This is a genomic window from Pseudomonas sp. S35 (assembly GCF_009866765.1).
Classification (GTDB): Bacteria; Pseudomonadota; Gammaproteobacteria; order Pseudomonadales; family Pseudomonadaceae; genus Aquipseudomonas.
The window spans coordinates 5600001-5715343 of the sequence record NZ_CP019431.1 but is presented as its reverse complement, the minus strand read 5'-3'; the positions used below and the strand labels follow the sequence as shown (position 1 = coordinate 5715343).

General features: G+C 57.9%; 96 protein-coding genes, 2 tRNA genes, 1 other RNA gene and 2 pseudogenes. 58 read left to right on the top strand and 43 right to left on the bottom strand.

What is annotated here, in order from left to right:
* Positions 1-42: 42 nt before the first annotated feature.
* Complete coding sequence (locus tag PspS35_RS25730; RefSeq protein ID WP_159937318.1) at positions 43-3894, bottom strand: bifunctional diguanylate cyclase/phosphodiesterase; 3852 nt, start codon at positions 3892-3894, stop codon at positions 43-45.
* 285 nt (positions 3895-4179) lie between these two features.
* Here PspS35_RS25730 and ettA point away from each other — a divergent pair, with 285 nt between their 5' ends.
* Both ettA and gdhA read left to right on the top strand, forming a co-directional pair.
* Positions 4180-5844, top strand: a complete 1665-nt coding sequence (gene ettA, locus PspS35_RS25725) for an energy-dependent translational throttle protein EttA (RefSeq protein WP_159937317.1) — start codon at positions 4180-4182, stop codon at positions 5842-5844.
* A 300-nt stretch (positions 5845-6144) separates the two neighbouring features.
* Positions 6145-7482 (top strand): NADP-specific glutamate dehydrogenase, encoded by a 1338-nt coding sequence (gdhA, locus tag PspS35_RS25720; RefSeq protein ID WP_159937316.1) that lies wholly within the window; start codon positions 6145-6147, stop codon positions 7480-7482.
* Here the strand turns inward: gdhA and PspS35_RS25715 are convergent.
* From PspS35_RS25715 to PspS35_RS25690, 6 genes are all read right to left on the bottom strand, one after another.
* Positions 7479-7967 carry a GreA/GreB family elongation factor gene (locus tag PspS35_RS25715; protein ID WP_159937315.1) on the bottom strand — a complete coding sequence of 163 codons (489 nt, stop codon included), beginning with the start codon at positions 7965-7967 and terminating at the stop codon, positions 7479-7481. The two genes, gdhA and PspS35_RS25715, sit on opposite strands and share 4 nt — an antisense overlap.
* Positions 7968-8037: 70 nt before the next feature.
* On the bottom strand, positions 8038-8394 hold the full coding sequence (locus PspS35_RS25710) for a hypothetical protein (RefSeq protein WP_159937314.1): 357 nt from the start codon (positions 8392-8394) through the stop codon (positions 8038-8040).
* 154 nt (positions 8395-8548) lie between these two features.
* The gene (locus PspS35_RS25705; protein ID WP_159937313.1) at positions 8549-8842 is read right to left on the bottom strand and encodes a chorismate mutase; all 294 of its coding nucleotides are present in this window, start codon (positions 8840-8842) and stop codon (positions 8549-8551) included.
* Positions 8843-9016: 174 nt separating this feature from the next.
* On the bottom strand, positions 9017-10102 hold the full coding sequence (locus PspS35_RS25700) for a type I restriction endonuclease (protein ID WP_159937312.1): 1086 nt from the start codon (positions 10100-10102) through the stop codon (positions 9017-9019).
* A gap of 388 nt (positions 10103-10490) precedes the next feature.
* On the bottom strand, positions 10491-12344 hold the full coding sequence (locus PspS35_RS25695) for a DUF4105 domain-containing protein (RefSeq protein WP_159937311.1): 1854 nt from the start codon (positions 12342-12344) through the stop codon (positions 10491-10493).
* 92 nt (positions 12345-12436) lie between these two features.
* On the bottom strand, positions 12437-12925 hold the full coding sequence (locus PspS35_RS25690) for a DUF3015 domain-containing protein (protein ID WP_027605327.1): 489 nt from the start codon (positions 12923-12925) through the stop codon (positions 12437-12439).
* 266 nt (positions 12926-13191) lie between these two features.
* Between PspS35_RS25690 and PspS35_RS25685 the strand changes: the two genes are divergently transcribed.
* Together PspS35_RS25685 and PspS35_RS25680 are read left to right on the top strand one after the other, a co-directional pair.
* Positions 13192-15633 (top strand): ATP-binding protein, encoded by a 2442-nt coding sequence (locus tag PspS35_RS25685; protein WP_159937310.1) that lies wholly within the window; start codon positions 13192-13194, stop codon positions 15631-15633.
* Positions 15634-16040: 407 nt separating this feature from the next.
* Entirely contained in the window at positions 16041-16358 is a 318-nt protein-coding gene (locus PspS35_RS25680) for a hypothetical protein (RefSeq protein ID WP_159937309.1), read from the top strand.
* Positions 16359-16364: 6 nt separating this feature from the next.
* On the opposite strand, the gene PspS35_RS25675 is transcribed toward PspS35_RS25680, so the two are convergent.
* Complete coding sequence (locus PspS35_RS25675; protein WP_159937308.1) at positions 16365-18188, bottom strand: hypothetical protein; 1824 nt, start codon at positions 18186-18188, stop codon at positions 16365-16367.
* Positions 18189-18350: 162 nt separating this feature from the next.
* Between PspS35_RS25675 and PspS35_RS25670 the strand changes: the two genes are divergently transcribed.
* Positions 18351-18839: a TIGR00645 family protein gene (locus PspS35_RS25670; protein ID WP_057012796.1), complete on the top strand. Its 489-nt coding sequence runs from the start codon at positions 18351-18353 to the stop codon at positions 18837-18839.
* 19 nt (positions 18840-18858) lie between these two features.
* Here PspS35_RS25670 and PspS35_RS25665 read toward each other — a convergent pair whose 3' ends face one another.
* Positions 18859-20292 carry a glycosyltransferase family 39 protein gene (locus PspS35_RS25665; RefSeq protein ID WP_159937307.1) on the bottom strand — a complete coding sequence of 478 codons (1434 nt, stop codon included), beginning with the start codon at positions 20290-20292 and terminating at the stop codon, positions 18859-18861.
* Between the two features lie 228 nt (positions 20293-20520).
* Between PspS35_RS25665 and PspS35_RS25660 the strand changes: the two genes are divergently transcribed.
* From PspS35_RS25660 to PspS35_RS25650, 3 genes are all read left to right on the top strand, one after another.
* Positions 20521-21030: a sigma-70 family RNA polymerase sigma factor gene (locus PspS35_RS25660; protein WP_159937306.1), complete on the top strand. Its 510-nt coding sequence runs from the start codon at positions 20521-20523 to the stop codon at positions 21028-21030.
* Positions 21027-21995, top strand: coding sequence for a DUF4880 domain-containing protein (locus PspS35_RS25655; RefSeq protein ID WP_159937305.1), 969 nt, complete (start codon positions 21027-21029; stop codon positions 21993-21995). Before PspS35_RS25660 ends, PspS35_RS25655 begins: the two co-directional genes overlap by 4 nt.
* A 109-nt stretch (positions 21996-22104) precedes the next feature.
* The gene (locus PspS35_RS25650) at positions 22105-24525 is read left to right on the top strand and encodes a TonB-dependent siderophore receptor (RefSeq protein ID WP_159937304.1); all 2421 of its coding nucleotides are present in this window, start codon (positions 22105-22107) and stop codon (positions 24523-24525) included.
* A gap of 79 nt (positions 24526-24604) precedes the next feature.
* Here the strand turns inward: PspS35_RS25650 and PspS35_RS25645 are convergent, their stop codons facing one another.
* On the bottom strand, positions 24605-25228 hold the full coding sequence (locus tag PspS35_RS25645; RefSeq protein WP_159937303.1) for a LysE family translocator: 624 nt from the start codon (positions 25226-25228) through the stop codon (positions 24605-24607).
* A gap of 254 nt (positions 25229-25482) precedes the next feature.
* On the opposite strand from PspS35_RS25645, the gene PspS35_RS25640 reads away from it, so the two are divergent.
* The 3 genes and pseudogenes from PspS35_RS25640 to PspS35_RS25630 all read left to right on the top strand — a co-directional run bounded on the left by PspS35_RS25640 (position 25483) and on the right by PspS35_RS25630 (position 27563).
* Complete coding sequence (locus tag PspS35_RS25640) at positions 25483-26079, top strand: hypothetical protein (RefSeq protein ID WP_159937302.1); 597 nt, start codon at positions 25483-25485, stop codon at positions 26077-26079.
* A gap of 882 nt (positions 26080-26961) precedes the next feature.
* Positions 26962-27289, top strand: a pseudogene (locus PspS35_RS30620) (transcriptional regulator).
* The gene (locus PspS35_RS25630; RefSeq protein WP_174244840.1) at positions 27279-27563 is read left to right on the top strand and encodes a helix-turn-helix domain-containing protein; all 285 of its coding nucleotides are present in this window, start codon (positions 27279-27281) and stop codon (positions 27561-27563) included. Before PspS35_RS30620 ends, PspS35_RS25630 begins: the two are co-directional and overlap by 11 nt.
* 128 nt (positions 27564-27691) lie before the next feature.
* On the opposite strand, the pseudogene PspS35_RS30470 reads toward PspS35_RS25630, so the two are convergent.
* Both PspS35_RS30470 and PspS35_RS25620 read right to left on the bottom strand, forming a co-directional pair.
* A pseudogene (locus tag PspS35_RS30470) lies at positions 27692-27823 on the bottom strand (integrase); the annotation flags it as partial.
* Between the two features lie 444 nt (positions 27824-28267).
* Positions 28268-29584 carry a site-specific DNA-methyltransferase gene (locus PspS35_RS25620; protein WP_065947677.1) on the bottom strand — a complete coding sequence of 439 codons (1317 nt, stop codon included), beginning with the start codon at positions 29582-29584 and terminating at the stop codon, positions 28268-28270.
* A 104-nt stretch (positions 29585-29688) separates the two neighbouring features.
* On the opposite strand from PspS35_RS25620, the gene PspS35_RS25615 reads away from it, so the two are divergent.
* Positions 29689-30594 (top strand): DNA adenine methylase, encoded by a 906-nt coding sequence (locus PspS35_RS25615; protein ID WP_065947678.1) that lies wholly within the window; start codon positions 29689-29691, stop codon positions 30592-30594.
* Complete coding sequence (locus tag PspS35_RS25610; protein ID WP_159937301.1) at positions 30595-31962, top strand: HNH endonuclease; 1368 nt, start codon at positions 30595-30597, stop codon at positions 31960-31962.
* Between the two features lie 113 nt (positions 31963-32075).
* Here PspS35_RS25610 and PspS35_RS25605 read toward each other — a convergent pair whose 3' ends face one another.
* Positions 32076-32768: a hypothetical protein gene (locus tag PspS35_RS25605; protein WP_238785935.1), complete on the bottom strand. Its 693-nt coding sequence runs from the start codon at positions 32766-32768 to the stop codon at positions 32076-32078.
* 174 nt (positions 32769-32942) lie between these two features.
* A complete protein-coding gene (locus tag PspS35_RS25600) occupies positions 32943-33302 on the bottom strand; it encodes a hypothetical protein (RefSeq protein WP_065942786.1) in 360 nt (119 codons plus the stop codon).
* 127 nt (positions 33303-33429) lie between these two features.
* Between PspS35_RS25600 and PspS35_RS25595 the strand changes: the two genes are divergently transcribed.
* Positions 33430-33675, top strand: a complete 246-nt coding sequence (locus tag PspS35_RS25595; protein WP_159937299.1) for a helix-turn-helix transcriptional regulator — start codon at positions 33430-33432, stop codon at positions 33673-33675.
* 164 nt (positions 33676-33839) lie between these two features.
* Here the strand turns inward: PspS35_RS25595 and PspS35_RS25590 are convergent, their stop codons facing one another.
* The gene (locus tag PspS35_RS25590) at positions 33840-34808 is read right to left on the bottom strand and encodes a DUF932 domain-containing protein (RefSeq protein WP_159937298.1); all 969 of its coding nucleotides are present in this window, start codon (positions 34806-34808) and stop codon (positions 33840-33842) included.
* Positions 34809-35615: 807 nt separating this feature from the next.
* Here PspS35_RS25590 and PspS35_RS25585 point away from each other — a divergent pair.
* Positions 35616-35867 (top strand): AlpA family phage regulatory protein, encoded by a 252-nt coding sequence (locus PspS35_RS25585; RefSeq protein WP_159937297.1) that lies wholly within the window; start codon positions 35616-35618, stop codon positions 35865-35867.
* Between the two features lie 301 nt (positions 35868-36168).
* The gene (locus PspS35_RS25580) at positions 36169-37254 is read left to right on the top strand and encodes an inovirus-type Gp2 protein (protein ID WP_159937296.1); all 1086 of its coding nucleotides are present in this window, start codon (positions 36169-36171) and stop codon (positions 37252-37254) included.
* 1 nt (position 37255) lies between these two features.
* Here PspS35_RS25580 and PspS35_RS25575 read toward each other — a convergent pair whose 3' ends face one another.
* The 6 genes from PspS35_RS25575 to PspS35_RS25550 form a co-directional block, all read right to left on the bottom strand.
* Entirely contained in the window at positions 37256-37915 is a 660-nt protein-coding gene (locus PspS35_RS25575) for a hypothetical protein (protein ID WP_159937295.1), read from the bottom strand.
* A gap of 294 nt (positions 37916-38209) precedes the next feature.
* A complete protein-coding gene (locus tag PspS35_RS25570; RefSeq protein ID WP_238785933.1) occupies positions 38210-39454 on the bottom strand; it encodes an integrase domain-containing protein in 1245 nt (414 codons plus the stop codon).
* Positions 39455-39636: 182 nt separating this feature from the next.
* Positions 39637-40030, bottom strand: a transfer-messenger RNA (tmRNA) gene (ssrA, locus tag PspS35_RS25565).
* A 93-nt stretch (positions 40031-40123) separates the two neighbouring features.
* The gene (locus tag PspS35_RS25560; protein ID WP_159937294.1) at positions 40124-40402 is read right to left on the bottom strand and encodes a hypothetical protein; all 279 of its coding nucleotides are present in this window, start codon (positions 40400-40402) and stop codon (positions 40124-40126) included.
* Between the two features lie 136 nt (positions 40403-40538).
* Positions 40539-43352 carry an FAD-binding and (Fe-S)-binding domain-containing protein gene (locus tag PspS35_RS25555; protein ID WP_159937293.1) on the bottom strand — a complete coding sequence of 938 codons (2814 nt, stop codon included), beginning with the start codon at positions 43350-43352 and terminating at the stop codon, positions 40539-40541.
* A 70-nt stretch (positions 43353-43422) separates the two neighbouring features.
* Complete coding sequence (locus tag PspS35_RS25550) at positions 43423-45117, bottom strand: lactate permease LctP family transporter (RefSeq protein WP_159937292.1); 1695 nt, start codon at positions 45115-45117, stop codon at positions 43423-43425.
* A gap of 251 nt (positions 45118-45368) precedes the next feature.
* Here PspS35_RS25550 and PspS35_RS25545 point away from each other — a divergent pair, with 251 nt between their 5' ends.
* Complete coding sequence (locus PspS35_RS25545) at positions 45369-46136, top strand: GntR family transcriptional regulator (RefSeq protein ID WP_159937291.1); 768 nt, start codon at positions 45369-45371, stop codon at positions 46134-46136.
* A gap of 36 nt (positions 46137-46172) precedes the next feature.
* Here PspS35_RS25545 and smpB read toward each other — a convergent pair whose 3' ends face one another.
* Complete coding sequence (smpB, locus tag PspS35_RS25540) at positions 46173-46655, bottom strand: SsrA-binding protein SmpB (RefSeq protein ID WP_003176160.1); 483 nt, start codon at positions 46653-46655, stop codon at positions 46173-46175.
* A 168-nt stretch (positions 46656-46823) separates the two neighbouring features.
* On the opposite strand from smpB, the gene PspS35_RS25535 reads away from it, so the two are divergent.
* Complete coding sequence (locus PspS35_RS25535) at positions 46824-47258, top strand: type II toxin-antitoxin system RatA family toxin (RefSeq protein ID WP_005791512.1); 435 nt, start codon at positions 46824-46826, stop codon at positions 47256-47258.
* The gene (locus PspS35_RS25530; RefSeq protein ID WP_159937290.1) at positions 47251-47553 is read left to right on the top strand and encodes an RnfH family protein; all 303 of its coding nucleotides are present in this window, start codon (positions 47251-47253) and stop codon (positions 47551-47553) included. Before PspS35_RS25535 ends, PspS35_RS25530 begins: the two co-directional genes overlap by 8 nt.
* 64 nt (positions 47554-47617) lie before the next feature.
* Here PspS35_RS25530 and PspS35_RS25525 read toward each other — a convergent pair whose 3' ends face one another.
* Positions 47618-48145: an outer membrane protein assembly factor BamE gene (locus PspS35_RS25525; protein WP_159937289.1), complete on the bottom strand. Its 528-nt coding sequence runs from the start codon at positions 48143-48145 to the stop codon at positions 47618-47620.
* Between the two features lie 98 nt (positions 48146-48243).
* Between PspS35_RS25525 and fur the strand changes: the two genes are divergently transcribed.
* Entirely contained in the window at positions 48244-48648 is a 405-nt protein-coding gene (fur, locus tag PspS35_RS25520; RefSeq protein WP_010562662.1) for a ferric iron uptake transcriptional regulator, read from the top strand.
* Between the two features lie 85 nt (positions 48649-48733).
* Here the strand turns inward: fur and recN are convergent, their stop codons facing one another.
* Complete coding sequence (gene recN / locus PspS35_RS25515) at positions 48734-50407, bottom strand: DNA repair protein RecN (protein WP_159937288.1); 1674 nt, start codon at positions 50405-50407, stop codon at positions 48734-48736.
* 253 nt (positions 50408-50660) lie between these two features.
* Between recN and grpE the strand changes: the two genes are divergently transcribed.
* From grpE to PspS35_RS25475, 8 genes are all read left to right on the top strand, one after another.
* On the top strand, positions 50661-51221 hold the full coding sequence (gene grpE / locus PspS35_RS25510) for a nucleotide exchange factor GrpE (RefSeq protein WP_159937287.1): 561 nt from the start codon (positions 50661-50663) through the stop codon (positions 51219-51221).
* Between the two features lie 102 nt (positions 51222-51323).
* A complete protein-coding gene (gene dnaK / locus PspS35_RS25505) occupies positions 51324-53237 on the top strand; it encodes a molecular chaperone DnaK (protein ID WP_159937286.1) in 1914 nt (637 codons plus the stop codon).
* Positions 53238-53555: 318 nt separating this feature from the next.
* Positions 53556-54680, top strand: a complete 1125-nt coding sequence (dnaJ, locus tag PspS35_RS25500) for a molecular chaperone DnaJ (protein ID WP_159937285.1) — start codon at positions 53556-53558, stop codon at positions 54678-54680.
* Between the two features lie 9 nt (positions 54681-54689).
* Complete coding sequence (gene dapB, locus PspS35_RS25495) at positions 54690-55496, top strand: 4-hydroxy-tetrahydrodipicolinate reductase (RefSeq protein WP_159937284.1); 807 nt, start codon at positions 54690-54692, stop codon at positions 55494-55496.
* Between the two features lie 259 nt (positions 55497-55755).
* Positions 55756-56892 carry a glutamine-hydrolyzing carbamoyl-phosphate synthase small subunit gene (carA, locus tag PspS35_RS25490; RefSeq protein ID WP_159937283.1) on the top strand — a complete coding sequence of 379 codons (1137 nt, stop codon included), beginning with the start codon at positions 55756-55758 and terminating at the stop codon, positions 56890-56892.
* 105 nt (positions 56893-56997) lie between these two features.
* Positions 56998-60219 (top strand): carbamoyl-phosphate synthase large subunit, encoded by a 3222-nt coding sequence (carB, locus tag PspS35_RS25485; protein ID WP_159937282.1) that lies wholly within the window; start codon positions 56998-57000, stop codon positions 60217-60219.
* On the top strand, positions 60216-60692 hold the full coding sequence (gene greA / locus PspS35_RS25480; RefSeq protein ID WP_159937281.1) for a transcription elongation factor GreA: 477 nt from the start codon (positions 60216-60218) through the stop codon (positions 60690-60692). The genes carB and greA overlap by 4 nt, the downstream gene beginning before the upstream one ends.
* Before the next feature lie 28 nt (positions 60693-60720).
* Positions 60721-61125, top strand: a complete 405-nt coding sequence (locus tag PspS35_RS25475; RefSeq protein WP_159937280.1) for an MFS transporter — start codon at positions 60721-60723, stop codon at positions 61123-61125.
* An 8-nt stretch (positions 61126-61133) separates the two neighbouring features.
* Here the strand turns inward: PspS35_RS25475 and PspS35_RS25470 are convergent, their stop codons facing one another.
* On the bottom strand, positions 61134-61442 hold the full coding sequence (locus PspS35_RS25470) for a YhbY family RNA-binding protein (RefSeq protein WP_029298992.1): 309 nt from the start codon (positions 61440-61442) through the stop codon (positions 61134-61136).
* A 105-nt stretch (positions 61443-61547) separates the two neighbouring features.
* Here PspS35_RS25470 and rlmE point away from each other — a divergent pair, with 105 nt between their 5' ends.
* The 16 genes from rlmE (at position 61548) to PspS35_RS25390 (ending at position 77772) form a co-directional block, all read left to right on the top strand.
* On the top strand, positions 61548-62198 hold the full coding sequence (gene rlmE, locus PspS35_RS25465; protein ID WP_003235041.1) for a 23S rRNA (uridine(2552)-2'-O)-methyltransferase RlmE: 651 nt from the start codon (positions 61548-61550) through the stop codon (positions 62196-62198).
* A 200-nt stretch (positions 62199-62398) separates the two neighbouring features.
* Entirely contained in the window at positions 62399-64309 is a 1911-nt protein-coding gene (gene ftsH / locus PspS35_RS25460; protein WP_159937279.1) for an ATP-dependent zinc metalloprotease FtsH, read from the top strand.
* 8 nt (positions 64310-64317) lie between these two features.
* The gene (gene folP, locus PspS35_RS25455; protein ID WP_159937278.1) at positions 64318-65169 is read left to right on the top strand and encodes a dihydropteroate synthase; all 852 of its coding nucleotides are present in this window, start codon (positions 64318-64320) and stop codon (positions 65167-65169) included.
* 16 nt (positions 65170-65185) lie between these two features.
* On the top strand, positions 65186-66523 hold the full coding sequence (gene glmM / locus PspS35_RS25450; RefSeq protein ID WP_159937277.1) for a phosphoglucosamine mutase: 1338 nt from the start codon (positions 65186-65188) through the stop codon (positions 66521-66523).
* Between the two features lie 66 nt (positions 66524-66589).
* Positions 66590-67345, top strand: a complete 756-nt coding sequence (gene tpiA, locus PspS35_RS25445) for a triose-phosphate isomerase (protein ID WP_159937276.1) — start codon at positions 66590-66592, stop codon at positions 67343-67345.
* A 4-nt stretch (positions 67346-67349) separates the two neighbouring features.
* On the top strand, positions 67350-67733 hold the full coding sequence (gene secG / locus PspS35_RS25440) for a preprotein translocase subunit SecG (protein ID WP_010206600.1): 384 nt from the start codon (positions 67350-67352) through the stop codon (positions 67731-67733).
* Positions 67734-67755: 22 nt separating this feature from the next.
* Positions 67756-67841: transfer RNA gene (locus PspS35_RS25435), tRNA-Leu, on the top strand.
* 96 nt (positions 67842-67937) lie between these two features.
* Positions 67938-68014 (top strand) — tRNA-Met (locus PspS35_RS25430).
* Between the two features lie 140 nt (positions 68015-68154).
* Positions 68155-68613, top strand: a complete 459-nt coding sequence (rimP, locus tag PspS35_RS25425) for a ribosome maturation factor RimP (RefSeq protein ID WP_038843818.1) — start codon at positions 68155-68157, stop codon at positions 68611-68613.
* Positions 68614-68660: 47 nt separating this feature from the next.
* Positions 68661-70142, top strand: a complete 1482-nt coding sequence (nusA, locus tag PspS35_RS25420; protein WP_003212187.1) for a transcription termination factor NusA — start codon at positions 68661-68663, stop codon at positions 70140-70142.
* Positions 70143-70169: 27 nt separating this feature from the next.
* The gene (gene infB / locus PspS35_RS25415; protein WP_159937275.1) at positions 70170-72695 is read left to right on the top strand and encodes a translation initiation factor IF-2; all 2526 of its coding nucleotides are present in this window, start codon (positions 70170-70172) and stop codon (positions 72693-72695) included.
* A gap of 159 nt (positions 72696-72854) precedes the next feature.
* A complete protein-coding gene (gene rbfA, locus PspS35_RS25410; protein ID WP_159937274.1) occupies positions 72855-73250 on the top strand; it encodes a 30S ribosome-binding factor RbfA in 396 nt (131 codons plus the stop codon).
* Positions 73251-73253: 3 nt separating this feature from the next.
* Positions 73254-74171, top strand: a complete 918-nt coding sequence (truB, locus tag PspS35_RS25405) for a tRNA pseudouridine(55) synthase TruB (protein ID WP_003176136.1) — start codon at positions 73254-73256, stop codon at positions 74169-74171.
* 115 nt (positions 74172-74286) lie between these two features.
* On the top strand, positions 74287-74556 hold the full coding sequence (gene rpsO / locus PspS35_RS25400) for a 30S ribosomal protein S15 (protein ID WP_003177875.1): 270 nt from the start codon (positions 74287-74289) through the stop codon (positions 74554-74556).
* A 195-nt stretch (positions 74557-74751) separates the two neighbouring features.
* The gene (gene pnp / locus PspS35_RS25395; RefSeq protein ID WP_159937273.1) at positions 74752-76857 is read left to right on the top strand and encodes a polyribonucleotide nucleotidyltransferase; all 2106 of its coding nucleotides are present in this window, start codon (positions 74752-74754) and stop codon (positions 76855-76857) included.
* Positions 76858-77151: 294 nt separating this feature from the next.
* Positions 77152-77772, top strand: coding sequence for a BON domain-containing protein (locus PspS35_RS25390; protein ID WP_032884723.1), 621 nt, complete (start codon positions 77152-77154; stop codon positions 77770-77772).
* Between the two features lie 148 nt (positions 77773-77920).
* On the opposite strand, the gene PspS35_RS25385 is transcribed toward PspS35_RS25390, so the two are convergent.
* The 14 genes from PspS35_RS25385 to dksA all read right to left on the bottom strand — a co-directional run bounded on the left by PspS35_RS25385 (position 77921) and on the right by dksA (position 97344).
* The gene (locus tag PspS35_RS25385; protein ID WP_159937272.1) at positions 77921-80854 is read right to left on the bottom strand and encodes a DUF748 domain-containing protein; all 2934 of its coding nucleotides are present in this window, start codon (positions 80852-80854) and stop codon (positions 77921-77923) included.
* Positions 80855-80941: 87 nt separating this feature from the next.
* Positions 80942-81958, bottom strand: a complete 1017-nt coding sequence (locus PspS35_RS25380) for a class I SAM-dependent methyltransferase (protein ID WP_159937271.1) — start codon at positions 81956-81958, stop codon at positions 80942-80944.
* Positions 81959-82013: 55 nt separating this feature from the next.
* A complete protein-coding gene (locus PspS35_RS25375; protein ID WP_159937270.1) occupies positions 82014-82883 on the bottom strand; it encodes an oxygenase MpaB family protein in 870 nt (289 codons plus the stop codon).
* A 16-nt stretch (positions 82884-82899) separates the two neighbouring features.
* A complete protein-coding gene (gene acs / locus PspS35_RS25370) occupies positions 82900-84837 on the bottom strand; it encodes an acetate--CoA ligase (RefSeq protein ID WP_159937269.1) in 1938 nt (645 codons plus the stop codon).
* Positions 84838-84943: 106 nt separating this feature from the next.
* A complete protein-coding gene (gene pgi / locus PspS35_RS25365) occupies positions 84944-86608 on the bottom strand; it encodes a glucose-6-phosphate isomerase (RefSeq protein WP_032884731.1) in 1665 nt (554 codons plus the stop codon).
* A 214-nt stretch (positions 86609-86822) separates the two neighbouring features.
* A complete protein-coding gene (gene panC / locus PspS35_RS25360; RefSeq protein ID WP_159937268.1) occupies positions 86823-87671 on the bottom strand; it encodes a pantoate--beta-alanine ligase in 849 nt (282 codons plus the stop codon).
* Positions 87668-88468 (bottom strand): 3-methyl-2-oxobutanoate hydroxymethyltransferase, encoded by an 801-nt coding sequence (gene panB / locus PspS35_RS25355; protein ID WP_159937267.1) that lies wholly within the window; start codon positions 88466-88468, stop codon positions 87668-87670. The genes panC and panB overlap by 4 nt, the downstream gene beginning before the upstream one ends.
* A gap of 214 nt (positions 88469-88682) precedes the next feature.
* Complete coding sequence (folK, locus tag PspS35_RS25350; RefSeq protein ID WP_159937266.1) at positions 88683-89192, bottom strand: 2-amino-4-hydroxy-6-hydroxymethyldihydropteridine diphosphokinase; 510 nt, start codon at positions 89190-89192, stop codon at positions 88683-88685.
* Positions 89193-89194: 2 nt separating this feature from the next.
* Positions 89195-90604: a polynucleotide adenylyltransferase PcnB gene (locus tag PspS35_RS25345; protein WP_159937265.1), complete on the bottom strand. Its 1410-nt coding sequence runs from the start codon at positions 90602-90604 to the stop codon at positions 89195-89197.
* A 697-nt stretch (positions 90605-91301) separates the two neighbouring features.
* Positions 91302-92729, bottom strand: a complete 1428-nt coding sequence (locus PspS35_RS25340) for a sigma-54 dependent transcriptional regulator (protein WP_159937264.1) — start codon at positions 92727-92729, stop codon at positions 91302-91304.
* 22 nt (positions 92730-92751) lie between these two features.
* Positions 92752-95706, bottom strand: a complete 2955-nt coding sequence (locus PspS35_RS25335; protein ID WP_174244839.1) for a sensor histidine kinase — start codon at positions 95704-95706, stop codon at positions 92752-92754.
* Complete coding sequence (locus tag PspS35_RS25330) at positions 95690-95866, bottom strand: hypothetical protein (protein ID WP_003176118.1); 177 nt, start codon at positions 95864-95866, stop codon at positions 95690-95692. Before PspS35_RS25330 ends, PspS35_RS25335 begins: the two co-directional genes overlap by 17 nt.
* A 62-nt stretch (positions 95867-95928) precedes the next feature.
* The gene (gene gluQRS, locus PspS35_RS25325) at positions 95929-96816 is read right to left on the bottom strand and encodes a tRNA glutamyl-Q(34) synthetase GluQRS (RefSeq protein ID WP_159937262.1); all 888 of its coding nucleotides are present in this window, start codon (positions 96814-96816) and stop codon (positions 95929-95931) included.
* 84 nt (positions 96817-96900) lie between these two features.
* The gene (dksA, locus tag PspS35_RS25320; RefSeq protein WP_159937261.1) at positions 96901-97344 is read right to left on the bottom strand and encodes an RNA polymerase-binding protein DksA; all 444 of its coding nucleotides are present in this window, start codon (positions 97342-97344) and stop codon (positions 96901-96903) included.
* A gap of 319 nt (positions 97345-97663) precedes the next feature.
* Between dksA and PspS35_RS25315 the strand changes: the two genes are divergently transcribed.
* Together PspS35_RS25315 and sfsA are read left to right on the top strand one after the other, a co-directional pair.
* On the top strand, positions 97664-98836 hold the full coding sequence (locus PspS35_RS25315; RefSeq protein WP_159937260.1) for a pyridoxal phosphate-dependent aminotransferase: 1173 nt from the start codon (positions 97664-97666) through the stop codon (positions 98834-98836).
* Positions 98836-99546, top strand: a complete 711-nt coding sequence (gene sfsA / locus PspS35_RS25310; RefSeq protein ID WP_159937259.1) for a DNA/RNA nuclease SfsA — start codon at positions 98836-98838, stop codon at positions 99544-99546. The genes PspS35_RS25315 and sfsA overlap by 1 nt, the downstream gene beginning before the upstream one ends.
* Here the strand turns inward: sfsA and PspS35_RS25305 are convergent.
* Positions 99543-99860, bottom strand: a complete 318-nt coding sequence (locus tag PspS35_RS25305) for a Rieske (2Fe-2S) protein (RefSeq protein WP_159937258.1) — start codon at positions 99858-99860, stop codon at positions 99543-99545. The genes sfsA and PspS35_RS25305 overlap by 4 nt on opposite strands.
* Positions 99861-100016: 156 nt before the next feature.
* Between PspS35_RS25305 and PspS35_RS25300 the strand changes: the two genes are divergently transcribed.
* The 3 genes from PspS35_RS25300 to PspS35_RS25290 are packed head-to-tail and all read left to right on the top strand — an operon-like array spanning position 100017 to position 102696.
* A complete protein-coding gene (locus PspS35_RS25300; RefSeq protein ID WP_159937257.1) occupies positions 100017-100895 on the top strand; it encodes an ABC transporter substrate-binding protein in 879 nt (292 codons plus the stop codon).
* Positions 100892-101929: an iron ABC transporter permease gene (locus PspS35_RS25295; RefSeq protein WP_159937256.1), complete on the top strand. Its 1038-nt coding sequence runs from the start codon at positions 100892-100894 to the stop codon at positions 101927-101929. The genes PspS35_RS25300 and PspS35_RS25295 overlap by 4 nt, the downstream gene beginning before the upstream one ends.
* The gene (locus PspS35_RS25290; protein ID WP_159937255.1) at positions 101929-102696 is read left to right on the top strand and encodes a heme ABC transporter ATP-binding protein; all 768 of its coding nucleotides are present in this window, start codon (positions 101929-101931) and stop codon (positions 102694-102696) included. The genes PspS35_RS25295 and PspS35_RS25290 overlap by 1 nt, the downstream gene beginning before the upstream one ends.
* A gap of 238 nt (positions 102697-102934) precedes the next feature.
* On the opposite strand, the gene PspS35_RS25285 is transcribed toward PspS35_RS25290, so the two are convergent.
* From PspS35_RS25285 to PspS35_RS25275, 3 genes are all read right to left on the bottom strand, one after another.
* The gene (locus tag PspS35_RS25285; protein ID WP_159937254.1) at positions 102935-103207 is read right to left on the bottom strand and encodes a TfoX/Sxy family protein; all 273 of its coding nucleotides are present in this window, start codon (positions 103205-103207) and stop codon (positions 102935-102937) included.
* Between the two features lie 203 nt (positions 103208-103410).
* Positions 103411-103755 carry a pentapeptide repeat-containing protein gene (locus PspS35_RS25280; RefSeq protein ID WP_159937253.1) on the bottom strand — a complete coding sequence of 115 codons (345 nt, stop codon included), beginning with the start codon at positions 103753-103755 and terminating at the stop codon, positions 103411-103413.
* Between the two features lie 93 nt (positions 103756-103848).
* The gene (locus PspS35_RS25275) at positions 103849-105405 is read right to left on the bottom strand and encodes a bifunctional aminoglycoside phosphotransferase/ATP-binding protein (protein WP_159937252.1); all 1557 of its coding nucleotides are present in this window, start codon (positions 105403-105405) and stop codon (positions 103849-103851) included.
* A gap of 118 nt (positions 105406-105523) precedes the next feature.
* Here PspS35_RS25275 and mrcB point away from each other — a divergent pair, with 118 nt between their 5' ends.
* From mrcB to msrQ, 9 genes are all read left to right on the top strand, one after another.
* A complete protein-coding gene (gene mrcB / locus PspS35_RS25270; RefSeq protein WP_159937251.1) occupies positions 105524-107848 on the top strand; it encodes a penicillin-binding protein 1B in 2325 nt (774 codons plus the stop codon).
* Positions 107849-107864: 16 nt separating this feature from the next.
* Complete coding sequence (locus PspS35_RS25265; protein WP_159937250.1) at positions 107865-108599, top strand: hypothetical protein; 735 nt, start codon at positions 107865-107867, stop codon at positions 108597-108599.
* Positions 108599-108928: a YqcC family protein gene (locus PspS35_RS25260; RefSeq protein WP_159937249.1), complete on the top strand. Its 330-nt coding sequence runs from the start codon at positions 108599-108601 to the stop codon at positions 108926-108928. Before PspS35_RS25265 ends, PspS35_RS25260 begins: the two co-directional genes overlap by 1 nt.
* A 431-nt stretch (positions 108929-109359) precedes the next feature.
* Positions 109360-111084 carry an acetolactate synthase 3 large subunit gene (locus PspS35_RS25255; protein ID WP_159937248.1) on the top strand — a complete coding sequence of 575 codons (1725 nt, stop codon included), beginning with the start codon at positions 109360-109362 and terminating at the stop codon, positions 111082-111084.
* Between the two features lie 2 nt (positions 111085-111086).
* Positions 111087-111578 (top strand): acetolactate synthase small subunit, encoded by a 492-nt coding sequence (gene ilvN / locus PspS35_RS25250; RefSeq protein WP_003176102.1) that lies wholly within the window; start codon positions 111087-111089, stop codon positions 111576-111578.
* 47 nt (positions 111579-111625) lie between these two features.
* On the top strand, positions 111626-112642 hold the full coding sequence (gene ilvC / locus PspS35_RS25245; protein ID WP_159937247.1) for a ketol-acid reductoisomerase: 1017 nt from the start codon (positions 111626-111628) through the stop codon (positions 112640-112642).
* 145 nt (positions 112643-112787) lie between these two features.
* Positions 112788-113645: a CDP-diacylglycerol--serine O-phosphatidyltransferase gene (pssA, locus tag PspS35_RS25240; protein ID WP_159937246.1), complete on the top strand. Its 858-nt coding sequence runs from the start codon at positions 112788-112790 to the stop codon at positions 113643-113645.
* A 63-nt stretch (positions 113646-113708) separates the two neighbouring features.
* Positions 113709-114722 carry a protein-methionine-sulfoxide reductase catalytic subunit MsrP gene (gene msrP, locus PspS35_RS25235; RefSeq protein ID WP_159937245.1) on the top strand — a complete coding sequence of 338 codons (1014 nt, stop codon included), beginning with the start codon at positions 113709-113711 and terminating at the stop codon, positions 114720-114722.
* Positions 114722-115342 (top strand): protein-methionine-sulfoxide reductase heme-binding subunit MsrQ, encoded by a 621-nt coding sequence (gene msrQ, locus PspS35_RS25230; RefSeq protein WP_159937244.1) that lies wholly within the window; start codon positions 114722-114724, stop codon positions 115340-115342. The genes msrP and msrQ overlap by 1 nt, the downstream gene beginning before the upstream one ends.
* Position 115343 lies beyond the last annotated feature (1 nt).

Here is a 115343-nt window from a genome sequence, read left to right as displayed (position 1 = left end):
TTTGAAGGCCCCATCGGGGGCCAGTAGCCTCACCCCACAATCTCAGTCGAACATGAAGAGGGCATCATTGCTGAACTGCACCTCAAACCGATTCGCCGGCATCGGTCGCCCGAACAGATAACCCTGCACCTCGTCGCAACCATGTTCACGCAGGAAGTCCAATTGCTCATGGGTTTCCACGCCTTCGGCGATCACCGCCAGGTTCAGGCTGTGGGCCATGGCGATAATGGCACGGGCGATCTGCGCGTCCTGCTCGCCGGACGGCAGGCCATCGACGAAGGTGCGGTCGATCTTCAGCACATCAATGGGGAACTGCTTGAGGTAGTTGAGCGACGAATAACCCGTGCCGAAGTCGTCCACCGCAATGCTCAGGCCCAGGTTTTTCAGACTGTCGAGGATGTGCAGCGCTTCGTTGACTTCGCGCATCAGGATGCTCTCGGTCAGTTCCAGCTCCAGGCACGCCGGCGGCAGGCCGGTGTCCTTGAGGATGGTCGCGATGCGCGTGCCCAGTTGGCCGTCGGAAAACTGCCTTGCCGAGATGTTCACCGAGACTTTCGGCACGCGCACCTTGTTCTGGTGCCAGGTCTTGAGCTGGCGGCAGGCTTCGCTGATCACCCAGTCGCCCACGTCCACCACCAGGCCCAACTCTTCCAGCACCGGAATGAAGTCCCCCGGTGGCACCAACCCGCGACGCGGATGGCGCCAGCGCAGCAGGGCTTCGGCGCCGGTCAGGCGTTTACCGTCGCCGCTGAACTGCGGTTGGTAATAAAGCACGAATTCGTTCTGCTCCAGGGCGTGGCGCAGGTCGCTTTCCAGTTCCAGGCGTTCCAGGGCGCTGGCGTTCATGTCGGCCTGGTAGAACTGGAAGTTGTTCTTGCCGCGTTCCTTGGCGTGATACATCGCCGTATCGGCGTTTTTCATCAGTTGGCTCAGCTCGTTGCCATCCTGCGGGCTGAGGGCAATGCCGATACTGGCGGTCACAAAGAACTCACGACCTTCCAGCACGAAGGGTTTCACCAGGCTGGCGAGGATCTGCTCGGCCACGTGAATCGCACGGTTCAGCGCCATTTCACGGCTGAGCCGTGGTTGCAGCAGCAAGGTGAACTCATCACCGCCCATGCGCGCCACGGTGTCGTCTTCGGCCACGCAGCCGAGCAGGCGGGTGGCCATTTCCTTGAGCATGCGATCGCCGGCGGCGTGGCCCAAGGAATCGTTGATCGGCTTGAAGCGGTCAAGGTCGAGGAACATCAGCACCACCCATGACTTCTGCCGCTCGGCCGACTGCAACGCGGTGTGCAGGCGGTCCTGGAACAGCGTGCGGTTGGGCAGGTGGGTCAGGGCGTCGTAATAGGCCAGGCGGTGGATGCGCTGCTCGCTGGCCTTGCGCTCGCTGATATCACTGAAGAAACACACGTAGCTGGCCAGGTCGCCTTCGTCGTCGAACACCGCCGTAATGCCGACCCAGGCGGGGTAGTGCTCGCCGTTGCGGCGCTTGAGCCACACTTCGCCTTCCCAGGTGCTGTGCTGGTGCAGTTGCTTGAGCACGTAGCGCAGGTGTGCTTCTTGCTGTTCGTCGACGGTGAGCATGTTCGGCAATTGGTCGAGCACATCGGCCACCGCGTAGCCGCTGACCCGGCTGAACGCCTCGTTGGCCTGCACGATATAACCCGCCGGGTCGGTGATCAGGATCGCCGAGGTGGAATGCTCGAAGACCGTGGCCGCCATGCGCAGGTCTTTTTCGGCGCGGCGCTGCTGGCTGATATCGCGGCCCACACCGAGGATGCCTTCGAAGGCGCCGTGTTCGTCCCACACCAGCACCAGGCGCAGTTCGATCGGCACTTTACGACCATCGGCGCGCAGGCAGTCGAACAGGAACAACTGGGTCTGCACATCATCGCGCAGCTTGCACAGCGCCTCGGCGTCGCCCAGCGCACGGCTGACCTGTTCCACCAGGCTGTAGATACCGGCCAGTTGCGCGGGGTTGGCGATGATCGACTGCCAGCCGTTCTTGAACACCCAGTCGACGTCATACCCCAGCACCGCGTTGACCGACGGGCTGATGTAGTTGAGGGCCAGTTGGCTGTCGGTGGAGCAGATCACGTCGCTGATGCTTTCGGCCAGCATGCGGTAGCGCTGCTCGCTGTCGCGCAGGGATTCGCTCGCTTCGATCTGGTCGGTGATGTCCTTGGCCACGCCGATGATGCGCGTGACTTGGGTGGTCTTGTCCCTAGCCAGGGCCTGCTCGCGAATTTCGAAACGCCGCCATTGGTTGTTGCGATGGCGAAAGCGCAGTTGGCATTGCAACTGTGTGGTGTAGCCGGCATCGCGCTGCGCCTGGCGCAAGGAGTGGTAATGCTCGGCGTCTTCGGGGTGCAGCAGGATTTCCCAGAAGTACTCGCCCATTTGCTGCAGTTCGGCCTTGGTATAGCCGAGGGTATGGCCCAAGTGGTGGTTGCTGAAAATCATGCGCTGGCTGATCACGTCCTGCACATACAGGTGATCAGGCACCGTGCGCACCACGTCGGACCAGAAACTCTCGCGCTCCACCAGCGACAGTTCGATCAGCTTGCGGCTGGTGATATCGCTGATGCTGAGGATCACCGCCTTGAAATCGTCCTGCTGCTCCGGCAGGCGCATGACCAACCACAGGTATTGCTCGTTGCCGGCCATATCCTTGAGTTGGATTTCCAGCTCAAGCTGGTTCTGCTGAGTCAGGACGGCTTCGAGTACCTGATGGCCGATGGACGTGCAATTGCGTGGGCAATCATCGATCAGTCGCTCCCAGGCTTCATCGCATGACCCTGCGTTCAGCAGGCGCACCGCCACCTGGTTGATCTCGGTGATGCGCAGTTCCTTGAGCAACTGCCTGCTTTCTTCGGGGTTGCCCTGCAGCCAGGCGTGCAATTGCTCGCGAGTTTGCAGGTGCGCCTTGTGAAACACTGGTTTAAGGCCCGAGAGGTCAAGCACGCACAGGGCGACGCCAGTGCCTTCGAAAATATCCTGGTAGCGTCGGCGGCCTTCATGCACCTGGCGCTGGCGGCGGCGCATATTCAACAGCACGATCACCGGGATCAACGAGAAGGCCAGGCCCAACAGGCATTTGCCGATAAACGCCGGCAGCAGTTGTTCCAGCACGGCTGCGCGATCGAACATGCCGCGCAATTGCCAGTCGCTTTTGCTCAACGGGGTGACCAGTACGCTTTTGTTCAAGTCATCCGGGGTCAGGGCGCTGGACCATTGCGCCGGCATGCCGCTGTCACGGCTGACCACGCGGTGGTTCACGCGGTTCTCGATGGCCCACATCGGCCGCGGGCCCTGGCTGTCCTGGCGGGTAAGGCCGGTCAGGTAACTGGGTGCCAGGCGCAGCGCCCAGTACATCCTTGAGCCGCCGCTGGGCTGGTGCAGCAGCAGGTAGATGATGGTGCCGTCGTTGTTGTTGCTCAGGTAATAGGACTGGCCGTGGCTGCGCTGCACCAACTCTTCCAGCCAGGCGCTGTCCTGGCTGTCAGTGGCGCTGTCGCTGATCATCGCGCCGCTGGGGGCGAGCAGGGCGATACTGCGCAACTCTGGCAGGGAGCGCTGCAAGGTGCGCATCAAGGCTTGTTGTTGCTCGCTGTCGCGCGGCGGCTCGACCATCGGCAGCAGGTTGAGGGCAATTTTTGCGCTCAAGGCCATGTTCAGGCTGATCTGTTCAGCCAGGTCGGCACTGTAGTCGATGGTGTACTGCTGTTGGTTTTTCTGGTTTTGCTGCAGTTGATCCAGCAGTTGCCAGAACAATAACGCGAGCAACATGAGGACAAGCGTCGCCAATGCGCCTTTAAGGGTGCCGTGCAGGGGCGCTCCCGGCGCTATATGAGCGGCGCGCAGGGGAGTTGGCGGCGTGACTTTGGACAAGCTGTGATCCTGCGGTTTGGCTGGACTGGCGCGCGACGTGCACTATAAGCCGGACGCCCGGAGGGCGGCTAGCATGCCTTGAGTTGTGGCAAAGTGCCAGCCCCGCTTGGCTGGACTGACCAAGCGCATTCAGGTAGCTTTGCCGGTTACGCGGGGGCGTTCCAGCCCCAGACACTCAGGCTTTTTCCGCTCGCTGGCATTGATGATAGTCAACGGCCCGCGCGGCGCATGGCCTGGCACGGGCTTCGCCCGCTTAATTCATCAGTCACTGACGCTAGGTTCACCATGGCTCAATACGTCTTCACCATGCATCGGCTGGGAAAAGTTGTTCCGCCGAAGCGGGAAATCCTGAAAAACATTTCGCTGTCCTTCTTCCCTGGCGCCAAGATCGGCGTGCTCGGCCTCAACGGTTCGGGTAAGTCCACGCTGCTGAAAATCATGGCCGGCGTCGACACCGAGTTCGAAGGCGAAGCCCGCCCGATGCCGGAACTGAACATCGGTTACCTGCCGCAGGAGCCGATCCTGGACCCGACCAAGACCGTACGTGAGGTGGTCGAGGAAGCGGTCAGCGTGATCAAGAACGCCCAGGCGCGTCTGGACGAGGTCTACGCAGCTTACGCTGAAGAAGACGCCGACTTCGACAAGCTGGCTGCCGAGCAGGCCAAGCTCGAAGCCATCCTGCAGGCCAGCGACGGTCACAACCTGGAGCGCCAGCTGGAAGTCGCCGCCGACGCGCTGCGCCTGCCGGCGTGGGACGCCAAGGTCGAATTCCTGTCCGGCGGTGAGAAGCGTCGTGTGGCGCTGTGCCGCCTGCTGCTGTCGGCCCCTGACATGCTGCTGCTCGACGAACCGACCAACCACTTGGACGCCGATTCCGTCGCTTGGCTTGAACACTTCCTGCACGATTTCCCGGGCACCGTGGTTGCGATCACGCACGACCGGTACTTCCTGGACAACGTAGCCGGCTGGATCCTTGAGCTCGACCGTGGCGCGGGTATCCCTTACGAGGGCAACTACTCCGGTTGGCTGGAAGCCAAGTCTGACCGTCTGGCGGCCGAATCCAAGCAGCAATCGGCCCACGAAAAAGCCATGAAGGAAGAACTGGAGTGGGTGCGCAAAGGCGCCAAGGCCCGCCAGTCCAAATCCAAGGCACGTCTGCAACGCTTCGAAGAAATGCAGTCGCAGGAATTCCAGAAGCGCAGCGAAACCAACGAGATCTACATTCCGGCCGGTCCGCGCCTGGGTGACAAGGTCATCGAGTTCAAGAACGTTTCCAAAGGCTATGGCGACCGCGTGTTGATCGACAACCTGTCTTTCTCCATGCCAAAAGGCGCGATCGTCGGCGTTATCGGTGGTAACGGTGCGGGTAAATCCACATTGTTCCGCATGCTGATGGGCAAGGAAACTCCGGATTCGGGCACCATCGAAGTCGGCGAAACCGTGCAACTGGCCTGTGTGGACCAGAGCCGCGACGACCTCGACGGCAGCAAGACGGTGTTCCAGCAGATTTCCGACGGTTCCGACCAGATCCGCATCGGCAACTATGAAATCCCGTCGCGTACCTACGTCGGCCGTTTCAACTTCAAGGGCGGCGACCAGCAGAAGTTCGTCAAGGACCTGTCCGGTGGTGAGCGCGGTCGCTTGCACCTGGCCCTGACCTTGAAAGAAGGCGGCAACGTGCTGCTGCTCGACGAACCGTCCAACGACCTCGACGTTGAAACCCTGCGTTCCCTGGAAGAAGCCCTGCTGGACTTCCCGGGCGCCGCCATTGTGATCTCTCACGATCGGTGGTTCCTTGACCGCGTCGCGACCCACATCCTGGCGTACGAAGACGACTCGCAAGCGGTGTTCTTCGAAGGCAACTACACCGAGTACGAAGCCGATCGTAAAAAGCGCCTGGGCGACGCTGCTGCCCAGCCGCACCGTGTACGCCACAAAAAACTGGCCTGATATAGGCCGGTTTGAACATGAGCGGAGCCTTCGGGCTCCGCTTTTTTTTACGCGTTTTTTGGGGCAAACACCGATCAAATGTGGGAGTGGGCTTGCCCCGATAGCAATCTATCTGTTGGTGCATCTGCCTGATCTGAAATCCCCTTTTAAGTGCATAAACCCCGCTAAAACTGGATACATTTATATCTAATGCACCATTTAAATTCACAAAGGCGACATTTTGCCCTGTCGCAGTGCGACATGAATTGATAAAGTCCGGCTCAATCTCATTTAAAAACAATCAATTTTCCGAGACTTTTCATGATCGAATCCGTCGAATCCTTCCTTGCCCGCCTCAAGAAACGCGACCCAGACCAGCCAGAGTTCCACCAGGCTGTAGAAGAAGTCCTACGCAGTCTGTGGCCGTTTCTTGAAGCCAACCCCCACTACCTGACCTCGGGTATTTTGGAGCGCATCTGCGAGCCGGAACGTGCGATTACGTTTCGGGTGTCGTGGGTGGATGATCACGGCAAGGTCCAGGTCAATCGCGGTTTCCGGATCCAGATGAACAGCGCCATCGGCCCCTATAAAGGCGGCCTGCGCTTCCACCCGTCGGTGAACCTCGGCGTGCTGAAATTCCTCGCCTTTGAACAGACCTTCAAGAATTCCCTGACCTCGTTGCCCATGGGCGGCGGCAAAGGTGGCTCGGACTTTGATCCAAAAGGTAAGAGCGACGCCGAAGTCATGCGCTTCTGCCAGGCGTTCATGAGCGAGTTGTACCGCCATATCGGCGCGGACGTGGACGTGCCGGCCGGCGATATCGGCGTGGGCGCCCGTGAGATCGGCTTCCTGTTTGGCCAGTACAAGCGCCTGAGCAATCAGTTCACCTCGGTATTGACCGGTAAAGGCATGACCTACGGCGGCAGCCTGATCCGCCCGGAAGCCACCGGTTTCGGCTGCGTGTACTTCGCCGAAGAAATGCTCAAGCGCAACGGCCAGCGCGTTGAGGGCAAGCGTGTCGCGGTGTCCGGCTCTGGCAACGTGGCGCAATACGCCGCGCGCAAGGTCATGGACCTGGGTGGCAAGGTGATTTCCTTGTCCGATTCCGAAGGGACGCTGTACGCCGAAAGCGGTTTGACCGAGGAGCAATGGTCGGCCCTGCTGGAATTGAAGAACGTACAACGCGGTCGCATCAGCGAACTGGCCGAGCGTTTTGGCCTGGAATTCCGTAAAGGCCAGACGCCGTGGGAGCTGGCCTGCGACATCGCACTGCCATGCGCCACCCAGAACGAACTCGACGCCGAAGCCGCCCGCACCTTGCTGCGCAACGGCTGCCTCTGCGTGGCCGAAGGCGCGAACATGCCGACGACGCTTGAGGCGGTGGATATCTTTATCGAGGCAGGCATTCTGTTCGCGCCAGGCAAGGCTTCCAACGCCGGTGGCGTAGCCGTGAGTGGCCTGGAAATGTCGCAGAACGCCATGCGCCTGCTGTGGACCGCCGGTGAAGTCGACAGCAAGCTGCACAACATCATGCAGTCGATCCACCACGCCTGCGTGCATTACGGCGAAGAAAACGGCCGGGTCAACTACGTGAAGGGCGCGAATATCGCGGGCTTCGTCAAAGTCGCCGACGCGATGCTGGCCCAAGGCATCGTTTAAACCTGGGGTTCGATGCTTAGCACTTCGATCAACTGATCGCCGACGGGGCGTTGCCACAGCACCTCGTCGCCGACCTGGGCGCCCAGTAGTGCGCGGCCCAGCGGTGAGCCCCAGTTGATCAGGCCTGCGCTGGCATCGGCCTGGTCTTCACCGACCAGTTGGATGCGCTGCTGCTCGTCCTGCTCGTTGGCGAAAGTGACCCAACTGCCGATCTGCACCTTATCGGTGGACGTGGCCGGCGCCACGACCTGCGCGCTTTGTACTCGCTGGTTGAAGTAACGCAAGTCCCGCTCGAGGTCAGCCTGGCGCTGTTTGTCGCCCTTGGCGGACTCGATGCTGTACTCATGCTGCAACTGCGCAACCTTGGCCTGCAACTGCGCCAAGCCTTGCGCGGTGAGGCGATTGGGTTGCCCGCTGACCTGGCGTTCTACCGGCTGATCGGCCTGGGCGGCAGCGTTGTCTTCATTTACAAAAGCACGGCTCATAGCATTCTCCCTCATTGGAGTTTGGGCCATGGTCGCCGTGCATTAGTTTCGATGGATGTCTGAAAACGACCTATTGCGAGCGATACGCCCGCGCCGCATCGCGATCTTTCTCCTGCTGCCAGGCGCGTTCGCGGTCGTCCCAGTGGTTGTCCTTGTAGTCGCGCAGCTCTTCGTTCTCACGCATGGCCTTGCACTGGCGGAAGCCGTCTTCCCAGCCTTCGGCGTAGGTGCGGTCTTTCAAATAACGCGGCACGCTCTTGCGAAACGTTCCCGTAATCACCCCGGCCGCCTGGCGACCGCTGCTGCAACCATCATCAAAGCCATCAGCAAAGGCCGGCGGATAACCCTTGGCCAATAACTCCTGGTGAGTCGATTGACACCCCACCAGCCACACCATCGCACACAGCATTACCGCAGACCGCCACATGGCGTACTCCCTCGCCGTTTCACGGCTGATGTGGGAAGTCTAGAAGGGGATTCGTCGGGGAGATGTGAAAGGCGTGTGAGAAATCTGTAGATCGCTTTGGACTGCGCTGGCGAGCTTGCGTGGCGAGGGGGCAAGCCCGCTCGCCACTGGGGGACTATGTTGTTAGCGCCGCATGCTCACCCAATTCCTGCTGAATAAATGCCGAAATCATCGCGCGATACACCTGCTCGGTAACGTCCGGGTTGGCACCTAGTGTGTGCGATAAATCCCGCACCTTGGCGATCACCTGTTCAACCCGTTGTGGTGCCTTGACAGCATCAGCATTCTTTTTAAAGCGCGCGGCTTGGGATACGTAGCCGCCACGTTCAGCCAGTAGGCTGACAATTTGCTGGTCGAGGCGGTCGATGTTGTCACGGACTTCTTCGAGAGTGTTGCAGTTAACTGCCATGTTGATTGAACTCCCTGAGATGGAAACTGAATAAATACGGACAAATGTGGGAGGGCAAGCCCCCTCCGACATTTTTAAACTCCGCCCGGCTTTAAGGCCGGTTACGCAGTGATATCACTTCGATGTTGCTGCGAGATGCGCAAGCCTGCTCGCCACAGGGTTATCGTTGTGTCGTCAGTCGTAATAACCCACTGTCTTTTTCAGTTGATCTGCGTACTCGTAAATCTCATCAATGGACGAAATTGCGTGCCGGGTTTCGTTTTTCTCTTCGTCGAATATGCCGAGGTATTTCTGGCTGCGATTGAAATGAAGGCGGCAGATCGGTTTGCGGTTGTTGTCATCCAGGAGTATGCCGAAATAGCTCTGGGTATCCCGTTGAACGATACGTTTGGCATCGACGACCGAACGAACGACAGCACGAACGATGTGATAACCCTCCATCTCTTCAAGAGTGGTCAATATCTTGTCTTCTGATTCGTCGCGGTCCTGTGTCTCTGCATTAGCGCTGTTTGCGACCGGCATAGACGCTATCGTCGGTTGAATAACGCCGCTCATGGCTGACTTGAGTCGGTCATTGATTTGATCATTCAAAAACTGAGCTAACGCTTTTCGCGTCAGTTCAAAAAACTGCTCACGCACCTTCTGGGTGATGACACCATCATAAACGCGGGATGCGAAGAATTTCACGAACTCGTCTTCTGGTTTGTTGACCTGAGCGCCTATGATTTTCTTGAGTTGGCTGACGTACTTCAGCTCTCCTGCGGCATTGATGATTGAGTCCACGTCGAAAGCTGACTTGGTGAGCTTGATCAATTCCGGCACGGAATATTCGTCAATGTCCAGCAGGTCCAGTTCCAGAAATGGTTTTTCGTCCATTTTATTGGGGGCGTCCAAGTCGGTAAAAAACCTATAGACCTGGCCGTTAGTGAGGATGGAGATTCTTGCGCTCGTCACATGGAAGTATCGAAAAAGCTGGGAGGCGTGATTAATGCTCAGTGATTCGCCGATTTTTTTGCATTCGATGAGAATTTGAACCTCACCGTTTTTCATGATGGCGTAGTCTATTTTTTCGCCTTTTTTTGTCCCCACATCGCATACGAACTCAGGTGTCACTTCCTGAGGATCAAACACGTCGTAGCCCAGCACCGTGTTGATAAAAGGCATTACGAAAGCATTTTTTGTCGCTTCTTCTGTTTGAATGGCGGGGCCTTGTAACCGGACTTTTGCTGCCAGACTGGTGAGCTTTTCAAAAAAATCCATAGTAAGTCTCTACCTATTCAGATCCGTGGATAGATGTGGTGGCAATTTGATTGCTACTCGCGAGACTAGTCAAAAATCTTCATAAAGCGAGCAGGGGATTCACAAGTTTATTGCAGCGCAAAAAAGCTAAAAATGCGCTTCAAAACTTTGGCTTATTAGTCAGTGACTTGAAGACATCCTAAGAATTTCTGAGTGAGGGAATAAATTTGAGAGTTTTTTGCTGATTTGAGTTGTTGTGGGCGAGGCGCAGCTGAATCAATGCAGATCCAAATGTGGGAGGGGGCTTGCCCCCGATGGCGGTGCATCAGCCAAATATTCAGTGACTGACACACCACTATCGGGGCAAGCCCCCTCCCACATTGGTATTGAGTTTGGCTTTAGAGTCGCGCTAGTAGTGATACCACTTCACTTCAAGCATCACTTCATTCACCGGCGTCGACAAGTGGCTGTACTCGCGCTGTGCACTCAGGCGCAGGCCCAGGTTGCGCGACAATTCCCACTGCTGGTTCAGGCTGATGCTGCGCCGCACTTCGCCATTGGTGAAGAAATCGCCCTTGGCTTCCAGGCTCAGGTTGCCCAGCGGGTTTTTCCACAGGACGCCGGTGTTGAAGCCGGCGGCGGGGGAGATGGCTTCGCTGAAGTCGTTGTTGTGTTCCACGCGCACGGTGCCGAGGGCGAAGCCGAGCATGTCGTCGCCGAGTTGCCAGGTGCCACCGGCGCCGCCGTTGACGTGGGCGACCAGGGTTTCGTCGTCGTGTTTGCCAGGTACGCGTTCCAGGCCGCCGGTGACTTGCCAGGACCACGGTTGCAGCAGGGCGTTGCGCGGGGTCAGGGAGCGGATGGTGGCCAGGTCTAGTTGCTGCAGTTGCCAGTGGTTGCCTTCGTACTGGCGCAGTTTCATTTGCAGGATTTCGATCTGGGCGCCGAGGGGGAAGCCTTCGGCGTTGTCGTTGAGGTCGTGGTAGGCCATGCGCAGGCCGTACTCACCGAAGGCTTTGTCGCCACGGGTACCGATGCCGGCTTGCCAGGTTCGTGACTCATGGCCGTTTTCCGGCAGGCCGGGAGGCGTGATCTTAAGGTCCGGCGCGGGGTTCTGGTTGATCGCGCGCAGCAGTTCGAAACTGCGTTGGGAGCGTGCGGTGTCGCGCTCCAGGCCATTGGCGCGGTAGCGGCCCAGGCGGTAAGCGGCGTCGATGATCAGGGCCTGGCGGTCGCGGGGCAATGCTTTGAAGGCGGGCGCCTGCAATTGTTGCTGGTCATCGCTGACCTTGAGCACCCATTGCTGCTCGTCGCTGTCCAGCGGCTTGGCGCGTTCCAGCAGCTCGCGCTCGCGGGACGGCCGGTAGTCGATCTTCTCGACCAGGCCCGCGTCCTTCACGGCCTTGACCGTGTCGGTAGGAATGGCGGTCAGCGGGAACTGTTCAGTCAGGCGCAGGCCCGGACGGGCCACTTGCAGCAGTTCCAGCAGGCGATAGGAGCAGTTTTCGTCGAAGAAGAAGTAGTCGAACTGGATCTGCTTGAGCTCCCACACGTGCTCGACCATGCGCTCGGTCTCGACCTGGGTGAGGTTGAGGCGGTATTCCCACAGGTCGCGGTTTTCGAGGCTACGGTATTCGGAGAGTTTTTCCTGGTAGGGCACCAGCGCGAACAGGCCGGGGTAGCCGCCCATCAGGCCTTTCCAGGCGTAGAGGATGCTGTTGTCCGAGCCTTCGATGTACGCGCCGAAGTTGATCGCATAGCTCAGTAGCGCGGTTTTGTTGCTCTGCACGTCGGCCTGGTCGATACGCAGCAGGGTGTGGCCGAACATCGACGACGGGCTGTTGAGGTAGGCCGCCGGGAAGATCATCACCGCGCTGTGAGGGGCGACGTCCTTGAACCATTGCTTGAATTCTTTGCAGTCCACGGCGGGCAGGTCGGTCAGGTGCAACTGATCCTTGAGCCAGCGGGTACGCGCGGGGTAGACGCATTGGGCATGTTTTTCACCCAGGCTGGCCGGAGCGTAGAGCGCTTCAACGGTGGCCTTGAGTTCCGCATCCGGATGGTGAGCGCCATCGGGTGCGAGGAAAAATTTCTGTTCGCTGACATAACTGCGCCAGCCTTTGAGCTTGCCGGCTTCGTAGTGGCCCAGCGACAGCCAGAATGGATCGTTGGCCAGTTGCTGCAAACGTTGATCATCAAGATGCGGTGCCGCGTACAGCGGGGCGCAGGCGAAGAGTGCCATCCAGGCAAAGCGTTTGAGCATAGGGGCAACTTAAGTCGGAAATTAGAGAGACCCAAAGAGGAGGCGGGTCCAAAAATAAAACCCGCGCCTGGGGAGGCGCGGGCAGGTCGAGCTTAAGCCTGGGTAGCGTATTTCGCCAGACGGGCATCGCCTTTCAGTACAGCCAGGGTGTTGTTGTGCACGTCTTCAGCGGTTACGTCCGCCTTGCTGAAGATTTGCTGGAAGTGTTCGTGAGCCACGGCCGCGAAGTGCTCGCGATCTTCTGGCGCAACACCCAGTACCACGGCGTAGGTGGTCAGTGCTTCGCCATTACCCTTGGCCATGTCTTCGGACAGCTCGTTCATCATGCCATTCATGGCAATCCAGGACTTGCCGCCGTAGGTCAGCGCGCTGTTGGTGCTGCAACCGTTGGTGCCCGAGGTCATGCCGAAGGTGGCGTTACCGGAGGTGCCGTTGGTAGTGGAAGCCAGGAAGTGAGCCGGAGTACCGCGCTGGCCTTCGAACAACATGTTGCCCCAACCGCAGTTCGGGCCACCTGGTGCTTCTGCCATTGCATTGAGGGAGACGACGGTGAAGAGAGTACCGAGAAGGATCCGTTTCATAGCTTTGTTCTCTTTGTGTGCAAACCAATGGACAAGGGTTCAGGCGCTTCGTAGCGCCCTAGGGGCCAGTTATTAGTCCAACCCGCGCAGTTTGGAGTTTAGGCACGTTCCAAGGGTTCCGTGTGTTTTTATAAAACAATCAGTGATGTCGCGATTTTTTGTCGCAGCGGTTCGAAGTCTATGCTTTCCCAACGGCTCGCCTTGCCAGAGCGCGCAAGGGGGAGCCAGAATGCCGTCATCTGCCCCGCCTGATGTAAGGAAGCCCGATGCCTGATCCTGTTGCTGCCAGCTTGCGTCTAGCGCCCGAAGCGCTGACTCGCCCTTTCTCCGCTGAACAGTTCAGCTTCTCGACCACCAATGATTTGGAGCCCTTTCGCGGTGTGCTTGGCCAGGAACGCGCGGTTGAAGCGTTGCAGTTCGGTGTGGCCATGCCACGCCCCGGTTACAACGTGTTTGTCATGGGCGAGCCGGGTACCGGCCGCTTTTCGTTCGTCAAACGCTACCTGAAGGCCGAAGGCAAGCGCCTGCAGACCCCGGCGGATTGGGTCTACGTCAATAATTTTGATGAGCCGCGCGAACCCCGTGCCCTGGAATTGCCCGGCGGTTCGGCGGTGGCGTTCATTGCCGATATCAATGGCTTGGTCGACAACCTGGTGGCCACTTTCCCGGCGGTCTTTGAGCACCCGACTTATCAGCAGCGCAAGAGCGCCATCGACCGCGCCTTCAACCAGCGTTACGACAAGGCTCTGGATGTCATCGAGCGTCTGGCCCTGGAAAAAGACGTGGCGCTGTACCGTGACAGTTCCAACATCGCGTTCACACCGATGCTCGACGGCAAGGCGCTGGACGAGGCTGAGTTCTCGCAGCTGCCGGAAGTGGATCGGGAGCGCTTCCACACCGACATTTCCGAGCTCGAAGAGCGCCTCAACGAGGAACTGGCCAGCCTGCCGCAGTGGAAGCGCGAGTCCAACAACCAGCTGCGCCAGTTCAACGAAGAGACCATCACCCTGGCCCTTCAACCGTTGCTGGCGCCTTTGTCGGAAAAGTACGCGGAAAACGCCGCGGTTTGCGGCTACCTGCAAGCCATGCAGGTGTACTTGCTTAAAACCGTGGTTGAGCAACTGGTGGACGACGCCAAGACCGACGCCCAAGCGCGCAAGCTGCTTGAGGAGCAATACTGCCCAAGCCTGGTGGTGGGCCATTCGATCAATGGCGGCGCACCGGTGGTGTTTGAACCGCACCCGACCTACGACAACCTGTTCGGCCGTATCGAATACAGCACCGACCAGGGCGCGCTCTACACCACTTATCGCCAGTTGCGCCCGGGCGCCTTGCACCGTGCCAATGGCGGGTTCCTGATTCTCGAAGCCGAAAAAATGCTCAGCGAGCCGTTCGTGTGGGACGCACTCAAGCGTTCCTTGCAGTCGCGCAAGCTGAAGATGGAGTCGCCTTTGGGCGAGCTGGGTCGCCTGGCCACCGTGACCCTCAACCCGCAAATGATCCCGTTGCAGGTCAAGGTCATCATCATTGGCTCGCGCCAGTTGTATTACGCGCTGCAGGACGCCGATCCGGACTTCCAGGAGATGTTCCGGGTGCTGGTGGATTTCGACGAAGACATCCCGATGGTAGACGAGAGCCTGGAGCAATTTGCCCAGTTGCTCAAAACCCGCACCTCGGAAGAAGGCATGGCGCCGCTGACGTCCGACGCAGTGGCGCGGTTGGCGACCTACAGCGCGCGGCTGGCCGAGCACCAGGGGCGGCTGTCGGCGCGTATTGGTGATCTGTTCCAACTGGTGAGTGAGGCTGACTTTATCCGTCACCTGGCGGGCGATGAAATGACCGATGCCGGCCATATCGAGCGTGCGCTCAAAGCCAAGGCAACGCGGACCGGGCGGGTGTCGGCACGAATTCTCGACGACATGCTTGCTGGCGTGATCCTGATCGACACCGCCGGCGCCGCCGTGGGCAAGTGCAATGGCTTGACGGTACTCGAGGTTGGCGATTCGGCGTTCGGTGTGCCTGCGCGGATTTCCGCGACGGTGTATCCGGGCGGCAGTGGCATTGTCGACATTGAGCGCGAGGTCAACCTCGGTCAGCCGATTCACTCCAAAGGCGTGATGATCCTCACGGGTTACCTGGGCAGCCGGTACGCCCAGGAATTCCCGCTGGCGATTTCGGCGAGTATCGCGCTGGAGCAGTCCTACGGTTATGTGGACGGCGACAGTGCGTCCCTGGGTGAGGCGTGCACCTTGATCTCGGCCCTGTCGAAAACCCCGCTCAAGCAGTGTTTTGCGATTACCGGCTCGATCAACCAGTTTGGTGAAGTGCAGGCGGTGGGCGGGGTCAACGAGAAGATCGAAGGTTTCTTCCGTCTGTGCGAAGCGCGCGGGTTGACCGGCGAGCAAGGCGCGATCATTCCCCAGGCCAACGTCGCCACGTTGATGCTTGATGAGAAGGTGTTGCAGGCCGTACGCGCCGGGCAGTTCCACATCTATGCAGTGCGCCAGGCGGATGAAGCGTTGAGCCTGTTGGTGGGCGAAGACGCGGGTGAGCCGGATGCCGAAGGGCAATTTCCGGAAGGGACCGTCAATGCGCGGGTGGTCGAGCGTTTGCGCGCGATTGCCGAGATGATCAGCGAGGAAGACTTGAAGGAGGCAGAGAAGGAGTTGGCGCAGCAGGCGTTGGCTGAAGCCAAACCTGTGAGCTGACGGGTCTGTGTGAAGGGCCACCCTTCTGATGAGCGGGCTCTTGTGGTGAGCGGGCTTGCCCCGCGCTGGGCTGCGCAGCAGCCCCAATAAGGTCACCGCAGAGTGCCAGAATCAATCGCGGTGAAGGTTTTGGGGGCCGCTTCGCGGCCCGGCGCGGGGCAATCCCGCTCACCACAGCGATCGCCTATCACAGGGGATTGCCTATCACAGCGATTGCGCGCCACCGATTTGGTGACGTTGCCAATAAACTGACTCAACCATAGGCACCCACCACCGTTGGTCTCTACAACCTTGGTTTGTCGGGTTTTTCTTCTATTCTCTGCTCTAGGGATATCCACAGGAGTCGCTGGATAGAAACAGCCTCGCCCCAGGCCGGGCTGAACACCGATCTACCGAGGGTCGCCGCCATGCCGCGCAACCTTTGCCTTACCCGCCAGTGCTTTGGCCTGGTCACCCGTATCGAATGCTCCATTCGCCCTCTCGCGGGGGATAACGGGATGTGGACCTTGCTGTTTGCCGCCGGAATGTCCGGTGAACAGCCTTCCACCATCAAGTCCCAGGGACCGTTTCATGGCCCCTTTGCGGCGCAAACCATTCTGGAATCCATCGTGGACAGCCTGACCCTGCACGGTTATGAGGTGGCGGGCGATCCGCAGATCTGGTGCCTGCACATGCAGGCCCATCTGCGACAGCTCAATGGCAACCCTGAGCCGCTTGCCCTGTAGCAGCGGTCATTTGCTTTCGGGTTTGTCCAGTTTGACCTCGAAGCCGTATTGCACGGTGCTCAGGTCGGTGCGCTGGTAGCTTTCCAGGACCGTTGGCTGCCCATAGAAATAATGCACGTCAAACATCGCGGTGCCGTATTCCTCGGCGCGGTGGCTGACCCCCAGGATTTCCTTGAGGTACTGGCCGCTGGCGTCCTTGGCGTAGAAACGCCAGCTGTCGGCGGGGAATTCTTTTTGATCGACGATCAGTGCGTTGCTCTTGAGCGACAAGCCCTTGGGCAGCTTGGCCACTTCAATCTCGCCCTTCTCGATAGTCGCCAGGAACAGCGGGATTGAGCCCACCACAAAGGCCGGGTTTTCCGGGAATAGGTTGAGGTCGTAGGTGAGGGTGCCGCGTGCGGGGTTCAGCTCGTAGGCTTCGGTTGGCAACTCGATCGGCTCACCGCGTTCGCCCTTGTCGTCGGCGGTAAAGAACGTCACGGGTGATTCGCTGCTGTTGCGCTCGGCGCCCACCAGGTCGTCATTGAAGGTAAACGGGTGATCGAATGCGATATGCGCGGCACTGGCGTCGTCGACAGACTGGCTGATGGTGACGCTGTTTTTCAGTTGCTCCTCGGTCAGTGTGGCGTCCTTGAGCCAGCTGGCGGCACCGTCGTCATACACGGTGACCGGCATGGGCAGGGCCTGGACGGTTTGTTCCAGGCTGTTCTTGTCGAAGCGCAGGACCGGCAGGTCGATGTCTTTGCGAGTGACCGTAGCCTTGGAAAAGTCCAGCACGTTGACCTGCAGGTTATCGATCAGGCCATTGAAGTAGACCTTGGCGTAATGACTGTTCTGTTTATGTTCGAAAGCTTTTTGCTCATCGGTCAGTTGTTTTTCAAATGCATCCGACCAGGCCTTCTGCTTTTGCATCTCGGCCAGTTGCTTCTCGTAGAACGCCACCTGCGCGGCGCTTTCGTTGATTGAGCCTGAGCGTGTGAGAAATTGCCCGCTGCTGTCGCGCGCCTGCACCAGCAGCGGGTTGGGGGACTCGTCGCCGACCTCCGGGGCCAGCGGCGCGCTGTTGGTCAGTTCGATCTCTGCGTAGTTTTTTTCCAGAAGCAGCAGGTTGACGGTGATCGCGCCCTCGGTGCGCTTGTGGCCCACGTCTTTTTTCGACAGGTCGAACGTCAGCACTTGTCCAGGCGCCACCACTTCGACGGTGCCCTTGAGGCTGACGGGCTGCGGCTGGCTCTTGTTCTCTGTCTCGATGCCGTCGATGAAGGGGTAGGTTACCGTCAGGTCATCTGGGTTGGTCAGGTTAGAACTGCTGGGACTCAATTGGATGCCAGGGTCGGTTTCCGACCATTCCGGTTGGAAGGGGATGACTTTGTTATTGCTCAAGGTGACTGACTGCCATTCCAGGCCATGGGGGAAGGGGAATGAGTCGGGCAGGTTGAAACTGAACGCAAAGACCGGCTGCAAATCCGTTAGGTAGTCCGAATGTGAGGTCTTGCGCAGTACGAACAAGCCATTGATATAGGTGTCTACCAGCGCCTGGGGCGTGGGGTAGTGTTTGAGCAGGGCCAGGTTGTCTTCGCCATACTCGGCTTCGATAGGCTTGCTGGCGAGTTTGCCCCGTGCGCGTTCCAGCAACAGCAGCGAACCGCCAAGGTCGGCGATGGCGTCGCGCAGTTTGGGGTCTTGGATGCTGTCGAGGGAATGTTCGAACTGGTCGGTTTTCTCTTCGAGGGTGGTCTGCTTCTGCTCATCGCTGGGGGAGCAGCCGCCGGCCAGCAGCAATGCTGCGCACAGGCCGATGCTGGCCAAAGGAGATCGCACATCCATCATCTGAGTTTTCCTGTCCGACGTCATCGAGCCGAGTTGATGGGCTCGACACTAGCAGAAAAATTCTCTTACAGATGCCGCCTGGGTCAGTTTTCTCGCGCTTACAGGTGTCTTGTAGCGGCTGGTATACTCGCCGCCATTTCTGGCCAAGCTGTGTGAGATCCAATGGAACGCTTTATCGAAAACACGATGTACGCTTCACGCTGGCTGCTGGCGCCGATCTACCTGGGGCTGTCCCTGGGCTTGCTGATCCTGGCGCTGAAGTTCTTCCAGGAAATCATTCACGTGATTCCCAACATTTTCTCCATGCTGGAAGCGGAAGTGATCCTGCTGCTGCTGTCGTTGATCGACATGGCGCTGGTCGGTGGCTTGCTGGTGATGGTGATGATTTCCGGCTACGAGAACTTCGTGTCGCAGCTGGATATCGATGAAAACAAGGAAAAGCTCAACTGGCTGGGCACGATGGACTCTTCGTCGCTGAAGATGAAAGTGGCGGCGTCCATCGTGGCGATTTCCTCGATCCACTTGCTGCGCATCTTCATGGACGCCAAGAACGTCGATCCCCAGCACCTGATGTGGTACGTGATCATCCACATGACCTTCGTGGTCTCGGCCTTTGCGATGGGCTACCTGGACAAGCTCACCAAACACTGATGCCCTGCGTGCGCTGGCCTTACTGCTCGATGAAGTAGTAGGGCTGGCGGCCGATCTTCATCTCCTTGACCACGGTGAACGTCCCGCTCAGTGCGCGGGTGTTGTCCAGCAACGCAACGTTGCCGGGTTTGGCCGTGAGAAAACCGTGTAACTGAGCTTCGGTTTGCAGGATCGGCAAGTAGGCCTGCAGATAGAACACGCTCGCCCCGGCGATGCGTTCATTGGGCTGGAACATCACCACCTCCTTGCCTTCGGTTTGAAACCCCCTGGCCTGACTGATCACCGGCACGAAGGACTCGCGCTTGTCTGCCTTGGGTGCGAACCAGAGCGCGGCCGTCAGGTAACTGGCCATTGCCAGGCTGAACGCGCCGATGATCACGCCCCGGTGGTAGCGGTACAGCCCCGGTTTGCGCGCCTTGAGCCACGCCAACAGCACCCCCGCATACTCTGCAGCGAGCACGGCGGCGGCGGGTGTGAGTGCCATCAAGTAAACGGTGCGCTTGCTGGACGCCAGGGTCAGCAGGGTGAACTGCGCCAGCAGCCATACACTGAAAAACAGGAGGTAGCGGTTGCGCACCAGGCTTTTTCGAAAGTGCCACAGGCCCAGGTACACCAGGATATTCCAGGGCAGGAACGCCTCCGGCAGCTTCGCGATGTAATAGTAGAACGGCTCGTAATGCCCGGCCTCGACGAACGAGCCGCTGAACCGTCCAACGCTGTTGGTCCACAACACTTCGCCCACCGCTTGCATGCCGCCGCGCTGGAACAGGAAAACCAGCCAGATCATCAGCGGCACCAATGCCAGCAAGGTGAACAACGCCGGTTTGAGCCAGTCGCCGATCCGCAGGCGCTTGTCCATCAGGCTGGTGCTGGCCAGGTACGCAAAAATCACGATGCCGGGCAATGCCAGCCCCAATACGCCTTTGCTCAGGGTGGCGATCACCATGCCGACGCTGAACAGCGCCCATGCCCACGCGCTGGAACCCTCACGCTCGGGTCGCACGGCTTGGTAAAACGCCAGCAGTGCGGTGGTCACGCCCAGGCTCAGCAGTGAATCCTCACCCACGCCGCGCACATTGCTCCAGTAACTGGCCATTGTCGCCAGGATCAGCGCTGCGCAGAACGCCAGTGTTTTCGGGCGCCCGAACGTGCACAACATCCCGTAGAACAGCATCACGCTCAAAAGCCCAGCAACCGCCGAGGCCAGGCGCACGGCCCAGGTCGTAGCGCCAAACAAACGAATGGCGCCGGCATCCAGCCACAGGCTCAAGGGCGGTTTTTCCAGGAAAGGCTCGCGAAACAACTGCGGCACCACCCAGTTATTGTCCAGGTGCATGGCCATGGCGATCCCGGCGACGCGGGCTTCGGTAGAGCCTTGCAGTTCGTGGTTACCCAGGGCGAAGAAGAACAACAAACCAGCGAGCAGGAGCAGCACAGAAGCGGGACGTGTCATGAGGTCTTGCTACCAAGGCAGGAGGCCGCTCTGAAGAACGACTCGGACGATTGGCGAGTATAGGTAGGCGATTCTTAATATTTCGTGAACGGATGAGGGAATGTTAAGAGACCTCGATCCGCCATAAAAAGGGCAGGGCAGGGCGAAGAAAAGAAACGTCTAACCTGTCTCTAATGAGAAGTATTACCATGTGCGACCTAATTCAGTCTCCCGTCGGATATCGCACCCATGGCTTCATCCTCGACAACTCATCAGATGGTGGGTGAACTCTATGCCCAGCATCACAGTTGGGTGGTGCAGTTGCTGCGGCGCAAGCTAGGTGGGCAGGAGCAGGCGGTTGATCTGGCACAGGACACGTTCCTGCGCATCCTGAGCAGCGGCACCGTACCCGTCTTCCGCGAGCCTCGCGCGTACCTCACCACTGTCGCCAGCCGTTTATGCGGGCAGTATTTCCGGCGCCAGGCGTTGGAGCGGGCGTATGAGCAGTCGCTGGCGATCCTGGAACCCGAGCACATGCCGTCGCCGGAATCCCGCTTGCTGGTGCTTGAAGCACTGGACGCGGTCGGCCAGGTGCTGGACGGGCTGGGCAGCAAGGTGCGGGAGATTTTCCTGTTGTCGCAACTCGATGGCCTGACTTATCCACAGATCGCAGAACGCATGCACGTGAGCGTTAACGTGGTGCAGAAGGCCATGCTCAAAGCCTATCGTCATTGCTACTTGGCGGTGTACGCCGCATGAGTCGCTTCAAGGTCGGCAACGATCAGCCACTGGACGCGTGTGTGTTGGACCAGGCGTTGAACTGGATGGTCACCTTGCAATCGGGCACCAGCGGCGCCGCTGAGCAGCAGGCCTGCCAGCAGTGGCGCAACGAAAACCCCCAGCATGAACTGGCCTGGCAGCGCTTGGCCGGGCTCAGTCGTGAAATGGGCCTGAACACCCACGCGCTGTCGGCGCCCAACGCGCGGCAATTGTTGCGCGCCCGCAGTGCGCCGTCGCGACGCACCTTGCTCAAGGGCTTCGCCGGCCTGAGTGTGGCCACCGCGCTGGGCTTGAGCGTGCGTGAACGGGTGTTGTTGCCGGAGTTATTCAGCGATTACCACACCGCCACGGGGGAGCGGCGCCATGTGCGCCTGGCCAATGCCGCAGAGGTGCAACTGGATACCCGCACCGCTGTGGATGTTCACGGTGCTCGGCTGGCGCTGAACCTGGGCCGGCTGTTACTGGCCACCGGCACTGACAGCAGCCTGTCGATCAAGACCGCCAATGGCTGGGTGCGGCCGGCGGCGCAGTCGCGCTTGATCATCAGCCACGACCTGCCCCGGCAACTCGGCACCGGTGTGCAACTGCTCTCGGGCAGCGCGTCGATCGAACCGCTGCATGGCACGGGCCTGCGGCTCGGTACCGGCCAGCAATTGACCTTCAACAGCCTGCAGAGCGCGCAGCCCGCAGCGCTGCCGTCAACCGCCGACGCCTGGACCCAAGGCCTGCTGATCGCCGAGCGCATGCCGCTGGGTGAAGTGCTCGAGCAGCTCGACCGCTACCGGCGTGGCGTGCTGCGCTGTGACCCTGCCGTCGCCGGCTTGCAGGTGTCGGGTTCGTTCTCGCTTGATCAGCCCGAAGCCAGTCTCGATCTGTTGGCCAAAGTACTGCCCGTGCGCGTGCAACGGGTCTTCGGCTACCTGGCCACGGTCGTGCCGGCCTGATACCGAAAAATATTCGTCACCGAGTGGCAGGTTTTTTCGTTTGGAGCATCAAGACAGGTAAGACGCTGAAAAAAGCGCCCACCCAACCCTTCTCGACAGGACCGTCTTTATGTTCACCCGCATAACGAAGCCCGCCAGCGCTTTGTGCACCGTTCTCTTCGGTTTATCGGTGGCAACCGCCAGCCACAGCGCTATAGCCGCCGCTCTGGCGCCCGCCAGCGAACACGCCCAGCGTCAGGCGTATGACATTTCGCCCGGCAGCCTGGACCGGGTGTTGGGCGCCTTCGGTCAGCAAGCGGGCGTGATGATCGGTATCGATTCCGCGCTGGCTGCCGGTATCCAGAGCACCGGCTTGAAAGGCCGCTTCTCCGTGGACGAAGGCCTTGAGCGCCTGCTGAGCCCAGCGGGCTTGCAGGCGGAGCCTGAGCAGGGCGGTTATCGCGTCATCGCCAAGCCGGTATCCCAGGAGGGCAAAGTCGAGTTGCAGGCGACGCAGGTCAGCGCCAACCAACTGGGCACCGTCACGGAAGGCACTGGTTCGTACACGCCAGGCACCATCGCCACGGCCACGCGGCTGGTGTTGAAACCACGGGAAACACCGCAATCGATCTCGGTGGTCACGCGCCAGGTGATGGATGACTTCGGTCTCAAATCCATTGACGACGTGATGCGCCACACGCCGGGCATCACCGTATCGACCTACGACACCGAGCGTACCAACTACTATTCTCGCGGTTTCTCGATCGAGAACTTCCAGTACGACGGTATTCCCACCCTGCGCGATGCCCAGTATTCGGCAGGCCAGACCATGACCGACATGGCGATCTACGACCGTGTCGAAGTGCTCAAGGGCGCCACCGGCCTGCTCACCGGCGTCGGGGGGCCGGGCGGTACAGTCAACTTGATCCGCAAGAAGCCAACCTCCGAGTTCAAGAGCAGCATCGAATTGGGCGCGGGCTCTTGGGACAACTACCGCTCCCAAGTGGATGTGAGCGGCCCCTTGACCGAAACCGGCAACGTGCGTGGCCGCGCGGTGGCGGCGTATCAGGACAAGAAGTCGTTCCTCGACCATTACTCGCGCAAAACCAGCGTGCTCTACGGCATCCTCGAGGTCGACCTGACCCCGGACACCCTGCTGACCCTGGGTGCTGACTACCAGGACAGTGATCCCAAAGGCTCCAGCTGGACCGGCACGCGCACGATCTTCGATGCCACCGGCAACAAACTGGACTTGCCGCGCTCATTCAACAACGGCCCTAAATGGGGCTCGTGGCAGCAATACAGCCACACCGTATTCGCCACCCTGGAACACAGCTTCGACAACGGCTGGGTCACCAAGGGCCAGTACAACCATCAGGTCAACGGTTACGATGCACCACTGGGCTACATCTCCCAGGATTCCGCCACGGCCAGTTCGATCTATGCGGCCAAATACACCGGCGACACCACCAGCGACAGCCTGGACGTGTATGCGTCGGGGCCATTTGAACTGTTCGGGCGTGAGCACGAATTGGTGATTGGCCAGTCCGTGTCCACGTCCCGCTGGAAGGGCAAGGACTACCGCAACCCGGTCTACTTCGCCAATTCCTATGACTTTTACAATTGGCACGGCGAGGCCATCGAGCCGAGCTGGGGCAAGGCTTCCCGGTTCAGCGATGAAATCACCCGCCAGACCGGCACCTATGTCACTGGGCGTTTGAGCCTGACTGACGAGCTGCATCTGTTGCTTGGCACCCGCATTGCCAACTATCAGGTCACCGGCAGCAGCGACACCGAGGAGAGCGGCAAGGTCGTGCCGTACGCCGGCGTCACCTATGACCTCAATGACAACTTCACCGCTTATGCCAGCTACACCGAAATCTTCAAGCCACAGACGCAATACCGCGATAGAACCAACACCATGCTGGAGCCGGACGAAGGCAAGAACTACGAGTTCGGCCTCAAGGGTGAATTCTACGAGGGCCGCCTGAACGCCAGCCTCGCTTACTTTGAGGTGCACGAGACCAACCGCCCGATCGCCGACACCGTCTGGAACTCCCAGCCGGCCGTGGATTACTCCTACATGGGCACCGAGAGCAAGACCAAAGGCTACGAAGCAGAAATCTCCGGTGAACTCACCCCCGGCTGGCAACTGCAGGCTGGCTACACCCACAAAATCGCGCGCAATGCCGAACGCGATAAGATCGCGACCTGGGAGCCGGAAGATCAGCTCAGCTTCTACACCAGCTACAAATTCCAGGGCAGCCTGGACAAACTCACCGTGGGCGGCGGTGCCCGCTGGCAGAGCGCGGGCTGGCAAACGGTACGTAACTGGGGCTATCCCGGTGGTGGCCGCTCGGAAAAATTCACCCAGGACCCTTACTGGTTGGTGGACGTGATGGCTCGCTATCAACTCACCCAGAACCTGTCGGCCACGCTGAACGTCAACAACCTGTTCGATAAGAAATACTTCACCAATATCGGCTTCTATGACTCGGCCTATTACGGCGACCCGCGGAACATGATGGTGACGACGCGGTGGGATTTCTGAGGGCGCCAGTACAGGCCTGAACACGAGCGCTCATGAAAAGCCACCACCTGCGGTGGGGCTGACACGGCACGCCCGGGCCTCATCGACTGGCAACCAACACGGGAATCGCGTTATTGAGGGAGAACGCCACCAGAAACACAGCCAAGCCCACATCGATCTGGCGGGTGTATTTGAGAAACAGCGCCTTGATGGGGCCTTGGCCAAACAGCAGCGAGACAAGGGAATACCAGATGACTTCCAGGGTGGAGCACACCACCACCACCAGTACCTTATCGAGGTCGGTACGTGGCGAAGCAAGAAAACCGGCGTAGATGCTGATCATGAAAGCGATGGTCTTCATGTTGCTGATGTTGGTGATGACCCCGACGCGATACGCCTTGGCAAAGCTGGTGACGCCAGGTAGGGCGCTTTCGGCCGTACCAGTGTTTTTTGCCAGCACGCTTTTGATGATGCCGTAGGCGATGTACAGCAGGTACGCCGAACCGCACAGGGTGGCAACCCTGGAAAAGGCCGGGTACTGATGCAACAGCGCCGCCAGGCCCAGCAAGGAAATGCTCGAAAAAAACACGCCTACGGTGCAGATCCCCAAGGTTGCACCCAGGCCAGTAGTGACCGAGCCTAATGAAGAAAAACGGCTGACAATGATGAAGTTCGGCCCGGGACTTATCACCGCCAGTATGTAAATCAATGCTGCTGTGAACATGTGACTTCCTTGTATGAAACTAGCAGCAAATTATGAATGAATGACCAACTATAAATTCATATGCTTATGACCTGTTTGTGGACGCCCGGCGCGGACAGGCATGCCTGTGACCTTAGGGAAGCGCGATGCATAAGGTGGCGACTGATTGAGGTGACGGCGGCCGGTATCACCTGACTGACTAGGCGCTCAGCACTGTGTCTCGCGCCTTCCTCGCGATATGATCAGAGCTATCAATTTAACGAGGTGGCAGTGGTATGTCTCGCAAAGCTATTGGCAAAACTGTTGCTCGGACCAGTCGATCTGATGCTAAAGGTGGTGGGCTGCTCACTCAAAAAAAATTCCGGTTTCTTGAGTCAGTGCGATTTACAAATCTCACGACGATCATGCTACCTGGCGCAGACAAGTCCACCGACTTTGTAGAGTTCACATTCGCCGACTTTAAAAAATTGCTCAAGCAGCACGAAAAAACCAGCGTGGTCAGCAGCGAGCTTTTAGAAGAGCAAAAGGCCTCGTCAAAATATGAGCTGAGTAGTGCATTGGAGAAACTGGGTAAGCGCAATCGCGCCCTAAAGAAACATAAGCTGCTAGCTGAGCAGCAGGTCGAAAGGGTCGAAGCTCTAGAGCTTGCCCTTGGAGTGAGCGAAAACCGGATCGCGGAACTAGAAGCGCAGGTAGCGAAGGAGATCGAAAACTTTTCTATCCTCCAGCGCAATTACGACACCGTTCTCAGAAACATTGACGAGGAGGACGACGGTTCTAGAAGCATGACGCCATCGGCAACTAGCGAATGGGACACAATAACAAGCCGCAGGGCACTGCCAGGTAGCTACGGTACGGGCAAGCGTCGTTGACCTGTGGTGCCTTTAAGCGAATTTTTGTAAGAGGGCGGCATACTGCCATTCATGAGGCTACCTCCGGTACCGTTTTGGTACGTAAGCGGCTCGGGCCGGTATTCCAGCAGCTGCTGTGGCAGGTCGAACACTTCGCACATTTGAATCGTCATTCTCCTGGTGCTTCGAATTTCTCCCTCACTCTCCCCGCGACGGTTGTTGAGTGTTATCAGGGATCAAGGCCCCTGCAGCCTGTGAGGGTTGTCCACTTACGCGGGACGGGCGGCTCTTTACGACCGGGAGCTTGGGCATCTCATGATCTGGCCTCCTGAGAGCACCGATAACGGTGGGCGGGTGGAGGCTGCGTTGGCTGACGAGACCAGCGCCGCGAGATCCAGAGTCTGTTGCAGGCAGTGATGCGATGACCGGGGCGTGCCTGACTGTCAGTCAGGTGCAGTCCATTCCGTGGGCTGCGGCACCATCACCTGCATTGCTGCTGCGGGTGACATCGGGGTTTGTCACGCCGATTGTCACAGGGACAAACGCTGCAATGTGTTGCCTGGCAAGGGCTGCGGCAGTGTTTTCGGCGCCCGTCTCTTTCCAGGAGAAAGAGACGGCCGTGGGCTGCCGCATTTGCATTGTGGATAAGTTGGCTTCGATCACGTTGGGCGTGACTGCGCGCCTAATTGGAAGCGAGCGCGCATGGGCTGGGCCTTAAAAGCTTATGGGCGGTGCAGATGGTGGCGACTGTCGCCGCTTTGTCGCCATGCGCCAGGGTAGTGAATTCGTGGGTTGTCGCCGCTGTCGCCGTAGTCGCCATCGGAGGGGCCGGGATGATAAATGTGGGAGCATCCGACCAGCGCACCTTGCATGCCTATACGGCCTTGCCGTATGTTTTTGGCAATGTATACGATCATCGAAACCGAAATTTTCAAGCATTACGCTGAATCGATATGGCGTGATGACGAGCGCCAGGAATTCATCACATGGTTAGCTGCGAACCCGTTGGCAGGCGATGTGATTCCTGGTTGCGGTGGGTTGCGGTGGGTTGCGTAAGGTGCGCTGGTCTCGTGGTGGGATGGGTAAGCGTGGTGGTACGCGGGTTATCTACTACAACGCGCTTTCTGAAGGACACATCTGGTTGTTGATTGCCTACGCCAAGGCGAAGTTCGACAACCTGCCGACCGCCTTCCTGAATCAATTGAAAGAGGAGATCAGTAATGGATCATGAAATGGAGAACTTTAAGAAAGACTTGTTGGCTTCGGTACGCCAAATGAAAGCTGGCAAGGCGGCACGCACAACCGAGGTGACGCTTTCGGCTGCGGCTGAGGCCAGGGCTAAAGTCGGTGTATCTCAAAGTGCATTTGCAGAGCTGCTGGGAGTCAGCCTGCGTACGTTGCAGGATTGGGAGCAGGGTCGTCGGCGACCTGCCGGTGCGGCACAGACTCTGCTGCGAGTTGCCAGCCAGCACCCCGAAGCGTTGCGAGACCTCCAAGCCATCTAAGGCTTAATTACGTTGCCAATTGGAGCTGTTACCGATCAACGTATCGGGAAGACCTCCTCGCTTCTCTCTCCCTGGATTGCCGTCACCGACAAGTTGCCGGTGGCGGCTTTTTGAATGTACTCGCTCTACCAAGTCATCATTGGGCGTCTTCGCTCAATGTAGTCAGCTCGGTTGTACGCGCTTCTGACTTCGTCTTTGTCGACGTGGGCGAGTGCGACTTCAACTTCAATCAGCTCCGGGTCCCATCCATGTTCGTTGAGGGCCGGGGTAATCTGAACTAAATGCATAAGCTGTTGTTTTTTATGAACTTATTTCGTTTTAATTTTTTACTGGAATACTCTTTGGAATACAAGGTCCATTTGCAAGGCTCTGAAGTGTGATCAGGCGGGCCTATGAGATTCCACCTGATCCGAGGGGGCCCGATCAAAGCAGCTATCCTTTTAAGCGCCAGTGGTGCGTCTGTATTCCATCCTGCTCTCGCCATTTAAACCTTACGTTCGCTCGGCTTGTGGCCGGAGTTATTGGTAGGTTTATGCCATATTTTACTGGTCGTTAGCGGGGTTTGTTATAGCTGTCCCCGCATTTATCCCCCCCATTCGACTTCCGCGAGACATGCGACCTTACTACTGATTGCCCTTGTGGTCGGGCTTGTTCTTGGTCCTAAGCCTGGCGCTATGTGCTTTCAGGCATCGGGGGACGCTTACTCAAGACGCAGTCGAAAGCATATGGGGTGGGAGTAGATTGTCCAGCCATGGCTTTACATATTCGGGCCTCTCAATTCCTTTTAATCTGCCGAACCGTGGCGCAACGTGGATCATCTCAAAGCTCCCGCCGCCGCTCCAAGAGGTCGTGTCAGTTACCCCTCCTGGATCTGTCCCGTTAACTACGTGCGTTAGTCGAGGAACCATGAAGTCTAAGACCGTTTGGGCATTGCGCTCCGCGACTACCCATCGCCGCCCCATTTTGTGAGCAACAGCTGCCGTCGTCCCGCTGCCTCCGAAAATGTCCACCACCAGCTCCCCTGGGTTAGAGGCAATATGAATGATGCGTTCGAGCAGCAGTTCAGGCTTGGGCGTGTCGAATACCTCTTTGTCAGGGAACATTGATAGAAGATGGCGCTTAGCATCGTCATTTGTGCCGGTATCTGATGTCCCCCAAACTGTGAATGGGACAAGGCCGCGCAACTGACTTGCAAAAAGCTTGAGCCGTGGTGATCCGTCACCGCCTTTAGGGAACCAAATCCGATCGTCTGCTATCAGGTCTCGGTAAGTGGGCTCTGTGGCGTACCATGAGCGGCCTCGTGGCGGACGTAGGGCTCGTCCAGATGGCGCAATGATTTCGTATTGCTGGGCGCTCCTAAAACCGGGAGCTGTAAACGGAGCATCTCCCCATGGACCTCGCGGGTCGTCATCCTTATTAAGGAGATGGGCGTTGTCCTTTACGAGCAGATTTCTAGTGGTTTTCCATTTCTTCGGCCCGCTCGGGGCGTACACAAGAATGGTGTCGTGATTGGAGGAAAACGCTGCCCGCGAGTCCCGCGTAGTCTTCTTCTGCCATATAACAGATGTCACGAATGCAGTCTCGCCAAAGACTTCGTCCATCACTGCTCGGGCACGATGCACTTCGCTGTCATCCAGATGCACCCAAATACTCGCGTCGTTGGCAAGCAGTGGGCGAATTGCAATGAGTCGGTCGCGCATCATGCTAAGCCACATCGACCTATTCATGGTGTCGCGGTACTGTCGAAAATCCACCTGCGTGTTGAAAGGCGGGTCTATGTAGACGAGCCGGATGCCTCCGTCGAGGACTGATGTCCGTTGGCGCAGTGCCTCCAGAACATCGAGGCCGTCGCCAATGGCTAGTACGTTCGTCTGAGAGTCTATCGGATGGTTCGTGAGGGCCTGAACGTCAAAAGGTTCACTGAGTCGAGGATCTGTGGGCTGCACCCACTCGTAGCTACTCCCGCCTGAGGCGCGCAGTGCCAAGTCTTTGTTCGGCCAAACAAGCTGAATTTCAGACATAAAAGCTCCAGAGTTGAGACGTATCAGACGGTGATGCGTTACCTACGTCATACATCCTGTTAAAATACCTCTAGCCGATTTAACGGCGAAAAGAAAGAGATCAAATGGACAACTGTGCTTCAAAACTGGATCAGGTAGAACTACCTTTTGTCAGCTCCACCCACCCACCCATCAAGCCTTTCGTCAGGTGGGTAGGTGGCAAATCGCGATTGCTTTCTCGCATTCTTCCGCACGTGCCTGACACTATTCAAAATTACTACGAGCCATTTCTCGGTGGAGGAGCGGTCTTCCTGGCTTGTGCTGGGCGCGTTTCCGGTCGCTCCTATCTAGCAGACCTCAATGAACACCTCGTAGCGGCTTGGGTTGCAATGCGAGACCATCAGCCTGCGTTGCGTCCGCTCCTCGATTGGTATATGGAGAATGACTCCAAGGAATTCTACTACGAGGTTCGCTCGGCTGCTCCAACTTCCCTCATCGAAAGGGCTGCAAGGTTCTTTTACCTAAACGGTGTGTCTTGGAACCACCTATGGCGTGAGAATTCTCGTACAGGGGCGATGAATGCACCTTGGGGCGACCGTCGCTTCAAAGGCTTTGACGACGCTACTATGGCGACGATAGGGAAGGTGTTGTCTCGGGCAGATATCGTTGCTGCCGACTTCCGAGAGGTGCTGAAGACAGCCTCAGATGGTGATTTTGTCTATCTTGACCCCCCATATTTGCCCATTTTTTCTCAGCCGGACACTGAAAAAGAGCCGACTGCAAAATTTAACAAATACACTGCAAAAACCTTTGAGGCGGTTGACCTTATTGAGCTTGCAGATATTTGCGCCGACCTCTCTCGGAGAGGGGTGAAATGGATTATGTCTAATCGCGATACTGAATCAGTACACGAGCTATTCCCCGACACTGAAATTATAAAATTCACAACCCACCGCTCGCTGGCAGCACAGAGTCGGCGTGAGGTTGAGGCACATCGGTCGCCGGAGGCGATCATCATCGGGAGAGGTTGAATGTCTGCTTTGCCAGTGGAATGGGTGCTTGTGATTTATTACGGGCCCTCGGCGCATCGCGCAACGTATGGGCGCCTTGGCCGCAGTGATGCGGCGAACAAGACATATACGAAAGACTATATTCAGCTGTCGAGAAGGGATGAGTTTATTGCTGCCGTAAAGCGATTCTTTCCAGAGACAAACGAGAACGGTTCGGCGGCGCTGACGTACAAGTGGCCAACAGGGACTGCTACAGGTGCGCTCGTCCTGCGTTCTGCGGATCGTCCACACCTCAAGTGGGAAACAAGTATTGGCGCTCCCCAGGTTTGGAAGATGGCCGTCGCGACAAGCGATGCTACTGCCGAGACGATACCTGGCGATCCGTCCCACGTTGATATAGCCGATGCCGAGAATGAGTTTGCATTACTCGCGAGTCGTGGAGCGGGTCAGCCGTACTTAATAGCAGTTAAATTGCAGGATGATCCAGGCACGTTGCAATTACGTGCTTATCTGGATAATCCGAGCACAAGTTATGCTTGGGCTGACATGCAGCTTGTTCCGCAGAGTATTCAGAGGTTAGCTGCAAAAACGTCGCAAAGCTCAGCGCTTCAGTGGTCGACAATCACAAGCGGTGGCGTGGCACCGAATGCAGAAGTTAGCGATATTTTTGCACGGCTCATTGCAATGGAAAGCCCGCTTTCTTTGATCGAAACCCTTGATGCTGCGACTGCTAGTGCATTGGCTGCGTACCTCAGAAATCCTGGCTATGGATTGTTTTTCGATCCTGATCTTAATCATGACGCATGGTTACAGCTATCGCCGCTTGATGAAACGCTGGCGGCGTCCGCTAGTGCTTTTCTCGAGATGCTAGAGACACGATTTCCGATGGTCCCGCAAGGCGACGCGGCGGCTGAGACTCTAGAGGTTTCTGCTGAAGAGGTTGAAGAGTTTAGAGGTCAGATAAAACAAGAAAATTATGAAGTTGCTGATTCTCACGCCACTGTTAAAACCAGGGGTAGTGCTCAGCGGGCGTTTGCAGAAGCAGTAAAAACTAACTATGGATTTAAATGCGCTGTAACTGGAATCGAGAATAAAGATTTTCTTGTGGCTTCGCATATTGTTCCATGGAGTGTCGATCAAAGTATTCGATTGGATCCGTCTAATGGTATCTGTCTTTCGCTTCTCGTGGACCGAGCTTTCGAGAAAGGATACTTAATGGTTTTGGACGACTTTACTATTTCTATCGATTGGGAAAAAGTTGGAAGCGACGGCGCGCTACGTGATCAGCTTCTGCCCTATGATAAATGCATGCTGGCAGTGCCTAAAGGGCATTTGCCTAAATTAGATTATCTTCAGCGTAGGCGAGCATTGGCTGCTCTTACTGAATAGTTGGTGTCTGGTTTCTGTGTGAGTTGATGCTGTATGCCGGATTTAATATATGTTCCGGCCCTTAAGTCCGACTTAAGTAAAAAACCAAGGCACGGAACTTCCGTGCCGTGGTGTCAGTTGATTCCGGCCGGTTTATCATTTTTATCATAACAAATCGGATATTCGCAGTGCCCACCGGCATTGAGTACTTCCAGTTCATAGACCGTTGGTAGGTACTGCTTGAGCTCCGCCTTGGGAACTTTCTTACCATTAATGGTGCAGTCATCGTCCGCCCGTGGGTTGCACCAGGCTGCCTTTACTTCGATTGTTTTGGTGGGTTTTGTCATGGGGGTCTTTTCGACCTGTGGTTCGCTATCGACTGAGCCACTCGTTTCATTCGCATCCAGCGAGTAGGCAGCAATAGAGTCTTTTACGCTCGCATTGCTAACACCGTGGTCAAGCAAAAAGTCCTGAAGTGTTGCGCGAGCTTGAGAGTAAGTAACCTCTTTCCCCTTTTTATTTGGTCCGCCGTCCATGCGGTACGCTATCGGATAACCATCCTCGCTTTCATAGATGTAATAGTAAATTGAAAGGCTAAAGCTTAGGTCCTGACCGTACATGCCATAGATGCCCGAGCCATTAGATGCACGGCAAGTGCCTCGCACACATTTGCCGCTAATGTGGTTGCTGAAGGTAACGTTACGCTGTTGTTGTGCATTCCACTGAGTGATGTTTCTTGGAATGCTATACCAAGTGCAACGGTAAAATTTCGCCCCATACTGATTTTTCGCCTCCGCGCAGGGAATGGCATACGGCAGGTCGTTCATAGTTTGTTCATTTGGCAGCATGGGCGGATACATGTACCCGTAGTCAACTTCGGCTTGAGCGTTTATGGAGAGTGTGAGCGCAAGGCAAATGGTTACTTTTAGTATGGCTGACTTTATTTTCAATTTATTAAGCTCTCAAGTATGCGCTGTTGCGCTAATTAATATTGTCGGATCTTATTTTTTATAGATAATTTTTAGTTTTTTGTTGACGTAGTCTTTTATGATTTCATAGTCGGGGTTGTAGGTGGCTAGAGTATGACCAGTGCTGACAACGGTAGCGGCGGCGGCTAAAGCGACGCCGATGGGGAGAGAAGCAGCTCCAATAACAGTGCCCAATATACCGCCTTGAGCTAAAGCACCTTTCAGATCGACTTTTACTCGGCACTTTAGATCTAGGCTTTCTATCTTCTTTTCGATAATTACTACGCTCTTGGTGAATTGCCCCCTTAAACCGATAACCTCAAAAGACTTTTTCGCTTTTAGAAAGGTTTCTATTTGAGATTCGTTTAATCCATTTACTGTTGAAAGAGACATATTTTCAGATTCTCTATATTGGGGGTAAGAATGCCCGCTGCTAGCTCTGCTCTACGTCACAGAAATTTCAAAAAAAGGGTCGTAAATGCCGTGGTCGTGAAAGCATCATAGCGCGACGATTTTCGCCATGGCAAGAATCTCTGCGACTCACGATAAAGACGGCGACCTAGTACAGCTTGGTGCGGCGGTACGCGCACGAAGACTCGGGCAAACGCTGTCGCAAGAAGCCTTGGCGGATGCTGCCGGGATCGACCGTTCTCACATGGGGAAAATAGAGCGAGGGGAGAGGAACGTTACCTTTTTGAATATCCTTCGGATCGCGACTGCTTTGCACTGCAAACCGTCAGATTTACTCATCGACGCAGGACTGTGACCTTTCATCAATCAACGCTTTGTTTGAGTAAGCCGTTCTTAATTCCTGGATCTGCCCATCCTTTGTATAGTTCAGTTTGGTAGGAAGAAGCCCGATCTCAATGGTGTTCCCATCGGGCATAAAGCGCCCCGCCATAGGCGGGGTTGATGTGTGTGCGAAGCGGCTCAGGCCGCGAGGCGTAGAGCCGCATCCAGTGCCCTCTGCTTCATGACTGCACCTTGTCCAAACCATGCCGAGTCCATCCGGTACTCAGAGCTCCTTGCCCGCCGCTCGTGGTCGACATATTCGGTTACGGCGTTGAGCAGTCCCCATGCGGTGCCTTTAGCAGACTGCAAGGTTGAGCCTCGGCCTTGTCCTTCATACAGGCTTTGTACTTTACGTAGTGCTCTTTCGTTCGGTAGTACTTCAGGAATGGGGCTGTTAGCAGGGGTGTCGCACAGCACGCTGAGGAAGAAACTCATTGCTTCCGGCCACTGCACCCTGCGCTCTGCAAGCATGTGCATTCGATGCATGAATTCGTCCCACTGTGATACCGCGATCCCCAGCTGCTTCTTTACCGCCTGTGGATCAAACCGAGTACTGTGCGGAACCTTGATAGCGCGGCTTGCCCCATCCAGGGCAATAGTCAGTGTGTTGTTGCAGACGACTCGAACGGTGGTGGGTGTGGCGGTGGTAGCTAACGTTCCGTCGCACGAGGTGGCCAGTAGCAAATAACCATTAACTTCATCATTACCCGCCAACGTTGCGGTTTGCCCTGTCCGCGCCAAAGCCCAGAACTTACGACCTCCTTTCAACACTCCCGCAGTTTCCAGCTCATACCCGGAGACCTCAGTGAGGTCGCGGTAAAATTCCAGCACATCGCGAGGCTGCACTATTTGGTAGCGCTGTGAGACTACTGAAAGTGCTGCTTTGGTGTCAGAACGGTAAAGAACCTTCTGTTCTGGGAATGTATAAATTGATCCCAGGTTACCTACCGTGTTGGCCTTGAAATGGACCGGACTGTCTTCTATGCGCCAGTTCATACCGGCTTCTTTCTGCCAGACCTCAATAGGTTGTTTGGGTGAAAGTACGGATCCGAGCCCATGCCATGGCGTTTCACCGACATAAGCCATGTGTTCGATTAGATGTGCCATTAGGTTTTTCCTTGTTTGACAGGCGAGCGCCAACGCTGCTGGGATATCAGCGGTGCGTAATATGCAAGCGAGATGAATATCAGTTGTCTTGAATTGCTTCGACTGTGTGTGAAGCCTTCACGGATGTTGCAGGAAATTGCATCTTGAAAGAACAGTTACAGTGACTGCATCGGTAGGAGTCGAAGACGTTGCGATCAATTAATGCTCCGATCCTCGCTCCCGCGATACATCCGGCTGCGCCGCTTGCGAATGCCGCCATAATGGATGAGGCCAATCGGCCTACTGCTGTGGTTAGCCCGCCTGTTGGGCTGCCAGCGATCAAAATAATATTGGCGCCGATTGTGGTAGCGGATAATCCTTTGAGTACACCGCTCACGCCACCGATGGCGGCACCTGCTTTCTTGGCTGTAGCTTGTTGTGCGACGGCTGATGACCCGCAGCTTGGGCATTCAATCATTTTTTCAGACCTCTAAATAATTATCTATGTCAAGGGTGATGTCGTTGCTCAAGTGTTATGTATGGGTAAAATTGTTTCGAATTGATTCTTGGTGTCGGCGAAGAGGACCGAAGTTAGTTCTCTCTGGCAAAAGAACTAACATTTCAAACGAGGGAACTAATATTTCATAGCTGGGAACCAACTTTCTGTACTGGAAGGTAGGCTAGTGCATGCCTCAGTCCGGTGGTGGCTCGGTCGTCAATTGAAATCCGGTTTAGCACCTGGGAATTTTTTACTGGGTGCTAAGTCGAGTGAACGCGGGAAGAAGATCTTTTACCGTTGGGGCTCATTGAAACCCGAGGGTACCTACCATGCAGCGAGATTCGGCAGTACATCCTAGTGTTATCAGACTCAAGCAGCTCTCAGTTAGGGTGGGGCTGTCACGGTCAACTATTTATGATCGTATCAACCCGCGATCTTCGCGATATGACGCAACGTTCCCTAAGCCTTTTAAATTGGGCAGCTTTGCTGTGGGGTGGCTGGAGGAGGATGTAAGCGCTTGGCTACAGCGATGCGTCAGCGTTTCTTATAATGGTTCTAATTCGAGAAGCCACAAGCACTAACTTTCATTTTTCTATTGACTCATATCTCCAGCGTGCGGTGCTGTTGTTTATCTAAATCGTTGGGTTGGCCGGGGCAAGCAGAGAGTTTGAATATAGGTATCTATGTTATATCTAGAATAGTATCTAGTATCTCTAGTATCTATATTCAATGTCTATACCTAATACCCATCTCCAATGCACGCCGTGATAGAGCATGGGCCTGCATGGGCAGTACGGGGTGATGGGTACAGTAGTGGCTTATCGTCAGTTGAGTGCTCTATGTGAGGAGTGATTAAAGTGCCTGTCCATATAAGGTGAGTGCATGAGGTTTGATGAAGAGTTAGAGTTCTATTTTGAACATGATTCGTACATGTATGCGGACATCAACGGTGAGACGGTTGAGCAGTATACCGATCAAGCGTTATTGGCAAGTGATATTCGCTCAATTGTCAACGTGATGTTGCGCCTGAACGCCTTTGAGAAGGGATTGTTTCTGCCTCGTACGACGGCAATGTCTAAGCAGAAGAAGGTCAGAGTGTTGGAGCAGGACTGTCTAAGCTTACTAAAGGTGGATTTTGGGATGATCAAAGAGGTTTATCCCTGTCATGAGTTTAATCCACTGTTGAGAGTCTTTATGAAGTACTTTGTTGGAGTGGAGCTGAAAACAGATGTATATAAGGTTGAGTTGCTTCAATCTGATGAATTATCCCTGCTCCATGACTTGATAGAAAAGGTTAAGCAGGAAATTCGTGGGGTGCGGTTTCAAACTAATCTGAAAGGGTTTAGCCGGTCTGCCAATAAAAATTATAAAAGTCTAGTTGGATATATTGAGTCGCTGTTTGTGCGTTACGCTAGGATGCTAGTCATTCGTGTTGATTTCACCTACCGCAGCCAGTACTGCGTTCCTCGAGGAGAGACCGCTATCACCCATGCCGAAGCCAGGAGGCATCGCGAAGCCCTAATGAAGTATCTCAGGAGCCCTAAGTCACCGGGTGTTGTAGGGTATGCTTGGAAACTGGAGTATGGTCTTGATAAGTCCTACCATTATCACTGTTTGTTGTTTTTGAATGGAACTGATCATCGAGAGGATATCGTCATTGCCAAGCTTCTGGGGGAATACTGGGTAGAGACGGTGACTGAAGGGAAAGGAATTTATTATAACTGCAACAAGAACAAAGCGGCGTTTGAAAAGAAAGGGATCTTAGGGGTTGGCATGATTAGCCATCATCAGGCCGGTCTAAGGGCTGGGCTAAACCTTGTGGCGGCGTATCTGACCAAGCCGGATTACTTCATACGGATGATCGCACCTGACGGCGGCAGGTGCTTCGGGAAAGGAGGGCGGGTATCTCCCAAGGAAACAAAACGGGGTAGGCCCAGAAAGCAGCCTGAGGCGTTACCAAGTGAGTAACCTATTCGCTAGTGCCCAGAAAGGCGGCGCGGCATGCGGAGCCATCTTCCTTCATCCAGTCTGTCATGAGGTTAGTAAGATTAGAGGTAGTGAGATTCATGCTTGAATTTTTATTTAGCTTTACGGCTTCATCGTAAATCCAGTTCGCGGCGTCTCGCTCCTTTTTCCAGCCCCCTTCGGGTCGATGTGAGCTGATTAAAGCCGCTATTTTGTCCTTGTTCTTTTTGCTGCTCTCTGAGCGTCCTCGGCCCCCTCCATTAATTCGAGGAAGGGTCAATCCACTGGCATATCCTTCGAAGTGGCTAGCGTGACAGATAAGTTTCGAAGCACTAGTGATGGAGCCATTTTCACATTCAAAGTCAAATAGTAGGAGGTACGTAAGTGCGATGAGTGTGCTTTCTCGCGCTGGGTGAGTTTGCGAGTCGAGTTCCCTCTCCACCCATTGAGAGGTATTCTGGTTTTTACACGTTTCTCCCGTTTTGACTTGGGCTTCTATGCTGTTTTTGATGTGGTTGTAATCGTCGCCAATGGAGTGTGTTATTAGGTAGTACAATGACTCTTCTATCCTGAGCCTTTCGTTCTTCCAATTAACGTGTAGCTCTTCTTTTAGTTGCTCTAGCTCATGCAAGGCTTGAGCTAGACTTTTCGACGAATTGGTCATGTCGACTCCCTGAAGGTGCGGCTTGATATAATTGGTATTCAGACTTCGAGATTACTGCTGAACGTTGGATTGAGGAAAGCTGCCCAATCATTCATGAGCAGTCGGCGGTTATCAAGAAAGTCTGAACGAGAGTATGCCCCTTCAGTCTGATCGCGTTCATCATGCGCCAGTGCCATCTCGCAAATCTCGCGAGGATGCTGGGGGCATTCACCCGGCCAGTCACGAAAGGAAGACCGGAAATCGTGCCTGGTGATTTGCACGTAATTTATGTCATGCAAAATTATGCGTATTGCGTTAGCGGACTACACCCCCGCTGTCATTGATCGCGGACATAGAAAGGCTCCCGGTAGCAGCTTCCTGGATATGCTCGCTCCACCATTTCATCATTGGCCTTCGGCGCTCTATGTAATCTGCCCGATTATAGGCGCTACGCACCTCGTCCTTGTCCACGTGAGCCAGGGCAACCTCGATTAGCTCAGGATCCCAGCCGTGTTCGTTGAGGATGGTACTGGCCATTGAGCGCATGCCGTGGCTAACCAAGCGGCCTTCGAAACCCATGCGCTTCAGAGCCATATTGGCTGTTTGGCTGTTGCAATGAGTACGGGGATTGCGATCCGCCGGGAAAACATGTTCGCGGTGCCCGCTAAGGGGCTTTATAGCCTCTAGAAGTCCCAAAGCTTGTTCTGTGAGTGGGATGATGTGGGTCCGGCGCTTTTTCATCCGTTCAGGCGGTATCGTCCAGATTTTCTTGCCGATATCGATATCTGCCCATCGTGCGGTGGCTGCTTCTGCAGGGCGAGTCATGGTGTGAAGTTGCCACTCAATCAAGCAGCGTGTGGTCCTTTTGATACTGGCGTTGGCAACCGTCACCATTAGCTCATTGAGTTCGTTTGGCGCAAGTGCTGCCATGTTCGTCTTCTTGGGTTTCTTGAAGACAGAGCGAATTCCGCTCAGTGGATTCGAGTGAATCAAGCCGGAATTCACGCCATAAGTCATGATCTCGTTAAGACGCTGGCTCAGTCGCTTCACGGTCTCAAGACTGCCTTTGGTTTCAAGCGGTCTGAGCAGTTTGATAACCGCCGGAGCAGTGATCGCTGAGATTGGGGTAGCGGCCAAGTCGGGAAAAACGTGCAGCGTGAGCGAGCGCCAGATGTCTTCAGCATAAGCAGTAGTAACCGAGTCTTTCTTGAGCTCGAACCAAGCGGTGGCTACGTTTTTAAAGGTATGTTCCGTAGTCGCTCTTAACGTTTGCCGATCCTCGTCACGCTTCGCTTTCGGATCAATTCCTTGCGCCACCAGCTCCCTTGCCTCTACCGTCCGTTTCCTGGCTTGAGCCAAACTCACCTCCGGAAACGTACCAAGGCCCATATTGATCCGCTTCTTGGTGGCTGGGTGAATGTAGTTAAAATTCCAGAGCTTTGAGCCATTGGCCCTCACTCTCATCTGGAGGCCGTCGCCATCAGTGAGGATGTAGTCTTTTTCCTTTGGTTTCGCTGCTTTGACTTTGACGTCTGAAAGTCGAGTGGCTTGGGCACCCATGAGAATCTCCGATACTGCATGTATTCCAAAAAATAGCAGTCGTGGGCTTGGAATACCACGTGGAATACACGAATTGTAGGATGTGCTCAGATACCATCGGACCCCGTTGGACCTGAATCCCCTGTATTTGCTGGATTTCAGGCACAAAAAAAGACGCCCTTGGACGTCTTTAGATGATTAAGTGGTGGAGCCGGGGGGATTTGAACCCCCGTCCGCCAGTACTCCGCTGTCGGTACTACATGCGTAGCCGTTTCTATTAAGTTAACCCTCAGCGACCCGAAGGGCAGGGTGCTTTGGGCGAGTTGTGTAAGTTTTAGCCGCTTCGTCCACAACGTACTGCACGGCGATTCTGTTCTATATGACAATCACGTTGGGTTTACAGACATCCCCTAGTGATTGCTGGACCCGAAGGTACCAGAAGCTCAGGTCTAAGGCTGCTTACGCAGCGATGGATACCTGGCCGTGGTTAGCGTCATTGGCAACTATAAGTAGTTGCAACAGTGGATTTACGAGTTCTGTTACCAACTCGGCATGCACCTAAAGTTTCGCGACCGGCGTCGAATCCTAAACGGCCCCGTGCTTGTAACTCGTTGTTTCTTAGTGAGTGACAAGCCTGTGCAGTGTACGCCAAACGGTCAGGGAAGGCCAACCCGAAGGTTGGCTTCGCGACTATTTGCCGCCTTTGTCCATGTCCTGCAGGTCTTGCAGGGTCTTGGAGGTGATCTCGATGCACCGCTTGTCGTCACCTGCGGCGTGTGCGGCCTTGGCTTGGGAGACGGCTGTGTCGATTTCGCCGCTTTTACCGCTGGCATCGGTGGAGAGCAGCGCTTTGCCGTTGTTGATTTTATCCAGGTTGATCTTGCACAGATCGGGCTCGCCAGCGGCGAAAGCAGGGGAGGCCAACATCGCAGCGGTAATGAACAAGCCAGCAAGAGCGGAACGCTTCATAGGGTATCTCCTTGCGCAAAAGGGCTCGACGCTGCTGGCGTTCACAGGCTGCCAGCGACATCACTGATGGGCCTCGTTCGTCGAGGCCTATGCAGATGACTGCGCCGGCGCGCAGGGGTTCTGTTTTTTTGCAGGATTATTGGTGGGGACGGGCCTGGGTAACTCTGTCTACCAGGTACACCAAACCGTGATAGTCGATGCCGCCGTGCTGGCTCAGGCCGATTTCGCAGGTGCGGCTGGTGGAGATGCCTTCGCTGCAATATTGCACCGCATCCTTGAGGGAACGCAGTGAGTGGGCGTTGAGTTCCGGCGTGGTGAAGCCTTTGTCGCCGGCAAAGCCACAGCAGTGGATGCCTTCGGGGATCACCACCGTTTTTGAGCAGCGCCGGGCCAGGTCTATCAGGGCTTGGCTCTCCCCCAAATGCTGGGTGCTGCAGGTGACGTGCACGGCGATTGGCGCTTCCTGTGGCGTGAAGTCGAGGCGGTCCATCAGGTGGGTACGAATAAAGCGCACCGGATCATAGAGGTCCAGGCGCGTTTCGCCAAGGTCTTGCACCAGGCGCAGGGTGCAGGGGCTGGTGTCGCAGTAGATTGGGTCCAGGCCACCTCGGCTGGCGTGGAGCAGGGCGCCGAGCAGTTCCTGGCGTTTATGTTCTGCCTGTTCTGCGTAGCCCTTGGAGGCGAAAGGCTGGCCGCAGCACAGGCTGTCCTGGTTGTCCGGGGAAACAACTTGGTAACCGGCTTTTTCCAGTAGGCTTCGGGTTTTGTCGTACAGCGACATCTGTTCTTTATCATCCGCGGCCGGGCCCATTGCCCGCGATACGCAGGCTGCCAGGTAGACCACCCGTGGGCGTTCGTCGGTCACCGTCGGGCTGAAGCGAATGGCTTTTTCCGGCTGTGGCATGGCGTTGGTCCACTGTGGGATCTGCCCCTTGGACAATTTGCTCACAGCGGCCGACAGCTTCGCCAGGCGAGGCGCGCCCAGCAACATGCGCGCACCATTGGCGACATGTAGGGTAAAGCGCGCACCTTGCAGTGCGGTGGCGAAATGGGTGGCGAGCCATTCGGCCGTTTTCGTACGGTCGGCGTCGCGGCTGCGCAGCTTTTTCACCAGGTCGCCGGTGTTGATTCCTACAGGACAGCGCTGGGCGCAAAGTCCGGTGGCGGCGCAGGTGTCGATGCCCTGGTAGCGGTAAGCCGTTTCCAGCTCAGTTGTGTCGACGCCGGCCCGTTGCTTGGCCTGGATATCACGCCAGATCACGATGCGCTGGCGCGGGCTTAAGGTCAGCCCCTTGGATGGGCACACCGGCTCGCAGAATCCGCATTCGATGCACTTATCCACAAGTTCATCGGCCGCCGGCAGAGGTTTGAGGTGTTTGAGGTGGATCTGCGGGTCTTCGCTGAGCACCACGTCCGGGTTGAGAATGCCGTTGGGGTCGAGCAGGCGTTTGAGCTGCCACATCAGTTGGTAAGCATCGCTGCCCCATTCCAGCTCGACGAAAGGCGCCATGTTGCGGCCGGTGCCGTGCTCGGCTTTCAGCGAGCCGCCGAACTCCACGGCCACCAGTTGCGCCACGTCATCCATGAACGCTTGATAGCGCGTGACTTCTTGCGCGCTATTGAAGCCTTGGGTGAACACAAAGTGCAGGTTGCCTTCCAGCGCATGTCCAAACAGGATGGCTTCGTCGTAGTGGTGCCTGTCGAACAGCTCGATCAAACGGTTCACGCCGATGGCCAGTTGCTCGACCGGGAAGGTTACGTCTTCGATGATCACCGTGGTGCCGGTTTTGCGCACAGCGCCGACGGCCGGGAACGTGTCTTTGCGGATCGCCCACAGGCGGGCGTTTTCTGTAGGGTCTTCGGTGAAGTCGACCTGTTTCTCTACCGGGAAAGGGGACAAGGACGCCATGATCAGCGCCAGTTGTTCATGCAGTAATGAGGAAGATGCGGCGCGGGATTCGATGAGCAGCGCGCAGGCGTTTTCCGACAATTGTTGTACGAAAGCGGGCATGCCTGGCTTGTTCTGGACTGAACGCATGCTGCGTCGATCCAGCAGTTCTACAGCTGAGACCGGTTGGGTTTTCAACACAGTGACCGCGTTGCAGCAGGTCTCGACATCCGGAAACACAATCAGCGCCGAGGCTTTGTTCGGGTGATCGATCACGGTGTCGTAGGTGACCGCGCTGATAAAGCCCAGCGTGCCTTCGGAGCCCACAAGCAGATGGCTGAGGATATCCAGCGGCTCATCGAAATCCACCAGGGCGTTGAGTGACAGGCCGGTGGTGTTTTTCAGGCGGTATTTGTGGCGGATTTTCGCGGCCAACTCAGCGTTTGCCCGCGTCTCGCGACCCAGGGTTGCCAAGCGTTCAAGCAATGCGCCGTGCTGTTGGCGGAAGGCGCTGACGCTGGTCGCATCCTCAGTATCCAGCCGGCTGCCGTCGGCCAGCACCAGGCGAATCCCGGCCAGGGTGTGATAGGTATTTTGCGCCGTACCGCAGCACATTCCGCTGGCATTGTTGGCGACGATTCCGCCGATCTTGCAGGCGTTGATCGACGCCGGGTCCGGCCCGATCTTGCGGCCGAACGGCGCCAGCCATGCGTTGGCCTGGGCGCCGATTACGCCCGGTTGCAGGCGGATTTGCGTGCCTTGGCCACGAATCTCACGGCCGTTCCAGTTGTCGCCCAGCACGATCAGTACCGAGTCACTTATGGCTTGCCCGGACAGGCTGGTGCCGGCCGCGCGAAAGGTTACTGGCACGCGTTCACGTTGGGCCGATTGCAGCAGCGCCACCACTTCGTCTTCCGATTCCACACGGATCACCATTTGTGGGATCAATCGGTAAAAACTGGCGTCGGTGCCGAATGCGAGGGTGGAAAGCGGGTCGTCGAAGCGTCGATCTTTCGGGATCAGTTGTGTGACGTCAGCAAGGAAAGTAGCAGGCAGGCTCATGGGTCCTCCAGAAATAGCTGACGCCGGAATGGTTGCCCGGCGTCGATTCTTACCCTATTACGTGCAGGTCTCAGTGCACCAGCATACCGGTGAACCAGTACGCCTGGGCCAGGGTAATCAGCCCGACGATGGTGGCAAAGAACAGGCTGTGCTTGAGAGTGAAGCGGAACAGGTCGGATTCCTTGCCTACCAGGCCGGTGGCGGCGCAGGCCACGGCGATCGATTGCGGCGAGATCATCTTGCCGGTGACGCCGCCGCTGGTATTGGCGGCAACCAGCAAGGTGTCGTTGACCCCAATCTGGTGGGCGGTGGTCGCCTGCAGCGAACTGAACAGCGCGTTGGACGAGGTATCGGAGCCTGTCAGGAAAACCCCCAGCCAACCGAGGAACGGCGAGAAGAATGGGAATGCGGCACCGGTGCCAGCCAATACCAGCGCCATGGTCGAAGACATGCCTGAGTAGTTGGTGACGAAGGCAAACGCCAGGACCATACCGATGGACAGGATCGGCCAGCGCAGTTCGTAGAATGTTTCTTTTAAAGTGGTAAGACCAGTTTTGATGTTGATCTTCAGCACGAGCATCGAAATCAGTGCCGAGAAGAAAATCGCAGTGCCGGTCGCTGAAATCGGGTCCAGCTTGAACACGGCGGGAATGGCCGTCGGATTGGTCACGATCGGCGCGACTTTGACCACCAATTGATCGAGGTGCGGGATCGCGAAGTTAAACACCCAGCTGTACATTGAGCCGCCGGCAGCGAACATCAACTTGAACGGTTTGAGGGTCCAGATGGTGACAAGCACGGTGAGGATCAGGAACGGCGACCAGGCTTTGAAAATCTGCCCCAGGCTGTAAGGCGAGGCGACGGTGCTGCGCGGCAGGCCGAAGCCGCCGGCGCTGGCGGTGATCGCGACGCCCGATGTAGCGCCTGCAATCTGCGCGCCCGCAGTGCGTTTGGGTTGCCAGATTTTCAGGAACAAGGTCAGGGAGATCAGGCTGGCGAGGGCTGAGGTGATGTCTGGCAGTTCGGGGCCGATGAAGTTGGACGTGAAGTATTGGGTAATGGCAAAGCTCAAGCCCGCAACCAGTGCGGCTGGCCAGGTTTCGCGAACGCCGCGCAGGCCGTCCATCATGAAGACCAGCCAGAACGGCACGAACAGCGACAGCAGTGGCAGTTGGCGACCGGTCATGGCGCCGATCTTGAATGCATCGATGCCGGTCACTTGGCCTGCAACGATGATCGGGATGCCCAATGCGCCAAAGGCCACGGGTGCAGTGTTGGCAATCAGGCACAGGCCGGCGGCGTAAAGCGGGTTGAAACCCAGGCCTACCAGCAGCGCGGCGGTAATCGCTACGGGCGCACCGAAACCGGCAGCGCCTTCGAGGAAAGCACCAAAGCAGAAACCGATCAGCAGCACTTGCAGGCGTTGGTCGTCAGTGATCGACAGCACCGAGCTGCGAATGATCTCGAACTGGCCACTCTTGACCGTGAGTTTGTAGAGAAAGACGGCCGCAACAATGATCCAGGCGATAGGCCACAAGCCATAGGCAAAGCCATAGCCGGCAGCGGCCAGTGCCATGTCCACCGGCATCTGGAAAGCGAAGATCGCCACCAGGATCGACAACGCCAGAGTGATGCTGCCGGCTACGTGGCCTTTGAGGCGAAACACGGCCAGGGCCAGGAAGAAGAATACGATCGGTATGACGGCGGCCAGCGCGGACAGGCCGAGGCTGCCGAGTGGGCTGTAGAGCTGTTGCCAGGTTTGCATATGGGGTGGCCCCTGATTGTTGTTTTTTGAGTGGCTTGGATAATTGGTAAGACCAATTTACAATCGCTGGTGGCTAGGTTAAAAGCCTTCGGGGGGATGTGTCAATTTGCCGCCTGCGAAACTTTGGTCGTAGGTCGGTGGCTCAAGGCATCTGATCGGGTAAAGCGCAGGCGTTCTGATAGGTGCCGCAAGTGCGGCGATAGTCCAGAATAGAGGGCCCGGCGAGTGGTCGGGATGGTGGAGAGTGAGTTATGGGGTTTGATCAGGTGCGTCAGCGCCGTTTGTCTGACGATATTGTCGAGCAGCTTGAGGGGATGATCCTTGAGGGCACGCTGAAGTCGGGCGAACGCTTGCCTGCCGAGCGCGCTCTGGCCGAGCAGTTTGGTGTGTCGCGTCCTTCGTTGCGCGAGGCTATCCAGAAATTGGCCGCCAAAGGGTTGTTGGTCAGTCGTCAGGGTGGGGGCAATTACGTCGTCGAGTCGCTGGGTTCGACCTTCAGCGACCCGCTGTTGCACCTGCTGGAAAATAATCCTGAGGCTCAACGGGATCTACTCGAGTTTCGTCAGACCCTTGAGGCGTCCTGTGCTTATTACGCAGCGCTACGTGCTACTGAAGTGGATCGCGAGCGCCTGACGGCTGCATTCGAGGCGTTGCAGGATTGCTACACCCGCGTTGATGAGGTGAGTCGAGTGGCGGAAGGCGCCGCCGATGCGAGGTTTCACTTGGCTATCGCGGAGGCCAGTCATAACGCGGTTTTGCTGCACACCATTCGTGGCTTGTTCGATTTACTCAAGCGTAACGTGGTGACTAACATCGGCGGCATGTACCAGCAGCGCACGGAAACGCGCGACATGCTGATCAGTCAGCACCGTGATTTGTACCTGGCGATTATCGAAGGGCGGGCCGAGCAGGCGCGGGAAGTCTCCACGCGTCACCTTGAGTACGTGCAGGAGGTATTGGAGGAGGTGCGTCAGGAGGTTCAGCGCGTGGCGCGTGCGGAGCGGCGCAAGGGGACGTAGCCGAGGGATGTTTCCAAGGCTACGCGGCTACAAGGATTACTCTTCCTTGCCCTTGTTGCGAACGGCGCGATGCAGTTCTCGATTGGAGTCGCGCTCGCGCTCGGTATCGCGCTTGTCGTATTCCTTCTTGCCCTTGCCCAGTGCGATCTCGCACTTGACCAGGTGCTTGCTCCAGTACCAGGACAGGCAGATGCAGGCGTAGCCTTTCTGCTGTACGGCGGCCGCGAGTTTTTCCAGCTCGCGGGCGTTGAGCAATAGCTTGCGGGTACGCACCGGGTCGGCAATCACGTGGGTGCTCGCGGTGGTCAGCGGGGTGATATGACTGCCCAGCAGCCATGCCTCGCCATCCTTGAGCAGCACGTAGCTGTCGACCAATTGCAGCTTGCTGGCACGCAGACTTTTTACTTCCCAGCCGGCCAGGACCAGACCAGCCTCGAACCGATGTTCGATGAAGTAATCGTGTCGCGCCTTTTTATTTTGCGCGATGGTCCCTGTGGGGTGTTTCTTTTGTTTAGCCATAGGGGCGGCATTATAGGGAGTTGCGAGCGTGTCGGCTACGGTCAACCTGCGTGCTTGAGCGTGTTGGACGAATCCCGGACAATGCGGGCAGTTCTTTAGTTTTTTTCTCTCGCGGATCGGGCTGTTCTTTCGCGATGTTTGCCGCTCAGCTGTGGAAATGACGCACACATGACGACGCATATTCAACGTTCGGCCCTGCTGCCGTATCCGGCACAGGCGCTCTATGACCTGGTCAATGACGTGGCGCGCTACCCGGAATTCCTGCCTTGGTGTTCCACCGCCGAAGTGCTGGAAAGCAGTGATGAGCATATGGTCGCCAGTGTCGGGGTGGCTAAGGGTGGCCTTAGTCAGCATTTTGTTACGCGCAATGTGCTGGTGCCGGGCAAGTCCATTGAGATGAATCTGCAGGAAGGGCCGTTTACCCAATTGCATGGTGTGTGGGTATTCAAGGCGCTGACTGACAAGGCCTGCAAGATCAGCCTGGATTTGTCATTTGACTACGCGGGGCCGATTGTACGAGCGACATTGGGGCCTTTGTTCAATCAGGCGGCTAATACGCTGGTAGATGCCTTCTGTCAGCGAGCCAAGCAACTGCATGGTTGAGGTTGAGGTGGTGTATGCCGCTGTTGAGCGTCAGGTGTTGCTCACGGTGGTGGTCGCGCCGGGCACTAGCCTGCGAGCAGCAGTGCAGGCTTCAGGCATTGGTGCGCAATTCCCTGAGTTGGACCTGGTTGACTGTCCTCTAGGGATCTTCGGCAAGGTGGTCGCGCACGCAGAGGTGCGTGCGGTACAGGCGGGCGATCGCATCGAGATCTATCGACCGTTATTGGCCGATCCAAAGGAAGTACGCAGACTGCGTGCGGCCAAGGCGGCGCTGGCCAGGCAGCAAAATCCATAAGTTTGCCAAATGGCAGGCAGCAAAAAGCCCGGCATGCCGGGCTTTTTTTATGAGCACCAAGGCATTACTGCGGGCTGGTGTCCAAAGGCTGTGGCGTCGGGACTGGAACAGTTTCCACGCCATCGACATCCTTTTGGATCTTGTCGAGCAAGGAGCCCGGCTTGGCCGGTACTTCGGACTTCGGCTTATCGCTTTCCTGCGCAGGCGCAGCCACGTTGGTGCCGTTGTCCTTGCCAAGCAGGGCTTCATCACGGCTTACGCCGGGCATGAAGTCACCGGACAGGCTGACAAGTTGGTCATTGCCATTGAAGATGACGCTGACGCGCTCCTGCTGGCGCTCACCGCCACCTGGCTGGAGACTGTAGAGATAATCCCAGCGATCGGCGTGGAAAGTGTCGGTCAGCAGGGGGTTACCCATGATAAACCGTACTTGCCGTCGGGTCATTCCGGGGCGTAACTGGTCTATCATATCCTGCGTGACGACATTGCCCTGCTGGATGTCGATTTTGTAAACCCCGGGGAATGAACAACCGGCGAGTGCGAGCAGTCCCACAAAGGTGAAACTGGTTAGCAAGAGCTTGGTGTTTTGCATCGGTGGGCGACTTCCACTATCTTGGCTGGGACAACGTAAACGCCGATCATACCCGTATTAAGAGAAGCTGCGAAGCAGCATCCGCGAGAAAGCTAACCATGGTTGAAAATAGCGAACTACGCAAAGCCGGTCTTAAAGTGACTCTGCCACGAGTCAAGATTCTACAAATGCTCGATTCTGCTGAGCAGCGTCACATGAGTGCCGAAGATGTTTACAAGGCGCTGATGGAGTCTAACGAGGACGTCGGCCTGGCCACGGTTTACCGTGTACTGACCCAGTTTGAAGCCGCAGGGCTGGTGGTTCGTCATAATTTCGACGGCGGTCATGCAGTATTCGAATTGGCTGACGGTGGTCATCACGATCACATGGTCGACCTGGATACCAATGAGGTTATCGAGTTCACCAGCCCGGCAATCGAAAAGCTCCAGCATGAAATTGCTGAGGAGCATGGATTCGATTTGGTTGACCACAATCTTGTGTTGTACATCCGTAAGAAAAAGTAAAAATGACGCAGGCCTGCTCTGCGAAACGCACGAAGGCGACCCTAGGGTCGCCTTCGTGCGTTCTATAAGGAAGGAAAAACCCTGCTCAAGCCTTGGCTGCGACGACCATTTTTTTCGCGTGTGCCAAAGACTCTTTAGTCAGGTCTATGCCGCCGAGCATCCGCGCCACTTCTTCAACACGTTCCGACTTGTTCAACTTGGATACCGCTGTGTGCGTCGCGTCACTGGCCCTCACCTTGTGCACAAATAAGTGCTGGTGCCCCTGGGCTGCCACTTGTGGCAAGTGAGTGACCGTAAGCACCTGGCCTCGGTCGCCCAGGCGGCGTAGCAATTGCCCGACGATTTCCGCAGTTGGTCCGCCGATACCCACATCCACTTCATCGAATACCAATGTTGGTATACGTGAGGTTTGCGCTGTAATCACCTGGATCGCCAGGCTGATTCGCGATAGCTCACCACCGGATGCCACTTTTGCCAGTGCTTTGAGTGGTTGGCCTGGGTTGGCGCTGACCAGCAGCTCTACCTGTTCCAGGCCGTGGGGCTGCAACTCATTGCTGTTGTTGGCGCGCAGTTCAATGGTGAAGCGCCCTCCCGGCATGCCCAGGCGCTGAATTTCCTGTTCGACGGCGCTCGCCAGGCTTGTGGACGCCTGCTGGCGCAGATCGCTCAGCTCGCGTGCCTTCTCTTGATAATGGCGGGCGAAAGAGGCGAGTTCGTCACCCAGTCGCTCTATGGACTCATCGTTGGCGTTCAATGTCTCGATTTCATCCAGCAGCTTTTGCTGCAGGGTTGCCACTTCGGTGGGCTGGATTCGATGTTTGCGCGCGAGGGTATAGATGGTGTCCAGGCGCTCTTCTATTTCTTGCAGGCGCGCTGGGTCTGCATCGAAGTGATCGAGGAAGCGATTCAGTTCGCCCACGGCCTCCTCGACTTGGATCTGTGCGCTGGTCAGCAGGGTGGTGGCTTCGCTCAGTGACCCCGAAGCGCTGTTCACGCTCGAAAGTCGGTTGAGGCTGGCCGTCAGCGCATTGAGCACGTTGCCTGAATCGCTTTCGCTGCATTGCTCTACGACTTGGCGACAGATACCCAACAGGGTTTCGGCGTTGGTCAGGTTCTTGTGTTCCTGTTCGAGCTGTTCCAGTTCGGTCTCGCCAAGGCCGAGGCTTTCGAGCTCTTCAAGCTGGTAACTGAGTAGTTGGTGGCGGGCCCGCTGTTCGTCACCGGAGTTGGACAGTCGCTCCAGTTCCTGGCGTGTCTGGCGCCAGCGTTGGGCGGCCAGTTGGACTTGGCGGGCCAGGTCTGTGGCGCCGGCGTATTCATCGAGCAGGCGACGATGGGTATCGGTTTTGAGCAGGGACTGGTGTTCATGTTGGCTGTGGATATCTATCAGCAACTCGCCCAGGGCTTTCAAGTCACTGAGAGGGCAGGGTGTGCCGTTGATATAGCCGCGGGAGCGCCCTTCGGCGGTGATGACCCGGCGCAGGATGCAAGGTCCTTCGTTATTCAGGTCGCGTTCGGCCAGCCAGGCCTCGGCTTCGGGAATGTCCAGCAGGTCGAACGTGGCCAGGATGTCGGCCTTGTCTGCGCCGGGGCGCACTACGCCACTGTCGGCGCGGTCGCCCAGTGTCAAGCCCAGGGCGTCGAGCATGATTGACTTGCCAGCGCCTGTTTCGCCTGTGATTACGCTCATCCCGCGATCCAGTTCGAGGTCCAGATGTTCAACGATGGCGTAGTTATGTACAGACAGGTGCACGAGCATGACGGCCGCTCCCAAGCGTAAGGTCTGGTTATTTATACAGTGTTTTGTTTGTGGCTGACAATCCTGATGCTTAGCTCGATTTGCTTGAATCGAGCGTTTTTTTAGCGCTGTGAGGAATGTGCCTGCGGGAATGATCCCGTGCGCTGGAAAGACTTTTGCTAATGGTTGCGCCCTTGAACCTGGAAATTGTGGCCCCATATACCGGAACAGAAGCGCGAGTTGAGTTCGCGCATGATTTTGAAAGGAGAAATCTATGGCTGACGAACAGACGCAGGATACGCAAACTCCAGACGCCAATTCGGCTGTCGGTGATGAACTGACAACTCGTGTACAAGTGCTCGAAGAGCAATTGGCCGCTGCGCAGGATCAGTCTTTGCGTGTTGCCGCTGATCTGCAGAACGTCCGCCGCCGTGCCGAGCAGGATGTAGAAAAGGCGCACAAATTCGCGCTGGAAAAATTCGCCAGTGACCTGCTGCCGATTATCGACAGCCTGGAGCGTGGCCTTGAGTTGTCCAATCCGGACGACGAAAACATCCGTCCGATGCGCGAAGGGATCGAGCTGACCCTGAAAATGTTCCAGGACACCCTGAAGCGTTATCAGTTGGAAGCCATCGATCCGCAAGGCGGCGAACCCTTCAACGCTGAACATCACCAGGCAATGGCCATGCAAGAAAGTCATGACCTTGAGCCGAACAGCGTGTTGAAGGTGTTTCAGAAGGGTTATCAGCTTAACGGTCGCTTGTTGCGTCCGGCGATGGTGGTGGTGAGCAAGGCGCCTGCACCTGTTGCACCTTCTATTGATGAGCAGGCTTGAAATCCGCCGCAAGGCCCCCATCTATAAGTCAAGCGTTTAAGTGCTACCGCAGTTAGCCACCACTGCTGCGGCAACCAAATTCAAGTTTCGGGAGAGTAAATCATGGGCAAAATTATCGGTATTGACCTGGGGACCACCAACTCCTGCGTCTCCGTGCTGGAAAACGGCGTTGCAAAAGTAATCGAGAACGCCGAAGGCGCGCGTACCACGCCGTCGATCATTGCTTACGCCAACGATGGTGAAATCCTCGTCGGTCAGTCGGCCAAGCGTCAGGCTGTCACCAACCCGCACAACACCCTGTACGCGGTAAAGCGTCTGATCGGCCGTAAGTTCGACGAAGAAGTCGTACAGAAAGACATCAAGATGGTCCCTTACAAAATCGCCAAGGCTGACAACGGTGACGCCTGGGTTGAAGTAAACGGCCAGAAAATGTCGCCGCCGCAAATCTCGGCTGAAATCTTGAAAAAGATGAAGAAGACCGCCGAAGACTACCTGGGTGAAGCAGTGACTGAAGCGGTAATCACCGTTCCAGCCTACTTCAACGACAGCCAGCGCCAGGCGACCAAAGACGCCGGCCGCATCGCGGGCCTGGACGTAAAACGTATCATCAACGAACCAACCGCAGCTGCTCTGGCTTACGGCATGGACAAGGCCAAGGGCGACCACACCGTGATCGTTTATGACCTGGGTGGCGGTACGTTCGACGTGTCCGTGATCGAGATTGCTGAAGTTGACGGCGAGCACCAGTTCGAAGTGTTGGCCACCAACGGCGACACTTTCCTGGGTGGTGAAGACTTCGACATTCGTCTGATCGACTACCTCGTTGACGAATTCAAGAAAGAAAGCGGCATGAACCTCAAGGGTGACCCGCTGGCGATGCAGCGCCTGAAAGAAGCTGCCGAGAAAGCCAAGATCGAGCTGTCTTCCGCTCAGTCGACCGACGTGAACCTGCCGTACATCACTGCAGACGCTACCGGTCCTAAGCACTTGAACGTGAAGATTTCTCGCGCCAAGCTGGAAGCGCTGGTCGAAGACCTGGTTCAACGCACCATCGAGCCTTGCCGCATTGCGCTGAAAGACTCCGGTATCGACGTTGGTGCGATCAACGACGTGATCCTGGTAGGCGGTCAGACCCGTATGCCACTGGTTCAGAAGCTGGTGACCGAGTTCTTCGGCAAAGAAGCGCGTAAAGACGTTAACCCGGACGAAGCCGTTGCGATGGGTGCTGCCATCCAGGGCGCGGTATTGGCCGGTGACGTAAAAGACGTATTGCTGCTGGACGTAAGCCCGCTGACCCTGGGTATTGAAACCATGGGTGGCGTGATGACTGCGCTGATCGAGAAAAACACCACGATTCCTACCAAGAAATCCCAGGTGTTCTCGACTGCTGACGACAATCAGGGCGCTGTGACCATTCACGTGCTGCAGGGTGAGCGTAAGCAAGCCACTCAGAACAAGTCCCTGGGCAAGTTCGACCTGGCTGAGATTCCACCAGCACCACGTGGCGTGCCGCAAATCGAAGTCACCTTCGACATCGATGCCAACGGCATCCTGCACGTCGGCGCGAAAGACAAGGCGACTGGCAAAGAGCAGAAGATCACCATCAAGGCCAACTCGGGTCTGTCTGATGAAGAAATTCAACAGATGATTCGTGATGCTGAAGCCAACGCTGATGCAGATGCCAAGTTTGCAGAGCTGGCTGGCGCCCGTAACCAGGGTGACGCGCTGGTTCACTCGACCCGTAAAATGGTCGCAGATGCTGGCGAGAAAGTGACCGCTGAAGAGAAGGCCGCAATCGAAGCTGCTGTAGTTGCACTGGAAGCCGCTGTAAAAGGCGACGACAAGGCTGCTATCGACGCCAAGGTTGAGGAGCTGTCGAAAGTCTCCGCACCGGTTGCCCAGAAGATGTATGCCGAACAAGGCCAGCCGGCTGACGGTGCTCAACAGGCAGAGCCTGAAGCCAAGCACGACGATGTTGTCGATGCCGAGTTCGAAGAAGTAAAAGACCAGAAGTAAGTTGGTCGCCCGGTTGACCGCTATCAAGCGGTGACTGGTAGGATGTCGCCGCGCGGGAGCTTGCTCCCGCGTTGGCGTGTCTGGGGTATGCGAATTTTTACAGCATGCGACAGTGTTCGGATGTTGGCGGTGTGATCGGGAATGCTCCTGCTTTCCGAGCAATAAATACCGCGTTTTTGGCCGGGTCCCTGGCTAAAAAGTAGTAATGACCAGGATCGTTGAATTGACGTGAGTTGGGTCCGGGCCTGTATTGGGGCTCAACGAGTTCAGCAAGGCTCAGGAGGGTCTGGCTGAACGTCCTTAAGAGTGCAAAGACTTATGGCAAAGCGTGACTATTACGAAGTATTGGGTGTGGAACGCGGCTCCAGCGAGGCGGACCTGAAAAAGGCTTACCGTCGCCTGGCGATGAAGCACCACCCGGACCGTAATCCGGATAGCAAAGAATCCGAGGAAATGTTCAAGGAGGCCAACGAGGCCTACGAATGTCTGTCTGATCCCAACAAGCGCGCGGCCTACGATCAGTATGGTCATGCCGGTGTCGACCCAAGCATGGGCGGCGGCGGTGCGGGTTTTGGTGGTCAGAACTTCTCCGATATCTTCGGTGACGTCTTCAGTGATTTCTTCGGCGGTGGTCGGGGTGGTCAGCGCGGTGGTGCCCAGCGTGGCAGTGACTTGCGCTACACCCTGGAGTTGAATCTGGAAGAGGCCGTGCGCGGTACCAGTGTCAATATTCGCGTGCCGACGCTGGTCAACTGCAAGCCGTGCGACGGTTCGGGTGCCAAGAAAGGCTCCGCGCCAATTACCTGCCCGACGTGCGGTGGTATTGGTCAGGTTCGCATGCAGCAGGGCTTTTTCTCGGTGCAGCAGACCTGCCCGCGCTGCCACGGCCAGGGCAAGATCATTTCCGATCCGTGCGATTCCTGTCACGGCGAAGGGCGTGTCGAAGAGTACAAGACCCTGTCGGTGAAAGTGCCGGCGGGTGTGGATACCGGTGATCGTATTCGCCTGTCTGGTGAAGGCGAGGCGGGTACTCAGGGCGGTCCAACCGGTGACCTGTACGTGGTGATCAATGTGCGCGAGCACTCGATCTTCCAGCGTGACGGTAAGCATCTGTTCTGCGAAGTGCCGATCAGTTTTGTCGATGCAGCCTTGGGGGGCGAGCTGGAAATCCCGACCCTTGATGGTCGCGTGAAGCTCAAGATCCCTGAAGGTACGCAGACTGGCAAACAGTTCCGTATCCGAGGTAAGGGCGTTGCGCCGGTGCGTGGTGGTGGTGCGGGCGACTTGATGTGTCGCGTGGCGGTGGAAACGCCGGTCAACCTGAATCGTCGTCAGCGCGAACTGCTGGAAGAGTTCCGTAGCTCGTTGGAAGGTGATGAATCGCACTCGCCAAAAACCGCAGGTTTCTTCGATGGCGTGAAGCGCTTCTTTGGCGATTTGTAAGGAGTGAGTATGCGACGTATAGCCGTGATGGGCGCTGCCGGGCGCATGGGCAAGACGCTGGTCGAAGCGGTGCAGCAGCGTTCACCGGCCTCTGGGTTGACTGCGGCGATTGTTCGCCCGGGCAGCACATTGATTGGTGCGGATGCGGGTGAGTTGGCGTCCCTGGGGCGCATCGGTGTGTCGTTGTCAGGCAATCTGGAGCAGGTTGCTGACGAGTTCGACGTGCTGATCGATTTCACGTTGCCGGAAGTGATGCTGAAAAACCTCGCGTTCTGCCGCAAGGCGGGTAAGGCGATGGTCATTGGCACCACGGGTTTGACTGCCGAGCAGAAGCAGTTGCTGGTGGAGGCGGGCAAGGATATTCCTGTCGTCTTCGCGGCCAACTTCAGTGTCGGCGTGAACCTGTCGCTCAAATTGCTGGATATGGCGGCGCGCGTGCTGGGTGATGAGGCGGATATCGAGATTGTCGAAACGCATCACCGCCACAAGATCGATGCGCCGTCGGGTACCGCGCTGCGCATGGGCGAAGCTATTGCTGATGCACTGGGGCGTGACCTGTCCAAGGTGGCCGTATATGGCCGTGAAGGTCATACCGGTGCGCGTGCGCGTGACACCATTGGTTTTGCGACCGTTCGCGGTGGCGACGTGGTGGGTGACCACACTGTGTTGTTCGCTACCGAAGGTGAGCGCTTGGAAATTACGCACAAAGCGTCGAGCCGTATGACGTTTGCGAAGGGTGCGGTACGTGCTGCGCTTTGGTTGGAAGGTCGTGAAGCAGGCCTGTACGACATGCGCGATGTGCTGGATTTGCACTAATCAGTAGCTAAAATGGGGGCTCAGGATTATCCTAAGCCCCCGTTTTTACCCGCTAAGCGACGTCCTGTCGCATTCTCCTGCCTTTTAGGCTCATTAGCGGTGGACCAAAAAAGCCTTTTTCTGTAAGCTACAGCTTTAGTGTGTCCACTAAAAGCGCGCAGAATAATTCAGTGAAGAAGCGGGGTGACGTGTCCATACGTCACTCCGCTTTTTTACAACCTGCGATCGCCCTTTCAGGCTTTATTTACGGGAGGTCTTCTTGACTAAGCCAGCCATACTCGCCCTTGCTGATGGCAGCATTTTTCGCGGCGAAGCCATTGGAGCCGACGGTCAAACCGTTGGAGAGGTAGTGTTTAACACTGCCATGACCGGCTATCAGGAAATCCTTACCGATCCTTCCTACGCCCAACAGATCGTTACCCTGACCTATCCGCACATCGGCAACACCGGTACTACACCGCAAGACATCGAGTCTGATCGTGTGTGGTCGGCTGGCCTGGTTATTCGTGATCTGCCCCTGGTTGCGAGCAATTGGCGCAACACGATGTCGCTGTCCGATTACCTGAAAGCCAACAATGTTGTAGCGATCGCCGGTATCGATACGCGCCGCCTCACACGCATCCTGCGTGAAAAAGGCTCGCAGAACGGCTGCATCATGGTCGGTGACAATATTTCAGAAGAAGCGGCGATTGCTGCTGCGCAAGGCTTCCCTGGCCTGAAAGGCATGGACCTGGCGAAAGTCGTCAGCACCAAGGAGCAGTACGAGTGGCGCTCAACTGTCTGGGACTTGAAGACCGACAGTCACGAGACCATCGACGCGGCTGACCTGCCGTACCACGTGGTCGCGTACGACTACGGTGTGAAGTACAACATCCTGCGCATGCTGGTGGAGCGTGGCTGCCGCGTGACCGTGGTGCCTGCGCAAACCCCAGCCAGCGATGTACTGGCCCTGCAGCCGGATGGTGTGTTCCTGTCCAACGGCCCGGGCGACCCTGAGCCTTGCGACTACGCTATTGAGGCCATCAAGCAAGTGCTGGAGACCGAGATCCCGGTATTCGGTATTTGCCTGGGTCACCAACTGCTGGCCTTGGCCTCTGGCGCCAAGACCCTGAAAATGGGCCACGGCCACCACGGTGCCAACCACCCGGTACAAGACCTGGACACTGGCGTTGTAATGATCACCAGCCAGAACCACGGTTTTGCGGTAGATGAAGCGACCCTGCCGGGCAATGTCCGCGCAATTCACAAGTCGCTGTTCGACGGTTCCCTGCAAGGCATCGAGCGCACTGACAAGAGCGCGTTCAGCTTCCAGGGCCACCCTGAAGCCAGCCCGGGCCCGAACGACGTAGCGCCGCTGTTCGACCGTTTCATCAATGAGATGGCCAAGCGACGCTGACTGAGCGGCTTGCGGGCGGCCCCGAACGTCGGTGGCCCCCGCAGGCTCTTCAAAGATTGTTCAAGACGGCTTGCCGACTGACCTGCGGATTTGAGTGACAAACCCATGCCAAAACGTACAGACATAAAAAGCATCCTGATTCTTGGCGCTGGCCCGATTGTGATCGGCCAGGCCTGCGAATTCGACTACTCCGGCGCCCAGGCCTGTAAAGCCCTGCGCGAAGAGGGCTACCGCGTCATCCTGGTGAACTCCAACCCGGCCACCATCATGACCGACCCGGACATGGCCGACGCCACCTACATCGAGCCGATCAAGTGGCAGACCGTTGCCAAGATCATCGAGAAAGAGCGTCCAGACGCGCTGTTGCCAACCATGGGCGGCCAAACTGCACTGAACTGCGCCCTGGACCTGGAGCGCGAAGGCGTCCTGGAAAAGTTCGGCGTAGAGATGATTGGCGCCAATGCCGACACCATCGACAAGGCTGAAGACCGTTCGCGTTTCGACAAGGCCATGAAGTCCATCGGTCTTGACTGCCCGCGCTCGGGTATCGCCCACAGCATGGAAGAGGCCAACGCGGTTCTCGAAAAGCTGGGTTTCCCGTGCATTATCCGTCCGTCCTTCACCATGGGCGGCACCGGTGGCGGTATCGCTTACAACCGTGAAGAGTTCGAAGAAATCTGCGCCCGTGGCCTGGACCTGTCGCCGACCAAAGAGCTGCTGATCGACGAATCCCTGATCGGCTGGAAAGAGTACGAGATGGAAGTTGTCCGCGACAAAAAGGACAACTGCATCATCGTCTGCTCGATCGAAAACTTCGACCCGATGGGCGTGCACACCGGTGACTCGATCACCGTTGCTCCGGCACAGACCCTGACGGACAAGGAATACCAGATCATGCGTAACGCCTCATTGGCGGTACTGCGTGAGATCGGCGTTGAAACCGGCGGTTCCAACGTTCAGTTCGGTATTTGCCCGGACACAGGCCGCATGGTCGTGATCGAGATGAACCCGCGTGTATCGCGTTCTTCGGCGCTGGCATCAAAAGCTACCGGCTTCCCGATTGCGCGCATCGCTGCCAAGCTGGCGATCGGTTACACCTTGGATGAGTTGCAAAACGAAATCACTGGCGGTGCTACGCCGGCGTCCTTCGAGCCGTCGATCGACTACGTCGTGACCAAGCTGCCGCGCTTTGCCTTCGAGAAGTTCCCGAAAGCCGACGCCCGCCTGACCACTCAGATGAAGTCGGTCGGTGAAGTTATGGCCATCGGCCGGACGTTCCAGGAATCCCTGCAAAAAGCCCTGCGTGGCCTGGAAGTGGGCGTTTGCGGCCTGGACGAGAAGCTCGACCTGAGCAATCCGGAAAGCATGAGCGTGCTCAAGCGCGAGCTGACCGTGCCGGGCGCCGAGCGTATCTGGTACGTGGCTGATGCGTTCCGCGCGGGCATGACCGTCGAAGACATCTTCGGCATGAACATGATCGATCCGTGGTTCCTGGTGCAGATCGAAGATCTGATCAAAGAAGAAGAGAAGGTCAAGACCCTGGGTCTTTCCTCTATCGACCGCGACCTGATGTTCCGCCTCAAGCGCAAAGGTTTCTCCGACCAGCGTCTGGCCAAGCTGCTGGGCGTGACCGAGAAGAACCTGCGCACGCATCGCCACAAGCTGGATATCTTCCCGGTCTACAAGCGCGTTGATACATGCGCCGCAGAGTTTGCCACTGATACCGCGTACCTGTACTCCACTTACGAGGAAGAGTGCGAAGCCGCGCCATCGGGCCGCGACAAGATCATCATCCTGGGCGGCGGTCCAAACCGCATCGGCCAGGGCATCGAGTTTGACTACTGCTGCGTACACGCCGCTCTCGCCCTGCGCGAAGACGGGTACGAAACCATCATGGTCAACTGCAACCCGGAAACTGTTTCCACTGACTACGACACTTCCGATCGCCTGTACTTCGAGCCGGTAACCCTGGAAGACGTACTGGAAATCTGCCGCGTCGAGAAGCCCAAAGGTGTCATCGTCCAATACGGCGGCCAAACCCCGCTGAAATTGGCGCGTGCCCTTGAAGCTGCCGGCGTGCCGATCATCGGCACCAGCCCGGATGCGATCGACCGCGCTGAAGACCGTGAGCGCTTCCAGCAAATGGTTGAGCGTCTGAACCTGCGTCAGCCGCCAAACGCCACCGTGCGCAGCGAAGACGAGGCCATCCGCGCCGCGGCCAAGATTGGCTACCCGTTGGTGGTGCGTCCGTCCTACGTGTTGGGCGGTCGTGCGATGGAAATCGTCTACGAGGAAGAAGAGCTTAAGCGTTACCTGCGTGACGCGGTGAAAGTGTCCAACGACAGCCCTGTGCTGCTGGACCACTTCCTCAACTGCGCCATCGAGATGGACGTGGATGCTGTTTGCGACGGTACCGACGTGGTGATCGGCGCGATCATGCAGCACATCGAGCAGGCCGGCGTTCACTCCGGTGACTCCGCGTGCTCGCTGCCGCCGTACTCGTTGCCCCTGCACATCCAGGACGAGATGCGCGAGCAGGTCAAGAAGATGGCCCTGGAGTTGGGCGTGGTCGGTCTGATGAACGTACAGCTTGCGCTGCAAGGCGAAGATATCTACGTCATCGAAGTGAACCCACGTGCTTCGCGTACCGTGCCATTTGTGTCCAAGTGCATCGGTGTGTCCCTGGCCATGATCGCTGCCCGCGTGATGGCCGGTAAGACCCTGAAGGAAATCGGCTTCACCAAGGAAATCATTCCGAACTTCTACAGCGTGAAAGAGGCGGTGTTCCCATTCGCCAAATTCCCTGGTGTGGACCCGATCCTGGGCCCAGAGATGAAGTCCACCGGTGAAGTGATGGGCGTGGGTGATACCTTCGGTGAGGCATTCGCCAAGGCCCAGATGGGTGCGAGCGAAGTGCTGCCTACCGGTGGTACCGCGTTTATCAGCGTGCGTGATGACGACAAGCCACTGGTTGCAGGCGTTGCCCGTGATCTGATCAACTTGGGCTTTGAAGTCGTGGCCACTGCCGGGACCGCCAAGCTGATCGAGGCTGCCGGCCTGAAAGTACGTCGCGTGAACAAGGTGACGGAAGGCCGTCCGCACGTGGTCGACATGATCAAGAATGACGAAGTCACCCTGATCATCAACACCACCGAAGGTCGCCAGTCGATCGCGGACTCTTACTCCATCCGTCGTAATGCCCTGCAGCACAAGATCTACTGCACCACCACCATTGCTGCTGGCGAAGCTATCTGTGAAGCGCTCAAGTTCGGTCCGGAAAAGACCGTGCGTCGCTTGCAGGATCTACACGCAGGATTGAAGGCATGATCAAATACCCAATGACCGTCCAGGGCGCCAAGGCCCTGGAAGAGGAGCACGCCCATCTGACCAAGGTCGTACGTCCCAAGCTGAGCCAGGACATCGGTACGGCGCGGGAACTGGGTGATTTGAAGGAAAACGCTGAATACCATGCTGCCCGCGAGCAGCAAGGCATGGTGGAAGCGCGAATTCGTGACATTGAAGGCCGGATTCAGAATCAGGTGGTCATCGACGTCACGAGCATTCCGAAAACCGGCAAGGTGATTTTCGGCACGACAGTGGAAATCGCCAACGTCGAGACTGACGAAAGCGTTGTCTACCACATCGTTGGCGAAGACGAAGCGGACTTCAAGCTCGGTAAGATCTCCGTCGGTTCACCGCTGGCTCGCGCCTTGATTGCCAAGGAAGAGGGTGACGTGGTGGCGGTAAAAACACCTGGTGGCGTGATCGAGTACGAGATTGTTGAAGTTCGTCACGTCTGAAAGGCGGCGCCCGCTTCGTGCGGGCGCCATGCTGTGGCAGCTTGCCCAGATGTTGTGGGTGGGCGGCCTGTGGCTGCTGCACATTGGTGTATTGCCGGCGCTGGGCCTGATTGGCCTGGCCCCGTTGTTGATCGATGAGATCGATGGATTACTGAGTGCGCTGCTGGTGGGTTTTGCGGCGGCGTGCGTGACGATCCAGGCATTGGTGCTGGTCAAGGCTGAAGGCTTGGGGAGTTTGTGGCGGGATATTCGCGGCCAACTGCTGTTGATGGCGCTGTATGCGTGTGCAATGTACGGCATTGTGCATGTTTGGCTGCCGCAAGCGTTGCGCTGGCAGTTGTTCAGCTATCTTGTGCTAGGGTTCTCCGGCCTGGTGCTGGTTATACAGCCTGCGCCAGGATGGAGTGGCGGGGCGCGCGAAGCACGCCCGTGACCCTTGTGTCATTTGAAGCGATGAACGTTCGACAGTTGCTTGTTGGCACTGAAGTTCTTGCGATACAGCAGCGCCATCTTGCCGATGACCTGGACCAGGTCCGCTTTGCCTACCTTGCACAGTTCTGCAATGGCAGCCAGGCGCGCTTCGCGGTCAAGGATGTTGACCTTGATCTTGATCAGTTCGTGATCGCCCAATGCGCGTTCAAGTTCGGCTAACACACCCTCAGTCAGACCGTTGTCTGCCACAATCAGAACTGGTTTCAGATGGTGGCCAATGGATTTGTACTGTTTCTTCTGCTCTTGAGTGAGCGGCATAATCTGACCCCTGCGTCTGATCTTGTAAAAAGCGGCGGCCAGTTTACCCGAGCGAGTCCGGGACCGCCCAGTTAATCACGACCCGTTTTATTTTCGAGGTGGCCCGTGGCCCGTTCCAAAACTAGCCTTAAGTGGCTGCAAGAGCATTTCAACGATCCTTACGTCAAAAAGGCGCAGAAGGACGGGTACCGTTCGCGGGCCAGTTACAAGCTCCTGGAGATCCAGGACAAGGACAAATTGATTCGTCCAGGCATGAGCGTTATTGATCTTGGCGCGGCCCCGGGTGGTTGGTCTCAAGTGACCAGTCGTCTGATTGGTGGCCAGGGCCGATTGATCGCGTCCGATATCCTTGAGATGGACAGCATCCCGGATGTGACCTTTGTGCACGGCGACTTCACCCAGGACTCGGTATTGGCCGAGATCCTGGAGGCTGTGGGAAATTCGCAGGTAGACCTTGTGATTTCCGACATGGCCCCCAATATGAGTGGATTACCGGCCGTTGATATGCCACGGGCCATGTTCCTCTGTGAATTGGCGCTGGATTTGGCGGGTCGGGTGTTGCGTCCGGGTGGTGATTTTCTGGTGAAAGTCTTCCAGGGCGAAGGTTTTGACGAGTACCACAAGAACATTCGCAAGCTGTTCGACAAGGTGCAGACGCGCAAACCCGACTCATCCCGGGACCGGTCTCGCGAGCAATACCTGTTGTGCCGCGGGTTCCGCGGGGTTGAAGGTGCGGCGAGCGAAGAGCGTTTTTGATTTTTTCGAGGAGGGCGATAGGTTTTTTTATATCGCTTTCGTCACGAAGCTTTACGAATATTGTGTAGTCAAAGTTTCACAAAGGGTTACAGACGGCGCCTGCCAGAGTTGTAGGTAATGTAGTAAGTTAGGCCGGTGAATATCATGCGAAGCGCGCGCCAGTAGCGGAGCTTGCTTCAGAGGGTAGTTAATTGAACGATATGGCAAAGAATCTGATCCTGTGGTTGATCATCGCGGCTGTCCTGGTGACGGTGATGAACAACTTCTCCAGCCCTAACGAGCCGCAGACCCTCAACTATTCCGACTTCATCCAGCAAGTTAAGGATGGCAAGGTCGAGCGCGTGACGGTTGATGGCGCTGTGATCACCGGCAAACGCAATGATGGCGATGGCTTCAAGACCATTCGCCCGAACATCCCGGACAATGGCCTGATCGGCGACCTGGTGGATAACCATGTGGTTGTCGAGGGCAAGCAGCCTGAGCAACAGAGCATCTGGACTCAGTTGCTGGTCGCGAGCTTCCCGATCCTGGTGATTATCGCCGTGTTCATGTTCTTCATGCGCCAGATGCAAGGTGGCGCGGGGGGCAAGGGCGGGCCTATGAGCTTTGGCAAGAGCAAGGCGCGCCTGCTGTCCGAAGATCAGGTAAAGACCACGCTGGCTGACGTTGCTGGTTGTGACGAGGCCAAGGAAGAAGTCGGCGAACTGGTCGAGTTCCTGCGCGATCCAGGCAAGTTTCAGCGTTTGGGCGGCCGCATTCCTCGCGGCGTGCTGATGGTAGGCCCTCCGGGTACCGGTAAGACCTTGCTGGCCAAGGCTATCGCCGGTGAAGCCAAAGTGCCCTTCTTCACCATTTCGGGTTCCGACTTCGTTGAAATGTTCGTCGGCGTCGGCGCCAGCCGTGTTCGCGATATGTTTGAACAGGCCAAGAAACATGCGCCATGCATCATCTTTATCGATGAAATCGATGCCGTTGGTCGCCATCGTGGTGCAGGCATGGGTGGTGGTCATGATGAGCGTGAGCAGACCCTCAACCAGTTGCTGGTTGAGATGGATGGCTTTGAAATGAATGACGGCATCATTGTCATCGCGGCCACCAACCGGCCGGATGTGTTGGACCCAGCGCTGTTGCGTCCGGGGCGTTTCGACCGTCAGGTTGTAGTAGGGCTGCCGGACATTCGTGGGCGCGAGCAGATCCTCAAGGTGCATATGCGTAAAGTGCCAATGGGTGACGATGTTGCTCCGGCGGTGATCGCTCGTGGTACCCCGGGCTTCTCGGGTGCGGACTTGGCCAACCTGGTGAACGAGGCGTCGCTGTTCGCTGCCCGTACTGGCAAGCGCATCGTTGAAATGAAAGAGTTCGAACTGGCAAAAGACAAGATCATGATGGGTGCAGAGCGCAAATCCATGGTCATGTCCGAAAAAGAGAAGCAGAACACGGCTTACCACGAAGCTGGCCACGCCATTGTGGGGCGCGTTGTGCCTGAGCACGACCCGGTCTACAAAGTGTCGATCATTCCTCGTGGTCGGGCGCTGGGCGTCACTATGTTCCTGCCTGAAGAGGATCGCTACAGCCTGTCCAAGCGTGCACTGATCAGCCAGATCTGCTCGCTGTACGGCGGCCGTATTGCTGAAGAGATGACCCTGGGCTTCGATGGTGTCACTACCGGCGCCTCTAACGACATCATGCGTGCCAGTCAGATCGCACGGAACATGGTGACCAAGTGGGGTCTGTCGGAAAAGCTGGGTCCTTTGATGTATGCCGAGGAAGAAGGTGAAGTATTCCTGGGGCGCGGTGGCGGTGGTCAAAGCGCGAGCTTCTCTGGTGAGACAGCCAAGCTGATCGACTCCGAGGTGCGTAGCATCATTGATCAGTGCTACGGCACCGCTAAGCAGATCCTCACGGATAACCGCGACAAGCTGGACGCAATGGCCGATGCACTGATGAAGTACGAGACCATTGATGCTGACCAAATCGACGACATCATGGCCGGTCGCGCACCGCGTGAGCCTCGCGATTGGGAAGGTGGTTCGGGCACTTCTGGCACTCCGCCAGTTGTTCAGAACGAGCGCCCTGAAACCCCGATCGGTGGCCCGGCAGCTGACCATTAAGGTTTGAAATGACTTTTGCTTCGTCCTTCACCCGGTTGCCTTGCGGCAACCGGGTTCTTGATTTATCCCATACGCATGTCATGGGTATCCTCAACGTAACTCCCGACTCCTTTTCCGATGGTGGCCGTTTTAGCCAGCTTGATGCGGCGTTGCGTCATGCCGAGGCAATGGTCTCGGCGGGTGCAACGTTGATTGATGTGGGGGGGGAATCGACCCGGCCAGGTGCTCGCGTCGTTTCTCCTTTGGAAGAGTTGGAGCGGGTAGCGCCTGTCGTCGAGCGCATTGCTCGTGAGCTGGATGTGATCATCTCGGTTGATACGTCCACGCCTGCCGTGATGCGCGAGACTGCGCGTCTGGGAGCGGGGCTGATCAATGATGTGCGTTCCCTTCAGCGTGACGGTGCCCTGGATGCTGCCGCAGCTACTGGTTTGCCGGTGTGTCTGATGCACATGCTGGGTGAGCCCGGCAATATGCAGGACAGTCCGCACTACGATGACCTTGTTGGCGAAGTGAGCGGTTTTCTCGCTGACCGGGTTGCGCGGTGCGCCGCTGCCGGCATTGCTGCGGAAAAAATCATCCTTGATCCGGGATTTGGCTTCGCCAAGACCCTTCAGCACAATTTAAGCCTGTTCAAGCACATGGAGTCCCTGCACGCGCTTGGTCGGCCTCTTTTGGTCGGTGTCTCGCGCAAGAGCATGATAGGGCTGGCGTTGAATCGTCCGGTGGGTGAGCGGTTGTACGGTGGTCTTGCACTGGCAGCGCTTGCGGTGGCCAAGGGGGCGCGTATCTTGCGTGTTCATGATGTCGCCGAGACCGTGGATGTAGTGCGCATGATTGCCGCTGTAGAATCAGCCGAATAAGAATGAAGGAGCACTTATGACAAAAAAATATTTTGGCACCGATGGTATTCGTGGCCGGGTCGGCGAGTTTCCGATTACTCCTGATTTCATGCTCAAGCTGGGTTGGGCGGCAGGCATGGCGTTCCGTAGCATGGGCGCGTGCCGCATTCTGGTGGGCAAGGACACGCGTATTTCGGGGTACATGTTTGAGTCTGCCCTGGAGGCCGGCTTGTCCGCCGCAGGTGCTGATGTAATGTTGCTGGGCCCAATGCCGACGCCGGCGATCGCTTACCTGACGCGTACCTTTCACGCTGAAGCCGGTATTGTGATCAGTGCCTCTCACAACCCGCATGACGACAACGGCATCAAGTTTTTCTCGGGCCAGGGCACCAAGCTGCCGGACGAGATCGAGTTGATGATCGAAGAGCTGCTGGACGCGCCGATGACGGTGGTTGAGTCCAGTAAGTTGGGTAAGGTCTCGCGTATAAACGACGCGTCAGGTCGTTATATTGAGTTCTGCAAAAGCAGCGTGCCAACCAGCACGAACTTTGCTGGCCTGAAGATTGTTATCGATTGCGCCCATGGTGCGACCTACAAGGTAGCGCCAAGCGTATTCAAGGAGTTGGGGGCGGATGTGACGGTCCTGTCGGCCCAGCCAAACGGACTGAACATCAACGAAAACTGCGGCTCCACCCATATGGAGCAGCTGCAGGCTGCTGTATTGGCCGAGCATGCCGATCTGGGGATTGCCTTCGACGGTGACGGTGATCGTGTGCTGATGGTGGATCACACGGGTGCGGTGGTAGATGGTGACGACCTGTTGTTTATCATTGCCCGCGATCTGCATGAGCGTAACAAGCTGCAAGGCGGCGTTGTCGGCACGTTGATGAGTAATTTGGGGCTTGAACTGGCCCTTGCGGACCTGGGAATTCCTTTTGTCCGCGCCAATGTCGGTGACCGCTATGTGATCGCTGAATTGCTGGAACGTAATTGGCAGGTGGGTGGCGAGAACTCCGGGCATGTCGTCTGCTTCCAGCACACTACTACGGGTGACGCGATTATTGCTGCGCTGCAAGTGCTGCTGTCCCTGCGTCGTCGCGAAGAGAGCCTGGCTCAGGCTCGCCAGGCGTTGCGCAAATGCCCGCAAGTCTTGCTCAACGTGCGTTTCGCCGGCGGTGAAAACCCGATCGAACACCCAACTGTCAAAGAGGCTTGTGAGCGTGTGACCCTGGCAATGGCGGGGCGTGGGCGGGTATTGCTGCGCAAGTCCGGCACAGAGCCTCTGGTGCGCGTTATGGTCGAAGGCGACGACGAAATACAGGTTCGCGGCCACGCCGAAGACCTGGCAAAACTAGTAACTGAAGTTTGCGCCTGAATTCGGCTTGCCAGTGATGGTGTGGTTGGGTAACATCTGCGCCCACTTTGACCGACGGGGTGCAGCATGCGTCGCACGATGGTAGCTGGTAACTGGAAGATGCACGGTACCCGCGCCAGTGTCGCTGAGCTGATCAACGGCCTTCGTCACTTGGCCTTGCCTAGCGGTGTTGATATCGCGGTTTTCCCGCCTTGCTTGCATATCACCCAAGTGGTTGATGGCTTGAAGGGTAAGTCGATTCAGGTCGGCGCGCAGAACTCTGCGGTGGAAGCCATGCAAGGTGCTTTGACTGGGGAGGTTGCTCCAAGCCAGTTGGTCGATGCGGGTTGTTCCTATGTGCTTGTTGGGCACTCCGAGCGTCGTCAGATGATGGGCGAGCGTGATGGGACACTCAATCGCAAGTTCGCAGCGGCACAGGCTTGTGGCTTGACTCCAGTGTTGTGCATAGGGGAGACCCTTGAGCAGCGCGAGTCGGGCAAGACTCTAGAGGTTGTCTCGCGTCAGCTGGGCAGCATCATCGAGGAGCTGGGTGTTGGTGCGTTTGCAAAGGCGGTAATTGCTTACGAGCCGGTCTGGGCCATTGGTACCGGGCTGACTGCTACACCGCAACAGGCGCAGGATGTGCACGCAGCCATTCGCGCGCAGTTGGCGGCAGAGAATTCTGAAATCGCACAAGGTGTGCGGCTTCTATACGGCGGCAGCGTGAAGGCGGCCAATGCGGTCGAACTGTTCGGCATGCCGGATATCGATGGGGGGCTCATTGGTGGAGCTTCCCTGAATGCAGATGAGTTCGGTGCGATCTGTCGCGCCGCGGGAAACTGAAAAAATGCTGGAAACAGTCGTAGTCGTTTTTCATCTGTTGGCTGCCCTGGGCGTAGTTGCCCTGGTTTTGTTGCAACAGGGTAAAGGTGCGGATGCTGGTGCGTCTTTCGGTGCAGGTGCTTCAAATACTGTGTTCGGAAGCCAAGGTTCCTCTACCTTTCTTAGTAAGTTTACTGCTATACTTGCCGCAGGTTTCTTCATAACCAGCTTAGGGTTAGGTTACTTTGCTAAAGAGAAAGCTCATGTGCTGACTCAGGTAGGTTTGCCAAACCCAGCAGTGTTGGAAGTACCAAAAGCAAAACCGGCTTCTGATGATGTCCCGGTGCTTCAAGAGCAAAAGTCGGCTACTCCAGCGACTGACGTGCCTCCAGCTCAAGAGCAAAAGTAAGAAGGGTTGTAAACGCTGTATTGCCGAGGTGGTGGAATTGGTAGACACGCAACCTTGAGGTGGTTGTGCCCATAGGGTGTAGGGGTTCGAGTCCCCTTCTCGGTACCAATTATCAGGAGAGCCCGCTGTTGCGGGCTTTCTTGTAGGTGGAAGGTTACATTGACCCTGCAAGGGATCGGTCGTATACTTCCGCCCCAGCTTTGTCGCGGGGTGGAGCAGTCTGGTAGCTCGTCGGGCTCATAACCCGAAGGTCGTCGGTTCAAATCCGGCCCCCGCAACCAGTTTTAGCGGAGCCCCTTTTAAGGGGCTTTTTGTTAGCTGGACACTTTCAACGCCGCTGTTCGACGGCGTTTCAAGGATGGGCGTTTCGCCCATTTTTTTATTTTGCACAGCATGCACATACATGCACGAGGGGGTTCAGGTGTCGAGCAAGCTAGAAGAGTTGCAGGCCTTGCTGGCCCCGGTGGTCGTGGCCCTAGGCTATGAATGCTGGGGTATTGAGTTTTCGGCTCAAGGTCGCCACTCAATGTTGCGCGTTTATATCGATAAAGAGGGCGGTGTGCTGGTGGACGATTGCGCCATTGTCAGCCGTCAGATCAGCGGTGTCCTGGATGTTGAAGATCCGATTTCCGTTGAATACACCCTCGAAGTTTCCTCGCCAGGCATGGAACGCCCACTGTTCACTATTGAGCAGTTTGCAAAATTTGCCGGTGAACAAGTGAAGATCAAGCTGCGATCTCCCTTTGAAGGGCGACGCAACTTTCAGGGCCTTCTGCGCGGCGTAGAAGAACAGGATGTCGTGGTGCAGGTAGAAGACCATGAGTTCCTGTTGCCGATCGATATGATCGACAAGGCCAACATTATTCCCAGTTTTGACTGAGACGCGGATCCCGCGGATCCAATGGCTTGCGAAAGGCGAGGCGTACGATGAGCAAAGAAGTACTGCTGGTTGTTGAGTCGGTATCCAATGAAAAGGGCGTACCGGCAAACGTGATTTTTGAAGCGCTGGAGCTGGCCCTGGCCACTGCTACCAAAAAGCGTTTTGAAGACGAAGTTGATCTGCGTGTGGAAATCAACCGCCACACCGGTGCCTATGAGACTTTCCGTCGCTGGACGGTCGTCGAAGAAGCCGATCTTGATGATCCGGCCATCGAAACCTGGCCGAGCAAGGTTGCTGAAACGCACCCAGGCGCCCAGGTCGGTGATGTCGTCGAAGAAAAGATCGAGTCGATCGAGTTCGGCCGTATTGCTGCACAGACCGCCAAACAGGTCATCGTGCAGAAGGTTCGCGAAGCCGAACGCGCCCAAGTCGTTGACGCCTATCGCGAGCGCCTGGGTGAAATCATCTCCGGTACCGTGAAAAAAGTGACTCGCGACAACGTGATCGTCGACCTGGGTAACAACGCAGAAGCGTTGCTGGCCCGTGAAGACATCATCTCTCGCGAAACCTTCCGTGTCGGCGTGCGCCTGCGTGCGCTGCTCAAGGAAATCCGCACCGAGAACCGCGGCCCTCAGTTGATCCTGTCGCGTACCGCGCCGGAAATGCTGATCGAGCTGTTCCGTATCGAAGTGCCGGAAATCGCCGAAGGCCTGATCGAAGTCATGGCTGCGTCCCGCGACCCGGGTTCGCGCGCCAAGATCGCGGTCCGTTCCAAAGACAAACGCATCGACCCGCAAGGCGCTTGCATTGGTATGCGCGGTTCGCGCGTCCAGGCAGTGTCGGGCGAATTGGGCGGCGAGCGTGTGGACATCGTCCTGTGGGACGATAACCCGGCGCAGTTCGTGATCAACGCCATGTCGCCGGCTGAAGTGGCGGCAATTATCGTTGACGAAGATGCCCATGCAATGGACATCGCCGTTGGCGCAGACAATCTGGCTCAGGCCATTGGTCGTGGTGGTCAGAACGTGCGTCTGGCCAGCCAACTGACCGGCTGGACCCTGAACGTGATGACCGAATCGGACATCCAGGCTAAGCAGCAAGCTGAAACCGGCGACATCCTGCGCAACTTCATCGACGAGCTGGAAGTCGACGAAGACCTGGCGCAGGTGCTGGTAGATGAAGGCTTTACCAGCCTGGAAGAGATTGCCTACGTACCGTTGGAAGAAATGCTCAACATCGACGGCTTTGACGAAGACACCGTCAACGAGCTTCGCGCTCGGGCCAAGGATCGTTTGTTGACTAAAGCCATCGCTACTGAGGAAAAGCTGGCAGACGCCCATCCGGCCGAAGACCTGCTCTCGCTTGAGGGTATGGACAAGGATTTGGCGATGGAACTGGCGGTGCGCGGCGTAATTACCCGCGAAGACCTGGCCGAGCAGTCTATTGACGACCTGCTCGACATCGACGGCATTGACGATGATCGTGCCGGCAAGTTGATCATGGCCGCCCGAGCCCATTGGTTCGAGTAATTAGGCGCGGCCTGAGGAGAGAAGTGCATGACGCAAGTCACGGTGAAACAACTGGCCGATGAGGTCAAAACACCGGTAGAGCGCCTGTTGCAGCAGATGCGTGAGGCAGGTCTGCCGCACACCGCCGCCGATGAAGGTGTGAGCGATAGTGAGAAGCAGTCTTTGCTGACTCACTTGAAGAGCAGCCACAAGGCGAAAGTGGAAGAACCGCGCAAGATTACATTGCAGCGCAAAACCACCAGCACCCTGCGTGTTGCTGGTAGCAAGAGCATCAGCGTTGAAGTACGCAAGAAGAAAGTCTTCGTACAGCGCAGCCCGGAAGAAATCGAAGCCGAGCGTAAACGCGAGCTGGATGAACGTCGCGCAGTAGAAAATGCTGCTCGTCAGAAGGCTGAAGAAGAGTCCAAGCGTCGCGCCGAAGAAGAAGCGCGTCGCCAGCCTGCTGCTGCGCAAACTGCTTCGACTGACGCGGTTGCCACGCCTGGCGCTCCTGCAGAAGCTGTGCGTGAGGCCGCTCCGGTTGCCGCTGCACCAGCACCTGCTGCCGATGCCCGTAAGCGTGAAGAACCTCGTCGTCCGGACAAACCACGTGCCGACGATAACAATCGTCGCGGCGGTGGTGGCGATGGCGAGCGTAAAAACGCTCCGCATCGTGCTTCGGTCAAAGAGAAAGCGCCTGCTCCACGCGTTGCCCCACGTACTACCGACGAAGAAAGCGATGGCTTCCGTCGTGGTGGTCGCGGCAAGGCCAAGCTGAAGAAGCGCAACGCCCACGGTTTCCAGAGCCCAACCGGCCCTGTCGTGCGTGACGTGCAGATCGGTGAGACCATCACTGTTGGCGATCTCGCCAATCAGATGTCGGTCAAGGCTGCTGAAATCATCAAGTTCATGTTCAAACTGGGTACTCCAGCGACCATCAACCAGGTGCTTGATCAGGAAACTGCTCAGCTTGTGGCTGAAGAGTTGGGCCACAAAGTGACCCTGGTCAGCGACACCGCCCTGGAAGATTCCCTGGCAGAGTCCCTGAAGTTTGAAGGTGAGACGTTCTCCCGTGCGCCAGTTGTGACCGTAATGGGCCACGTTGACCATGGTAAGACGTCGCTGCTCGACTACATCCGTCGTGCCAAGGTAGCTGCTGGCGAAGCCGGCGGTATCACGCAGCACATCGGTGCGTACCACGTTGAAACCGAGCGCGGCATGGTCACCTTCCTCGACACCCCGGGTCACGCTGCGTTTACCGCAATGCGTGCCCGTGGTGCCAAGGCGACTGACATCGTGATCCTGGTAGTTGCAGCGGACGACGGCGTGATGCCGCAGACCATTGAAGCTGTCCAGCACGCCAAGGCCGCTGGTGTTCCACTGGTTGTTGCAGTGAACAAAATCGACAAGCCGGGCGCCGATCTCGATCGCATCCGTAGCGAACTGTCGGTTCACGGCGTGACGTCTGAAGAGTGGGGCGGTGATACGCCGTTCGTTTCGGTTTCGGCGAAAGTCGGTACTGGCGTTGACGAACTGCTCGAAGCAGTCCTGCTGCAAGCTGAAGTACTCGAACTGAAAGCAACCCCATCGGCCCCAGGCCGCGGTGTTGTGGTTGAATCGCGTCTCGACAAAGGTCGTGGCCCGGTTGCAACCGTTCTGGTTCAAGACGGTACCCTGCGCCAAGGCGACATGGTACTGGTCGGTTCGAACTACGGCCGTGTACGTGCCATGCTCGACGAGAACGGCAAGCCAATCAAGGAAGCCGGTCCTTCCATCCCTGTCGAAATCCTCGGCCTGGACGGTACCCCGGACGCTGGCGACGAGATGAGCGTACTGTCGGACGAGAAGAAAGCCCGTGAAGTGGCTCTGTTCCGTCAAGGCAAGTTCCGCGAAGTCAAACTGGCTCGCGCTCACGCCGGCAAGCTGGAAAACATCTTCGAGAACATGGGCCAGGCAGAGAAGAAGACGCTTAACATCGTCCTCAAATCTGACGTTCGTGGTTCCCTTGAAGCGTTGAACGGCGCCTTGAACGGCCTGGGTAACGACGAAGTGCAAGTGCGCGTTGTCGGTGGCGGTGTCGGTGGTATCACCGAGTCCGACGCCAACCTGGCACTGGCTTCCAACGCTGTACTGTTTGGCTTCAACGTGCGTGCCGATGCTGGCGCTCGCAAGATCGTCGAGCAGGAAGGCCTGGACATGCGTTACTACAACGTCATCTACGACATCATCGAAGACGTCAAGAAGGCCCTCACCGGCATGCTTGGCAGCGACGTCCGGGAGAACATCCTGGGTGTGGCCGAGGTGCGTGACGTGTTCCGCTCGCCGAAATTCGGCGCGATCGCCGGTTGCATGGTTATCGAAGGTACCGTGTACCGTAACCGTCCAATCCGTGTACTGCGTGAAGACATCGTTATCTTCGAAGGCGAGCTGGAATCCCTGCGCCGCTTCAAGGATGACGCTTCCGAAGTACGTGCCGGCATGGAATGCGGTATCGGCGTCAAGAGCTACAACGACGTCAAGGCTGGCGACAAGATCGAAGTCTACGAGAAGGTCCAGGTTGCTCGCAGCCTCTAACTCGCGCACTTCAGGAGCCACGCAGTGTGTGGGCATGCAGATGCCCCGCGCAGCGTACGGACTCTAAACGCAACGCCCGGTCTGGCTTTTGTCAGGCCGGGCGTTTGCCGCTTTCAGACCCCACGGGTTTCACCGTGTGGCAGTAACAGGTAACAAGACATGGCAAAAGAATACAGCCGTACCCAACGTATCGGCGATCAGATGCAGCGAGAGCTGGCCCAACTGATCCGTCGCGAAGTCAAAGACCCACGCGTTGGCCTGGTCACCATCACCGCCGTTGAAGTGAGCCGTGACGTGGGTCACGCCAAGATCTTCATCACCGTGATGGGCCAGGACAACAGTGAAGAAATCGCACAAAGCATCAAGGTGCTCAACTCGGCCGCAGGTTTCCTGCGTATGCAGTTGGCCCGTGAAATGAAGCTGCGCAGCGTTCCACAGTTGCACTTCCACTACGACGAAAGTGTCGTGCGTGGTGCGCACCTGTCGGCACTGATCGAGCGCGCGGTGGCTGAAGACAGCCAACACCCGTCCGCACCTGAAGACGCCAAGGAGTAAGTGGTGGCTCAGGTCAAACGTATCCGTCGCAACGTCAGCGGCATCATTCTGCTCGACAAGCCCATTGGCTTTACCTCCAATGCCGCGTTGCAGAAGGTCCGCTGGCTGCTCAATGCCGAGAAGGCCGGGCACACCGGCAGCCTCGACCCCCTGGCTACCGGCGTGTTGCCGCTGTGTTTTGGCGAGGCAACCAAGTTCTCGCAATACCTGCTCGATTCCGACAAGGGTTACGAAACCCTGATGCAACTGGGCAAGACCACCACCACGGCCGACGCCGAAGGTGATGTTCTGCAGGTTCGCGACGTGACCGTTGGTCGTGCAGATATCGAAGCTGCCTTACCCGCTTTTCGTGGGCAAATCAGTCAGATACCGCCGATGTACTCGGCTCTCAAGCGTGATGGGCAACCCCTTTACAAGCTGGCACGTGCGGGCGAAGTGGTGGAGCGTGAACCGCGTTCTGTTACTATTGCCCGGCTGGAATTGCTCGCCTGTGAGGGCGACACTGCCCGATTGGCAGTGGACTGCAGCAAAGGCACCTATATCCGTACCCTGGTGGAAGATATTGGTGAACAACTGGGCTGCGGCGCATACGTTGCCGAACTGCGGCGCACACAAGCTGGCCCTTTCACCCTGGCCCAGACGGTCACGTTGGAAGAGCTGGAAGCGGTACACGCCGAAGGTGGCAACGAAGCAGTTGATCGCTTCTTGATGCCATCGGACAGCGGTCTGCTGGATTGGCCCTTGCTGCACTTCTCGGAGCACAGCGCGTTTTACTGGCTTAACGGCCAGCCGGTACGCGCACCGGATGCCCCGAAGTTTGGCATGGTGCGGGTACAAGATCACAACGGTCGCTTTATCGGTATCGGTGAAGTGAGCGAAGACGGGCGCATCGCGCCGCGTCGACTGATTCGGTCAGAATGACCGGACGAGTGTGGCTGTTAACAGGCACGGTCAACACTCATTTTTAGATACAGGGATTTGTCCCTGGCCTGTTGAAACTACCCTTTGGGTGGTTTCCTGAAAAAAGGATTGCCTCATGGCTCTCGACGTTCAAGAAAAAGCACAAATCGTTGCTGACTATCAGCAAGCTGTTGGTGACACTGGTTCGCCAGAAGTGCAAGTTGCACTGCTGACCCACAACATCAACAAGCTGCAAGGTCACTTCAAGGCCAACGGTAAAGACCACCACTCCCGTCGTGGTCTGATCCGCATGGTAAACCAGCGTCGTAAGCTGCTGGATTACCTGAAAGGCAAGGATCTGGGTCGTTATCAGACTCTGATCGGTCGCCTGGGTCTGCGTCGCTAATAAGCGATTGCGCTAGAGGTTGGTTGTCTGCCGTGTGTCATCGGGATTCCCGCTGGCCCATGGTAGGCTCCCAGCCTCAAGTTTTATCTGGATACACGTTTTACCCCTGGACAAGGGTTGGGCCGATTCCCGACATTGCCCAAGAATTTCGCAAGAAAACAAGTTCCCCAAGAGCCACAAAGAAGGTAGGACACCGTGAACCCGGTTATCAAAAAATTCCAGTTCGGTCAGTCGACCGTTACCCTCGAGACAGGCCGTATTGCCCGTCAAGCCTCCGGCGCAGTGCTGGTTACCGTTGACGACGACGTTACCGTATTGGTGACCGTTGTTGGCGCCAAGACCGCTGACCCAAGCAAAGGCTTCTTCCCTCTTTCCGTTCACTACCAGGAAAAGACTTACGCTGCCGGTAAGATCCCTGGTGGTTTCTTCAAGCGCGAAGGCCGTCCTTCCGAGAAAGAAACCCTGACTTCCCGACTGATCGACCGTCCGATCCGTCCGCTGTTCCCAGAAGGCTTCATGAACGAAGTGCAGGTTGTCTGCACCGTCGTTTCCACCAGCAAGAAGACCGATCCGGACGTCGCTGCGATGATCGGTACGTCGGCTGCCCTGGCCATCTCCGGCATTCCTTTCGATGGTCCAATCGGCGCCGCCCGTGTAGCGTTCCACGAAAGCACCGGCTACCTGCTGAACCCGACTTACGAGCAACTGAAAGCATCGAGCCTGGACATGGTCGTTGCCGGTACTTCGGAAGCCGTATTGATGGTTGAATCGGAAGCCAAAGAGCTGACCGAAGACCAAATGCTGGGCGCCGTACTGTTTGCCCACGACGAGTTCCAGGTTGTGATCAACGCAGTCAAAGAACTCGCTGCCGAAGCTGCCAAGCCTACTTGGGCCTGGGCTCCGCAAGCCGAAGCCACCGAACTGCTGGGCGCTATCCGCTCCGAGTTCGGCGCTGCCATCTCCGACGCCTACACCATCACCGTCAAGGCCGACCGTTACGCGCGCCTGGGCGAGCTGAAAGAGCAGGTTGTCGCCAAGCTTTCCGGTGAAGAAGGCCAGCCTTCTTCCAGCGAAGTCAAAGCTGCATTCGGCGAAATCGAATACCGCACCGTTCGCGAAAACATCGTTAACGGCAAGCCACGTATCGACGGTCGCGACACTCGCACCGTTCGCCCGCTGAACATCGAAGTCGGCGTTCTGCCGAAGACTCACGGTTCGGCACTGTTCACCCGTGGTGAAACTCAGGCTCTGGTAGTCGCGACCCTGGGTACTGCCCGTGACGCACAGCTGCTGGACACCCTGGAAGGCGAGAAAAAAGACCCGTTCATGCTGCACTACAACTTCCCTCCGTTCTCGGTGGGCGAGTGTGGTCGCATGGGCGGTGCTGGTCGTCGCGAAATCGGTCACGGTCGTCTGGCGCGTCGTTCGGTTCAGGCCATGTTGCCTGCTGCCGACGTGTTCCCATACACCATCCGTGTGGTGTCGGAAATCACCGAGTCCAACGGTTCCAGCTCGATGGCTTCCGTTTGCGGTGCTTCCCTGGCCCTGATGGACGCCGGTGTGCCGATGAAGGCGCCGGTTGCCGGTATCGCCATGGGCCTGGTTAAAGAAGGCGAGAAGTTCGCCATCCTGACCGACATCCTGGGCGACGAAGACCACCTGGGCGACATGGACTTCAAAGTAGCCGGTACCGCTAAAGGTGTTACCGCGCTGCAGATGGACATCAAGATCAAAGGCATCACCGAAGAAATCATGGAGATCGCCCTGGGCCAAGCCCTGGAAGCTCGCCTGAACATCCTCGGCCAGATGAACCAGATCATTGGTCAGTCCCGCACCGAGCTGTCGGAAAATGCTCCGACCATGATCGCGATGAAAATCGACACCGACAAAATCCGTGATGTCATCGGTAAAGGCGGCGCGACCATCCGTGCGATCTGTGAAGAAACCAAGGCTTCGATCGATATCGAAGACGACGGTTCGATCAAGATCTTCGGCGAAACCAAGGAAGCTGCAGAAGCTGCGCGTCAGCGCGTTCTGGGCATCACCGCTGAAGCAGAAATCGGCAAGATCTACGTCGGTAAGGTTGAGCGCATCGTCGACTTCGGCGCATTCGTCAACATCCTGCCGGGCAAGGACGGTCTGGTTCACATCTCCATGCTGAGCGACGCTCGCGTTGAGAAAGTGACCGACATCCTCAAAGAAGGCCAGGAAGTGGAAGTACTGGTACTGGACGTGGACAACCGCGGCCGTATCAAGCTGTCCATCAAGGACGTAGCAGCAGCCAAGGCTTCGGGCGTTTAATCGCCCCTGGCTTACGCTGAAAGAAAGGACCCTTCGGGGTCCTTTTTTTATGGGCGTGGGAAAGTGAAGTGAAATCAGCCGTTTAGCCCACTGCAAAAGCCGCAACTTGCATGCAGGCACGGTGGGCTTCATGCAAGTTGCACGATTCCGGAAATTTGTATTATTTTTAAGTTGTTGTTTTATAACGATTTAATTCGCGTGTTCGACTTGGCACACTGCCTGCAATAACCCTGTTAACGCTGCAGCATCAAGGTTCACGTACTGCAGACTTTTAATAAAACAGGAGTTACTCGTATGAAGAAGTTCGCTCTCGCTACTGCTACCGCTCTGACTCTGGCCATGGGTGCTAACGTAGCCTTTGCTCAGACTTCCCAAGCCCCTATGACTTTGGCGGCCGGTGAAGCTACCAAGGCTAAAGAAAGCGTTTCGGATACTTGGATCACCACCAAGGTTAAATCCGACCTGCTGACTGAAAAGGGTATTCCTGGTTCGGACATCAAGGTTGAAACCAACAAAGGCGTGGTTTCCCTGTCCTCGACAGTCGCTATCTCTGACGCACAGAAAGCCACTGCTGTTTCGATCACCAAAAAGATCAAGGGCGTCACTGCTGTTTCCGCTGACGGCCTGATGGCTGGCGGTGCTACCAAAGCAGACGGCATCGACAAAACCAAAGGCGCAGCCCATGACGCCAAGGAAACCACCAGCGACACTTGGATCACTACCAAGGTAAAAGCTGATCTGGTTACCGAGAAAGGTATTCCTGGCACCGACATCAAAGTCGAAACCAACAAAGGCGTAGTGTCCCTGTCGTCGACCGTAGCGGTTACCGACGCTCAGAAAGCCACTGCTGTAGCGATCACCAAGAAAATCAAAGGCGTTAAAGCTGTATCGGCCGATGGCCTGAAAGCGGAATAACGCGCGACAGTTCGTTTGACTTAAGCGGCGGCCACGGGTGAGTTAGATATCCACTCAATGCACCTCTAAGGTTCATGCGACCGACCACAGAGATGTGGTCATTACAGGCCCCGACACTCGTGCCGGGGCCTGTTCTATTGCGCGGAGGTTATTCGGCGTCCAGATGCATCAGCGTTACCACGCGGCCATCCTTCTGCGCCTGGCCCAAGTTCGCATCAATGAAATACACGCGGTCGTCTTCCAACTGCCCCTTGTCCACCAGGTAGTCCTTAATGGCGCTGGCACGGTCCTGGCCGAGTTGGCGCAGCAGCACGTCGCTACTGCTCCAGAACTTGATCACACCGTCACGCAGCTTGGTTGTGCGGTCATCGCGGCTCAGGTCTTTCCACTCTGCCGGGGGCTGTTGTTTCACGCGGGTGCGGTAAATGCCTTCGAGCAACGGTGCTTTTTCGCTTTCCGGGACTTCCAGCAACGACGCCTGAGCCGGGACTTTATCGCCGCGGCGCTGGAGCATCTTGTAGTAATTGTATTGGTATTCCCGTTCCAGACGTTCGGCGGCCAGGAAAGGACCGTCGCTGCTGGCAGCTGCCGTGCCTTCAATTTCCAGGCGTAGCGCAGGGCGCTCCTTGAGGGCCTTGGCCAGTGTATTCAAGGCGCTCTCGGCGTCTTTGCTCAACTCGCTGGAGCCCGCGGCAAACGACACATTGCCCAGGTCTTGCGCTCCGCCGCCGGTGACTAGCCCACCGATAAACTTGAACGGCGCTGTTGCTGCGCGCACCACCAGATTACGCAAGGTCTGCCACACAATCGGCATCACGCTGAACTGTGGGTTGTTCAGGTCGCCGGTCACCGGCAGTTCTATGGAGATCTTGCCGTCGGTGTCCTTGAGCAGGGCGATGGCCAGGCGAATCGGCAAGTCCACGGCATCGGCGCTATCGACCTTCTCACCCAGTTGCAACTGTTCGACCACCACTTTGTTCTCGGCCTTCAGCTGGCCCTTGGTGATCACGTAGTGCAGGTCGAGGTTGAGGCGGCCCTTGCGGATACGGAAACCGGCGAACTTGCCCGAGTACGGTGTCAGGGTGGTCAGTTCGACACGTTTGAAGCTGGTGGCGATATCCAGCGCCGCCATCGGGTCGAACGGGTTAACGCTGCCCTTGATCGTCACCGGCGCATAGCGGTCCACCTTACCCTTGATATCGACGGTGGCCGGTTTGGCCTGGCGGCTGTCAATCGTGCCGATCTGCCCGTTGAGCTGCTGAATGGCCGTGGCGAAGTTGGGTGTAAGGCTGAAGTCGGCGAAATTGGCGGAACCGTCGTTGATCGCAATCTGCCCGATACGGATGCCCAGGGCTTTATCGTTGCTCGCAGCAGGCTTGGCTGCCGATTTGGCCCCCTTGTCGGCGGGCTGCGGGATCAGCAGGTCGTCGACGTTGGTGGTGCGGTCATCGTTGATCATGAACCGCGCATAGGGTTGCAGCAGGTTGACCTTGTCGATCGACAGGCTGTTGCCATGCTGGTAGTTCAGGCCTTCGACGACCAGGCGCTGCCATTTGAGGAAGTCACGGGTCTTGAGGGTGTCCAGGGTGTGCAACTGGTCGACCTGCGCTCGGCCGGTAATCTGCAGCGCCAGGGGCTCGGTGCTTTTAAGGTTCACGTCGAGGTCGCTGCCGAGCATCCCGCTACGCAGTTCCAGGCGGATAAACGGGCTGATATAGGACTGTGCAACCCGTAGGTCGATGTCTTTGGTGCTCACCTTCAGTTTCGCACTGACCGGATTGAGGTTGACCACGCCGGTTGCCTGGACTTTGCCTTGCTTGCCCAGGCCAGTGTCGACCTTGAGGGTAAACGGGCTTTGGTTGAGGCTGTCGAAGTTCTGCACATCGACGTTCAACGGCCCAAGTTCCAGCGCTACTGCAGGCTTGGCCTGACGGTCGGCCAGATGCACTTGGTAGTTACGCAGTTGCACATCCTTGAGCAGCACTTGCCAGGGTTTGCTTGGCGCGACAGGTTCAGGTTTTGGCGAGTCGGCGGTGGCGGGCGCAGTAGCAGGCTCCGGCGCCTTGGCTGGCTTGCTCGGTTGGCTGGCGAACAGTTTCTGCCAATCCAACTGCCCATCGGCCTCACGAGCGGCCCAGGTTTCCAGCTTATTGCTGCGGATCTTGCCGACCACCACTTGCTGCTTGGCCAGGTCTACAGTCGTCTCACTGACGTCCAGGCGCTCCAGGCGCACCAGCGGCCGGCCATCCGGTGCCTTGATGGCGAACGGTGCGATGCTGGCGGCGGTGTTGGTCAGGTTCAGCTCGGTTTCTTTGGCCAGGCTGAACTTGTAGTCGGTGCTGAAGTTGAGCACGCCGTCTTCGAGCACCAGGGGCAGCGCGTCACGCACATAAGGCCACCAGGCTTTCATCTTGCCGTCGGTGACTTTCAACGTACCTTCAGAGGTGATCGGCACCAGGCTGAAGTTGCCTTTCCAATCGATTTGACCGCCTTCAGGGCCTGCCGCGACCAGGGTCATGTCGGCGTTGTCTTCAGGTAAGGTGCTGAGGTTTTTCAGCTCGAAGTCGAGTTTGTCGTAGAGAAATTCGATCGGTTCGCTGGGGCGCAAATCCTGGAAGTGCACATAACCGCCGGCCAGCTTGATGTTGTCGATACGCAGGGGGAATGGCTTGGCGTCGGGATCGGCTGGGGAGGGTTCGCTTGCAGGCAGTTTGAACAACTGCGCGAGATTCAGTTGGCCGGACTTGTCGAACAACAGCTCGGTCTTGGGCTGATCCAATTGCACGTCGGCCAAATGCAGTGCGCGGGTCCACAGGCTGTCGATCTGCAGGTTGGCGTAAAGGCGCTCGAAACCCACCTGTTCCTTGCCTGGTTCGCCAATCTTCAGGCCCCATGCGGTGACTTCCAGGCTGAACGGGTTGAGCTCAATCCGCTCGATCCGTGCTGGCACCGTGGCGTAATTGGCCAGTTGTTGGTTGGCAATGCGAAGGGCGATGCCCGGCAGAATCAAAAAGCCCAACAGGCTGTACAGAGCAAGGGCAGTCAACAAGGCGCCAGTGGCGCGAATCAATCCTTTGGGCATGGGGCGGCGCCATCTATGTCGAACAGGAGTGCCTTGGAGTATGGCACGGGTTTTCGGTTCCGAAGAACCGGGGCTTTGGGAAGTGTCCTACAGCTGGAGTATCAGCGTTTTGAGAGGAGGCTGCTGATCCTGTGAAGGAAAATCCGCTCCCGGTGTCATTATTTGCCAGTCGCGCGCAGGCCGCCCGGCTTTTTCAGCGCAGCGCAGCACCTGTTCGCGCCAATCCTCCATGCTGACCTTTGCCAGGTTGTTGCAGCAAATCAGTACGCCGTTGTCGGCAGTCGCGAGCAATGCGGGCTTGAGCAGACTCTGGTAGTCGCGCAACAGGTCAACGGTGCCGAAGGCGCTCTTGGCCCAGGCGGGTGGATCGAGCAGCACCAGGTCATATTGACGTTGCTCAAGGCGCGGGTAGCTCGGCAGTTTCTGCCCGCGGCGTTGGGTGATCGGCAGCCCGGCCAGTTGGCGAATCGCCGGGAAATAGTCCGATTGCACGAACTCCATGTTCGGCAACTGCGGGTTGAGCAGGCCGTTTTCACGCCCGACCGCCAGGTTGCCCTCGGCGAAGTCCAGGTTGCACACCTCACTCGCGCCACCGGCGGCTGCGCTCAGGCCCACGCCGCAGGTGTAGGCGAACAGGTTCAGCACACTTTTGCCGGCACTGTGCTCTTTGACCCAGCCGCGTGTATTGCGCAGGTCGAGGAACAGTAGAGGATCCTGACCGGCATGGCGGCCGCGCACACGGTAATTGAGGCCCCATTCGTGGCCGACCAGGTCTTCCAGTGCTGCGGGTTCGGCGCGATAGACCGTGTCTTCGCGGTCGATCCGCGAGTTGCCACGGGAACGGTCGTTGTAGACCAGCAGCAACTCCAGGCCCAGGTACTGGTTGATCAGTTGATGCAGGTCCAGCAGGTCTGTGGTTTCCAGCGACTGGTGGAAGCTTTGCACCAGCAACTGCGGGCCATAGCGGTCGATGGTCAGGCCGCCGGCCCCTTCCTGGCTGCCGTGGAACAGGCGATAGCAGTCGGTGCCTTGGGCGTGCAGCTCGTTGATCAGGTCTTGGCGATAATCGAGGGCGGCGCGCAGCGCCTGATTCAAGGGAGACATGGAGCGCGCCTGGCTGTAAATGAGGGCGCGAAGTTTACCAGCTATGGGGCCTTGCCTACATCAACCCCATCCGTCGGTGTGCACGCTGTACCGAACCATTGCGCATCGCCCAGCGCAGCAGCGGGGCGCTGCGCTTGACCCCGGCGCGGATCATCTGGCGTTGCATCGGGTTCTGATGTTGACCGAGCATCGCGCTGGCCCAGTCCGGCAGCAGGTCGATCCCGGCCTGCATCATCAGGGCGCCAAACGGCTTGGCCAACGTGCTGGGCGAGGGCGCGTTTAACAGCAGGCGCAGGACTTCGCGGCTGCGCTCGTCACAGAGCAACTGTGGACGTACGTGTTCCAGATAGTCGCAGATCTCCTGCCGTGAGCGTGGCACATGCCGCGCCCCCAAGCGTTGCGCCACCAGCGCGATCTCGCTGTAGTAACGATCCTGGTCGCGCCCCGAAAGCGTCGGGTTGCGATAGCGCAAGTGCGCGGCCAGAAAGTTGCTCACCTCGGCCACATGCACCCAGGTCAGCAGGTCTGGGTCGCTCGCCGCATAAGGCCGCCCATCCGGCGCATGGCCGACCACCTGCAGGTGAATGGTGCGTACTTTTTCAATCAACCAGTCGGCGTCTTTACGCGAGCCGAAGGTGGTGCCGGAAATGAACTGAGAGGTGCGCCGCAAGCGCCCAAGCATGTCCTGGCGGAAATTCGAATGGTCCCACACGCCCGCCAGGGCCAGCGGGTGCAGGGCTTGCAGCATCAAGGCGCTGATACCGCCGATGAGCATGCTGCTGAAGTCGCCATGCACCTGCCAACTGACCGAGTCCGGCCCGAACAGGCCTGGATCGCCTTTGGGGTTCTCCAGGTCCAGTTGGCCGAGTGACAAGCCGGTGAGGCTCATCAGCTGGTTTTCGATACGGCTGCGGATAAATTCCATGGCGACTCAGGTTTTCCTAGCGGTTCAGGCGTTTGTCGATCAGGCCGTCTACCACGCTCGGGTCGGCCAGGGTCGAGGTATCACCCAGGCTGTCCAGTTCGTTGCAGGCGATCTTGCGCAAAATCCTGCGCATGATCTTGCCGGAGCGGGTTTTCGGCAAGGCCGGCGCCCATTGGATCAGTTCCGGCTTGGCAAAGCTGCCAATTTCCTTGCTGACCAATTCCAGCAGGTGATTTTTCAGCGCATCGCTGGGCTCCACGCCATTCATCGGCGTGACGAAGGCGTAGATGCCCTGGCCTTTGACATCGTGGGGGTAACCCACCACGGCGGCTTCGGCGACCTGGTCGTGCAGCACCAGCGCGCTTTCCACTTCGGCGGTGCCGATCCGATGGCCAGACACATTGATCACATCATCGATACGCCCGGTGATCCAATAATCACCGTCTTCATCGCGGCGCGCGCCGTCGCCGGTGAAGTAGTAGCCGGGGTAGGGTTTGAAATAGGTGTCGATCATGCGCTGGGGATCGCCGTAGACGCTGCGAATCTGCCCCGGCCAACTGGCCTTGATCGCCAGTACGCCGCTGCCGGCGCCGGTGATGACCTTGCCTTGTTCATCCAGCAGCACTGGCTGTACACCAAACATTGGCTGGGTAGCGCAGCCCGGTTTGATCCGCTGCGCGCTGACCAGCGGGCTGAGCATGATGCCGCCGGTTTCGGTCTGCCACCAGGTATCGACGATCGGGCAGCGCTGCTCGCCGACGGCGTTGAAATACCAGTCCCAGGCTTCCGGGTTGATCGGCTCGCCCACGCTGCCCAACAACCGCAGGCTGGCGCGGGAGGTGTTTTCCAGCGGGCCGTGGCCCTCGCGCATCAAGGCCCGCAAAGCGGTTGGTGCGGTGTAGAAGATATTCACCTGATGTTTATCGATGACCTGCCAGAAGCGCGAACTGTCCGGGTAGCTCGGTACGCCCTCGAACATCAGCGAGGTAGCGCCATTGGCCAGCGGGCCGTACACGATGTAGCTATGGCCGGTGACCCAGCCCACATCGGCGGTGCACCAGAACACTTCGCCGTCGCGGTAATCGAGCACGTACTTGAAGGTCATCGCCGCTTGCAGTAGATAGCCGCCGGTGCTGTGCAGCACGCCTTTGGGCTTACCGGTGCTACCGGAGGTATAGAGAATGAACAGCGGGTCTTCGGCGTCCATTGGCTCGGGCGGGCAATCGTCGCTCGCCGCGTCTACGGCCTGCTGGTACTTGAGGTCGCGGCCTTCGCTCCAGTTCACGTCGGCACGGGTGCGTTGCACCACCACCACGGTGCTGACATTCGGGCAACTGGCCAGGGCCTTGTCGACATTCTGCTTCAAGGCCACCGGTTTTCCGCCGCGCACGCCCTCATCGGCGGTGATCACGGTACGGCAGTCGGCATCCAGGATGCGGTCGCGCAGGGCGTCCGGCGAGAAGCCGCCAAACACCACCGAATGCACGGCGCCAATGCGTGTGCAGGCCAGCATGGCGTAGGCCGCTTCCGGGATCATTGGCATATAGATGCACACGCGGTCGCCTTTCTTTACGCCACGGCTTTTCAGCACGTTGGCCAGGCGGCAGACGTTTTGGTGCAATTGGCGGTAGGTGATGGTGGAAGATGTTGTCGGATCATCGCCCTCCCAGATGAAGGCCGGCTGATCGGCGCGTTGCGCTAGGTGACGGTCGATGCAGTTGTAGCTGACGTTCAGTTGGCCACCGGCAAACCATTGGGCGGCGCCCGTGTGGATGTCCGAGTGTTGAACGGTGTGCCAGGGGGTGACCCAGTCGAGAAAAGCCTTGGCCTGTTCGGCCCAGAAGGTGTCCGGCTGTTCGATGGATTGGCGATAGAGGCGTTGATAGTCCTCTTGACTGAGTTGCGCAGCCCGGCGGACGGCATCGGCGGTGGGAAACGTGCTGATATCGAACATGAGCGATCCTTATTCTTGTTTTAGCGACAAGTCATAAAGATGCACCCTGTGTGGGGTGGGTTCAAGGCCAACGTCCAAACGGGCGTTGGCCTTGCAAGTACCTGGATCAGCCGCGGTGACGGCCGCGGAAGTAGTTGATCAGGCCCTGGGTCGAAGCGTCTTCGGCCAAGGTTTCTTCGGCGCCGGTCAGGCGGTTGTAGACGCCCTTGCCCAGCTCTTTGCCCAACTCCACGCCCCATTGGTCGAAGGCGTTGATGCCCCAGATTACGCTCTGCACGAACACCTTGTGTTCATACATCGCTACCAGCGCGCCGAGGCGACGCGGGCTGATGCGCTCCACCACCAGGGTATTGCTCGGACGGTTGCCCGGGATCACCTTGTGCGGCGCCAGCTTCTGCACTTCGTCTTCCGGGATGCCCTTGTCGCGCAGCTCGGATTCGGCTTCGCTACGGGTCTTGCCGAGCATCAGCGCCTGGCTCTGGGACAGGCAGTTGGCGTACAGCCACTGATGGTGGTCGGACACCGGGTTGAAGCTGACGATCGGCACGATGAAGTCGGCCGGGATCAGTTGGGTCCCCTGGTGCAGCAACTGGTGGTAAGCATGCTGACCGTTGCAGCCCACACCGCCCCAGATCACCGGGCCTGTGTCGGTGGACACCGGTTTACCGTCCTGGCGCACGCTCTTGCCGTTGGACTCCATGTCCAGCTGTTGCAAGTGCTTGGTGATGTTACGCAGGTAGTGGTCATACGGCAGGATCGCATGGCTCTGCGCACCCCAGAAGTTGCCGTACCACACACCCAGCAGGCCGAGCAGCACCGGCATGTTCTGTTCGAACGGCGCGTTCTGGAAGTGCTGGTCCATGGTGTAGGCACCGGACAGCAGTTCCTTGAAGTTGGACATGCCGATAGCCAGGGCGATTGGCAAACCGATGGCCGACCACAGCGAGTAGCGGCCGCCGACCCAGTCCCACATCGGGAAGATGTTTTCTTCGCGGATACCGAAGGCCACAGCCGCTGCGTTGTTGCTCGATACGGCGATGAAGTGGCGGTACAGCTCGGCTTCCGAGCCACCCTGGGCCAGGTACCAGGCGCGGGCGGCCTGGGCGTTTTTCAGGGTTTCCAGGGTGTTGAAGGATTTCGACGAAACGATGAACAGCGTGGTCTCGGCGCGCAGTTTCATGGTCAGCTCGTGGAACTCGCTGCCATCGATGTTCGCCAGGTAGTGGCAGCGCACGCCTTTATGGGCGTAGGACAGCAGCGCCTCGGACACCAGTTCCGGGCCGAGGAACGAGCCACCGATGCCGATGTTCACCACGTCGGTGATCGGCTTCTCGGTGTAGCCGCGCCACAGACCGTCGTGGATGCGGCCGACCAGGTCGGTGATCTGGTTCAGCACCTTGTGCACGTCCGGCATGATGTTCACGCCGTTGACCGACAGCTTGTCGCCCACCGGGCGGCGCAGGGCGGTGTGCAGGGCAGGGCGGCCTTCGGACGAGTTGACCGGCTCGCCGGCGTACAGCGAGTTGATCGCGTCCTTGAGGCCGACTTCCTTGGCCAGGCCTACCAGCAGGTCGCGGGTTTCGCTGGTGATCAGGTTTTTCGAGTAATCGAGGAAAAGCCCACAGCTGCTCAAGGTGAACTGGGAAAAACGCTGGGGATCGGCATTGAACGCTTCGCGCATGCTGAAATCCTGCATGGCTTGGCGATGTTGATTGAGCGCTTGCCAGGCGGGCAGAGCGGTAACGTCATGAGGGGTGCGGTAGTACGCCATCGCTGCGGGTTTCCTTTTATTACGGGGACTGCCTTTAGGACACTTCAAAGCCCGGAACGTCCAGTCTTGTCTCAAGGTTTGGGTTCCAGACAGCGCTAACCATAGCGCCGGGCGATTACATTAAACCTAGCGTGTCGATATGTCTTGGCTTTGTCTGCGCTGTGGCCGGTACTTTTTTATACCGGCACAGCGATCAGGGCAACAGGCGGGGTGTTCAGAGGTTCAGATGCAGGTTGTCGATGAGGCGGGTCGTGCCCAGAAAGGCGGCTACCAGAATCACAACGTCCTGATCTTCAGGTGTGGCCGGGCGCAGGTGCACACCCTGGCGTACTTCGAGGTAGTCCAGGCGCAGCCCTGCAGCTTCGATCTGCTTGACCTGTTCGGCGCGTAATGCGGCGAAGTCGTGGTCACCGCCTTTGATGGCTCCGGCAATCTGGCTGAGGCTGCGGTACAGCACCGGCGCGATTGCGCGTTCTTCTTCATTGAGAAAACCATTGCGCGACGACAGCGCCAGGCCATCGTCGGCGCGAACGGTCGGTTCGCCGATGATCTGGATCGGCAGGTTCAGGTCGTGGACCATGGCGCGGATCACGGCCAGTTGCTGGTAGTCCTTCTGGCCAAACACGGCGATGTCCGGCTGGACCATGTTGAACAGCTTGCTCACCACCGTCGCCACCCCTTCGAAATGCCCGGGACGGCTGGCGCCGCACAAGCCCTCGGACAGTTGCGGGACGCTGACGCGGGTCTGGCCGGTCATGCCGCCGGGGTACATCTCCTCGACGGTGGGCGCGAACAGCAGGTTGCAGCCGGCTTGCAGGAGTTTTTCCTGGTCGGCGGCGAGGGTGCGGGGGTACTTGTCCAGGTCTTCACCGGCGCCAAATTGCAGCGGGTTGACGAAGATGCTCGCGACGACAAAGTCGGCCTGCTGCACAGCCTTGGTCACCAGGGTGGCGTGGCCGCTGTGCAGGTTGCCCATAGTGGGCACGAAGCCGATGCGTTTGCCGGCCTTGCGGGCGTGAGCGACGGCGGAGCGGAGTTCACGTACGGTTCTTACGGTGTTCATGCAGAGAATCCGTGTTCGGCGCCCGGGAAGGTCACGCCTTTGACTTCGGCGACGTAGGCGCTCAACGCAGCGTGGATGCTGTCCTGGCCGGTCATGAAATTCTTCACGAACTTGGGCACGCGGCCGGTAATCGACAGGCCGAGCATGTCGTGCAGCACCAGCACCTGGCCGTCGGTGGCCGAGCCTGCGCCAATGCCGATCACTGGCACTTTAACGGCCTGGGTGATTTCTGCCGCCAGTTCGCTGGGCACGCATTCGAGCAGGATCATCGCCACACCGGCTTGTTCCAGCGCGATGGCATCGGCACGCATCTGGCGCGCCTGGGCTTCGTTGCGACCTTGTACCTTGTAACCGCCGAGGATATTCACCGACTGTGGCGTAAGGCCCATATGCGCACACACCGGCACGCCGCGTTCGGCCAGCAGGCGAATCGACTCGGCGAGCCATACGGCACCTTCCACTTTGACCATGTGCGCACCGGCGCGCATCAATTTGCCGGCGTTGACGAAGGTCTGTTCGACGGTGGCGTAATCCATGAACGGCAGGTCGGCGATGATGAAAGCGCCGTCGTTGCCGCGTTTGACGCTGGCAGTGTGGTAAGCCAGTTCATCGGTGGTGACGGGTAGGGTGCTGTCATTCCCTTGAAGAACCATGCCCAGGGAGTCGCCTACCAGTAACACTTCAACCCCGGCCTGGCAGCTGGCGTGGGCGAAAGTGGCGTCATAGCAGGTCAGCATGGTGATTTTTTCACCTTTGAGCTTGAGGCTCTGCAAGGTGGTCAGGGTAATGTCTGGCATGAAAAGGGTCCTCGTTCAGGCGCTTGGAAACAGCGAGTTACGCGCGTGAGTCTTCGTTTATACAGGCGCACTGTCTTGAGAGCAGTGCTTATAAGGCCTGGATTGCGCCCTTCAGCGCCGGGTTGGCGGCAGCGGGACGCCTATAGTCGTGAGGAGGACACGGGAAGTCAATTGGATGTGTTACCGCATTGTTACGAGGACGGTGTTACCGCTGTTACTGATGCGATTCAGCCGTGGGCGCGGCTTGAGTCACGCGTTCCAGGCCGACGAATGGGCAGGCCGCGAGCAAATCGCGGAGCGTTTGACCGTCGGGCAGTTGCAGGGCGGCGGGCGCCACTTCGGCCAAGGGGTACAGCACGAACGCGCGCAGGTGCATCTGGTAGTGCGGCACCTTGAGGCGCGGCTCGTCGATCAGGTGATCGCCAAACAGCAGGATATCCAGGTCAAGCGTGCGCGGGCCCCAGCGCTCAAGGCGTTCGCGGCCCTGATCGTTCTCGATGGCTTGCAGCGCATCCAGCAACTGCAGCGGCGCGAGGTGGCTGTCCAGGGCAGTAACCGCATTGGTATAGCGCGGTTGGCCTGGGAGCAGGGAATCACTTTGATAGAACGCTGACACACCGGCGACGGTGGTGCCGGGCAATTGCGCCAGCGCGTCGATAGCGCTGCGCAATTGCTGTTGCGGGGCAGCCAGGTTGCTGCCCATGCCGATATAGACCCGTTCCACGTTTATTCGCCTGCAGCGCCCGAGGCATCGGCGGCGCTGCGTTTGCGCTTGCTGCTGCTGCTGCTGCGACGACGCTTTTTAGGCCCTGTGCCTTCGCCATCGCCTTTGCTGCCCAGCTCACGAATCATCTCGCGGCGTTCGCTGTCATTGGCGTCCTGGTAGTCGGTCCACCATTCGCCCAGGCCGTCGGTTTGCTCGCCGGCGCTTTCGCGCAGCAGCAAGAAGTCATAGCCGGCGCGGAAACGCGGGTTATCCAGCAGCAGGTCGGCACGTTTGCCGCTGCGGCGCGGCAGGCGTTCCTGCATGTCCCAGATCTCGCGGATCGGCATGGTGAAGCGCTTGGGGATCGCGATGCGTTGGCACTGCTCGGTGATGAGTTCGTGCGCGGCTTCCTGCATGGCCGGGATCGGCGGCATGCCACGGTCCTGCAGGCGCAGTACGCGTTTGGGCAGGGCCGGCCACAACAGGGCGGCAAACAGGAACGCCGGGGTGACCGGTTTGTTCTGCTTGATGCGCAGGTCGGTGTTGATCAACGCTTCGCTGATCAATGTGTGGGTATAGGTCGGGTTGTGCTCCAGTGCTTCGGCGCTGGCCGGGAACAGCGGGTCGAACAACTCCAGGTCCACCAGCATCTCGAAGGTGTCGGCGGCGTAGCCCGAGAGGAACAGCTTGAGCACCTCTTCGAACAGGCGTGCGGACGGGATTTCCCGCAGCATCGGTGCCAGCTCGCGAATCGGCGCGGCAGTGTGTTTCTCGATACCGAAGTTGAGCTTGGCGGCAAAACGCACCGCCCGCAGCATACGCACCGGGTCTTCCTGATAGCGTTGCGTCGGGTCGCCGATCAGGCGGATCAGGTTGTTGCGGATATCGTGTACGCCATTGGCGTAATCGAGGATGCGCTCGCTGACCGGATCGTAATACAGGGCGTTGATGGTGAAGTCGCGGCGCTGCGCGTCTTCTTCCAAGGTGCCGTAGACGTTGTCGCGCAGAATGCGCCCGCTTTCGTTGCGTGAAGACTGATTGGTGTCTTCCTCTTCATCGTTTTGCGGGTGGCCGGCGCGGAACGTCGCGACTTCGATGATTTCGCGACCGAAGTGGATGTGCACCAACTTGAAACGACGGCCGATGATGCGCGCATTACGAAACTCAGCGCGAACCTGCTCAGGCGTGGCACTGGTGGCGACGTCGAAATCCTTGGGCGTGATATTGAGCAGCATGTCGCGTACGCACCCGCCCACCAGATAAGCCTGGTAGCCGGCGTTCTGCAGGCGTTCGACGATATTCACCGCATAACGGCTGAATTGAGCGCGTTGCAGCGAATGTTGGCTGCTATTGAGCACTTCAGGCGTGCTGCGAATGTGTTGCGTACGACGCAAGGGAGAACGGAATGACTGGAACAACTTCTTCAGCATGGGATGCACTGTTTGAAGGAATGTTCGGCCATAACGAAGAATGACCGCATGATGGGCGGGGATTCTAGCATTTAGTCAGGGGATGGTGTAGGAACAAGCTACAGGCCTTGCGCCATAAGCCTTGAAATGCCAAATGCCGGAAACTACAAGGGGAGCCGAAGCTCCCCCAGAAGTAGTTGCGTGCTCTATTTTTATTATTGGTTTCGGGCTTCTTGTTTTTGTTGATCGCCCTCGCCATGAAGTTTCACCTTCATGACACTCCCAATCGGGAGTCAAGAGCAAACGGATTGCTTTGGTCGCTGTGTTGCTGATCTATGATCCAACCAGTTCAGGCTCTGCCTTAGGGCAGTTTTTGTTGTTCTCGGCCTGGTTGCGGGGCAAGCCCCAAATGCAACGCCTCTCCAAAAGAATCAGTTAGCTGCGCCTCCGCCGTGTTGTTTTTGTTATGCGTGAGTCGATTCGTCTTATTTTTATTGTCTTGTACAAAGCTTGTTATTGTTTTTGTACTAAGCATATAGCAGGGTGCGTGCCAACTTTTGCGGCGCCCAGTAAAACCGGGGGTTTGGGGTGGTTTTCGGTTTATGAGGGGCCAAAAAAAGCCGGGGCTTCGTTACCGTAAGCCCCGGCTTTTGTTACGCGAAAAATCAGCGGTAACAGTTTTTTCACATCTGCGGGTGTTACCTGTGGGGGCGAGCCCTCAACTTTCGCTGGCCACACCGGTCTTGCGCCGTGGAATGCCCAGGCGCTGGCGGCGTTCCCATAGGCACTTGCGGCTCACGCCCAGTTTGCGTGCCAGTTCGGTCTCGGTCATGTGGTCCTGATGCTCAAGGACAAAATGCTGGAAGTAATCCTCCAGTGACAAATCCTCAGTCGGCTCATGGCTGGTATTGCTACCGCCCTGTTGCGGGGCCAGGCCAATGAAGTCGTCGTCTTCCAGGTCACTGAGCTCGATATCGATGCCCAGCAGTTCGGCGGAAATTTCCGGGCTCTCCGAGAGAATCACCGCACGTTCTACCGCGTTCTCCAGCTCACGCACGTTACCCGGCCACGAGTAATGCCGAATGGCCTGCTCGGCGTCCGGGGCAAACTTCAGGTCGGTACGGTTGATCCGCGCACTCTGGCGCAGCAGGAACGCGTTGGCGATCTCATTGACGTCCGGACCACGCTCACGCAGGGCCGGCAGCTTGAGCGCAATAACGTGCAGGCGGTAATACAAGTCTTCACGGAACTGGCCGATCTTGGCCAAGCTCTTGAGGTCGCGGTGGGTGGCCGCGATCAGGCGCACATCGACCTTCTGCGATTGCACCGAGCCGACGCGACGAATCTCGCCTTCCTGCAACACACGCAGCAATCGCGCTTGTGCTTCAAGTGGCAGTTCGCCGATCTCGTCGAGGAACAGTGTGCCGCCGTCCGCCGCCTCCACCAGGCCCGCACGCCCGGCGCTGGCGCCAGTGAACGCGCCTTTCTCGTGGCCGAACAGTTCGGACTCGATGAGGGATTCGGGGATCGCCGCGCAGTTCACCGAAATCATTGGTGCCTTGGCGCGCTTGGACAGGTTGTGAAGGGCGCGGGCCACCAGTTCCTTGCCGGTGCCTGACTCGCCCTGGATCAACACATTGGAGTCGGTAGGCGCGACTTTGCGGATCTTGCTGTACAGATCCTGCATCGGTGGGCACGAGCCGATGATGCCGATCTCGCCGTTGCTGTTATCGACGCCCGGTTTGTCGGCGGTTTTGCCGGCCGGGCGTTGCTCGGCTGGCGCACTGCTGGCCGACTGACGGTCACGCAGGATGCGCGCCACGGCCTGGAGCATTTCATCGTGGTCGAAAGGCTTGGCGATGTAGTCCACCGCGCCCATCTTCATGGAGTCCACCGCCGAGCGCAGGCTGGCGTAGCTGGTCATGATCAGCACCGGCGTGCCCTGGCCAAGCTTGATCAACTCGGTGCCAGGCGCGCCAGGCAGGCGCAGGTCACTGACAATCAGGTCGAACGTGGGAATGCTGAAACGCTCTTGCGCTTCCTGCACTGAGCCGGCTTCGCTGACTTGGTACTGGTTACGTTCAAGCAGGCGACGCAAGGCAGAGCGGATAATGGTTTCGTCTTCGACGATCAAAATGTGCGGCATTGATTCAATTCTCTCGACGGTCTCAGTTCACAGCGGACGTCGCTTCGACATGACGCGGCAAGGTCACCCGAATACGGGTGCCGCGTTGGCTTTCGGTGTCAGCCGGGCTGTCGATGGTGATTTGTCCATAATGCTCTTCAACGATGGAATAGACCAGTGCAAGGCCCAGACCGGTGCCTTCACCTGGATCCTTGGTGGTGAAGAAGGGTTCGAACAATCGGTCCATGATGTTCTGTGGAATGCCGCTGCCTTCATCTTCGACGATCAGATCGACCGTGTGTTCGAAAGCCTCGGTCTTGACACGTACTGCGCCACCGGCCGGCGTTGCGTCGCGGGAGTTGGACAGCAGGTTGATGAGCACTTGGGCCAGGCGTTGGGAGTCGCCATCGACCCAATGATCGGGGTCGCACAGGTTGAAAAACTGTACTTCGAAATTGCGCCGGTTCAAGGCGAGCAGCCCAATGGCGTCCTGCGCCACTTCGGCCAGGCACACCGCTTCGTCCTGATTCTGGTGGGCGCCGGCATGGGCGAAGCTCATCAGCGACTGCACGATGCGCGACACCCGTTTGGTCTGTTCGAGGATTTGCCCGCTGATCTCGGTAATTTCGCCATCTTCTTCGCGCTCTTCGCGCAGGTTTTGCGCCAGGCAGGCGATACCGGTGATCGGGTTGCCAATCTCATGGGCCACGCCCGCCGCCAGGCGGCCAATGCTGGCCAGGCGCTCGGAGTGCACCAGTTTGTCTTCGAGCATTTGGGTTTCGGTCAGGTCTTCCACCAACAGCACCAGGCCGCTGTTACCGGGAGCGAGGGGCTCGTCGATAGCCGCTTTGTGCAGGTTGAGCCAGCGGGTCTGGCCGTCGAGCGCCAGGTGCTGCTTGTGCAAATGTTCATCGGGCAGGTTGATAAAACCTTGCAACAATTCTTTCCACGGTTCGCCCAGGGTGTTCAGGCGCGAACCCACGACCCGCTGCGCGGCGATGCCGGTGAGTTCTTCCATCGCCTTGTTCCACATCAGGATCTCCTGATCCTTGGCCAGGGAGCACACGCCCATCGGCAATTCCTGCAGGGTCTGGCGGTGGTAGCGGCGCAGGGCATCGAGCTCGGCGGCGAGGCCGGTGAGGCGCGAGTGGTAATCCTCCAGCCGGCTTTCGATGAAATGGATGTCTTCGGTCACGTAGTTTTCGCCGCCGGCCTTGTAGGGCAGGAAGGTCTCTACCATGTCTTGGGACACGCTGGGGCCCATCAGGCCGGACAGGTTGGCTTCGATGCGGTCGCGCAAACGGCGTAGCGCATACGGGCGGCGTTCGTCGAACGGCAGGTACAGATCGCGCAGCGCTTGCTCGACTTCCTTTTGTGCGGCCTTGGCGCCCAGGGGCTTGGCCAATTGCGTGGCGAACTCCTGGGGCGAGGCCGCATGCAGTTCGCGGCGTTGCGGGCGACGTACGTTATCCACCGCACAGGCTTCGGCGGCGCTGGTTTCTTCGGGGCTGGCGTTGGTGAACAACGAGATCAGGGTGAACATCAGCACGTTGGCGGCCAGGGAAGCAATCGCTGCCATGTGCCAGCTGGTGTCATCCAGCACGTAGATCATGTTCAGCAGCGGGATGTAGAAGCCCTGCAGGTTGCCGACCAGCGGCAGCAGCATGGTCACGATCCACACCAGGATCCCAGCGAGCAGCCCGGCAATGAAGCCTCGGCGATTGGCCGTCGGCCAGTACAGCACCGACAACACGCCCGGCAAGAACTGCAAGGTGGCGACAAACGCGACGATACCCAGGTTGGCGAGGTCTTGCCCGGCGCCGAGCAGCAGGTAGAAACAGTAACCGGCCATGATGATCGCGACGATCAGCGCGCGGCGTGTCCACTTCAGCCAGCGATAGATATTGCCCTCCGCCGGTGGCTGGTACAGGGGCAGCACGAGATGGTTGAGGGCCATGCCCGACAGCGCCAGGGTGGTGACGATGATCAGCCCGCTGGCGGCCGATAAACCGCCGACATAGGCGAGCAGTGCCAGGGCCGGACTGTTGGCGGCAATGCCGATGCCGAGGGTGAAATATTCGGGGTTGGTCGTTGCGCCCAGCTTGAGGCCAGCCCACAGGATCAGCGGCACCGCCAGGCTCATCAGCAGCAGGAACAGGGGCAAGCCCCAACTGGCGCTGACCAGTGAGCGGGGGTTGAGGTTCTCGGTGAATGTCATGTGATACATGTGCGGCATCACGATTGCCGAGGCAAAGAACACCAGCAGCAGCGTACGCCACGGGCCTTCCTGCAGCGGCGTGTGCAGAGCGGCGAGGGCGGTCTGGTTTTGCAGCAACCAAAGCTCAAGTTGTTGCGGGCCGTCGAACACGCCGTACAGCGCATACAGGCCGACGCCGCCAATGGCGATCAGTTTGATCACCGACTCAAAGGCAATCGCAAACACCAGGCCTTCGTGTTTCTCGCGGGTGGCGATATGGCGTGAGCCGAAGAAGATCGTGAACAGGCTGATCAGCGCACAGAAGGCCAGGGCCACGCGATGCTGCACCGGCTCGCGGGTGAGGATGCTGATGGAATCCGCCACGGCCTGGATTTGCAGGGCCAGCAACGGCAGCACCCCAATCAGCATGAAAACCGTGGTCAATGCGCCGGCCCAGGTGCTGCGAAAGCGGAAGGCAAACAGGTCCGCGAGGGACGACAGCTGATAGGTGCGGGTGATCTTCAGGATCGGGTACAGCAACACCGGTGCCAGCAGGAATGCGCCGGACACGCCCAGGTAGCTGGAGAGAAAACCGTAGCCGTATTGGTAGGCCAGGCCCACGGTGCCATAGAACGCCCAGGCGCTGGCATATACGCCGAGGGATAGGGTGTAGGTCAGCGGATGGCGAATGATCGCCCGCGGAATCATTCCGCGCTCACTGATCCAGGCGACGCCGAACAGCGCGGCCAGGTAGGCGGCGCTGATCAGCAGCATCTGGGTGAGGCTAAAGCTCATCGGCATCTTTTTGGCTCTGCAGGATGAAGGTCACGACGATCAGGATCAGCCACAGCAGATAAGGCCGGTACCAGGCGCCCGTGGCGTCGATCCACCAATCCATGATGGCGGGAGAAAACAGGTAGATCCCGACGACCAGCAGCAGGACCAATCGATAGATGTACATGTTGGCCTCTGATTAAAAAACTGCGGCGATGGTAACGGATGCTTGGCAAGCTGCAAGCGCCTTCAGCTCAATTGCGCTTCAGCCAGTGTGAGTGTGCGCGGGATCAGCGTGGCATCCCAGTGCTGGATGCCCCAATCCAGCAGTTCCCGTGGGCTGGCGTGGAGCAATTCGCTGCCGGGTTGCTGGCCGAGGGCGCGCAGGGCTCTGAGCAGCAGAGGCGTGGCCTGGTCTGGCGTCAACGGCGGCGAACGGTAGGACTTGCCCAGTTTGTTACCGTCCGGCTGGACGATCAGCGGCACGTGCAGGTAGCGCGGTTGGCGCAGGCCCAGCAGTTCCTGCAGGTAGAGTTGGCGCGGGGTGGAGTCCAGCAGATCGGCGCCCCGCACGATATCGGTAACACCTTGCCAGGCATCGTCCAAAACCACGGCGAGTTGATAGGCATAGAGGCCGTCACGGCGACGAATGACGAAATCGCCTGCTTCGCGCCCGAGATGTTGTCGGAATTCGCCCTGCACGCGGTCGGTAAAGTGGTACTCCAACTCAGGAACACGCAAGCGGATAGCCGCGTCTTGCTGCTCGTGACCGGCATTGCGGCACAGGCCGGGGTAAATCCCGTTGTAGGGTTCCAGTTGTTTGCGTGAACAGGTGCAGGCGTAGGCAAGGCCGTGGTTGAACATGTCGTTCAGCACTTTGGCGTAGGCCTCATGCCGTTCGCTTTGTCGGACCAGTTCACCGTCCCATTCAAAACCGTAGCTTTCCAGGGCATGCAGGATCGCCGCCTGAGCGCCGGGTTCTTCGCGAGGTGGGTCGAGGTCTTCCATGCGCATCAGCCAGCGGCCTTGGTTGGCGCGGGCATCGAGGTAAGACGCGAGGGCGGCGACCAGGGAGCCAAAGTGCAAGTGGCCGCTGGGCGTGGGGGCGAAACGCCCAATATAGGTAGAGGCTGTCATGGGCCGGATACTACTGGAAAATCGGTAAACCCCAGAAACAAAAATGGAGCGTTTGCACGCTCCATTCGTCCAGCTCGGCAGGGATTACTTGCCGGTCTGTTTTTCCTTGATTTCCGCCAGGTTCTTGCAGTCTACGCACATGTCGGCAGTAGGGCGGGCTTCCAGGCGACGAATACCAATCTCGACGCCGCAGGTTTCGCACCAGCCGTATTCTTCGTCCTTGATCAGTTGCAGTGTCTTGTCGATCTTCTTGATCAACTTGCGCTCGCGATCACGGGCGCGCAGTTCAAGAGCGAACTCTTCTTCCTGGCTGGCACGGTCGGCCGGATCAGGGAAGTTGGCTGCTTCGTCCTTCATGTGGTCAACGGTACGGTCGACCTCCTGCATCAAGTCCTGTTTCCACTTGTTCAGGATCTTGGTGAAGTGCTCGCGCATGGGCTCGCCCATGTACTCCTCGCCCTTTTTTTCCACGTAGGGTTCGAAGCCGCCGAGGCCTTGAGTCTGCTGTTGCTTTGCTTGGGTGGACATGAATAGACCGCCTCTCACTCTTCTAATCCATTGCGCAGGATTGCAACGTCACCGACACCTGCCGGCCCTGCGGCTGCAAGCGGGCGAACTTACCAGATAGATTCGGGGTGCGCCACTCCCGGTTGTCGAGCCTGTCGCGTCGGGGTTGCAAACTGCAGCAGCCCGTCGTGGCTGGGTATGTTTCGGCCCGAATGTTGATTTTAGTCGTTTTGCGCGTGCTTGCCTGGGCCGCTCGGGTGGCCAGGCAGGCAATAGAACATGTTTTACCGCGCGGGTTCGGTAGAATCCTGATTTTGTCCTCACCGTTAAAGGAAGGCTAATGGCTCAGCCCTACAGTGCGCGCAGTCGCGCCATCGAACCTTTTCATGTCATGGCGTTGCTGGCGCGCGCTAATGAGCTGCAGGCCGCCGGCCATGATGTAATCCACCTGGAAATCGGCGAGCCGGATTTCACCACGGCAGAACCGATCATCCAGGCCGGCCAGGCAGCGCTGGCCAATGGCAAAACCCGATACACCGCGGCGCGCGGCCTGCCGCAGTTGCGTGAAGCTATCAGCGGGTTCTACCAGCAGCGCTACGGCTTGAGCGTGGATCCCGAGCGTATTCTCATCACCCCCGGCGGTTCCGGCGCATTGTTGTTGGCCAGCAGTCTGCTGGTGGACCCCGGCAAACACTGGCTGTTGGCCGATCCGGGTTACCCGTGCAACCGGCATTTTCTGCGACTGGTGGAAGGCGCTGCTCAACTGGTGCCGGTGGGCCCGGACGTGCGTTATCAACTGACCGCTGATCTTGTGGCCAAGCATTGGGACCAGGACAGCGTGGGCGCGCTGGTTGCCTCCCCGGCGAATCCCACCGGTACGATCCTCAGTCGCGAGGAGTTGGCTGGGCTTTCCAGCGCCATCAAGGCGCGGAACGGCCATCTGGTGGTGGACGAGATCTACCACGGCCTGACCTACGGCACCGAGGCCGCCAGCGTGCTGGAAGTCGACGATGACGCGTTCGTTCTAAATAGTTTTTCGAAGTATTTCGGCATGACCGGCTGGCGCCTGGGCTGGCTGGTAGCGCCGCCGGCTGCGGTGGGCGAGTTGGAGAAGCTGGCGCAGAACCTTTACATCAGCGCGCCCAGCATGGCCCAGTATGCGGCGCTGGCCTGTTTTACCCCGCAAACCCTGAGCATTCTGGAAGAGCGCCGCGCCGAGTTTGGCCGCCGTCGCGACTTCCTGCTGCCGGCCTTGCGCGAACTGGGTTTTGGCATCGCCGTAGAACCGGAAGGGGCGTTCTATTTATATGCCGATATCAGCGCGTTCGGTGGAGATGCCTTCGCGTTCTGCCGCCATTTTCTCGAGACCGAGCACGTTGCTTTCACGCCTGGATTGGATTTTGGTCGCTACCAAGCGGGGCACCATGTGCGTTTTGCCTACACGCAAAATATCGATCGGTTACAGGAGGCGGTCGAACGAATCGCCCGTGGCTTAAGGAGCTGGCAAGGCTGATGCGTTTTCATCCACCCCTTGAGGAAGGCCGGCTGATTCGCCGCTATAAGCGTTTTCTCACCGATATCGAGACGGTCACCGGCGAGTTGCTGACCATTCACTGCCCCAACACCGGCTCAATGCTCAATTGCATGGTCGAAGGCGGGCAAGTCTGGTTCAGCCGCTCCAACGACCCCAAGCGCAAGTTGCCCGGCACGTGGGAAATTGCCGAAACGCCCCAAGGTCGCTTGGCGTGCGTGAACACGGCACGCGCCAATCAACTGGTCGAAGAGGCATTGCGTGCGGGCGTGATCACTGAGCTGAACGGTTTCACCGCGTTGAAGCGCGAAGTGCCTTACGGTCAGGAGAAAAGCCGTATCGACTTTCGCCTGGAATACCCCGAGGGCGCGGCTTATGTGGAGGTCAAAAGTGTCACCCTGGGCTTTGACGACACCCGGATTGCGGCGTTCCCCGATGCGGTGACCCAGCGCGGTGCCAAGCACCTGCGGGAGCTCGCACACCTGGCGCGTGAAGGTGTGCGGGCGGTGCAGTTGTATTGCGTCAACCTGTCGGATATTGATGCGGTACGCCCGGCGGTGGAGATCGACGCCGCCTACGCTGCAGCCCTGCGCGAAGCCAAGGCCGCTGGCGTAGAGGTGTTGGCGTATGGCGTACGTGTTACATCCGAGCAAGTGTGTGTGGACCGCCGCCTGGACGTACTGCTCGACTAGAGATCCACCCACAGGCCTTGTTCGTCTTCGCGGCCACGCAGGGCCTTGAGGCTTTTGCCGGAGCAAGGCCCGGCAATGCACTCGCCGCTTTCGATCAGGAACAGCGCGCCGTGGGTGGCGCATTGGATCAGGCTGGCGCTGTCGTCGAGGAACTGGTCGGGTTGCCATTCCAGCGGGATGCCCCGATGCGGGCAACGGTTGATATAGAAGTAGGCAATGCCGTCCCTGCGTACCGCGAGCAATTTGCAGCCATCGACTTCAAAACCGCGGCTGCTGTCTGGCGCAAGGGTCTCGGAGGGGCAGAGAAACTTCATTTCAATCCTTAAGTGCCTTGACGTTCAAATGCAAACAATTATCAAATGCCGGCTTCGCCCGTTAGCTGACCGGGTGCTCAGTTCGATGCCATGCAGGGCTTACCTGTCACATCAATGAGTGCTTGAAAGGCCCCGCCCTAGGAAGGAAACCCTGTTATGCGCCTGAGTGCCAGCGCTATTGCGCTTGTTGTCGGACTGCTGGTCAACCCTGGGGCGCACGCCTCTGAACTGCCACAACGCTGGGTAAGTGCCGGTGGGGCGCTGTCGGAGTGGGTGACGGCGCTGGGCGGGGAGCCGAAGCTGGTCGGCGTGGATACCACCAGCCAGCATCCTGAATCACTTAAAGCTTTGCCAAGTGTTGGCTATCAGCGGCAATTGTCGGCCGAAGGTATTCTCAGCCTGCGTCCGCAGATATTGGTGGGCACGGACGAGATGGGCCCACCACCGGTGCTGGCACAGATTCGCAGTGCGGGTGTCCAGGTTGAAATGTTCTCGGCGCAGCCGGATTTACCGAGCTTGAAAGGCAATCTCCAGCACCTGGGCAAGTTGCTTGGCGATGAGGCCAAGGCCAACGAATTGTTTACCGGATATGAGCAGGCGTTGGGTCAGCAGAAGAGCTGGGTCGATAAGGCCCAGGCCTCGCAAAAGGCTCCTGGCGTGTTGCTGTTGATCGGTCATGCCGGTGGAAAACCGCTGATTGCCGGCAAGGACACGGCCGGCGATTGGATGGTGCAGCGGGCGGGTGGGCATAACCTGGCCACGCACACCGGTTATAAGCCGTTTTCGGTGGAGTCGCTGGCGGGGTTGAGCCCGCAGGTGCTGGTGTTCGCTGACCGCGCCCTGACCGGTGATGCTGCCCGCGCGGCATTGTTCAAAGAGAACCCTATCCTGGCTTCGACGCCGGCCGCGAAGAGCGGGCAGGTCTTTGAGCTGGACCCGACGCTGCTGGTTGGCGGGCTTGGGCCGCGTCTGCCGCAAAGCCTGGTGAAGCTGTCCGCCGGTTTTTATCCAACCCAGGCTAAAGCTGCCCCATGACCTCTCTGGTTAAACCAAAAGCGTTGTTTGTGGGGCTGGCACTGTTGTGCGTACTGGCTATCTGGCTCTCGTTGGCCCTGGGGCCCGTAAGCTTGCCGTTAATGGATACGCTCAAGGCAGCCTTGCGCTTGATGGGCGTGCCGATCGAGGCTCAGGGGCTGGAGCAGGCGGAGCTGATCCTGGGGCAGATTCGGTTGCCGCGTACCTTGCTGGGTCTGGCGGTGGGCGGTGTATTGGCATTGTCGGGCGTGGCCATGCAAGGGTTGTTTCGCAACCCATTGGCTGATCCGGGCTTGGTAGGCGTTTCCAGTGGCGCCGCGTTGGGGGCGGCTATCGCGATTGTCGGTGGTTCGTTTTTTGGCGGGCTGCCGGATGCGTTTGGGCCGTACCTCCTGTCACTGTGCGCATTCCTTGGCGGGTTGGGCGTGACTGCGCTGGTCTATCGACTGGGGCGGCGCAATGGCCAGACCAATGTGGCGACGATGCTGCTCGCCGGCATTGCCCTCACTGCGCTGGCTGGCTCGGCGGTGGGCCTGTTCACGTATTTGGCGGACGACGCAACGTTGCGCACGCTGGCGTTCTGGAACCTAGGCAGCCTCAACGGCGCGAGCTATTCGCGGCTGTGGCCATTATTGATGGTGAGTGCAGGCGTGGCGCTGTGGTTGCCGCGTCGGGCCAAGGCCCTTAATGCGCTGCTGCTCGGTGAGTCCGAGGCCAGCCACCTGGGTATTGATGTTGAGGGGCTCAAGCGCGAGTTGGTGTTCTGCACGGCATTGGGTGTGGGCGCAGCGGTGGCTGCAGCAGGCATGATTGGTTTTGTCGGGTTGGTGGTGCCGCATCTGGTCAGATTGCTGGCGGGGCCCGATCACCGCGTGTTGCTGCCTGCTTCAATATTGGCCGGTGCAAGTTTGCTGTTGTTCGCAGACTTGGTCGCACGGTTGGCCTTGGCGCCAGCGGAATTGCCGATTGGTATCGTGACGGCATTTATTGGTGCGCCGTTTTTTCTGTACCTGTTGTTGCGGGGGCGTGCCTGATGCTGCGTGTTGAAGACCTGCAAGTCTGTCGCGGTCGCAAAACCGTGCTGGCGGATGTCACGCTTGATCTGCTGCCGGGCGAAGTGCTCGGTGTGCTGGGCCCCAATGGTGCCGGCAAGAGTACGTTGCTGGGGGCGTTATGCGGTGAGTTGAATCCTGATCACGGCAAGGTATGCCTGGGCCAGCAGGCGCTGAAAGACTGGAGCGCAACGCAGCGGGCGCAACGACTGGCGGTGTTGCCACAAACCTCGACCCTGGACTTCGCGTTCCGTGTCGAAGAAGTCGTTGGCATGGGGCGCCTGCCTCATCAGACCGGGCGCGTGCGGGATGACGAAATCATTGGCGCAGCCTTGCAAGCAGCGGATGTCGCACACTTGAGTGGTCGTAGTTACCTGGCATTGTCCGGTGGCGAGCGTCAGCGCGTGCACTTGGCGCGAGTGCTGGCGCAGCTATGGCCAGGAGAGGCGGGGCAGACGTTGCTGCTCGATGAGCCGACGTCCATGCTTGATCCGTTGCATCAGCACACGACGTTGCAGGCCATACGTACCTTTGCCGATCGGGGCGCGGCCGTGCTGGTGATCCTCCATGACCTGAATCTGGCGGCACGTTACTGTGATCGTATTCTGCTGCTCGAGCAGGGGCGCCCTCATGCCTTGGGCGCGCCGGCTCAGGTGCTGCGGCCTGAACCGCTCAAGGCCGTATTTGGCCTGGACGTATTGGTTCAGCCGCATCCCGAGCGCGGGCATCCATTGATCATTGCGCGCTGAGCTTTATCGCGGGCAAAAAAAGACCCGGCAAAAGCCGGGTCAAATAACCGTGATTAGCCTGATGAGGAGATAATCTGAGAGTCCGAACCAATGGTCTTTCAGTTATCGGCTGATCTCGCGACCAGTTGTGATAATCATAACGATTCTCATTTAAGAGTCAACATTTGTTTTTGCGTGATCCTTCGTTTTCCTCAAACGCTTGTTCGAAACAGCCGTAGACATTGGGTTTCAGTGGGGGCTAAATCTTCTGGCGCGCCGCAATAGCGTCCAGTTGCCGGTTCAACGCCTCCTTGCGTTCTGCAGGAATGTCGTTCCAATGCACATCCATCAATGCCCCTTCGATTGCATACAGCAGCACTTTCGATGCCCGGAACCCGCGAGTCCTTACGGCTCGATATGCATCAACCGCCCCCAGGCGACGCAGGTCGGACGCACTGTGGATGCCCACCGCATGCAGCCACTGTGCTGAGGTCTTGCCGAGGTTTTTAAGGTGTTGCAGCTCATCGTTCATCAAGCCTCCTTGCGACGGCCGAATGGTGCGGTGGGTATTCGTGACCAGGCAAGCCTGAACAGGAGTGTAGCGTTCAGTAGGAAAAGCGTAGTTCTTTGGTCCGAAACGGCCCAAATGCTTATAAGAATGGCGCGAGAACTTTGACGGGAAGCAGGCGTGAAGCACCCGCTACGCGTTGCGCGTAGTCGGGCTTGAGTCGTGTGTTACTTGGTGCGATAGCGCAGGCGCGTGCCGAAATTGACTGACATGAGGATCTCGTCGGCGGTCAATTCAGGTGGGAAGTAGGTGCCCGAAATCTGCGCATGGGCCAGGCTGGCGCCTTCCAGCGAGCAGTCGCGCAAATCCAGGCCGCGCAAGTCGGCTGAGCGGAAGTACGCGTCGGTGAAATCCACGCCGGTAGCGTTGAGCTCACGTAAGTCCAGCCCACGGAAGTCGCCTGCACGCATGTCGACAGCGCCGTCTTTCGGGCGCTCCTGGTTGAAACCGCGAACATCGTCTTTATGCAGGAGCGCGTAGAGCGGGGTATCAAGAAGCTTGGGCTGACTCATGACGGCGAACTCCTGTTGGATTTATGACGCCATTATAGTGCCACTATTGCTTGGCCGCGCGCCCAAGTAGACGACACGACCAAGAAATTTTTCTTACAGGCCTGGCAAGCGCTGGCGAATCTGCGCGACCACCGCGTCGAGGGTCCCGCTTTGATTGGTCTCAACGCGCTTGCTCAGCAACAGTTCTTGCGCTGTGAGTGGGTCACGGTTTGCCTGCTGTGCTTCGATAACGGCCAGGGTGGCGTCGGACGGATCGTTTTTATCCGCCTGACGTTGCGCCAGCCAACTGTTGATAACGGCCTGCGGTGCGTTGCAATCCAGAATCAGGAAGGGTGCACCGGTGGCCTCGGCAACTTTGGCCGCTGCGTCGCGCTGTTCGTGTTTGAGGAACGTTGCATCCAGTACGACCGGGAAACCGGCGCGCAGCACGGTGTCGGCGATGTCGTTCAAGCGAGCGTAGGTTGCTGTGCTGGCGTCGGCGGCATAGATACCAGCCTGCGGCGTGTTGTCCACGTGTTGCTCGCCGAACAGGCGCTTGCGCTCCACATCCGAGCGGATGCGTACGGCGCCGAGCGCTTCTACCAGGCGCATGGACACGTGGCTTTTGCCTACAGCCGAGACGCCGTGGGTAATCGCCAGGAAGCGTGACGGAATGGTGCTGTAGCTTTCTGCCAGGTTGGCGTAGTTGCGGTACTGGCGCAGGGTGGTGGCCCGTTGGACCGGGCTTGCTTCGCTCGGCATGCTGAACAACGACACCTTGGCGCGTACGAGGGCGCGGTAGGCTTTATAGAAGTTCAGCACTTCAAGGCCCTGATAGTCGCCCGTCAGCTCCAGGTACTGGCTGATGAAGCGGCGGGCCAGGGACTTGAGGCCGCGGTCTTCCAGGTCCATGGCCAGGAAGCCGGTGTCGGCGTAGACGTCGGTGAAGCGAAACGGTTCGTTGAACTCGATGCAGTCGAAAATCACCACTTGACCATCGATCAGCGTGGCGTTGCCCAGGTGGATGTCCCCGTGGCACTCGCGGGTGAACCCATCGGCCTTGCGCTGTGCCAGCAGTGGCTTGAGGCGTTCGAAGCTGCTCTCGGCCCAGGCTTGCAGGGCTTCCAGTTGGGCCAGGTCGGCCTTGTCGCTGAGGAATGGGCGGATCTGATCGAAGTTCTGTCGCACCGGCGCCATGACTTCGTCCGGCGTACCGGCCGGGTGATCTTGCGGGACCTTTGGCGCGCTAAGGTGGAAATGTGCGATCTGCTTGGCCATTTCATCGATGTGCGCGGCAGTCAGTTCGCCATTGGCTTGCAGGGTGCTGAGCAGCTGGCTTTGCGGGAACTGACGCATCTTCAGTGCGTATTCGATCACCGGGCCATCGCCGCCTAATTGCGGGGCTTCGGCTGTACCGGTAATGGGTAACACTTCAAGATACAAATCGTCGGTCAAGCGTTGGTTGAGGCGCAATTCTTCATTGCAGAAGTGCCCGCGATCATCCAGGGCGGTGAAGTCCAGGAAGCCGAAGTTCATCGGCTTCTTCAGCTTATAAGCGTAGGGGCCGGTCAATACGACCCACGAAATGTGGGTTTCGATGACTTGGAACGCTTCAACCGGGTGAGGGTACAAGGCCGGGTTTTGCAGGGCAGCGATCAGTGACTGGCTCACGGGCGATCCTTCAGAGTCTGGGGAAAAACATGGCGGGCATTATGGCCGTTACAGACGGTCGTGCAAACCGCTGTCCGGCTCATGTTGATCATCGATAAAGTGCGTATAATCCGCCGCCATGACTCGAACCCGATCTCCCCGTTCCCGTAAAAAACCACCGTCCCGCGGCCTGCGTCCTTGGCTGGGTTGGGCGCTCAAGCTCGGCCTTGTGGGCTTCGTAGTGCTCGCCGGCTTTGCGGTATACCTTGATGCCGTGGTCCAGGAGAAATTCTCCGGCAAGCGCTGGACCATCCCGGCCAAGGTCTATGCACGCCCGCTGGAACTGTTCAGCGGCCAGAAGCTGAGCAAGGATGACTTCCTCACCGAACTCGACGCCCTGGGCTACCGCCGCGAACCGGTGAGCAATGGCCCGGGTGCTGCGGCTGTCAGCGGTAACACCGTCGACCTGAACACCCGCGGCTTCCAGTTCTACGAAGGCCTGGAAAAAGCCCAGCCAGTGCGCGTGCGCTTCTCCGGTGACTACGTGGCCGAGCTGTCGTCCCTCAATGGTTCGAAGCTGCCGGTGGTACGCCTTGAACCGCTGATGATCGGCGGGATTTACCCGAAAAACCTTGAAGACCGCATCCTGATCAAGCTTGATCAGGTGCCGCCGTACCTGCTGGAAACCCTGGTTGCGGTAGAAGATCGGGATTTCTACAGCCACTGGGGCGTCTCGCCAAAGTCGATTGCCCGTGCGATCTGGGTCAACACCTCCGGCGGCAAGATGACCCAAGGCGGCAGTACGCTGACTCAGCAGTTGGTGAAAAACTTCTACCTCACCAACGAACGCAGCCTGACCCGTAAGCTCACCGAAGCCATGATGGCGATGCTGCTGGAGCTGCACTACAGCAAGCAGGAAATCCTTGAGGCGTACCTAAATGAAGTGTTCGTCGGCCAGGATGGCCAGCGTGCGGTGCACGGCTTCGGCCTGGCCAGCCAGTTCTTCTTCGGCCAACCGCTGTCCGAGCTGAAGCTGCATCAAGTTGCATTGCTGGTGGGCATGGTCAAGGGGCCGTCCTACTACAACCCGCGCCGCAATCCTGAGCGTGCACTGGAGCGCCGCAACCTCGTCCTCGATGTGCTGGAGCAGCAGGGTGTGGCCACGGCAGAGCAAGTGGCCGCAGCGAAGAAAATGCCACTGGGTGTGACCACTCGCGGCAAGCTGGCAGACAGCTCGTTCCCCGGTTTTATCGACTTGGTCAAACGCCAACTGCGTGAAGACTACCGCGACGAAGACTTGACCGAAGAAGGCCTGCGGATCTTCACCAGTTTTGACCCGATCCTGCAGATGAAGGCCGAAGCGTCTGTCAGCGACACCTTCAAACGTCTGACGGGCCGTAAAGGTTCTGACGAGGTAGAGGCTGCGATGGTGGTGACCAACCCGGAAACCGGTGAAGTCCAGGCCATGATCGGTAGCCGCCAGGCCAGCTTTGCCGGCTTCAACCGCGCACTGGATGCGGTGCGGCCGATTGGGTCGCTGGTCAAGCCTGCGGTCTACCTGACGGCGTTGGAAAAACCGAGCAAGTACACCCTGACCAGTTGGCTGTCGGATGATCCGCTCTCGGTCAAAGGTGGCGACGGCCAGGTGTGGACGCCGCAGAACTTCGATCGTCGCTCCCACGGCACGGTGTTCCTGTATCAGGGCTTGGCGCATTCCTACAACATCTCCACTTCTCGCCTCGGCCTGGAAGTGGGTGTGCCGAATGTCCTCAAGACGCTGGCGCGACTGGGCATCACCCGCGAATTCCCGGCGTTCCCATCGATCCTGTTGGGCGCCGGAGCCATGACGCCGATGGAAGTGGCGACCATGTACCAGACCCTCGCCAACGGTGGCTTCAACACCCCGATGCGCGGGATTCGCAGTGTGCTGACGGCCGAGGGTGAGCCACTCAAGCGCTACCCGTTCCAGATTCAGCAGCGTTTCGATGCGGGCTCCATCTACCTGATCCAGAACGCCATGCAGCGCGTGATGCGTGAAGGTACCGGTAGCTCGGTCTATAAGGTCTTGCCGTCCAACCTGACGCTGGCAGGCAAGACCGGCACCAGTAACGATTCGCGCGACAGTTGGTTCGCAGGTTTCGGCCAGGATGTGCTGGCCGTGGTGTGGCTGGGCCGTGACGACAACGGCAAGACGCCGTTTACCGGTGCGACCGGTGCGTTGCAGGTCTGGACCAGTTTCATGCGCAAGGCCGACCCACTGCCGTTGAGCATGCCGCAGCCGGATAACATCGTGCAGGCCTGGATTGACCCGCACACCGGCCAAGGCTCCGATGCCAACTGTCCGGGCGCGGTACAGATGCCGTATATTCGCGGCAGCGAACCACCACCCGGTGCTGCGTGCGGTGGCGGTGCCCCTGCGGACGCGGAATCGGTGATGGATTGGGTCAAGGGCTGGATGAATTAAGCAAAGAGGGTTTCAAGTGAACAAGTGGTGTATTCCAGCGATTACGGCTCTGGCTTTGCTCAGCGGTTGCTCCAGCGTGCAGCGCGGCTCCATTCCCGTGGTGGATTCGAGCACGGCCGTCTCCAACAGCGACCGGATCTCGGCCAATGGCGGTTTCCGCCAGACCGTGACCAACCGTCCGGCGCAGGCCAAGCCTCAGGCTGTGCCGCAGGACTCGGGCGTGGTGGTGATGGTGCCGGGCGGTGGCGCTGCTACCTCGGCGCCAATCAGTGCCGAACCTTGGACTCCAGGGCCAAGCACCTCCGGGCCGATCGACGCCACGCCGATTCAGACCGCGCCGGTCAACCAGGGCACCTACACCATGCCGTCGACGCCGAGCGGCATTCCATCCGCCTCCAGCGCCGGTGGCCTGTCGGCTGACGAGCAACTGGACGGCCCGGTGCTGGCCTTGCTGACGACGGCTCAGCAACAGCAGGCCGGTGGCGACCTGAACGGCGCCTCATCGAGCCTTGAGCGTGCGCAACGTGTTGCACCTCGTGAGCCGCAAGTGCTGTATCGCCTGGCGCAGGTACGCATGGCCCAGGGTGATGCGCCGCAAGCCGAGCAGTTCGCCCGCCGTGGTCTCACGCTGGCCAGCGGTCGTCCGGATCTGCAAGCCAGCCTGTGGGCCTTGATCGGTGATGCGCGTGCCGCACAAGGTGATGCCGCGGGCGCTGCCCAGGCCCGGCAAAAAGCCAAGGTCAGCCTCTGATGGATGCACGGTTTCCGGCGATTGCCGAACAGTTATTGCTGATCGAGCGCGAATTGCGCATTCAGGGCTGGTGGGACGAAGTGTCTCCCAGCGTTGAGGCGCTCAGCAGCGTTGAGCCGTTTTCGGTGGATACCCTGGACTTTCACCAGTGGCTGCAATGGATCTTCCTGGCTCGCATGAAACACATCCTCGAACAGGACCTGCCGCTGCCCAATGCCTCTGGGATCATGGAAATGGCGGAGATGGTCTACGCCGATCGGCCGCGAGAGAGCCTTGGCTTGCGTAATGCGCTGAAAAAGTTCGATCAATTGATCGTCGACGCTCGTTAATTGCCTGACTGCCGGGTTTTCCGGCAGTCTTGCGCATATTTCTACCGCTTGACGACATTCAGGCGAGTTTTATCCCTCCTCACAGGCCTTTCTTCTGCGTTCTCATGCGCTTAGTTGGAAAAAAGCGCAATTATTGCTTGACTTGAACGGCCTGAAACAGAAGAATCCAAAGTCCGCTGTATCGGGACTGCCAGAAGCAGGCCCGCTCGGCAGATCATGAGGCGCACATCCGCGCCGACCTGTTACACCCGCAACGCGTTACCTCGCGCTGGGTGGGAAAAGCCCGCAACACTTGGGACGATCCCAATACTTGCTCAGTCAGTGCTGACGTAGTCGGCGACCACCGTCGCTCATGCTCTGTTGAGAAGTAAACCTATTAAGACCCGTCGGTTTTCAACGGACGGTATTCTGGCGTTTTAGAGGTGAACAACGTGGAGCTTTTATCTGGCGGTGAGATGCTCGTCCGCTTTTTGCGTGACGAAGGCGTCGATTATATCTACGGGTACCCAGGTGGTGCTCTGCTGCATGTTTACGACGCACTGTTCAAGGAACCGGCTGTTACCCACATCCTGGTTCGCCACGAACAGGCCGCGACCCATATGGCTGACGGTTATGCCCGTGCCACCGGTAAAGCCGGCGTGGTACTGGTAACGTCCGGCCCAGGCGCAACGAATGCCATTACCGGCATCGCGACTGCGTATATGGACTCCATCCCGATGGTGATCATTTCTGGCCAGGTGCCAAGCACCATGGTCGGTACCGATGCATTCCAGGAAACCGACATGATCGGTATCTCCCGGCCGATCGTGAAACACAGCTTCATGATCAAGCATGCCTCGGAAATCCCGGAAGTCATGAAAAAGGCGTTCTACCTCGCACAATCCGGTCGCCCGGGTCCTGTGGTGGTCGATATCCCGAAAGACATGACCAACCCGGCTGAAAAATTCGAATACGTGTTCCCGAAGAAAGCCAAGCTGCGCTCCTACAGCCCGGCGGTTCGTGGGCATTCGGGGCAAATCCGCAAGGCAGCAGAAATGCTGTTGGCAGCCAAGCGCCCAGTGCTGTACTCGGGTGGTGGTGTCATTCTGGGTGGCGGTTCCGCACCGCTGACTGAATTGGCCAAGCTGCTCAACCTGCCAGTGACCAACACCTTGATGGGCCTCGGCGCGTTCCCAGGTACGGACCGTCAGTTCGTCGGCATGCTCGGCATGCACGGCAGCTACACCGCCAACCTGACCATGCACCACGCCGACGTGATCCTGGCGGTGGGCGCGCGGTTCGATGACCGTGTGATCAACGGCGCGAGCAAATTCTGCCCGAACGCCAAGATCATCCACATCGACATCGACCCGGCGTCCATCTCCAAGACCATCAAGGCCGACGTGCCGATCGTAGGGCCTGTGGAAAGCGTATTGACCGAAATGGTCGCAGCGCTGAAGGACATCGGCGAAACCCCGAACAAAGAGTCCGTTGCCAGCTGGTGGAAGCAGATCGACGAATGGCGCGGTGACCGCGGCCTGTTCCCTTATGACAAGGGCGACGGCAGCATCATCAAGCCACAAACCGTGATCGAGACCCTGTGCGAAGTGACCAAGGGCGACGCCTTTGTGACCTCCGACGTGGGCCAGCACCAGATGTTCGCCGCGCAGTACTACAAGTTCGACAAGCCTAACCGCTGGATCAACTCCGGTGGCCTGGGCACGATGGGCTTTGGTTTCCCTGCGGCCATGGGTGTGAAACTGAGCTTCCCGGACACCGATGTCGCGTGCGTCACCGGTGAGGGCAGTATCCAGATGAACATCCAGGAACTGTCGACGTGCCTGCAGTACGGCCTTCCGGTGAAGATCGTGTGCTTGAACAACGGCGTGCTGGGTATGGTTCGTCAGTGGCAGGACATGAGCTACGGTAGTCGTCACTCCCATTCCTACATGGAATCGCTTCCGGATTTCATCAAGTTGGTTGAAGCCTATGGCCACGTCGGCATTCGCATCACTGATCTGAAAGATCTGAAGCCGAAGATGGAAGAAGCGTTCGCCATGAAGGACCGCCTGGTGTTCCTCGATATTCAAGTGGATACCAGCGAGCACGTCTACCCGATGCAGATCAAAGACGGCTCTATGCGCGACATGTGGCTGAACAAGACGGAGCGTACTTAATCATGCGGCACATTATCTCCCTGCTTCTGGAGAACGAACCCGGCGCTCTGTCTCGTGTTGTCGGCCTGTTTTCGCAACGCAACTACAACATCGAAAGCCTGACCGTGGCGCCGACCGAAGACCCGACCCTGTCGCGCCTGACGTTGACCACCGTGGGCCACGATGAGGTGATCGAGCAGATCACCAAGAACCTCAACAAGCTGATCGAAGTGGTCAAGCTGGTCGACCTGTCGGAAAGTGCCCACATCGAGCGCGAGCTGATGTTGGTTAAGGTTAAGGCCACGGGTGCTCAACGTGCCGAGATCAAACGGACTACCGACATCTATCGTGGGCAGATCGTCGATGTGAGCGCCAGCGTTTATACCGTTCAACTGACCGGTACAAGCGACAAGCTGGACAGCTTCATCCAGTCGATCGGGACGGCCTCGATTCTGGAAACAGTACGCAGTGGTGTCACCGGGATTGCCCGTGGCGACAAAGTACTCAGCATCTAACCCAAATTAGTGAATGGCCTCACGGCCTGGATATATAGAGGAACCTCATGAAAGTTTATTACGAAAAAGACTGTGACCTGTCGATCATCCAGGGCAAGAAAGTCGCCATCATCGGCTACGGCTCCCAGGGTCACGCGCAAGCTTGCAACCTGAAAGACTCCGGCGTTGACGTGACCGTTGGCCTGCGTAAAGGCTCTGCCACTGTTGCCAAGGCAGAAGCCCACGGCCTGAAAGTGACTGACGTTGCTTCCGCTGTTGCTGCTGCCGACCTGGTCATGATCCTGACCCCGGACGAGTTCCAGTCCGCCCTGTACAAGAACGAAATCGAGCCGAACATCAAGAAGGGCGCCACTCTGGCCTTCTCCCACGGCTTCGCGATTCACTACAACCAGGTTGTGCCACGCGCTGACCTGGACGTGATCATGATCGCGCCAAAAGCGCCGGGTCACACCGTACGTTCCGAGTTCGTCAAAGGCGGCGGTATCCCTGACCTGATCGCGATCTACCAGGACGCATCCGGCAACGCCAAGAACGTTGCACTGTCCTACGCTGCTGGCGTGGGTGGCGGTCGTACCGGCATCATCGAAACCACCTTCAAGGACGAGACCGAAACCGACCTGTTCGGCGAGCAAGCCGTTCTGTGCGGCGGTACCGTTGAGCTGGTGAAAGCTGGTTTCGAAACCCTGGTTGAAGCTGGCTACGCGCCGGAAATGGCCTACTTCGAATGCTTGCACGAACTGAAGCTGATCGTTGACCTCATGTACGAAGGCGGTATCGCCAACATGAACTACTCGATCTCCAACAACGCCGAATACGGCGAGTACGTGACGGGCCCGGAAATCATCAACGCCGAATCCCGTCAGGCTATGCGCAACGCCCTGAAACGTATTCAGGACGGCGAATACGCCAAAATGTTCATCACCGAAGGCGCTACCGGCTACCCTTCGATGACCGCCAAGCGTCGTAACAACGCCGCTCACGGTATCGAAGTCATCGGCGAGCAACTGCGCTCCATGATGCCGTGGATCGGTGCCAACAAGATCGTCGACAAAGCCAAAAACTAAGTCGAATGCATCAAGGGAAAACGCGGCCTAGGCCGCGTTTTTTCGTTTGAGGGGTTTGATCTGGTATAAAGCTGCATCGTTTGCGGGCGAACACTCGCCGCAAGTATTTGTCGAATTTTTTTCACACCGTTGCAAGGTAAAGTCCATGAGCGAACGTCCCGAAGAGCCAAACCAGGCTCCTGACGCCGAAAGCCTGCTGCCGATCGATGAGCATGTCGAAGAAGGGCATGACGCGGAAGGCCGCAAGGTCCGGCATCGTGGTATCTATCTGCTGCCCAATCTGTTCACCACGGCGAACCTGTTTGCCGGGTTTTATTCCATCATCAATTCCATGAGTGCTCAGAGCGCGCTGGCGGCAGGTGATGCTGCGAATGCCAGCAAGTACTTTGGTTTTGCGGCCATCGCGATCTTTGTGGCCATGGTGCTTGATGGCCTGGATGGCCGTGTGGCGCGTATGACCAATACCCAAAGTGCCTTCGGTGCCGAGTACGATTCGCTGTCGGACATGGTTGCGTTTGGTGTGGCGCCGGCACTGTTGGCATTTGCCTGGGCGCTGGGTGATATGGGCAAGGTTGGCTGGATGGTTGCCTTCATCTATGTAGCAGGCGCCGCGTTGCGCCTGGCGCGCTTCAATACCCAGGTGGGCACTGCTGACAAGCGCTACTTCATCGGACTGGCCAGTCCGGCAGCGGCGGGTGTGGTAGCGGGTATTGTCTGGGCATTCAGTGACTACGGCATCCAGGGTTCGAAAATGTCGTTCCTGGTGGCGTTGATGGTGGCTGCGGCCGGCATGCTGATGGTCAGCAATATCAAGTACAACAGCTTCAAGGAGCTCGACCTCAAGGGGCGCGTGCCTTTCGTGGCGATCCTGGCAGTGGTGCTGGTGTTTGCGGTTGTCTTCAGTGATCCGCCTCGGATTCTGCTGTTGGCCTTCCTGGTCTACGCTGCTTCGGGGCCGGTTCAGTACTTGCTGCATATGCGTCGGGACAAAACATTGTCTTAATGTAATTTCCCCCATACTCCGCAGTCTATTGGTGCATCAGTCCTCCAATGCTGCGGAGTTGCCATGTTAATCAAATTGCCTAAAGCGTCCGATTGTCATGAATCGGATGTCACTCCTGAATCGTTCTACCTCTCCCGCCGCTGCCTGCTCGGTGGTGCGCTTGCCGGTATTGCTGCCAGCAGCCTGCCGCGCTGGGCCAGTGCCGAGGAGGCTGCGCGTTATGCCGATGTCGAGCCGGGCAGGGCGCCCAATTGGTTTGCCGAGAAATTGCCGACAACCCAATGGCAGGCAGTGACGGTCAAGGATGAGGCGATCACCCCGTTCAAGGACGCAACCCACTACAACAACTTCTATGAGTTCGGTACGGACAAAGGCGATCCTGCGAAAAATGCAGGCTCACTCAAGACCGAGCCCTGGAGCGTAGTGATTGACGGTGAGGTGGCGAAGCCTGGGCGTTATGCTCTGGAAGACTTCATGAAGCCCTATCAATTGGAGGAGCGTATCTATCGTTTGCGTTGCGTAGAAGCGTGGTCGATGGTTATTCCCTGGATGGGCTTTCCGATCTCAGCCTTGCTCAAGCAAGTTGAGCCAACGTCCAAGGCTAAGTACATCCGCTTTGAAACTCTTCAAGATCCCAAGAGCATGCCGGGGCAGCGGTCGAGTTTTGGCTTGATCGACTGGCCTTATGTAGAAGGGGTGCGTTTGGATGAGGCGATGAACCCTTTGGCGATTCTTGCCGTCGGCATGTATGGGCGTGAACTGCCCAATCAGAATGGCGCCCCTTTGCGCCTGGTCGTGCCTTGGAAATACGGCTTCAAGAGCGTGAAGTCTATTGTGCGCATCAGTCTTGTCAGCGAGCAGCCGAAAACCACCTGGCAAAGCATCGCGGCGGATGAATACGGGTTCTATGCGAATGTGAACCCTACCGTCGATCATCCTCGCTGGACCCAGGCGCGTGAGCGTCGCTTGCCGAGTGGGCTGTTCAGCCCCAACGTGCGTGAGACGCAGATGTTCAATGGCTACTCGGATGAGGTTGCCTCTCTCTATACAGGGCTCGATTTGCGGAAGAATTACTGATGCGTTACCCCGTCTGGCGCACCAGCGTTTTTATCGCGGCGGCGGTTTGGCCGTTGTTATGGCTCTATGAGGCGTGGAGTTTTGCTCTGGGTCCGGATCCGGGCAAGGTGCTGGTTGATCGGCTGGGGTTGGGTACATTGATTCTGTTGCTGGTTACCTTGGGAATGACGCCCCTGCAGAAGCTCAGCGGTTGGGCGGGGTGGATCGGAGTGCGCCGGCAGCTTGGGTTGTGGTGTTTTGCTTATGTGGTGCTGCACTTGGCGGCCTATTGTGTGTTTGTCTTGGGGCTCGATTGGTCGCAACTGGGCGTTGAGCTGCGCAAGCGGCCGTACATTATTGTGGGGGCGCTGGGTTTCCTATCGTTGTTGCTGTTGGCGGTAACGTCGAATCGGTATAGCCTGCGTCGGCTGGGCAGTCGTTGGAAGAAGTTGCATCGCCTGGTTTACGTGATCCTGGGCCTTGGTTTGCTGCATATGCTGTGGATCGTGCGAGCGGATCTGAAGGAGTGGGCCATCTACGCCTCTATAGGTGCGCTGCTGCTCGTACTGCGCATACCGCCTGTGATGCGTCGAATCCCTCGGCTTATTGCTAAAAAAGCGCCTTCTGCAACAAAAGCGTAAT

Excerpts from the sequence above, each read along its gene's own strand:
- PspS35_RS25690 (WP_027605327.1), bottom strand. The coding sequence starts at position 12,925 with ATGAAACGGATCCTTCTCGGTACTCTCTTCACCGTCGTCTCCCTCAAT.
- ilvN (WP_003176102.1), top strand. The coding sequence starts at position 111,087 with ATGCGGCACATTATCTCCCTGCTTCTGGAGAACGAACCCGGCGCTCTG.
- gluQRS (WP_159937262.1), bottom strand. The coding sequence starts at position 96,816 with ATGACAGCCTCTACCTATATTGGGCGTTTCGCCCCCACGCCCAGCGGC.
- fur (WP_010562662.1), top strand. The coding sequence starts at position 48,244 with ATGGTTGAAAATAGCGAACTACGCAAAGCCGGTCTTAAAGTGACTCTG.
- PspS35_RS25385 (WP_159937272.1), bottom strand. The coding sequence starts at position 80,854 with ATGCCCAAAGGATTGATTCGCGCCACTGGCGCCTTGTTGACTGCCCTT.
- PspS35_RS25585 (WP_159937297.1), top strand. The coding sequence starts at position 35,616 with ATGCAGCGAGATTCGGCAGTACATCCTAGTGTTATCAGACTCAAGCAG.
- ilvC (WP_159937247.1), top strand. The coding sequence starts at position 111,626 with ATGAAAGTTTATTACGAAAAAGACTGTGACCTGTCGATCATCCAGGGC.
- PspS35_RS25530 (WP_159937290.1), top strand. The coding sequence starts at position 47,251 with ATGGTTGAGGTTGAGGTGGTGTATGCCGCTGTTGAGCGTCAGGTGTTG.
- rpsO (WP_003177875.1), top strand. The coding sequence starts at position 74,287 with ATGGCTCTCGACGTTCAAGAAAAAGCACAAATCGTTGCTGACTATCAG.
- PspS35_RS25675 (WP_159937308.1), bottom strand. The coding sequence starts at position 18,188 with ATGATGGATGTGCGATCTCCTTTGGCCAGCATCGGCCTGTGCGCAGCA.
- PspS35_RS25300 (WP_159937257.1), top strand. The coding sequence starts at position 100,017 with ATGCGCCTGAGTGCCAGCGCTATTGCGCTTGTTGTCGGACTGCTGGTC.
- pgi (WP_032884731.1), bottom strand. The coding sequence starts at position 86,608 with ATGGCGTACTACCGCACCCCTCATGACGTTACCGCTCTGCCCGCCTGG.
- PspS35_RS25305 (WP_159937258.1), bottom strand. The coding sequence starts at position 99,860 with ATGAAGTTTCTCTGCCCCTCCGAGACCCTTGCGCCAGACAGCAGCCGC.
- dnaK (WP_159937286.1), top strand. The coding sequence starts at position 51,324 with ATGGGCAAAATTATCGGTATTGACCTGGGGACCACCAACTCCTGCGTC.
- PspS35_RS25605 (WP_238785935.1), bottom strand. The coding sequence starts at position 32,768 with ATGAACGACCTGCCGTATGCCATTCCCTGCGCGGAGGCGAAAAATCAG.
- panC (WP_159937268.1), bottom strand. The coding sequence starts at position 87,671 with ATGAACACCGTAAGAACCGTACGTGAACTCCGCTCCGCCGTCGCTCAC.
- PspS35_RS25470 (WP_029298992.1), bottom strand. The coding sequence starts at position 61,442 with ATGCCGCTCACTCAAGAGCAGAAGAAACAGTACAAATCCATTGGCCAC.
- PspS35_RS25580 (WP_159937296.1), top strand. The coding sequence starts at position 36,169 with ATGAGGTTTGATGAAGAGTTAGAGTTCTATTTTGAACATGATTCGTAC.
- panB (WP_159937267.1), bottom strand. The coding sequence starts at position 88,468 with ATGCCAGACATTACCCTGACCACCTTGCAGAGCCTCAAGCTCAAAGGT.
- msrQ (WP_159937244.1), top strand. The coding sequence starts at position 114,722 with ATGCGTTACCCCGTCTGGCGCACCAGCGTTTTTATCGCGGCGGCGGTT.
- dnaJ (WP_159937285.1), top strand. The coding sequence starts at position 53,556 with ATGGCAAAGCGTGACTATTACGAAGTATTGGGTGTGGAACGCGGCTCC.
- mrcB (WP_159937251.1), top strand. The coding sequence starts at position 105,524 with ATGACTCGAACCCGATCTCCCCGTTCCCGTAAAAAACCACCGTCCCGC.
- recN (WP_159937288.1), bottom strand. The coding sequence starts at position 50,407 with ATGCTCGTGCACCTGTCTGTACATAACTACGCCATCGTTGAACATCTG.
- PspS35_RS25660 (WP_159937306.1), top strand. The coding sequence starts at position 20,521 with ATGGCTTCATCCTCGACAACTCATCAGATGGTGGGTGAACTCTATGCC.
- PspS35_RS25315 (WP_159937260.1), top strand. The coding sequence starts at position 97,664 with ATGGCTCAGCCCTACAGTGCGCGCAGTCGCGCCATCGAACCTTTTCAT.
- PspS35_RS25260 (WP_159937249.1), top strand. The coding sequence starts at position 108,599 with ATGGATGCACGGTTTCCGGCGATTGCCGAACAGTTATTGCTGATCGAG.
- PspS35_RS25630 (WP_174244840.1), top strand. The coding sequence starts at position 27,279 with ATGGATCATGAAATGGAGAACTTTAAGAAAGACTTGTTGGCTTCGGTA.
- PspS35_RS25380 (WP_159937271.1), bottom strand. The coding sequence starts at position 81,958 with ATGTCTCCCTTGAATCAGGCGCTGCGCGCCGCCCTCGATTATCGCCAA.
- PspS35_RS25375 (WP_159937270.1), bottom strand. The coding sequence starts at position 82,883 with ATGGAATTTATCCGCAGCCGTATCGAAAACCAGCTGATGAGCCTCACC.
- PspS35_RS25680 (WP_159937309.1), top strand. The coding sequence starts at position 16,041 with ATGCCGCGCAACCTTTGCCTTACCCGCCAGTGCTTTGGCCTGGTCACC.
- PspS35_RS25700 (WP_159937312.1), bottom strand. The coding sequence starts at position 10,102 with ATGGATTTTTTTGAAAAGCTCACCAGTCTGGCAGCAAAAGTCCGGTTA.
- tpiA (WP_159937276.1), top strand. The coding sequence starts at position 66,590 with ATGCGTCGCACGATGGTAGCTGGTAACTGGAAGATGCACGGTACCCGC.
- PspS35_RS25545 (WP_159937291.1), top strand. The coding sequence starts at position 45,369 with ATGGGGTTTGATCAGGTGCGTCAGCGCCGTTTGTCTGACGATATTGTC.
- grpE (WP_159937287.1), top strand. The coding sequence starts at position 50,661 with ATGGCTGACGAACAGACGCAGGATACGCAAACTCCAGACGCCAATTCG.
- PspS35_RS25595 (WP_159937299.1), top strand. The coding sequence starts at position 33,430 with ATGGCAAGAATCTCTGCGACTCACGATAAAGACGGCGACCTAGTACAG.
- secG (WP_010206600.1), top strand. The coding sequence starts at position 67,350 with ATGCTGGAAACAGTCGTAGTCGTTTTTCATCTGTTGGCTGCCCTGGGC.
- rbfA (WP_159937274.1), top strand. The coding sequence starts at position 72,855 with ATGGCAAAAGAATACAGCCGTACCCAACGTATCGGCGATCAGATGCAG.
- PspS35_RS25610 (WP_159937301.1), top strand. The coding sequence starts at position 30,595 with ATGTCTGCTTTGCCAGTGGAATGGGTGCTTGTGATTTATTACGGGCCC.
- PspS35_RS25555 (WP_159937293.1), bottom strand. The coding sequence starts at position 43,352 with ATGAGCCTGCCTGCTACTTTCCTTGCTGACGTCACACAACTGATCCCG.
- carB (WP_159937282.1), top strand. The coding sequence starts at position 56,998 with ATGCCAAAACGTACAGACATAAAAAGCATCCTGATTCTTGGCGCTGGC.
- PspS35_RS25575 (WP_159937295.1), bottom strand. The coding sequence starts at position 37,915 with ATGACCAATTCGTCGAAAAGTCTAGCTCAAGCCTTGCATGAGCTAGAG.
- PspS35_RS25560 (WP_159937294.1), bottom strand. The coding sequence starts at position 40,402 with ATGAAGCGTTCCGCTCTTGCTGGCTTGTTCATTACCGCTGCGATGTTG.
- PspS35_RS25280 (WP_159937253.1), bottom strand. The coding sequence starts at position 103,755 with ATGAGTCAGCCCAAGCTTCTTGATACCCCGCTCTACGCGCTCCTGCAT.
- ftsH (WP_159937279.1), top strand. The coding sequence starts at position 62,399 with ATGGCAAAGAATCTGATCCTGTGGTTGATCATCGCGGCTGTCCTGGTG.
- PspS35_RS25645 (WP_159937303.1), bottom strand. The coding sequence starts at position 25,228 with ATGTTCACAGCAGCATTGATTTACATACTGGCGGTGATAAGTCCCGGG.
- PspS35_RS25620 (WP_065947677.1), bottom strand. The coding sequence starts at position 29,584 with ATGTCTGAAATTCAGCTTGTTTGGCCGAACAAAGACTTGGCACTGCGC.
- sfsA (WP_159937259.1), top strand. The coding sequence starts at position 98,836 with ATGCGTTTTCATCCACCCCTTGAGGAAGGCCGGCTGATTCGCCGCTAT.
- pssA (WP_159937246.1), top strand. The coding sequence starts at position 112,788 with ATGAGCGAACGTCCCGAAGAGCCAAACCAGGCTCCTGACGCCGAAAGC.
- glmM (WP_159937277.1), top strand. The coding sequence starts at position 65,186 with ATGACAAAAAAATATTTTGGCACCGATGGTATTCGTGGCCGGGTCGGC.
- PspS35_RS25340 (WP_159937264.1), bottom strand. The coding sequence starts at position 92,729 with ATGCCGCACATTTTGATCGTCGAAGACGAAACCATTATCCGCTCTGCC.
- ettA (WP_159937317.1), top strand. The coding sequence starts at position 4,180 with ATGGCTCAATACGTCTTCACCATGCATCGGCTGGGAAAAGTTGTTCCG.
- PspS35_RS25390 (WP_032884723.1), top strand. The coding sequence starts at position 77,152 with ATGAAGAAGTTCGCTCTCGCTACTGCTACCGCTCTGACTCTGGCCATG.
- infB (WP_159937275.1), top strand. The coding sequence starts at position 70,170 with ATGACGCAAGTCACGGTGAAACAACTGGCCGATGAGGTCAAAACACCG.
- PspS35_RS25335 (WP_174244839.1), bottom strand. The coding sequence starts at position 95,706 with ATGCCGATGAGCTTTAGCCTCACCCAGATGCTGCTGATCAGCGCCGCC.
- gdhA (WP_159937316.1), top strand. The coding sequence starts at position 6,145 with ATGATCGAATCCGTCGAATCCTTCCTTGCCCGCCTCAAGAAACGCGAC.
- dksA (WP_159937261.1), bottom strand. The coding sequence starts at position 97,344 with ATGTCCACCCAAGCAAAGCAACAGCAGACTCAAGGCCTCGGCGGCTTC.
- PspS35_RS25345 (WP_159937265.1), bottom strand. The coding sequence starts at position 90,604 with ATGCTGAAGAAGTTGTTCCAGTCATTCCGTTCTCCCTTGCGTCGTACG.
- PspS35_RS25650 (WP_159937304.1), top strand. The coding sequence starts at position 22,105 with ATGTTCACCCGCATAACGAAGCCCGCCAGCGCTTTGTGCACCGTTCTC.
- PspS35_RS25330 (WP_003176118.1), bottom strand. The coding sequence starts at position 95,866 with ATGTACATCTATCGATTGGTCCTGCTGCTGGTCGTCGGGATCTACCTG.
- PspS35_RS25590 (WP_159937298.1), bottom strand. The coding sequence starts at position 34,808 with ATGGCACATCTAATCGAACACATGGCTTATGTCGGTGAAACGCCATGG.
- acs (WP_159937269.1), bottom strand. The coding sequence starts at position 84,837 with ATGTTCGATATCAGCACGTTTCCCACCGCCGATGCCGTCCGCCGGGCT.
- PspS35_RS25475 (WP_159937280.1), top strand. The coding sequence starts at position 60,721 with ATGCTGTGGCAGCTTGCCCAGATGTTGTGGGTGGGCGGCCTGTGGCTG.
- PspS35_RS25600 (WP_065942786.1), bottom strand. The coding sequence starts at position 33,302 with ATGTCTCTTTCAACAGTAAATGGATTAAACGAATCTCAAATAGAAACC.
- PspS35_RS25685 (WP_159937310.1), top strand. The coding sequence starts at position 13,192 with ATGCCTGATCCTGTTGCTGCCAGCTTGCGTCTAGCGCCCGAAGCGCTG.
- PspS35_RS25535 (WP_005791512.1), top strand. The coding sequence starts at position 46,824 with ATGACGACGCATATTCAACGTTCGGCCCTGCTGCCGTATCCGGCACAG.
- PspS35_RS25295 (WP_159937256.1), top strand. The coding sequence starts at position 100,892 with ATGACCTCTCTGGTTAAACCAAAAGCGTTGTTTGTGGGGCTGGCACTG.
- greA (WP_159937281.1), top strand. The coding sequence starts at position 60,216 with ATGATCAAATACCCAATGACCGTCCAGGGCGCCAAGGCCCTGGAAGAG.
- PspS35_RS25710 (WP_159937314.1), bottom strand. The coding sequence starts at position 8,394 with ATGTGGCGGTCTGCGGTAATGCTGTGTGCGATGGTGTGGCTGGTGGGG.
- PspS35_RS25640 (WP_159937302.1), top strand. The coding sequence starts at position 25,483 with ATGTCTCGCAAAGCTATTGGCAAAACTGTTGCTCGGACCAGTCGATCT.
- PspS35_RS25615 (WP_065947678.1), top strand. The coding sequence starts at position 29,689 with ATGGACAACTGTGCTTCAAAACTGGATCAGGTAGAACTACCTTTTGTC.
- PspS35_RS25695 (WP_159937311.1), bottom strand. The coding sequence starts at position 12,344 with ATGCTCAAACGCTTTGCCTGGATGGCACTCTTCGCCTGCGCCCCGCTG.
- PspS35_RS25705 (WP_159937313.1), bottom strand. The coding sequence starts at position 8,842 with ATGGCAGTTAACTGCAACACTCTCGAAGAAGTCCGTGACAACATCGAC.
- PspS35_RS25290 (WP_159937255.1), top strand. The coding sequence starts at position 101,929 with ATGCTGCGTGTTGAAGACCTGCAAGTCTGTCGCGGTCGCAAAACCGTG.
- PspS35_RS25550 (WP_159937292.1), bottom strand. The coding sequence starts at position 45,117 with ATGCAAACCTGGCAACAGCTCTACAGCCCACTCGGCAGCCTCGGCCTG.
- smpB (WP_003176160.1), bottom strand. The coding sequence starts at position 46,655 with ATGGCTAAACAAAAGAAACACCCCACAGGGACCATCGCGCAAAATAAA.
- PspS35_RS25570 (WP_238785933.1), bottom strand. The coding sequence starts at position 39,454 with ATGGGTGCCCAAGCCACTCGACTTTCAGACGTCAAAGTCAAAGCAGCG.
- PspS35_RS25665 (WP_159937307.1), bottom strand. The coding sequence starts at position 20,292 with ATGACACGTCCCGCTTCTGTGCTGCTCCTGCTCGCTGGTTTGTTGTTC.
- msrP (WP_159937245.1), top strand. The coding sequence starts at position 113,709 with ATGTTAATCAAATTGCCTAAAGCGTCCGATTGTCATGAATCGGATGTC.
- folP (WP_159937278.1), top strand. The coding sequence starts at position 64,318 with ATGACTTTTGCTTCGTCCTTCACCCGGTTGCCTTGCGGCAACCGGGTT.
- PspS35_RS25670 (WP_057012796.1), top strand. The coding sequence starts at position 18,351 with ATGGAACGCTTTATCGAAAACACGATGTACGCTTCACGCTGGCTGCTG.
- PspS35_RS25285 (WP_159937254.1), bottom strand. The coding sequence starts at position 103,207 with ATGAACGATGAGCTGCAACACCTTAAAAACCTCGGCAAGACCTCAGCA.
- nusA (WP_003212187.1), top strand. The coding sequence starts at position 68,661 with ATGAGCAAAGAAGTACTGCTGGTTGTTGAGTCGGTATCCAATGAAAAG.
- PspS35_RS25715 (WP_159937315.1), bottom strand. The coding sequence starts at position 7,967 with ATGAGCCGTGCTTTTGTAAATGAAGACAACGCTGCCGCCCAGGCCGAT.
- dapB (WP_159937284.1), top strand. The coding sequence starts at position 54,690 with ATGCGACGTATAGCCGTGATGGGCGCTGCCGGGCGCATGGGCAAGACG.
- PspS35_RS25525 (WP_159937289.1), bottom strand. The coding sequence starts at position 48,145 with ATGCAAAACACCAAGCTCTTGCTAACCAGTTTCACCTTTGTGGGACTG.
- PspS35_RS25655 (WP_159937305.1), top strand. The coding sequence starts at position 21,027 with ATGAGTCGCTTCAAGGTCGGCAACGATCAGCCACTGGACGCGTGTGTG.